The sequence below is a fragment of the Streptomyces sp. NPDC127097 genome (assembly GCF_042724075.1).
Taxonomy (GTDB): Bacteria; Actinomycetota; Actinomycetes; order Streptomycetales; family Streptomycetaceae; genus Streptomyces.
In genome coordinates this window covers 56,872-155,644 of the sequence record NZ_JBHXFI010000013.1, presented here as the reverse complement: position 1 = coordinate 155,644, position 98,773 = coordinate 56,872, and the positions used below count along the sequence as shown (strand labels likewise).

Here is a 98,773-nt window from a genome sequence, read left to right as displayed (position 1 = left end):
GCCCCGGCGCCCCGGGCGCGCTGGCAGGGGGCCCCCGCTGCATTGGTTTAGGTAATTAATGCCCGGCGGCCCCTACCCCTTCCAAGACACGACCCCGGCGGGGGCGCCGGTTGCGGCGCGCCCCCCCGCGTCCCACCCCCCGGGCGGCACCGCCGACGGGCCGAACGCCCCCGCGCGGCGCGCGGTCCGGCGCCGCCGGCGGATCGCCGCGGTGTTCCTGTTTCCCGCGCTGTTGCTGCTGGGCGCCCTCGTCGCGTACCCCATCGTGTTCTCGGTCATCCGCAGCCTGTACGACGCCTCGGGCGACACCTTCGTCGGCGCCGACAACTACACCGCGATGTTCCAGGACCCCGCCACGCTCCGGGCCATCCGCAACAGTGCGATCTGGGTGGTCTTCGCCCCCGCGCTGCTGACCGGACTCGGCCTGGTCCTCGCGGTCCTGACCGAGAAGATCCGCTGGAAGACGGCGTTCAAGCTGCTGATGTTCATGCCGATGGCGATCTCCTTCCTCGCCGCCGGCATCATCTTCCGTCTCGCCTACGAGCAGGATCCGCAGCGCGGTGTGCTCAACGCGGTCACCGTCGGCATCCACGAGAGCGTCCAGGGGAAGTCCACCTCCTTCCCGACCGCCAAGGTGCGTCTCGGCGACAAGCAGCTGACCAAGGCCCATGACGGCTCCTACCGGACGGCGCACCGCACCGGCCCCGGAAACACCGTCAACCTCGGTCTGGTCGGCGTCGCGCCGAAGGACATGCCGTCCCAGGCGCGGCCCGCCGCACCGGCGGCCCACTCCCGGGCCGCCGACGGCGAACTGCGCGGTGTGGTCTACCTCGACTTCACCCCCGGCGGTGGCGGCAAGCCCGGCAGGGTGGACCGCGGCGAGCGCGGGCTACCCGCGCTCGCGGTCGAGGCGGTCGACTCCCACGGCAAGGTGGTGGCCACGGCGACCACCAAACCGGACGGCTCCTACCGCCTGGCCCATCTGGCCCCGGGCTCCTACGCCGTCCAGCTCCCGGCGAAGGACTTCGCCCCGCCGTACGAGGGCATCTCCTGGCTCGGTCCGGCGCTCATCACGCCCGCCATCATCGGCGCCTACATGTGGATCTGGACCGGCTTCGCGCTCGTCCTCATCGGCGCCGGGCTCTCCTCGATGCCCCGGGACGTCCTGGAGGCGGCCCGGATGGACGGCGCCAATGAATGGCAGGTCTTCCGCCGGATCACCGTTCCGCTGCTCGGGCCGGTGCTGGGCGTGGTGTTCGTGACGATGGTGATCAATGTGATGAAGGTCTTCGACCTCGTCTACATCATCGCCCCCGGTCCCGTACAGCAGGACGCCAATGTCCTGGCCCTACAGATGTGGCTGGTCTCCTTCGGCGGCGGCAACAACCAGGGACTCGGCAGCGCCCTCGGCGTACTGCTGCTCCTCCTGGTGGTCCCGGCCATGGCCCTCAACATCCGACGTTTCCGCAGGAGCCAGTCATGACCACCGCGCAAGGAACCGCGGCCCCCCGCAGGAAGGCGGCCGCACGGCCGGCCAGGTGGCTCAGCCGCGGCGTGATCCAGGTGTTCCTGCTCGTCGTCGGTCTGATCTGGCTCACCCCGGCCGCCGGACTCTTCCTCTCCTCGCTGCGTACGGAGGAGGCGAACGCGAGCAGCGGCTGGTGGACCGCGCTCACCACACCCGGCCAGCTGTCCCTCGACAACTACACGTCGCTGCTGAAGGATTCCGGCATCGTCCAGGCATTCTGGAACACGGTGCTGATCTCGGTGCCCACCACCCTGGCCGTCGTGGCGATCGCCGCGCTGGCCGGATACGCCTTCGCCTGGATGGAGTTCCCGGGCCGGGACTGGATCTTCCTCGTGGTGGTCGCCATGCTGGTGGTGCCGGTCCAGATCGGACTGCTGCCGGTGGCCAAGCTGTTCGGTGCGCTGGGGCTGTTCGGCTCGATCCCCGGCGTGGTGCTCTTCCACACCGCCTACGGTCTGCCGTTCGCCATCTTCCTGCTGCGGAATTACTTCGCGGAAATCCCCAAGGAGATGCTGGAGGCCGCCCGGATGGACGGCGGCGGGGAATGGCGGATCTTCTCCCAGCTGGTACTGCCCCTGGGCCGGCCCGCCATCGCCAGCCTCGCCATCTTCCAGTTCCTGTGGGTCTGGAACGACATGCTGGTCGCCCTGCTCTTCGCCGACAACGAGTCACAGCCGCTGACCGTGGCCCTCCAGTCGCAGATGAGGCAGTTCGGCAGCAACATCGGGGTCCTGGCGCCCGGTGCATTTCTGTCCTTGATCGTGCCGCTGATCGTGTTCTTCGTGTTCCAACGGCATTTCGTTCAGGGCATCATGGCCGGTTCGGTCAAATAACCGGTCCGGTCACCTGCCCGGTCCGGTGGACCGGGCCAGGAGGGGACGGCGCGCGACACATGGCAGCATCGTGTCGCGCGCCGGGCCGTCTTGCGACGGTGCACGGCGGGCCGGCGGAGGGCGGAACTCCGACCCGGCTCCGCCGTCCGAGGCTGCTGCATTATTCGCTCGTCACCGGTACGCGCCCGGGCTAGGTTGACGCGATGTCCGAACTGCGCACCGAGCGCCTGCTGCTCCGCCCGTGGCGGGAGTCCGATCTCGGCCCCTGGGCCGCGATGAACGCCGATCCCGAGGTCCGGGCGCACTTCCCCGAGGTGCTCACGCCAGAGCAGAGCGCGGCATCCGTCGCCGAATTCCAGGCCGGTCTCGCCGACCGCGGCTGGGGATGGTGGGCGCTCGAAGTGCGCGCCACCGGGGAGTTCATCGGGTTCGCCGGTCTGGACCCGGTGGATGAGGAGATGCCGTTCACCGGAGTGGAGGCCGGCTGGCGGCTGGCCCGTTCGGCGTGGGGGCACGGGTATGCCACCGAGGCCGGCGCGGCCGCCCTGGCCTTCGGCTTCCGCACCCTCGGCCTGCCGGAGATCCTCGCGGTGACGACGACCACCAACCTGCGCTCACAGGCGGTGATGCGCCGCCTCGGCATGACCCGCGACCCCGCCGACGACTTCGACGATCCCGAGGTGCCCGACGGCCCGCTGCGCCGGAACGTGCTGTACCGGCTCGCCGCCGGGGACCGGCGGGCCGCCGAGCGGGGGTGAGGCCGGCCGGCCCGCGCCCGTCAGGGAAGCGACGGGGTCGGGGAGCCGGTTCCGGCCAGCGTCTCCAACCCGGCGGGCAGCGCCCCGCTGTGGAGCACGCCGAGTCGCTGGGTCGCCCGGGTGAGCGCGACGTACAGATCGCTCGCACCGAGTTCCGCCGGTTCCACCACCATCACGGAGTCGAATTCCAGGCCCTTGGCCTGCCGCGGGCCGAGCAGCACCACCGGACGGGTCAGGTCCGGGGAGGGTCCGGCGGAGGCGTCCGGGAGGGCGGCGGCCAGGGCCTCGTGGTGGGCGAGCGGGGCGATCACCGCGAGGCGGCCGTCCTGGTGGCTCTCGCGTGCGACCGCCTCGGCGGCCACCCGCGCGAGGTCGTCCGTACGGTGCGCCCACGGGCGTACCCCGGTGGAGCGGATCGAGCGCGGCGGCGTGAAGGAGGGATCGGCGGACCGGGGCACCTGCGCCGCGACCTCCATGATCTCGGTCGGCGTACGGTAGTTGACACCGAGCCTGACGTGCTCCCAGCGGTCGCCCACATAAGGCGCGAGGATCGCCTCCCACGAACCACAGCCACCGGGCTCGGCGGTCTGCGCCGGATCGCCGACCAGCGTCATCGAACGCGTCGGGCAACGGCGCATCAGCAACCGCCACATCATGACGGACAGCTCCTGTGCCTCGTCCACGATGATGTGGCCGAACGCCCAGGTCCGGTCGGCCGCGGCGCGTTCGGCGGCGCTGCGGTGGTCGGCCTCCTCGTGCCGGTCGGCGAGCAACTCCGCGTCCACCAGGTCGTGCGCGGCGAGCACCTCCGACTCCTCGTCGTCGCGGTCCTCGAACTCCTGGGTGCGCGAGCCGTAGGAGAGGTCGAGCACGCCCTGGGCGTAGTCGATCAGCTCCTGGCGCTCCGCCTCGGCCGCGGCACGGGCCGCCGAGGAGTCCTCGCCGAGAAGCTCGGCCGCCTCGTCCAGCAGCGGCACGTCCGCCGGGGTCCACTCCCCGTCCACCCGTCGGATGGCGTCCGCATCGGCGTCCGGGAGGTGTACGGGCTCGGCGAGGAAGTCGGCGACCAGCTGTTCAGGGGTGAGCTCGGGCCACAACTCATCGATGGCGTCGTGCACTTCGGCGCTGGTGGCGATCGCCTTGCCCAGCTGGGCGATGTCGTCCGGGCCGAGGAAATTCGGCCCGCCGAAGGGATCCGCACCGATCCGGTCGACCAGTTGCTCGGTGAGGGCGTCGATGACGCGGAAGGCGAAGTGCGGGCGGGCGAGATTGTGCGGCAGCCTGGTCTCCCGTGCCCGGCGCCGCGCCTCCTGTGCCAGGTCCGCGTCCAGCCGCAGTTCGCCGTCCTCATGGTCGATCACGATCACGGAGCCGGGCAGGGCCTGCCGGTCGCGGACGGCCGCGGCGAGCGCGTCGGCCATCGCCGCCCGGCCCTTGACCTCGGCGGCTTCGGGGGTGTCGGTTCCGGTCGCGGTGACGCCCGGGAAGAGTTCGCCGGGCGTGGCGAGCAGCACTCCGGTCTCGCCGAGCGAGGGCAGCACCTCCGCGATATAGCTGAGGAACGCCGGGTTCGGCCCGACGATCAGCACGGCCCGCCGGGCCAGCTGTTCACGGTGCGCATAGAGCAGATAGGCGGCGCGGTGCAGGGCGACGACGGTCTTGCCGGTGCCGGGGCCGCCCTCCACGACGAGGATGCCGTGGTGCGGGGCGCGGATGATGGCGTCCTGCTCGGCCTGGATGGTCTGCACGATGTCATGCATCCGCCCGGTGCGCGCCGCGTCCAGTGCGGCCAGCAGGACGGTGTCCCCGTCGGTGCCCTCGTGCCCGGTCCGTACGGCGTCGGCGAGGTCCATGATCTCGTCGTGCAGCCCGGTGACCCGCCGGCCCTCGGTCGTGATGTGCCGCCGGCGGCGCAACCCCATCGGGGTGTGTCCGGTGGCGAGGTAGAACGGGCGGGCGACCTCGGCCCGCCAGTCGATGACGAGCGGGGTACGGTCCGGGTCGTCGCGCCGGATACCGATCCGGCCGATGTGGTGATCGCGGCCGTCGCGGAATGCCAGCCGACCGAAACACAGGCCATTTTCCCCGGCGTTGAAGGCGGCCAGCAGACCGGACTGTTCGGCCACCAGGACATTGCGCTCCAGCCGCATCTGGGCGTGGTTGCCCGCCGGCGACTGGACTGCGGTGTGCACCGCCGTCTCGGCCAGGTCCCGTAGTTCGGTGAGGCGGTCATAGAGCAGGTCGATGAATTCCTGCTCGTGCTGCCATTCCTCGTTTGACAATTCAGCTCCGCTCGGATATAGTTCGGTATGTAGGGTGAGTTTGCGATGTGAATTCGCAAAACACAGAAGCCCTCAATATACCCAGAGAAATACCCCGGCCGTCAACTCGGTCCGGGGTATTTCCTTTTGTCCGGCAGGAGCTCCCACGGGAGCCGCCGGTGTCAGCTTCCGCTTTTCAGCGCAGCGACACCGGACGGCCCGTGGTGGTGCGCCGGATCACCAGGTGTGCGCGACGTCCACGATCAGCTCGTGACCGGACTGCTGCACCCGGAACGGCAGCTTGGCGCGCACGCCCAGACCGACCTGGGTCTGCCCCTCGAAGCTCGCCCCGAACTTGGTGTCCTTGAACGTGCGGTATCCGGCGAGCTTGACCCCCGGCAGCGGCTTGCCGGCCGTCGCGGCGTAGGTCTGCTTGCCGGTCGCCGGGTCATGGCTGGGCGCGGACACGAAGACCTCAAGGATGGCGCCGCCGTTGACCGGTATCTTCTCGCCCGAGCCGTCCTGGTGGAACGCGTCGACATAGCCGACGTGGTAGCCGACCTTGCCGGTCGCTCCGCCGATGTCGAAGACCATCCGGTCGTAGCAGGCGTTCCGGCTGGTCTTGACGTTCTTCAGCGGCGCCGCGTTCGCGTCCGTGGCCGACTTGTTGCCACTGCCCCAGACGGTCGAACAGGCCGTGGCCGGGGCGGCTTCAGCCACCGGGCCGGTCGCGGCCCCGGCCACCCCGGCCGTGCCCGCCACCCCGACGCCCGCCAGCACGAACGCCGCGGCCACTGTCCCCAACCGTCGCATCACTTACCTCCTGAGAAGAGCCTGTGTACAGATGCGTGCGGTAGGACGGGCGCGGGGGCGGGGACGTTGTGCGCCGGTCCGTATTTGGCCGACGAAGGAGCCATGTTGTCGCGAAAGCGGAGGTACTGGCACCGGGCGCCGGCCGTCCCAGAGGGCCGTCAGACGTCGACCACGTCCACGGTCACCCCGGCGCGACGCAGTGCGGCCAACTCCTCGGCCGGGATCCCGCGATCGGTGACGACACGGCCGTAGTCACCGATGTCGCCGTACACGTGCGTCGCGGTCTTGCCGAACTTGCTGTGGTCCACCAGGAGCAGCGACCGCTGCGCGCACTCCAGCATGGCCTCCTTGATCTCGGCGTACTCACGGATCGGGTGGAAGAGGCGGCCGCCGAGCACCGACACCGCCGACATCACCGCGAGGTCGGCGCGGATCCGGCCGAGGCCGCGCAGGACGTCCGGGCCGACGCAGGAGCCGAATTCGCCGCGGTAGCGACCGCCCAGCAGCGTCACCTCGGTGCCCGGAGTCTCGTCGAACAGCCGGGCCACACCGAGGGAGTTGGTGACCACGGTGACCGCTTCGGTCCGGGCGATCCGGGCCGCCAGCGGGAAGACGGTGGTGGAATCGTCCAGCACGACGGTGCTGCCGGGCCGGATCTCGTCGGCGACGGCGGCGCACAGCGCCTCCTTCACCGCGTGATTGACGCCGACACGGAAGCGGGTGGCGGTCTCCATGGTGAGGCTCGGAAAGGGCGCGGCCCGGCCGCGTTCCTTGCGCAGCAGCCGGCGTTCGGCGAGCTGGTCCAGATCGCGGTGCATGGTCGCGAGGCTGACCCCGAAGTGTCTGGCCAGGTCGTCGATGCGGACTTCACCGTGTTCGACGACATGGGCCAGTACGTCCTGCCGTCGCCGGTCGACCTCGGCCAGCGACGACCGTGTGGAAGCCATCGGGGCCGCCCCTTTCCGGTCGGACAGCGGCAGCGGCTACCGCTGCGGGTAGATGACGGCCTTCACGGCGCTCGCGTCGTGGGTGGCGACGGTCAGTGCGCTCTCGGCCTCGGCAAGACCGTAACCGTGCGAGACCAGCGAGTCGAGCCGGACCGCACCCGACGCCACCAGGGCCGTCGCGGTGGGCCAGGTGTGGGCGTAGCGGAAGGTGCCGGTCAGTTCCAGTTCGTGGCTCTGCACCCGGCTCAGCGGGAGCGGGACCTCGTCCCCGCCCATGCCGACGAGGACCACCCGGCCGGCCCGGCCCACCGTACGGATCGCCTCGCCGCTCACCTCGGGGACGCCGGAGCACTCCAGAAGGACGGTGGGGGTGTAGCCGGCTTCGCGCAGCGGGGTGGCCGAGACGTCCAGGGCGGTGGCGCCGGCGGCGCAGGCGAGGGCGAGGCGGCGCGGGAGGACATCGGTGACCATGACCTCCCGTGCGCCGAAGGCCCGTGCCGTCTGAGCGGTCACCAGGCCGATGGGGCCCGCACCGGTGATCAGGACACGGTCGCCGGGGGCGACGCGGGCCTTGCGGCAGGCCCACACGGCCACGGACAGCGGCTCCAGCAGTGCGGCTTCCTCGATGGTCAGGCAGTCCGGGACCTCGTGGGCGAAGTCCTGGTGGACGGCCAGGTATTCGCAGAAGGCGCCGTCCACCGGCGGCGTGGCGAGGAAGCGCATGTCCGGGCAGAGGTTGTAGCGGCCCGGACGGCATTCACCGCAGCTGCCGCAGGGGGTGCCGGGCTCGATGGAGACGCGCCGGCCCATCCGGCGGGTGTCGGCGCCCGGGCCGCAGGCGACGACCGTGCCGGCCGCCTCGTGTCCGAGGACGAGCGGCTCCCGTACGACGAAGTCGCCGATGCGTCCGTGCCGGTAGTAGTGCACATCCGAGCCGCAGGTCCCGACCGCCTCGACCCGGACCAGGACCTCTCCCGGGCCGGGCTCGGGGACGGGGCGTTCGGCGAGGCTCAGCTGCCCGGGTCCGTGGAGGACGGCGGCGCGCATGGTGGCGGGAATCCCGGATGTGGCGGTCATGACGGGCTCACGGCTCCCTCGGGGTGTGGCGATGTGGAGGGGACGTCGCGCGATCCGGTGCTGGACCGGCGAGCTGCCGCGTCGCCCCTTGGCTTCAGCACGGTACCGCCTCTTTTCCTATCAGAGGAGCCTTGACTTCTCACAAAATGTGAGACGACTTGCGCCGGCTCACCGTCCGCACGGCGCATCGGTGCGCCCTCCCCCGTCCCCTGGTAAAGATCCGCTCCCTTGGCGAGCCCATGAGCAGCTCCGTCCGCCGCCGGCCGATACGGACACCGCGCACCGGCCCCGCATCGCCCGGCCGCGGCCGCTCCCGCTTCGCCCGCCTGGGCATACCTCCCGCCCTGACCTGGGGTTTCGTCGGAGTCCTGCTCTTCATGACAGGTGACGGGGTGGAGACCGGCTTCTTCTCGAAGTACCTGCCGACCACGGTCTGGCCAAGTACGGGCTGCGCGGCTTCGGTTACCCCTTGTTCGCCCACGGCTTCCTGGTGTGGGTCACCGCGGCGACCCCACCGCAGCGGCTGGGAACGGCGGTCGGCTGGTACTGGTTCGCCTTCACCGGCGGGCTGCCGACCCTCGGCTCACTGGTCGCCAGCGCCACGATCCCGCTGGCCGGCTCCTACGGACGTGGTGGATCGCGCTCGGCCTGGTGGCACTCGGCGGTCTGCTCGACCTGCTGCTGGTGCGGGAGCCCACCGGCCGGTCCAGTATCGCCCCGGAGGGCGGGAATCCACTCAAGACGCTCGCGGGCAGTGTCTCGATCATGCGACGGCGCCCGCGGGTGGCCGTCGGCGCCGCGGTGCGTGTCTTCAGCACCGGCTCCCAGTTCGGCTTCCTGGTCTGTCTGCCGTTCTTCTCCACCGAGACGGTCGGCTTCAGCACCTCGGCCTGGCTGCGGCTGCTCAGCGTGATGAATCTGGGGGCCGGCGCGAGCACCTTCGCCGGACCGGCCGTCGTCGCCGTCGCCCTGGGGCCGGTCGGGGTGCAGGGCATCGCCTGGATCTTCGCCCTGCTGCATCTCGCCACCGCGGTCGCGATCCGATTCCTCGAACCCGACCCGGAGTTCACCGCGCCGGCCCCCGGACCGTCCAGCGCGCCGGCGGTCGACGAGGCGGGGGTTCCCGCGGGCCGTCACTGAGGGGCCTCGCCGCTTCGCTCGCCGACCGGCCGGGCACGTACGGGCGGGGGTGGGCCGGCCGCGGTCCGTACGTCCGGAGATCGGCGAGCGCCCGGCGATCAGGTCAACTCACGCTGTCTCGCGGGCAGTTCGACCGGTCCGGTGGCACGGCGTGGGGCCCTGCCGAGTGCAGCGGGCGGAAGTAGTGGGTGAGCGCCCAGACGCCGATGCGGCTGCCGGCATGGCAGCCGACGACGTCCGCGGTGCGGAAGTGGATCCCGGCCCAGACCCGGGCGTTGATCATGTCCTCGTTGAGCTGGGCGGCCTCGTCATAGTGGCGGGTGGTGCCGGTGATCTCAGAGGGGACGTTGAGGTCGAGGTGCGTGGTGCCGAGGATCCCGGTCAGGGTCCGGGTCACGGCGCCGGCGACCGTGGTGTGGCCGCTGAGGTAGTCGGGGTGCGGTGGGGTGACGAGCAGCGGCTGCCACTGCGGGTCGGCGTCGGTCGCGGGGTTGCCGTCGGTGTCGGCCAGCTGGACGGCGGTGATCGGACGCCAGAATCCGTAGTGGAGTTTGGCGTCCCATGCGGTGATGACGGCGTCGGTTGCCGACATGTTCGCCGCGGCGAACAGCCGTGCCGTCTCCGCGATGTCCAGGTGGTGCCGGGCCGTGTGGTCCCGGAACGCCGTCTGGAACTGCACCGCCAGGTTGCCCCCGAAGAACAGGGCGGTGTTGGTCTGCTGCGGCGTGCGGGTCGAACCGGTCCGCGCCCCCAACATCTTCACCTCGTTCACGTCCCGGGCATAGCGGGCCGAGGACAGAGCGGGCGGCCCGCCGGGACGGAACTGGGTCGGGGAGGTGAGCAGCAGGGGGCGCAATACGGCGAGCCAGGGGTCGATGAAGGGCTGATGGGCCGGCGGGGTGGGCCGCCAGACACCGGGCGCGGGCGCCGCGGTGAACTCCACCGGTGCGAACCGGCCGTCGTCTTCGCGCAGCGCGATGAGGTGGCCGGCGGCGCGCTCCCCGAAGGCCACGCCCTGCCGCTTCGCCCGGCCGTCGGGGATCTTCGCGAGCGAATCGGCGTACGCGGCATCGAGCGAGGCTTGGGAGGCCGGGAAGTAGGTGAGCAGGACGCGATGTGCGGCGGTCACGGCGGCCGCCTCGGGCGAGGCCGTGACGGGGCCGCGCGCCCGCCACTTGTACGGGGCGTAGGTGCGCTGGATGCCGACCACGGCGTTGTAGACGGCGGCCGAGACGAAGCCGTGCCAGATGACGACCTGTCCGGAGGGGCGGGTGGGTCCGAGGTTGGCGCTGATGGTGTCGGTGGCGATGACGTTCCAGTCGCGGATCGCCGCGGGGTCCGCGGCCGGCGACCGGTGGTTGCCGGCGGTGGCCGTGGGGCCCGCCACGGCCGTGAGGGCGAGGACGAGCAGTGCGGTGACCGCGCCGATGACTGCTCGTCTGACCGAACGAGAAGTATCCATAACCGACTTAACCGCCGAACGGGTGGCGGGTCACGCCTCGGCACCGCCGGGCGCGCGTACGCCCGCGCACGGAAGTACCGCTCCTGGCACAGGCGGCGCGGGCCCCCGTCGTCCAGGGCGCATCGCGGTGCGCGGGGTGCCCGTGGACGTCCCGGCACAGCTCAGCCTGCCGCCTGTGCGACGGCGCGCTCGCGGGCGGCCGCGGCGCGCACCGGGTCGCCGAGCTGCTCCGCCAGCCGGGCCTTGGCCGACCAGTTGTACGGGCAGACCGGGCGCAGTTGGATACGTTCGCTGAGCAGCGTCCGGGCCAGCTCCGTACGGCGGGCACGGAGAGCGGCCTCCACGAGGGTCCGCTGGATCGCGTCCCGCTGGGCGTGGCTGCCGCCGAACCGGTGCAGCCGGTGGCGGACGGGCAGCAGCAGATCGGTGGCCCGGCCGTAGTCGTGCTGTCCGTAGGCGATCAGGGCGCGGCAGACGGGCAGTCCGATCTCGGCCGTCATGGCGCGGTTCGACCCGCTGGGCTCCGCCGCCACCCAGTGTTCCCGGTCCTCGACGAGGCGCTGTGCCTGGGCGACGCGTCCGGCTCCCACATAGGCCATCACCGCGTGTGCGTCGTTGAATGCGTAGTGGGGGCCGTCGCGCCGGTTCTCCCAGGCGTCGGCGAGCCGGGTCCACCGCGCGCTCTGTTCGTCCTCCGCCAGATACAGCCGCCACAACAGGGCGGCGGCATCGAGCAGTTCCATCGCCACCCCCGCCGACCGGTCGTGGTGCAGCGCCGCGTCATAGATCTCCAGTACCCGGGCGGTGTCGCCGGTCTCCAGGGTGAAGAGGGCGTAGTGCCACCAGTTGTGGACCGTGAGCAGGCTGCCCTGTGACCAGTCGCCGGTCCGGGCGTCGAGGAAGCGGATGCCGTCCGTGAAGCGGCCGCGCATCTCGTAGGTGTGCACCACGCCGTGAATCCCCCACACATCGTGCGGATGCCGCTCCAGGGCCGCCAGGCCGACCTCCTCGGCGCGTTCGTAATGGCCCGACTCCTCCAGGCCGAACGCGTACATGCCGAGCAGCGGACCGTGGTGGGGGTCGTCCTCGTCCCAGGCATCCAGGGCGCCGCCGACGCGGTCCCGCAGGCGCGCGGCGTCCCCGGTGAGGAAGTCGTGCTGATGGCCGGCGAAGAGGGCCAGCGCATCGCACGGGTAGGCGATGGTGAGGTCGCCGAGGATCCGGCCGGCGCCGTGCAGATCGCCGTCCAGCCAGGCCGTTGCGGCCGCGAGATGCATCCGCTCCCGCGGTGTCACACCGGCCGTGTCCAGACCGGAGCGGAAGCGGGCGAAGTCGTCGCGTGCCGCGGCGGCGTCCTTCTCCTCGGTACCCAGTACGCCCAGATACGCGGCCAGCGTCTGTCCCATCACCGACCGCGGCGCGGCGGCCAGTACCGACCGTGCGGACTCGGCGACCCGGGGCCGGAAGAACAGCAGGTCGTCCAGGGCCTGTTCGTAAGGGGCCAGGGCCTCGGGGCCGGTGTCACTCATCAGATGTCCGTGGCGGTCCGCTGTCATGGTGGCTCCTGCGGGCTGAGTGCGGGTCTCCCATCCTTACCCGCTTCGCGACCGGAGCCACGGCGGAAACGTCCGGTTCATCTGGGAAGACGCTGCGGGAAACACGTGCTGCCTAATGTCCCGTCATGGGCACCGGCCGGATGCGCCGTGCGGCCGACTTCGCCCGTCGGCGCGCGTGCCCACGCCGCACCACGCTCCCGCTCCGCCAACGCCGTCGCGCGGGACCCGGCCGCCCCTGCCATGGGCGAGGCAGGGCACCGCATATCCCTCGCACCTTCAGGAGGTCCGGCATGAGTGTCGAGCCACATGTGACTGTCCCTGACAGCGGTCGGCGGCCCCCTGGCGCCGAGGCGCCCGCCGAGACCCCCGCGTCCGCAGAGACCCCCGCGTCCGTCGAGGCCGCCACGTCCGTCGAGGCCCCCGCGCCTGCCGACAGAGCGGCGAACGAGACCCTGGAGGACTACACCCTCCGCTTCGCGCCGCGCAGTTACCGCCGGTGGACGCCGATGGTGGTGGCGACGACGGCGCTCGGCGGCATCGCGTATATGGCCGACTTCTCCATCGGTGCGGGCATCGGGCTCACCCACGGCACCGGGAACGCGCTGGCCGCGATCCTCGTCGCCGCGGTGGTCATCTTCGTCACGGGCTTCCCGCTCGCCTACTACGGGGCGCGCTACAACATCGACCTGGACCTGATCACCAGGGGCTCCGGCTTCGGCTACTACGGCTCGGTGCTGACGAGCGTCATCTTCGCCAGTTTCACCTTCATCTTCTTCGCCCTCGAAGGCTCGATCATGGCTCAGGGCCTGAAGCTGGGTTTCGGTCTGCCCCTGTGGCTGGGCTATGTGATCTCGACGTTCATGGTGATCCCGCTGGTCATCTACGGGATGAAGGCACTCAGCAAGCTCCAGGTCTGGACGACCCCGGTCTGGCTGCTGCTGATGGTGGGCCCGCTGGTGTACCTGGTCGCCACCGACCCCGGTACGGTGCACACCTTCCTCTCGTATACGGGCGCGCAGGGCGGCGGTGGCGTCAATACGGCCTCGGTGCTGCTGGGCGCGGGCGTCTGTCTGTCGCTGATCGCGCAGATCGGTGAGCAGGTCGACTATCTGCGTTTCATGCCGCCCAAGACCGAGGGGAACAAGCGCGCCTGGTGGACGGCCGTGGTGATGGCCGGCCCCGGGTGGGTGGTGCTCGGCGCCCTCAAGCAGGCCATCGGGGTCTTCCTGGCCGTCTATATCCTCGCCGAGGTGGGTCCGGCCTCGGCCACCGAACCCATCCAGCAGTTCACCGGCGCCTTCGCCGCGATGATGCCGTCCTGGCTGGTCGTCCCGCTGGCGGTGGTCCTGGTCGTGATCAGCCAGATCAAAATCAACGTGACCAACGCCTACTCCGGTTCGCTGGCCTGGACGAACTCGTTCACCCGGGTCACCAAGCGCTACCCGGGCCGGATGGTGTTCGTGCTCGCCAATCTGGCCTTCGCGCTGATCCTGATGGAAGCGGACATGTTCAGCTTCCTCAACGCCCTCCTCGGGTTCTATTCCAACTGCGCCATCGCCTGGATCGTGACCGTGGCCACCGACATCATCGTCAACAAATACCTGCTGAAACTCTCCCCGCACGCCCCGGAGTTCCGCCGCGGCATGCTCTACGCGGTCAACCCGGTGGGCGTGGTGGCCTTCCTCGCCGCGTCCGGCCTGTCCATCGCGCTGTACTTCCATGCCTTGGGGGACACGCTCCAGCCGTACTCCCCCGTCGCGGCCGCGGTGATCGCCTTCGTCGTCACTCCGCTGATGGCGATCCTGACCCGGGGCAGGTTCTACCTGCGGCGCACCTCCGACGGGATCGAGGCTCCGCTGCTGGACCGGGACGGCAACCCCAGCTCGGCGGCGTTCCCGTGCCATGTGTGCCGCCAGGACTTCGAACGCCCCGATCTCACCGCCTGCCACAGCCATGACGCGATGGTCTGCTCCCTGTGTCTGAGCACCGACCGGACCGGCGTCCATCTGCTGCCCGCGGACCGCGCCTGACACCGCGACGGGCCGGCCGCCGGCACGTCAACACGGGAAGCCATATCACCTAAAAGTCTGCTCTTCAGGCCCGGTGTCTGTGGAGCGGGAGCCGGTGGGGAACGACAGCCTTGTGCACGGGCGGCTCACAGCCGTGGCGCAGTGCGGTCAACGGGACCGCATCGCCGAGAGCCGCAGTTCCTCCACCAGTTAGGAGACCGACCGATGGCTCACCGGATCAAGAGTGCTCTGGTCACCGCGGGCGCCTGCGCCGTCGTTCTCGGCGGGGCGGGTGTCGCCGGCGCCGACAGCGGCGCCGGGGGTGCCGCTCTCGACTCACCAGGAGTGGTGTCCGGCAACAACATCCAGATCCCCGTACAGATTCCGGTCCACCTCTGCGGCAACACCATCAGCGTCATCGGGTCGTTCAACCCCGCCTTCGGCGCCCCCTGCTGGACCGACTGACGCCGGGCCGGCGCACGGCCGTTCCGGATGCGCAGCCGGACCGGCCGGTGCCGGCCGAAGTGGCCCTCGGACCTCTCTCCGGGGGCCACTTCCCATGAGCGCAACGGCATGGAGATGCGGCGGTCAGACACCGGGGGCGGGGTGCTGTAGCTGCCGCAGCAGCGTCGCGTTGTCGGGCGTCCGCCGGACCTTCTCCAGCAGGGACTGCATATTGGCCGGTGCGTCGCCGGTCTGGAGGGCGCGGCGCAGGCGGCGGGTCGTCGCCAACTCAGCCGGGGTGAGCAGCAGTTCTTCCCGGCGGGTGCCGGAGGCGACGGCGTTGACCGCCGGATAGACCCGCTTGCCCGCGAGCACCCTGTCCAGGCGCAGTTCCATGTTTCCGGTGCTCTTCAACTCCTCGAAGAAGTAGTCGTCGGCGCGGGATCCGGTCTCCACCAGAGCGGTGGCGAGCAGGGTCAGCGAACCGCCCTCCTCGGCGAGCCGCGCCGCGCCGAAGAGCCGCTTGGGGCCGTGCAGCGCGGCGGCGTCGACGCCTCCGCTCAGCGTGCGGCCACCGGATGTGGCGGCGTTGTTGTGGGCCCGGCACAGCCGGGTGAGGGAGTCGAGCAGGATGACCACGTCCTGTCCCTGCTCGACGAGTCGTTTGGCGCGCTCCACGGCCAGTTCGGCGAGGGCGATATGTTCCTTGGCCGGGCGGTCGAAGGTGGAGGCGAGCACCTCGCCACGCACCGAGCGGCGCATCTCGGTGACTTCTTCCGGCCGTTCGTCGATCAGCACGACCATCAGCCGGCACTCCGGGTGGTTCTCGGCGACGGCGGCCGCGAGCTGTTGCAGCAGCACGGTCTTCCCGGTCTTCGGTGGTGCCACGATCAGCCCGCGCTGCCCCTTCCCGATCGGCGTCAGCAGGTCGACGATGCGCGGGGCCGGTCCGCCGGTGGTGCTTTCCAGGCGGATGCGGTGCCGGGGGTGCAGCGGTGTGAGGTCGCGGAAGTGCGGCCGGCCGCGCAGGGCGCCCGGCCGGTGCCCGTTGACCGTTTCGACCCGGGCGAGCAAGCGTGGCCGGTCGCAGACCCCGACGACGAAGTCGCCGGTGCGCAGGCCCGCCGCACGGATCAGCGCGGCGGGCACCCGGACATCGTGGGACGAGGCACGGCAGCCCTCCGCTCGGAGAAAGCCGGGTTCCTGCCGTTCGTTGCCCATGTCCAGGATCCCGGCCGCCGTGACGACGGGTTTCGTGGCCGCGGCAGCAGGCGGTGCGGTGGTGCGGGAGGTGGCAGTGGTGGGAGACGGGGCAGTGGTGGGGGTGCGGAGTTGAGTGCTCCTGGTCACGGGGGTCCTCTCGGGACGTCGGTACGCGGCAGATGGGAGGGAACCGGCAAGGAATGGCGGTGAGATCACGCCAGGGGCGGGCCGGACGGCCCGCGGCCGGAGAGAGAAGCTGCGGCATCGCTGGACTACGGGTGCCGCACAGTGGTGCTGAATCGCCGGCCCGGAAACGACGGGCGCGAAGGCGAGGGAAAAGCAATCCGCAAGGGAGAAAGAGGCACCGGCGCCGGAAATACGGCGAACACGACTGCGCCTCTCCGGCACAGTACCACCACGGGGCGCGGCCGATGCGGTGAAGTATGGACCGGATCTATGCTGGGGACGATGTTCGCACCCCAGGGACCCACCTTCCGTGAACTCGCCGTCCAGGCGCTGTCCTCCGTCGAGCGTGGCTATGACCTGCTCGCCCCGAAGTTCGACCACACACCATTCCGGACCCCGGACCGGGTGCTGACGCCGGTGTCACGGGCGCTGCACGGGCTCGGACCGTTCGACAGTGGTCTCGATCTGTGCTGCGGCACGGGCGCGGGCATGGATGTCCTGCGGCAGGTCTGCCGGGAGCGGGTCACCGGTGTCGACATCAGTGCGGGGATGCTCTCCGTGGCCCGGACCCGGGAACGGGTGACCGCGACCGCGCCCCGGGTCGAGTGGGTGCGCGCGGACGCCCGGGCCCTCCCCTTCGAGCCGGTCTTCGACCTCGCGGTGAGCTTCGGCGCGTTCGGGCACTTCCTGCCGCGGGAGCGGCCGGAGCTGTTCGCGCAGGTCCACTCGGTGCTGCGTCCCGGCGGCCGGTTCGTCTTCCCGATCGGGGCGCCGGCCCGGCCGGGGTCGGCCGGCTACTGGACGCTGCTGGCCTTCGACGCGGTGATGCGGGTGCGCAACGCGCTGTGGCGCCCGGAATTCGTCATGTACTACCGCACGTTCCGGCTCGCCGAGGTGCGCGCGGAGCTGATCCAGGCCGGTTTCGAGGTCCGGCTTCAGGCCCTCCCGGAGCTCGGCCGCCGCCCCGACGGCAGCCCCCGGTGCCGGCTGGTGGTGGCCACCCGAGCCTGGTGAACGGGGGCGCCGTACGGGCGGATCGCCGGTCCTGGTGCCTGCACCCCGGCGGCCCGCCCATGGCCGGTTCCCCCGTCCCGGAGCCCTTCACCAGCGCAGCGCGGTGAAGTCGATGGGCTGCGGCTGAAGCGCGCGGGTGCGGGCGGTCAGCTGTTCCAGGCGGCGGGACATCTCCTCGGCCGGGAGCCGCTTGCGGTCGCCGTGGCCGGGCAGCACCCACTCGAAGCGCAGCCGGGGCGCCGTCCGGACCAGGGAAGCGGCCAGCTCCGTGATCGAGTACCAGGTGACACTGGCGGCCACCTCCAGGTCGGCGGTGCTGCGCGACCAGTAGAAACTGTCGCCGCTGAAGCAGTACCTGCCATCGGCGAGGTAGAGCACGCTGCCACGGGTATGGCCGGGCAGCGGATACACGGTGACCCCCGCGCCGATCTCGACCGGGTCCGTGCCCCGGATGACGTGGTCCGCCTCCGGAGCGGCGTCAAGATCGCCCTCGTGGATCCAGAGCCGGGCACCGAACCGGTCGGCGTAGCGGCGGCCGTGCGCGGCATGGTCCCGGTGGGTGAGCAGTACGTCGGTGACGGGCCCCAACGCCTCGTAGCGGGACGCGAGTTCGTCGCTCCAGCGCGGAGTGTCGATCATCATGGTGCTGCCGTCGGGCCGGCGCAGCAGGTAGGCGTTGGCTCCTGCCGTGTGGCGGGAGTTGTGGCCGCAGAGATGGACGGTGTCGTCGAGGGCCAGGGGGAAGGGGTCGAGGTCGGGGGTGAGGTGGTGCGCGGGGTGGCGGATGGACCGGGTGTGGCAGGCGAAGGCGGCCGCGTATAACTGCCGCTGCTCGGCCTCGTTCCGTGGCTGCCGGATCACTTCCGCCCGCCCGCCCTGCTCCCGGATGACGTCGGGGGCCAGCTGCCGCGCCACGTCACAGTTGGTGCAGCGCGCATCGACGTACCAGCCCTCGCCGGTCCCCTCCTCCGGTGCGGCCGCGGGTGACAGGTCGTTACTCATGACAGGTCCGTCCTTCCTGGTCAGGTGGGGGTCGGAATGAGCGGTCAGTGCGCACTGCCCACAGAAGTACCCCGCCGTGCGGCAAAAGCGGAAGAGGGGACAGACCTTGTGCTTTGCGGCTGGAACGCCTCTTCCGGCGGGGAAAGGGACGTCGGGGGTTGGGCGTTTTGCACCTGTTTCACCTACCCGCTGACGGAGCCCTGCCCGAGGGACGGGGGGACCCGCCCCCGCCCCCCTTCACGCGCCGGAAGGCCCGTCGATTCAGCTGATTCAGTCGGCCCGTTCGCACGCGGCGCTCAGCCGGCGGAGCGTCGTGCGCATGCCGGCGCGGTTGCGAGCGGCGCGCCGGGCGGGCGGGGTGCCGGTGAAGACCAGGCCCAGCAGTTCGGCGAGCCGGCGACGCCACCCATGGCGGCGGTGGTCGGTCCAGTACTCGGTGACCAGGGTGCCTCGCTCCGTCGGGGTCAGCCGGTAGCCCCAGCGCGCCACGGGCAGACCGAAGGTGATGTTGTCGAAAGCGAACTCGCGGCCGGGGTCGGCGGTGACGATCCGGCAGGTGGCGAACCAGACCCAGCACGCCTTGCGGTTGACCCCCACGAAACGGTCTCCGCGGGGCCACACCCAGATGACTTCCGGGCTCCACTCCGCCATCCGCCGGACGTCGGCGAGCGCCGCGTAGACGGTCTGCGGCGGGGCCGGGACCTCCAGGGATTCCTCCACGCTCCACACCCGGCCGGTCATCGCATGCTCCCTTGGGGCGCCGATCCGTGCGTCCGGGCCGTGACGACCGCGGCGGCATCGCGCACCTGCCGGGCGACGGCCGCCGTATCGGCGAGGCTGGAGACATGTCCGCACCTCGGGCGGATGATGAGGCGGCCGTTGCGACAGGCGTGGAGGAAGCGGCGTTCCTGGCGGCGGAAGTGGTCGCGTTCGCCGTTCACCAGCCAGACCGGGCCCGGATACGCGGCGAGGGACGCCAAGGGGTTCGTCTCCCACACGGCCTCGACGATGCTCGGCACGACCTCGGAGCTCAGGCCGCCCGCGACCATGGCGTCCGCCTGGTGCCGGGGCAGTGCACGGCGGAACGCGAAGGCGCTGAACCGGTTGAACTCCTCGGGGTGCTTGGCCGCCAGCCGTCCCGCTCCCCGGTAGACGGCGCCGAACGCCCCGCGCGGCAGCGCCGTACACCCCATGGCCACCAGGCCGAGGACACGGTCCGGGTGGGCGCCGGCGGTGGCGACGGCGACATAGCCGCCGAGGGACAGCCCCACCACCAGTGCACGGCCGCCGAGTTGGTCCACGACGTCGACGACCGCGGCCACGGCGCCGGGCATGCTGAACGGTTCCCCGCGCCGTGTGCCGTGGCCGGGCAAGTCGGGGGCGGCTATGGGATGACGCTCGCCGAGGGCTTGGATCACGGGTCGCCACATCGTGCCGCTCACGCGCATGCCGTGCACGAAGACGATGGGCAGCCCGGCTTCATTGGACTCCATGTCCGGCACCGTACCTCAAACGCAACGCAACGTTGCGTTGTTCTTGCTGCTAACCTCCCCTCATGAGCGAGGAGCGGCACGGAACACGGCGCAGCGGCGGCCCACGGAAGGCCCAGGAGATCTTCGATGCCACGCTGGATCTGCTGGCGGAGAAGGGCTACGAGGGGCTGACCATCGAGGGGGTCGCCCAGCGGTCCGGGGTCAACAAGACCACGATCTACCGCTGGTGGCCGTCCAAGGGAGCGCTCCTGGGCGCCGCGCTCATCGGCGCGCGCCAGCTCGACTTCACGGCTCCCGACACCGGCAGCCTCACCGGAGACCTGGAGGCCCTGCTGCACACGGTGGTCACCCTCCTCACCACGCGGCCGGCCTCCGATATCGCCGTTTCCGTGCTGGGCGCCGCCACCCAGAGCCCTGAACTGGCCGTGCACGTAAGGGATTTCTTCGCCGACCGGATCAGGCTGGAGCAACCCGTCTTCGACCGTGCCGTCGCCCGCGGCGAACTCACGGCGGACACCGACACCACGCTGCTGATGGATCTGCTGGCCGGGACCGCCTGGGTCCGGGTGGTCCTGCGCCAACTCCCGCTTGAGCAGGACTTTGTGTCGCGCACCGTCGCCACCGTGCTCGACGGAGCACGCGTACGGACCTGACGCTGCCTCCGTTTCAATCCCCTTAAAGAGTCTGTTTCAGCATCAACTACAACTTTGCCAATTCTTGGTGTAGTTGAAACAGATTTCACACCAGTCTCAAACGTAACGCGACGAACGTCACACGCAGGCACGTCGCTTTCACAAAAGCTGGGCGAGAGGTAACAGCACGATGAGAACAAGCAGAATGACCCGCCACGGCAGCCGGCTGTTGGCGCTGTCCACGGTGTCACTGGGTCTGGTCGCCGCGATAGCCGTGCCGGCCGCCGCGGAGGACCAGCCCACCCGGGACCAGCTCATAGCCGACTGCGCTTCCGGTGAAGGGAAGTGCAGCTTCAACGAGCCGACTCTGGGCAAGGCGTACCTCGGAGACTTCCGTCAGGTCTCCAACTCGCTGTTCAATTGCAGCACTTCGGACGCCACCCAGTCGATGGGCTGGGCCGACACCGTGGGCTCCACGGACTCGGCGGGTGTCTCCGTCACCGCCGGCGGCAAGATCGCCGGTCTGATCGACCTCAGTGTGACCGCGACCTACAGCCACACCTGGTCGAGCTCGCACACCGAGAACAGCTCGCTGAACATGACGGTGAAGCCCGGTGAGGTGGGCTGGATCTCCCGCGCACAGGTGATGCAGACCGTCTCCGGCACCTGGCAGACCCACTACGACAGCCCGAAGTGGGGGCACTACTACTGGTTCGTGCCGGACACCGTCACCGGACCCGCGCCCAACGGGACGGACGGGCAGAGCAATGCGGTGACCGTCAAGACCCGCAAGATGACCGCCGCGGAGAAGAACTCCTGCTCGTCCGGGGCGAAGAAGGGCCAGGCGTTCGTGGTCAAGCGCTGACCACGGCGAAGTCGCGCAGCTGAACGGGGGCGCGGTCCCTGCCTCCGGGCCCGGAACCGCATCACGGCCGCCGACCACAGTGCCTCTCGGCTCCCGCAGACCGGGAGGCACCTTCGTGCCCTGCCTGCGCCCTCACCGCCGGCCGTACGCACGTCCGCGCATAAGCTCCGCCCGTGCACTCTTCACGCTCCCGCGCCGCCGGCGCCCTCGTCCTGATCATGGCGCTCGGCACGGCATGCTCCGCCGAACGTCCCCCGCGCTCCGCCGGATCCGGGACCTCGGCGCCCTCCCCCGCCGCGCCCACCGCGGTGCGGCCACCGGCCGCGAACGCCGTCTTCGACTATCAGCTCGGCGGCGCCTATCCGCCGCCCGACACGGTCCGGGCCGTCTCCCGCGACCGTACGGCCAAGCCGGCGCCCGGCCGCTACAACGTCTGCTACGTGAATGCCTTCCAGGCGCAGCCCGACGACACCGGCTCCTGGGAGGACGACCACCCCGAACTGCTGCTGCGGGACGAGCACGGCGACCCCGTCATCGACGAGGACTGGGACGAGCCGCTGCTCGACATCTCCACCGGCGCCAAGCGGGCCGCCCTCATGGAGATCGTCGGCCCGTGGATCGACGGCTGCGCCAAGGCCGGTTATGACGCCGTGGAGCCCGACAACCTCGACTCCTACGAGCGCTCCGACGGCAGGCTCACCGCCGGGCACGCCGCGGCCTTCGCCCGGCTCCTGGCCCGCCGCGCCCACCAGCGGCAGCTGGCCATCGCCCAGAAGAACACCACCGGCCTGCTGCCGCAACGCGACCGTATCGGCTTCGACTTCGCCGTCGTCGAGGAGTGCACCCGCTACAAGGAATGCACCGACTTCGCGGCGGCCTACGCCAACCGGGTCTTCGTCATCGAATACCGGAAGCAGGACTTCACGGCCGCCTGCCGTGCCTGGGGCAAGAACCTCTCCCTCACCCTGCGCGACCGCGAGGTCCGTCCCGCCGGTACCAAGGGCTCCCTCCGCCGGTACTGCTGACCGGTGGCCGCCGGCACCGTGGTCAGTTCAGCCCGGTCGGGTCGTCGCGAGCCGGTTCGGTGCGGCGCAGGTCGGTGTCGGAGAGCGGTTCGAGTTCGCCGTGCGTGTCCAGCCAGTACAGGAAGGCCACGGCCGGGCAGACGAGCACCACGGCCACGAGGGTGACCAGACCGGTCCAGCGCAGGCTGCCGGGGTCGCCGGCTCCCTCGGCCACGGTCAGGGACGTGGGGATGAGGTAAGGGCGTTGGGCGGCGCCCCAGGCGATGACCGCCGCCGCGACCACGCCGACGGCGGTGACCCGGGGCCGGACGCCGGGCCGGCGCAGCAGCAGCCATCCGGTGGCGAGGGAGCAGATTCCGGCCAGGATGACGAGGCCGAGGCCGACGCCATGCGTGAGCCCGTGCCAGACATGCGGGGCATCGCTCCGGGTGACGGTCAGCATGACGGCCGCGAGGACGGCGAGGGCCACGACGCTGCCCAGGGCCCGCCGCCGGAAGTAGCCGACCAGATCGGGCGCGCCGTAACGGGCGGCGTCGCCGGCGAGGAACACGGCGCCGAGGAAGGCCGTCGCCACGATGGCAATCAGTCCGAAGAGGACGGAGGTCGGGTTGGCCCAGGCGTGGGCCGATGCCTCCGTGCCCGGTACCGCCCGGCCCGAGGCGATCCCGCCGACGGCCGCGCCGAGGAAGAACGGGGTGAGGAGTGAGGAGATGGCGAAGACCGCGCCGTAGAGGCGTCGCCCGGCGATCCGGCGGAGGGGTTTGCGCAGCGCGAAGCCGGCGCCGCGCAGTACGAGGCCGATGGCGGCCAGGGCGAGCGGCAGCCACATGGCGGAGAACACCGTCTGGAACAGCGTGGGGAAGCCGGTCCACATGATGACGAAGACGAAGACGAGCCAGACGTTGTTGACCTCCCATACGGGGGCCATGGCATGGTCGATCAGCCACCTGGGCCGCGCGCCGCGCTCGGTGCCACCGGCCGTCAGGTCCCAGAACCCGGCTCCGTAGTCGGTGCCTCCGGCGCAGGCGTAGGCGGTCACGGCGAGCAGCAGCATCACGGCGATGACATCGGCGGTCACGGCCGGCCGTCCTCGTCCGGTCCGGGCCCGGTGCCGTCGGCGGGCGGCGGGTCACCGGCCGGCACTCGCGCGCGGGGCCCGTACGGGGTGTCCGTCTCCGGTTCCCCGGTCGGCTCCCCCGCCGCCCGGCTCGCGTCGGCCAGCCGCCAGCCCGTCCGCATCTTGAGCAGCACGGCGAGCAGCGAGCCGAAGATGAACACATACACCACGACGATCAGGCCCAGCATGATCCAGAGGCTGGTGGACCGGGTCGCGGTCACCGCCTCGGCGATGCGCATGTGCCGGTAGACGATCCAGGGCTGGCGCCCCACTTCGGCGGTGATCCAGCCGCATTCGACGGCGACGACGGAGGCCACGCCCGCGCAGGCCGCGCCGCGGAAGAACCACGGTGAGGCGGGCAGCCGGTGTTGCCGCAGCCGGCACCAGCCGTACCAGAGGGCGAGGAGGATCAGCAGGGAGCCGATCACCACCATGAGGTCGAAGGCCCAGTGGGCGATGGTGGCCTGGGTGGCCGTCGGCCGGTCGTCCGCCGGGACGGAGGTCAGTCCGGTCACCTTGGTCCCGGGGGTGAACCCGGCCAGGATGGAGTCGAATTGAGGGATCTTGATGCCGCCGGAGACGCTGCCGTCCGGGTGCATCCGGCCGAAGATGTACTCGGGTACATGGGTGTCGGTCCGCCAGACGAGTTCCGTCGCGGCGAACTTCACCGGCTGCTTGTGGAAGACCGACCGGGCGATCGAGTCCCCCAGCACGAACTGCACCGGGGTGAACACCGCGGCGAGGGTGAACGGCACGGTGAAGCCGAGCCGGTGGTAGCGGTCGCGGCGGCCGCGCAGCCAGCCGACGGCGTAGACCCCGGCGACGGTGTAGCCCGCGGTGATCAGCATCGCCACGACGAAGTGCCAGTACTGCGGCCCGAACATCGGGGTGAAGATCGCCGACCAGACGTGCACGTCCTCGGGGGCGCCGTCGGCGCCGAGGGTGAACCCTTGGGGCGTGTTCATCCATGCGTTGGCCGCCAGGATGCCGAACGCGCCGAGGAGGGCGGCGGCCGGCAGCGGCAGACCGAGCAGGAAGTGGGTGCGGGGCTTCAGCCGCCGCCAGCCGTAGAGGTAGATGGCGATGAGCACCGCTTCGAGGAAGAAGGCCCATGCCTCCACCCCGAACCCGATGCCGAAGACGCCGCCCCACTTGCCCATCAGGCCCGGCCAGAGCAGTCCGAACTCGAAGGACAGCACGGTGCCGGTGACCACTCCGACCGCGAACTGCACCGCCATCACCGCCGACCAGCGCCGGGCGAGGAGCAGCGCGACGGGATCGTTGCGCCGCAGACCGCGGTGGTGCATCACCAGGGTGATCAGCGGGAGCGCCACCCCGAGCGGTACCAGGATGATGTGCGAGGCCAGGGTGAAGGCCATCAGCTCCCGGGCCGGGAGCAGTTGGGCCGGTGCGTTGGCCAGCAGGGTGACCGTGGTGTGCATGCCTTACGTGCCTTCGCTGCTCGGGACGTTCAGGAGAGCGCCGGCCTCGGCATCCACGCTTGCCTGCCTCCTCGGTGCACGGCCCGGCCCTGCGGGGCCCAGCGACGGTCGCGCCGGCTCGCCACACAATCACCGGCGGGCGCGGGGCGGCACGCACCGTGCGCCCGGGTTGAGCCGTTGGGCCGAGGTACTTCGCCCGGTCGGCCCAGCCGATGGCCCGGCACGACCAGGAGCGGTCCGCCGGCCGGGCCGCGAGGCCCCGACACGTGCTTGAGGGGCCCGGCGGCCCCACACCGCCGAACCCCTCCGCGAGGGGGACCCGCCGGGCCCCCTCGTGCTCTCAGCCCTGCGTCGCGCTACGCCGTCTCATGACCGGTGGAGCCGTTGATCTTCTCGATCGCCTGCCGGGCCTGTTCCTGCGGGGAGCGGGCCGGCAGCGGCGACACGGTCGTGGAGGCCACGGCGGGCTGGGCCCGTTCCTGTGGCATGGCTTTGGCGTGGGCGGCGGGCGGCCGGATACGCAGGCGATGACCTGCGGCCTCGTCCAGGGTCACCGGGCGCTTGAACCGGGCAGCCAGCCGGGCGGCGTCCTGGCCGAGCGCGGCGACATCCTCCCACTGCAAGCGCACCACCAGCGAGAGTTCGGCGTCTCCGTCCGGCAATGCCTGAAGCTGCGGGATACCCGGGTCAGTCATGCTGCCTCCTCACATCGTGGACCGGTGCCTCAGGGGACACGGATATGGAGAGATACGCACGGGCACCCGCGACCGTTCACCTCCCGCCGACGGGAAATGAGAGCCGGGCGGGCCCGGCCGGCGGAGGTGCGGATTCCGTAAGGCACGATGGTGGGTGGAACGGTGAGCGGGTGATGCCAGTGATGAGCCTTCAGCGGCTTCTCAGCTCCGTCGGGCCGGCCGTGCTGTCGGGGGTGTGCGCCCCCGGAGGCACCGCGGTCCCGGTGGGGGATGTGGTGATCGCCGAGCCGGACGGTGGCTTCGATCTGCGTCCGGGCGATGTCGTCCTCGGGGTGAATCTCACGGACCGGGCGCAGGCGCTGCGGCTGCTGTCCTCGTGCGCCGGGCGGTCGGCGGGTGCGCTGCTGCTCAAGGCCCCGGTCGCGCTCGACGAAACGGTGGTCACGGCCGCGAGCGCGGCCGGACTCCCGCTCGTGCAGGTCGAGCAGCAGGCGGGCTGGGCGCAGGTGGTGTCGCTGCTGCGGGCGGTGCTCGACAGCGAGGGGTACGCGGACTCCGGCAGCGGGACGGCCGGCGCCGAGGCGGGTGACCTCTTCGGACTGGCCGATGCGATCGCCGCCGTGATCGACGCGCCGGTGACCATAGAGGACCGCAGCTCCCGGGTCCTCGCCTACTCGGCGCGGCAGGAGCGCGGTGACGAGGCGCGGGTCGCCACGATCATGGGGCGGCACGTCCCCGACGAGGTCAACGCCCAGTTCCGGCGGTACGGCGTCTTCCACCGGATCGCCCAGGACACCGGCCCCATCTACGTCCCCGCGGTGGTCGAGGGAACCAAACCGCGGCTGGTCGTGCCGGTGCATGCCGGCGGGGAAATGCTCGGCTCGATCTGGGCCATCGTGCCGGGGCCGGTGCCCGCCGAGCGGGCCGAGGCGTTCGCGGACACGGCCGCGACGGCGGCGCTGCATCTGCTGCGCCGGCGGGCCGGTGCCGATGTGGAGCGCCTGGTGCTGACCGACATGGTCGCCACGGTGCTGCACGGCCAGGAGGGAGCGGCCGACGCGGCGCGGCGGCTGGGGCTCACGACCGGCCCCTGGCGGGTCATCGCCGTGGGGGTGCGCTGCGAGGACGACGAAGAGGCGGAGCGACAGCGGCTGACCGTATGGGAGCGGCTGTCCCGTTTCCGCGGCAGTCGTCTGCGGTCACCCGCGGCGGTCGTCGGCGGGGTGGTCTACGGGATCGTTCCGGCGGAGCGGGCCGGCCCCGGCACCGACGACGGAACCGGGTGGCTGGAGACGCTCCGCGGCACCACCGGAGGGCCCGCTCCGCTGATCGCGGTCGGCGGGCTCGCGGCGTCGGTCCCCGGTCTGGCCCGCTCGCGTGAGCAGGCCGATGACACCCTCGATCTGCTCCGGACCGGCCTGATCGCGCGCCACCAGGCCGTGCACGACGAGGTGTGGGCCACGGTCGTGCTGCGCCATGTCGCGCGGTCCGCCGCGGCGGCGCGGATAGCGGGCGTCGGGCCGCTCCAGCAGCTGGTGGACCACGACCGTGCGCACGGTACGAACTGTGTGCCGACGCTGTATGCCTGGCTCCAGGAGCGGGGCGATCCACGGGCCGCCGCCGCCCGGCTGCACATCCACCCCAACACGCTCCGGCACCGGATGCGCCGGCTCCAGGAGGTCGTGGCGCTGCCGCTGGACGACCCGGAGGTCCGTACCGCTCTGCTGCTCCAGCTCACCGCCCGCCAGTACGGCGCGGAAGGCGGCCCGGACGACGCCGTGCGGACTTCCGGCTGAGGGAACCGGGCCGCTGCCCGGTATGTCGCTGTGACGGCCCGGTGTCTCCGTATGGCGGGATGTGCGTATGCCGTCCTCCCGAACGCCTTCTCCTGTCCCGCCGCCCCCGCCCGTTGTCCCGGCCCCACTGCCGAGCGGCCCGAGACAGTGCCGGGCGAACGATGACGGGCCGTCCCCCCGCCGAAACCATGGCTCCACCCGCAGCTCGCCGGGCAGCAATGGATTTCGTGGAAGGACGGTGGCATGTCGTTCGGCATTCCCCGCGAGGCCGAGAGCGTCGGAGCCGGACCCGGAGCGGCGGTGACCGCGGTCGTGGACCGGCACCCTCCGGGGGTGTCCGCCGGGCCGGTCCCGGCCGCGGGTCCGGTGGCCTCCGCCACACCCCACGCCCAGGCCCGTATTGACCTCGCGGCGATCCGCGCCAACGTCAGCCGGTTGTGTGACGCGGCGGGGTCCGCCGAGGTGATGGCCGTGGTCAAGGCCGACGCCTACGGGCACGGCGCGGTCCCCGTCGCCCGTGCGGCGCTCGCGGGCGGTGCCACCTGGCTCGGCGTCGCCGGGATGCGGGAGGCCCTGGCGCTGCGCGCGGCCGGTGTCCCCGGCCGGCTGCTGGCGTGGCTGCTGACCCCCGGCGACGACTGGAATGCCGCGGTGGCCGCGGGCGTCGAGCTGTCGGCCGGCGCCCCCTGGGCGGTGCGGGCAGCGGTCCGGGCGGCGCAGGCCGTGGACCGTCCCGCGCTGCTCCACCTGGAAGCGGAGACCGGGCTCGGGCGCGGCGGCGCCGCCGCGGGCGCCTGGCAGACGCTGGTGGACGGCGCGGCGGCCGCCGAAGCGGCCGGGTACCTCCGGGTGGTCGGCGTGTGGTCGCATCTGGCGCGGGCCGATGAGCCCGGACACCCCTCCTGTGCACGGCAGTTGGAGAATTTCCGCGGCGCGGCCGGGATCGCCCGCCGGGCCGGGCTCGCTCCCGACGTCCTGCATCTGTCCAACTCGGCCGCCACCCTGACGCTTCCGGAGGCGCGCTTCGACCTCGTCCGTCCCGGGCTCGCCGTCTACGGACTGAGCCCGGTGCCGGACCTGGCCGGGTCCGCGGAGCTGGGGCTGCGGCCGGCGATGACCCTCACCGCCCGCCTCGCCTCCGTCAAGCGGGTCCCCGCCGGACAGGGCGTCTCGTACGGCCACCGCTATCGCACCGCGCGCGAGACGACCCTCGGACTGGTGCCCCTGGGCTACGCCGACGGTGTGCCCCGGCATGCGTCGCAGGCCGGCCCCGTCCTTGTCGCCGGCCGGCAGCACACGGTGGCGGGCACCGTGTGCATGGACCAGTTCGTCCTCGACCTCGGCGACGCCCCCGCCGCGCCCGGCGACGAGGTGGTGCTCTTCGGGCCCGGTGACCGCGGCGAGCCCGGTGCGGCGGACTGGGCGCGGGCCGCCCACACCATCTCCCACGAAATCGTCACCCGCATCGGCGCCCGCGTACCGCGCACCTACACGGGCGGCTCGGCCCCCGGCGACCACTGAGGTCCACTCCCCCGCCCTCCGGATCCCGACCGCCCCCGACGACGACCGCCCCCTGACGAAGAGAGCCTTCATATGACGTACCGGCTTCCACCGTCCACGCCGCGTCCTGCCGGTCATCAGGACACCCGCTCCGGCGACCCCGGTCCTGAGCATCTCCACCGGGGCCTGCACTCCCGCCACATCCAGATGATCGCGATCGGCGGGACCATCGGTGTGGGGCTGTTCCTCGGTTCCGCCGAGGCCCTGCATGACGCGGGTCCTGGCCTGCTGCTCACCTACGCGGTCGCCGGGGTGGCCATCTTCTTCGTGATGCGCGCCCTGGGCGAACTCCTGGTGTACCGGCCGGTGTCCGGCTCGTTCGCCACGTACGCGGAGGAGTTCATCGGCCACTGGGCCGGTTTCGCCACCGGCTGGAGCTACTGGCTGATGTGGGTCGTCACCGGCACCGCCGAGCTGACCGCGGCCGGGATCTACGTCCGCTACTGGTGGCCGGCGGTGCCCCAGTGGCTGCCCGGCCTCATCGCCCTGGCAATCCTGGGCGTGGCCAATCTCGCGGCGGTCCGGCTGTTCGGCGAGTTCGAGTTCTGGTTCGCCATCATCAAGGTGCTGACCATCGTCGTCCTGCTGGTCATGGCCGCCGCGATCCTGATCTTCGGCTTCGGTCCTCTGGGGGAGACCGCGTCGCTGAGCAATATCTGGTCGCACGGCGGCGTCTTCCCGCACGGTATGGCCGGGCCGCTGCTCGCCCTCCAAGTGGTGGTGTTCGCCTTCGTCGGAGTGGAACTGCTCGGGGTCACCGCCGGCGAGAGCAAGGACCCCGAGAAGACCCTGCCCAGCGCCGTACGCCGGGTGATCTGGCGGATCGGGCTGTTCTACCTGGGTGCCCTCACCGCGGTCATGGCCCTGGTCCCGTGGAACCAACTCGATCCGCACGTCAGCCCGTTCGTGCTGGTCTTCGCGAAGGTCGGGATCCCGGCGGCGGCCGGGGTGGTGAACATGGTCGTGCTCACCGCGGCCCTGTCGTCCTGCAACAGCGGGGTGTTCTCCACCGGCCGGATGCTGCACACCCTGGCCCGGGACCGGCACGCGCCGGCCGCGTTCGGGAAGGTCAGCCGCCAGGGCGTGCCCGCCGCGGGCATCCTCGCCTCCATGGGGGTCATGCTGCTGGGGGTGGCCGCGAACTACTTCGTCCCGGAGCAGGCGTTCGCGTATGTCACGAGCGTGGCGACCGTCGCCGCGGTGTTCACCTGGGGAATCATCGCCTGGGCACATCTGCGCTTCCGCGCGGCGGTCCGCGCCGGGCGGCTCCGGCCGGTCGCCTTCCGGATGCCACTGGCGCCGGTGTCGAACTACTTCGTGCTGGCCTTTCTCGGCCTGGTGGTCGTCCTGCTGGCCTTTGACGCCGAGACCCGCATCGCGCTGTACGTGGCTCCGGTATGGGCGGCGGTCCTGGCGGCGGGCTACGTCTTCACCCGTCGCAGCCGGGACGCCGCGCCCCAGACGGCACCGCCCGGCGAGGAGGCTTCGGAGCCCTCGCGCAGCAGGTAGCCGGGACGGGCCACGACATGGCGGTGCGCCACAGGCTGGCTGCCTGTGGCGCACCGGTATCGGAGCGGCGGCCGGTGAGGGAGAGATGGGCGCCCCCTCCCTCACCGGTCAGCGCGCACGGGGTCAGTGACCGTGTCCGTGTCCGTGGCCGTGGCCGTGGCCGTGGCCCCAGCGCACCTGGTCGACGACCCGGCGGTGGTCGTTGCGCAGGGTCGCGTGGTCATGGTCGTTGTCCCAGACGTAGTTGCGCCGGTCCTGGTAGACGTCCCAGCGGTTGTCGTGGCCGTAGCCGGTGTGGACACGGACCTGGCTGTGGCCGGCCAGTCGCAGGTTGCCGAAGCGGTAGACGTGTCCGCTCTTGTCGGACAGGCTCCAGCCCTTGACGTTGACGGGTGTGCGGCCGGTGTTCCGCACCGTCACCCACTCCGCGTTGAGGCTGCGGTTGGATCGGTCGTCGCGTCCCGGGCTGTCGTACTGGATGGGTCCCAGGACCACAGCGGACCGCCAGTGCTGCGGGGTGTGGCGGTGGTGGCCATCCGCGCCGGCCGGGAGGGCGGCGGTGGCTGCCAGGGCGGCGGAGCCCAGTACCACCATGGCGACACGCGAAGCGTTACGGAACATCGAACCTCCTGTGAAAGGCGCCACGTTCAGGGCGCCCAAAAACCGGACTCCCGGCCGGTTTGGCCGGGCCCCCACAGAGTGACGGCCCGTCACGCCTTGGCGGAAGAAATCCATGTTGGTGTGACAAAACACGGACATATACACAACCGCACCACGCCAGGCGCGTACGCCCCCGCGCTCGCCCCACCACCCGCAACACCCCCTACATGTATCGCCGTGCATCCCTTACGGGGGCGGGATCTCGGGCCCGAAGGGACGGCGGGCGGCTGCCGGGCGGGCGCCGGGGCGGGTGCCGGGGCCGGGTGCCGACCGGGCGCGCCACGACCGTCGTACAAGTCCTCTGCCAGAACCGGAAGTTGCCCCGCCGGAAACGACTCCGCACACCCCCTCCCATGTCCCGAACTCAGCTGTCCGGCGTGCCACTTACGCACCATGCGTTGCCTGGAGCCCCCGGAACCTCTACGTTGAGCGCGCCTGATTTCGGCTCAACCCGCCGCGTTGCGGCGGGCTTCGGGAGGAACCCCCCATGCGCAGAAACACCTCCGGACATCACCGCAGACGCATGTCTCCACGCATACGCACCGCGGTGTCCGTCGGCATAGCCACGGTGGCGGTGGCCGTGACGGCCGCCGCGGCCACCGCGGAGACCGCCACCCCGCCCCCGCACGCCACACGCACCCAGCACGTCGAATACTTCAGCGGTGCGGACGGCCATCCACGGCAGGCCACCGTCCCGGCCTCGAAGCCGCTGGCGCCGTCCGAGAAGGCGGCGATCGCCGCCGGCGACGGCGATGTCACCTCGATCGTGCAGAGCGGCCCGGTCGGCAGCAAGCTCGATGTCGTCTTCATCGGTGACGGCTACACCGCCGCCCAGCAGGAGGACTTCCACTCCGACGTCCGCGCCAAGTGGGCCAAGATCTCCGCCGTGGAGCCGTACGCGGCATACCGCGGCCTGTTCAACGTCTGGGCCGTCGACGCCGTTTCCAACGAATCCGGCGTCTCCGGGGACCCGAGCAAGGACGTGGTCCGCGACACCGCCCTGGACTCCGCGTTCTTCTGCGAGGGCACCGAACGGCTGCTGTGCGTCGACACCGGCAAGGTCGAGTCGTACGCCTCCAAGGCCCCGGCCGCCGACCTCGTCGTGGTCCTCTCCAACTCCACCAAATACGGCGGTGCGGGCTACAACGACGTCTCCTCGCAGGTCGGTTACGACGGGATCGCCACCGCCTCCTCCGACAACGACCAGTCGGACCAGATCGCGGTCCACGAAACCGGTCATTCGCTGGGCAAGCTCGCCGACGAGTACGACTACGGCCAGTCCGGCACCTACACCGGACCCGAGCCCGCCCAGGCCAACCTCAGCAAGCTCTCCGCCGACCAGATGACCGCTCAGCAGCAGAAGTGGTACCGCTGGATCGGCCAGCAGTCGCCGGACGGCGGCGCGGTGGGCGCGTTCGAGGGCGGCGGTTACTACCAGTACGGGCTCAACCGTCCCACCGAGAACTCGATCATGCGGACCCTGGGCCGGGAGTTCAACCTCCCCGGCCGCGAGGCGATGATCGCGGGCTTCTACCGCTATGCGAGCGTGCTGAGCAGCCCGGTCTCCACCCATCACGCACTGTCCCGCGGGACCCGCATCCGTGTCACCGCACTCGCCTCCGCGCAGCTGACCTGGTCCGTCGACGGCCGCGAACGCAAGGCCGCGCGCGGCAAGACCTCGGTCATCCCGCGCACCCTGGGCGTCCCGGCCGACGGCCGCGCCCACACGGTCACGGCACGGGCCACCGACCGTACGAAGGCGGTCCGTGACCCGGCACTGCGCAAGCTGCTCTCCCGCTCCCTGACCTGGCACATCGCGCCCTAGTACGCCCCTCCGGCTCCTCGCACACCGCCCCGGCCGCCGGGCGGGCCGCACCACGCGCCCGCCCGGTGGCCGGGGCTGCGTCTTCTCCGGGCCCCCGGGAGCGAAGGTCGTGAGGATCTCGGGGCGCAGCAGGTCGAAGGGGAGGGGCTTGATGCGTTCGGTGACCGTGCGCGCCACTCCGGCGCGGTCCGGCGCCGTCAGATGCGCACCACCATCTTTCCGGTGTTGCGGCCGTTCATCAGCCCGAGGAAGGTCTCCACCGCGTGGGCGATGCCGTCCTCGACGGTTTCACGGAAGGTGATCTTCCGTTCGGCCAGCCAGCCGCCCATCTCTTCGGCGAAGCGCGGCTGGAGAGCCGCATGGTCCCCGACCTCGAAACCGCGCAGCGTGATCCGCTTCTTCACCAGCTCGACCATGTTGCGCGGCCCCGGCGCGGGTTCGGTGTCGTGGTACCCGGAGATCGCTCCGCACAGCGCGGCCCGGCCGTTCGGCCGCAGTGCGTCGATGGCGGCCTCCAGGTGGTCTCCTCCGACGTTGTCGAAGTACACATCGATACCGTCCGGGGCCATCTCGGCGAGCAGTTCGCGCACCGGGCCGGTCTTGTAGTTGAAGGCGGCGGTGAAGCCGAGTTCGCCGGTCAGATACTCCACCTTCGCCGCCGATCCGGCGCTGCCGAACACCGCCTTCGCCCCGCGCAGCCGCGCGATCTGCCCGGCCAGGCTGCCCACCGCCCCGGCCGCGCCGGAAACGAAGACCGTGTCCCCCGGGCGCATTCCCGCGATCTCGATGAGCCCGACGTAGGCGCTCAGTCCGGGCATCCCCAGGACGCCGAGGAACGCGGAGTCCGGTACCCCCTGGACGCGCCGCAGCCTGGTGAACCGTCCGGCCGGTGCGACCGCGGCGGTGCGCCATCCGAGGTCGCTGAGGACCAGGTCCCCCGGCGACAGACCGGCCGCCCGCGAGACGACCACCTCACCGACCGCGCCGCCCGTCATCGGCCGGTCTAAGGCATAGGCCAGGCCCCCCGTCTCCTCGGCGCTCATCAGCGCCCGCATATACGGGTCCACCGACAGAAAGGTGTTGCGGACCCACACCTCCCCTTCGGCCGGGGCCGGCAACTCGCGCTCCACGAGCCGGAAGTCCCCCGGCACCGGGCGCCCCACGGGACGTGCGGCCAGCTGCCACTCCTGCACGGTGTCGGTCATGCGCTGCTCTCCTTGGGTGCGACGGAACGCTTCTCCGTGAAGGTGCAGCACTGCCGGCCCGCAGGGCATTCCGGCGCCGGCGGTCCGCGCCATCTGACGGACTCCGGGCGGCCGTTGCCCTCTCCGTTGCCCTCTCCGGCCGGCCTCGAAGGTCAGCGCGGTGCCGCCAGGTCCTGGGTCCACCAGGGGCCGCCCGCGCCGTGGACGACGCCGATGCCGACGTCCGTGTAGGCGCAGTTGAGCAGGTTGTCGCGGTGCATCTGGTCGCCCATCCAGTCGTTCACCGCCCCGGCGGCGGTCCGCGGGCCGCGGTCGAGGTTCTCGCCCCAGCTGCTCCACCGATAGCCGGTGGCGGTGATCCGGTCGTCGGGTCCGGTGCCGTCCGGGGCCTGGTGCTCGTAGTACTGGCGTGCCGCCATGTCGGCGGAGTGCCGCTGCGCCGCGGTGTGCAGTCGCCGGTCGATCCGCAGCGGCCCGCAGCCGGCCCGCGCCCGCCGCTGGTTGATGAGCGCGGTGGCCTGCTCTTCGAGGTCGGGCGGGGTGGCCGAGGGGGTGGGGGTCGGGGTGGCGGACCGGGTGGGGGGTGCGGTCTTGGAGCGCGACGGGGACGGGGTCGGCGTGGGGGTGGGGGTGGGCGACGGGGTGCGCGAGGCCACGGTGCGGGTCGCCTTCGGCTCGGCCTGCTGTTTCTCCGGGGATGTGCCGGGAGACCACCACACGGCGGCGCCGACGGCCACCACGAGGGTGGCGGTGCCCGCGACGACCGGGCCCGTCTTCCCCCGGGGCGGCCGCGGCGACGCGGACGGCGCGCCGGAGGTACCGGCGGCGTGCTGCGGCGGGGGCGCCGAGGTCGCCTGCACGGTCGCGGCGGTCGGGGCCGTCAGGACGTGCGGCGGAGTGAGGTGCGCGGGCAGCGGCAGCAGGGCGAGACCGGCCAGCAGGCCCTCGGCGGGCAGAAGGCCGTCCCAGTGCCCGGAGCAGTCCGTGCACTGACGCGCATGGCGGGCTATTCGCTTGCGCCACAGGGCGCAGGGCTCCTGGTCCCAGGCCGCCGTGAGCTGGGAGAGTTCGGGGCAGAGCGGCGTCGCCGAGAGCGCGCGGACCACCACGCGGCCGGCCTCCAGCTGCTCCTTCATGCGCTGCACCCGGACCGCCGCATGGCGGGAGTCGATGCCGACGGCGGCGACCAGCTCCGGCCTGGTGATCTCGCCGGCGGCCTCCAGCCACCACAGGGACAGCAGCGACCGGTCCCGCTCGTCCAGCCAGCGGGTGGCCGCGGCCACCTCCCGGCGCTGGCCGGACAGTCCCAGCTTCAGAATGGTCAGGTCCACGAAATCGGCCGAGCGGTCGGCCCGTTCCGGCGCCTGGTCCAGGCCGACGACGGGCGCCTTACGGGCGGCCGACCACCGGCGGCGTACCTGGTTCATGGCGATCGCCACCAGCCAGGAGCGGAAGGACGCCGGCTCCCGCAGATCGGCCAGCGACTCCAGGACGCGCAGCATGGTCTCCTGCACCACGTCGTCGACGTCCGCATGGCCGTCCAGCGCCCGTCCCACGACGTTGTAGATCAGTGGCAGGTAGGCGGCGACCAGCTGTTCCCGGGCCTCTTCGTCCCCGGCCTTGGCTGCCTCGACGGCCGCCGTCCCGTTTTCCTGCTTCACGCCCACTCGTTCCTGTTCCTTCGTGCGTACCCGTGGCCCCCGCACACCGGAGACCCCGCGCGCCGGCCGCGATAACGAAAAACTACGTGGGTTCCGAAGAACCCCGCTCCCCGGCCCGCGTCCCTGGCGCGCTCCCGGTGCCCTGGCCCGCTCACGCCACCGGGATCCGGCCTGCCGACGGCCCGCGAAAAAAGTTTTCGCGCTTTTCGTTATCGGGTGCCGGCCCCGTGGTCTCCCCTGTGTCGGCCGCGAGACCCACGGGTCCCCCGGGCTCCGCGGGCCGACGGATCGCTGTCCCCCACAGGAAACGGAACCATGAACTACGACCACCATCAGACGGAGCGCCACGACGAGACTCCGGCCGGGAGCGGCCGCGGGACGAGCGGGTCCGGTACGCACCGGCGTTCCGGCGCGGCCGGTGCGGGCGGCCGGCACGGGCGGACCGGCGGTTCGCACCGCGCCGGCAGCGCTCCCCGGCGCAAGGCCACCCTGCTGGCGGTGGCGGCCGTGGTCACCGTGGGCGGCGCGTCCGCGGTGCTGATGCGCCCCGACTCCGGAACCGACCGGGCGCTCGCGGCGGACGCGTCCGAGCCGTCGGCGCTCACGGCGAAGGTCTCCGCTTCCCCGACGCCGGACACCTCGCCCTCGGCCAAGCCCCGCAAGCCCTCGGCCTCCCCGTCCAAGGCCAAGAAGCACGCCAAGAAGCACACGTCACCGCGGCCGAAGGCCAGCCGTCCCGGCAGCGGCTCCGGGAGCACCCAGCAGACGACGCCCCGTACGCCGCACGTCGACTCCGGTGCCGGAGCCACCACGCCGAACGGAGCGCAGGCCGCGTCGGGCACCGCCGCGCAGTTCGCGAAGAAGATCGTTGAGCTGGTCAACGCGCAGCGGGCGCAGCACGGTTGTGGCCCGCTCACCGTCGATGCCCGAATACAGCGCGCGGCGCAGGCCCACTCGGACGACATGGCCGCCCGCAACTTCTACGACCACAACACCCCGGAAGGCGTCGACCCCGGTACCCGGATGACCAAGGCCGGGTACCCGTGGGGCAGCTGGGCGGAGAACATCTTCAAGAGCCCCAAGGACCCGGCCACGGCGATGGAGGGCTGGATGAAGAGCCCGGGCCACCGGGACAACATCCTCAACTGCTCCTACAAGACCACCGGTGTGGGCGTCAATCTCAGCAGCAACGGCCCGTGGTGGACGCAGGACTTCGCCACCCACCGCTGATACGGCGGGGTTTCCCGGCGGTGCGGGCCGGAGCCGGCTCGCACCGCCGGTGCCCTGCGGTGGCGCATGCTCAGCTGTCCGCCGGGGCGAAGGTCCGGTCGAGGAAGCCGTCGAGGCTGCGGCGGGCCTCCGTGCCGTGCGGGCCGGCGAAGATCTCGGCGGCGTGGCGGGTGCCGGGCAGGACCGTGACCTCGGCCTCGGGGAAGCTGTGGGCGACCTCGCGCAGCCGCTTTTCGTCGGAGAGCGGGTCATCGGCGGTGCCCAGGAGCAGCAGTTCCCCGTCGTACGAGGTGCCGCTCCCGGCGGAGTAGCCGCCCAATGAGGCGAGCGGGCTGATACCGGCGACGCCGGCCGGGCGGTCGGTGCGGTCCGTCAGCATGCCGAGCATCACGTTGCCGCCCATACAACCGCCCACCCACGCCACGTCCTTGGCGCCGCGCGAGCGCAGCAGGCGGGTCGCGTCGGAGACGGTCCGGCGGCGGTCCGCGCCCCAGTCGAGGGTGACCACGTGATAGCCGCCGGCGGCGAGCCGCTTGGCCTCGGCGGCCCATTCGCAGGCGTCCCCCCAGGAGATGGGGGCGAAGACCACCCCGCGGGGACCGGTGCCCAGGGTGACCAGGCGGCCCTTCCCCGAGGAACCGGGCGGGCGATACGCGGTGGCGCCTGCCACGCCGTGGAAGCACGACGGCAGCCGGTCCGGTGTGGCGCTGAACTCTCGCACGGCGACGGTTCCTTTCTCGGTGGTTCCCCCCTCGGCGGAACGACGGTTTTCCGCCATTGCGCTCCCTTGTGGGGCCTTTTCCGCGTCACGCCCGGCGCACGCGGTGGCACTGGTCAAGGCCAGAAACAGGACCGCTGTCATGGCCAGGGCACGTCTCGGCGCACATGCAAACATGGGAGAAGCATAGAGAGAAAGCATTGGGAAAAGCTATATTAAAAGCTAGATGGAAAGCTTTTCACGGCGTCCACATCTGGCAACCACACAGTCTCCCCAGGTCAGAACATGCCTGTATGAAGGGTGGGATATCTTTGTACTGAGCATCGGGTAGAGGGAAGGCGGTTCACAGTGGAGCCTGACCACGTAGACGAGATCATCTCGGCATGGGGACACGAGCTGCCCGAAATCGCCGGTCTTCCCCTGGAACTGGCCAAAAGGACCGCCCTGTTGGTTTCGGCCTTTGATATCGCCGCGGCCGCCGAGCTGGAGAAACTCGGGCTCACCCAGGCCGAGTACGGGGTCCTCGCCACCCTCCGCCGGATCGGCGCCCCCTACCGCCTCAAGCCGACCGACCTCACGCACGCGCTCCTGCTGTCCTCCGGTGGGACCAGCAATGTCATCAAGCGTCTGGTGGCCGCCGGCTATGTCACCCGCGCGGCGGCCGAGGACGATGCGCGCAGCAGCTGGGTGCAGCTCACCCCAAGCGGGGTGGAGACCGCCGAGGCGGCGGTGCGCGCCACCACCGCCGTGCACGCCCGGCTCGTCGACCGGATTCCGGAGCGCACGGCGAAGGCCCTCAGCGAGCAGCTGCGCATCGCGCTGGCCGCCATCGAGGAGGGCGTGCTGATCCGGCGCTGACGCGAGGTCAGCGGCCGGTCAGCCGGTCGCGCACCTCCTCCGCCCGGTCCAGCAGCCGCGGCAGCCCGGCGTACGCCAGCCGCCCGGCGCGCTTGACGATCCGCCCGGCGACCAGCACGGTGTCGACATCGGCGCGGTCCATCGACGACACGACGGCCGCGGTGGCGTCGTGCACCGGCGCCACTCCGGGGCGGTCGGTCCGCAGCACGAGCAGATCCGCCTGCTTGCCCGGGGTGAGGGAGCCGATCCGGTCCGCCATCCCGAGCGCCTCGGCGCCGCCGAGCGTCGCGAATTCCAGCACCTCCCGGGTCGTGAGCAACGGTGCGTCGGAGCCCGCGTGGCCCTGGAGCGCGGCGAAGCGTCCGACCTGGAAGGCGGTCCGCATCTGCGTGAACATGTCGCTCGGTGCGGCGACTTCGACATCGACGCTGAGGCTGGGACGCAGACCGGCGGCCGCCGCGGCGGCGAACGGCGGCAGTCCGTGGCCCATGGTCATCTCGATGGCGGGCGCGACCGACAGCGCCCCGCCGCTGTCGCGGATCAGCTCCAGCTCGCCGGCGTCCATCCCGGTGCCGTGGATGAACACCGTTCCGGGGCGCAGTACGCCGAGGCGGCGCAGCCGGGAGACGGGTTTGCCGCCCCGGACGTGCAGCGCGGTCGGCACCTCCAGCTCACGGGCCAGGGCCCAGCTGTTCCGGGTGCCCTCGTCGCCGCCGAACTCGGCGTTCAGCGCCATGGTCACCAGGCCGTCCCCGCCGTGCAGCCGGCCGCCGCGGATGCGGCGGGCGTCCTGCGCCGTGCCCTGTCCGTAGGCGAAGACGGTGCGCAGCCCGGATTCGGTGAGCGCGTCGAGCAGGGCGTCGGTGTGCTCCTCGGTCGGCTTGTCGATATTGGAGATGTCCTGGACGGTGGTCACCCCCGCGTCCAGGGCACCCAGCGCACTCAGCAGATTGCCCAGGTGGAGGTCGTCGGCGCCGAGCCGGGGCGCCAGGGTGTGCAGGACGGTGGCGAAGTACTGGTCGAGGGTCTGGTCGGCGCCGCTGCCGCGAAGCGCCGCCTGCCACATGTGCCGATGGGTGTCGACGAAGCCGGGGAGCACGAGGCACCCCCGGGCGTCGATCCGCTCGTCCGCCGCGGCGGGGTCGATGCCGGGGCGTACCTCGATGATCCGGCCGTCCGCCACCAGGATGTCGGCGGACGGCAGTTCACCGGTGGCCGGGTCCATGGTGAGGACCCGGCCACCGGTGACGAGCAGGCGTGCGGGGGTCATGCAGAGCCCCACCCCGGAGGCGGCGCCAGGCGGCCCATCTGGAGGTTCCAGTACTCGGTGTTGCGCCGGCAGCGGCCGTCGGGAGCGAAGGTCAGGAAGTTGGTCTCCAGGAAGGTGACCCAGTGCTCGCCGTCGGGGTTGAGGGCGGGGGCCCGCAGGGTGACCCAGAGTTCGACGGCTGCCCGGTCGCCGGTGACGACCGGGGTGCCATGACGGCCGGTCATGTCGCTCTGGCCGGCGGTGATGTCGCGCCAGTAGCGGCCGATGGCGTCACGGCCGCGGAAGGTCTGCGCCTCCACGCCGGGCACCGCCTCGTACACGGCGTCCGGGGTGAACAGCCGGACCGCGGCCTTGTCGTTCTTGGTCCGCCAGGTCTCCAGATAGGCGTCGGTCCAGCTCGACACCTGGGCGGCGGTGAGCCGGTCGGATCGTTCGTCGGCCTGTGCGGCCGGCGCCAGGGCCGCCAGGGGCAGCGCGGCGGCGCCGGCGCGGAGCAGGGTGCGGCGGTGGGTACGGGGGTTCACGGGTGTTCGGTGCCCTTTCCGTGCGGACGGGGTGAGGCGGCCGGCGACGGCTTCGCGCAGCCGGGGGGCGGAGCCGGTGTCATACGGCTTCCTGGAGGCGGACGGAGAATTCGATGCCGTCGCCCAGCGGCAGCTGCTGGGAGAGATAGCCGTTGCCGGCGGTGCGGACATGGTCGGTGAACTCGGGCGGCAGCATCGGCAGGTTGTCGGAGACGACCAGGCCACCGGCGCGCAGTTGCGGTTCGAGCAGCTTGAGGACCGGGAGGTAGAGCTCCTTCCAGCCGTCGAGCAGGAGCAGATCGACCGGCCCGGGGAGCGTGCCGAGCTGCTCCCGGGCGTCGCCGGTCCGGATCTCGGCGTAGTCGGCGAGCCCGGCGCGCTCCAGGTGGCTGCGGGCCCGGTCGGCCTTGCCCGGGTGCAGCTCCGAGCCGATGATGCGGCCGGCGCCGTTGTCGCGCAGGGCGGCCGCCGCATAGATCGTCGAGGCGCCGAAGGAGGTGCCGAACTCAACGACGAGGGCCGGGCGCAGGCTCCGTACGAGCTGGTAGAGGAAGGTGCCGACCTGCGGGTGTACGGGCAGCGCGGCCTGCGCGCACAGCTCGGCCGCCTCCTGCGCGGTGGGCGGCTGCGGCCAGTCGGCCGCGGTGGCGTAGGCCCGCTTCATGACGTCCGGGTCGTTGCGCTCGGCGGTGCGGGCGATCTCGTCCAGGACGGCGCCCACGCGCGGGTCGGCGAGCCCGGTGGTGGCGGTGGTCATGCCTGTGCCCTCCCGTCCCGCACGGCGGCCAGCAGCGCGGGGTCGAGGTAGCTCTGCGCGTTGTAGATGGTCCGGTCGGTGTCGAGTATCTCGCGCCGGCCGTGCATCACCCGGGTATTGTCGATCAGCGCCACGTCGCCGTCCTGCCAGTCCAGCTCCTCGGTCAGCTCCTCGGTGAGGCGGCGGAATTCGGCGAGGAGCTCCTGGGGGATCTCGGTGCCGTCGGCGAAGGTGATGCGCGGGGCCTCGTAGTTGTACGAGGGGCCGAAGACGCTGTTGGCCCAGGAGAGCCGGCTGCCGAAGAGCGTGGAGTGGACGGCACCGACGCGGTAGGCGTAGTGGATGGAGCCGTCGTCGTTGAGCTGGAGGGTGGTGGACACACTGCCGCCCACCAGGTCCTTCATATCGGCGAAGGTGACGTCGTCGAGCGCTTTGCGGCCCTCCGTCTGGTGGCAGACGAAAGCCTTCCACTTGGGCTCCTCCACCCGGCGGCTGTACATGATGTCCTTGACGCCGAAGACCTCGCGGGCGGTGTCGCTCGCCGCGTCCCAGACCCGGTAGCCGTCACAGACGGTGGTCTGGGAGCCGCTGGCGGCGGCCTTCTCGCACAGGAACCACGTCAGGTCGGGGCCGAACGGGCTGTTGCCGTTCTCCAGATGGAGGCCGACGGCGACGGTGCCCGCGTCCACCTTCTGGGCGACCTCGCCGCCGTGGAAGGAGCGCGCCGGGTCGAGGGTGATCCGGCTGGAGTGCGCCTTCACGAAGGAGGTGAACTCCTCCAGGTCGGTGCGGAAGCCCCGGAACAGCAGAAAGCCGGCGTCGGCGAGCAGCCCGGTGACCCACGCGGGGTCCAGTGCACCGAGCGACCGGTCCCCGGTGGGCAGGACGAGCCGGCCGGTGGCGGCCCCGTAGGGCTCGACGTCAGCGATGGTGGTCATGCGTCTGCTCCTTGGTGGTCGTACAGCGTTCCGTTGGACAGGGCGGTGCGGATGGCTGCCCGCATGGGCCGTCCGGTGACGGTGAAGAACCGGCGGTAGAGGCGCTCGTCGGCGACCGTGAGATGCGGCACGGCGATCCGCTCCACCTCGGAGAGGTGCGCTTCGCCGAACTCCCGGACGGCCGTTTCGGCCGCCGCGAGGTCGGTGGACTCCTTGACGAGGAAGAGTCCGTGGAGGGCGGTGAGCCCGTCACCGATCACGGCGACGGCGCGGACGAAGGGGAGTTGGGCATACTGCGCCTCGACCCACTCGGGGGCCACATTGCGGCCGGCCGCGGTGATGATGACGTTCTTCTTGCGTCCGGTGATGCGGATGAAGCCGTCCTCGTCGATCCGGGCCAGATCGCCGGTACGGAGCCAGCCATCGGCGTCGAGGACCAGGCTGGAGGGGTCGTCGCGGGTGTAGCCGGCGAACAACGAGGTGCTGCTGACCAGGAGTTCACCGTCCTCCGCGGTACGGACGCGGACATGCGGCAGCGGCCGGCCCACGGTGCCCAGCCGGCGCGCGTCCGGGGTGTTCCAGCTGACCACGGAGCTGTTCTCGGACAGTCCGTACCCCTCGTGCACGGGCAGCCCGTGGTCCTCCAGCCGCCGCAGCAGCTCCGGGTGCACGGGCGCCCCGCCGCAGCAGATGAGCGGCGCGCCGGGAGTGCCGAACAGGGCCGGTGCGACCGCGTCTCCGCGCGCCACGGCCTCGTCCGCGGCGGTGGCGAAGGCGTCGACCAGCGCGGGCGTGGCGACCATCGCGGTCGGGCGGGCGGCCGTCACAAACGGCAGGACGTCGGCCGGGGCCGCCGCCGCGGTGCCGACCAGGGCCTTGCCCGGCGGCATCAGGACCACGGTCCCGCCGTCGAGCAGGACCATGTAGAGGCCGGTGACCTGCTCGATGAGCAGGCTGAACGGGACGACGGAGAGATAGCGGGAGAAGGCCCCGTCGGGCATCACCGATCGCAGTGAGCCCAGCAGTTCGTTCAGGGCCGCCGCCCGGATGCGTACCCCCTTGGGACGCGAGGTCGTCCCGGAGGTGTGGATGATCTTGCACTCCCAGTCCGCTCCCCCGGTGGCGGCCGGCGGCAGCACCAGGGGCGCGGACGGCACGGGCCCGTCCGTGGACAGCGGCAGCACCGTGCAGTCCGGGCGCAGCACCCGGTCCCTGCCCCACTGGGTCAGCCGCTCCTGCCCGGCGGCGTCCACCACACACAGGTCGGCCTCCTCCAGCAGACCGGCGGCCTGCTCGGCGGAGAAGGCCAGCGGGACCGGCACCTCGGTGGCACGCGCGGCGATCAGCGCGAGGTCGGCGACCACGTATTCCGGGGTGTTGCCGCAGACCACACCGATGCGCAGCGGGCGTCCTTCGCGTGGTCCGATCCGCTCGGCGAGGTCCGCGGCCCGGCGCGTCACCTCCTGGTAGCTGAGGGTCCTGGCCGGTGTGCCGTCCTCCCCCAGGACCTCGACCATCGGACGCGCGGATTCACCGAACCTGACCAGACTCTGCTCAATGCCCAGCATGGCCGGCCACCTCCATGGCGCTGATGCTCAGTTGGAGATCGGTGACGGAGTAGCGCCCGGTGGCGGCGGAGAACAGCCGGTCCAGGGCGTTCAGCGGGATGACGCCGACCTGCGGCTCCTGCTCGTAGTACGTGCCCCAGCGCGCCGCCTCCTCGGGAGACAGCCGGCGTGGGTCGGCGGGGCCGAACGGCACGAAGGAGATGCCGGTTCGGTCCAGCGTCGTGATGAGGCTTTGGGTGACCGTGCACAGGATGTACTCCATGCCCAGGCACCAGGCGATGATCGGGGTGGCTCTGATCAGTTCGCGGCCGACCGAGGCGCGGCGGGTGGCCAGTGCCCCCACCTCCACCACCCGCCTGCGGTCCACCGAGGCTCCGAGACGGGCCAGTGCGGCGTCCTCGACTCCGGTGTCGAGATATCGCTCGGAGAACAGCTCCTGGTCGCTGCCGAAGGTGAGCCCCGCGCAGGCCAGTGGCGCGCAGGGCTCCTCCGCCGCGCCGCAGGCCGGCCGGGCGACGATGAACGAGTCGGGCCGGGGCGCCACATCGGCGCCGTATGCCTGGGCGTACACCTCACGAGCGAGGTCCGCGGCGTCCAGCCATGAGCTGGTCGACCGGTGTGCCAGATCGATCTGCACGGTGCTCCCCCCTTCCCCGGCTGCCGGCTTTACTTGGTGCCGACGACCAGAGACACGGATGAGGGCAGCGCGATGCGCTCGACGTTCTTCATCCCCGCGTCGTTGAGCCAGCCGGAGATCTCCGGCTCGCTGTAGGTGCGGTCGCCGGAGCAGGCGTACATGGCCAGCGAGAACGCCGCGTTGTGCTCCTCGAGCTGCTCGCCGCGCACGTCTTCGAGCACCACGATCCGGCCGCCGGGGCGCAGCGCCTTGGCGGCCCGCGCGATCAGGTCCCGGTTCTCCTCGTCGGTGTGGTTGTGCACGATCTCGAAGAGGAAGACCACGTCGTAGCCGGTGCCGAGGTCGCCGCTGAGGAAGCTGCCGCGCTGGAGGGTGATCCGGTCGGACAGCCCGGCCTTCTCGATCGCGGCGCCGGTGTCGGCGAGCGCCTCGGGCAGGTCGAGGATGGTGGCGGAGAGCTCGGGGTGCCGCTCGCACATGGCCATGGAGTGCAGGCCGTGCGAGCCGCCCAGGTCGAGGAGGCGCCGCGCCCCTTCGGGCAGCGGGACGGCCTCGACGATGGGCTGCACGGTGAGCCGCGACTTGACCCGCATGTAGGCGGAGAAGTCCCGCCCGGCCTCGGGGTTGTCGGCCCAGCGCTCCCAGAGGGACTGGGCCGGCTTGCCGTCCCGGACGGCCTGCGGCAGTTCCCACATCACGTTGGTGAGTTCGTACGCCCACAGCAGCGCCGGGGTGAAGTCGTACTCGGCGTTCTTGCCCAGCCAGCGCTCGGCGAGCGGGCCGTTGCGGTAGCGCCCGTCCTCCAGGGTCAGCCAGCCGAGGACGGCGGCGACGTCGGCCACCGCGCGGGTGCCGTCCGTGCTCGCGCCGATCGCGGCGGCCAGCTCGTCGAGGGTCTTGGGGCCGTCTTCCTCCAGGGTCCGGAAGATGCCGAGCTTGGCGGCGGAGGTGAGCGCCGCGTAGCGGATGGTGGAGCCGATCACCTCATCGATCGGGTTGCCCGCCAGCTCGGCGTCGGTGGTGGTCTTGAACATGGCTGATCTCCTCGGGATGGCAGGGAACGGCCGCGCAGCCGGTGCGCGGCCAGGACATGCCGTGCGCGCGACGGCCGCGGGCACGGTGAAGGTGGTGGGACTGCCGAACGGGGACGAGCTTCAGCCGGCCGGGACCGGTGGCGGCCGGAACGCCCGGGGGCGTGCCGGCTCCGGCTGCGCCGTGAAGGCGAGCGGGAGGTGTGCCTTGCCATGGCGGCCGTGGTACCTCACTCCGGGGGACGGGCCCCCGCAGTGGCGTTGCTGCGGGCCGTGCGCGAAGCCCGCCGGCGCCGCGCGGCGCCAGGCCGGCACCGGCCGCCCGGACCGCACGGCACCGCGGGGCTTCATCGGGCCCCGGCCGGTGTGCGGCGGATCGGGAACCGGACGGTCGGGGGCCGTACGAGGAAGGACTCGCGGAGCCCGTGCGGCGACGTCACGGCGTCGGGGGACGTGCCGGACGCGGAGGGCGCCGGGCGGAAACCTCCTGGGGACGGCCCGGGGAGGGCAGCGCGGTCCGCCGCTCTCCTCGGCGGCGCGCTGCTGACGGCCTGTTCGCTCCCCGGGCCGGGCTGCGCATCTCCGGGGCCGCCGGACGGCGAGCCGCCCCGGGCGGGCTGGAGCCCGAAGACCCCGCGGTGGAGGGCTGCGAGACGGAAGGAGCGGGCCGGGTCGCCCGAAGGGGCGCCGGGAACGATCCCGGCCATGGTGCCCGCGCCCCCACGACGCGGGCCTCCTCGGCCCCGGCCACCGTCGTCCCGATGAATTCGTGACGGCTGGTCATGCCGCGGTGCACCACTCCGGACTGTGCGTCCGCAGGAGACACCGCGGACTCCTGACGGCTGTTCATCGGGTCCCCCCCCGTTCGCAGCTCCTCAGTGCGGCCCACCCGATGTCAGGCGGACACCTCGTCGAACCCGACGGCTGCGCGTCCCGCCTTGTGGATGTGGGCGGTCTCGGCGATCCGGCGGCCGAGTGCCTCGGCGGTGCGCAGGTCGCTGGCACAGGGGGTGACGTCCGCACCCTCGTCGTTGTTCGACTGGGACATGGCGCCCAGCCAGCTGCCGAGCCGGTTGAGGTCCTCGGGGCTGCCGGAGGAGGTGTTCCAGCCGCCGTACTCGGCGAGGCCGACCCAGACCATGCCGTGCTGGGCGGCGAACAGCGCGATGTCGATCAGCGCGTTGAGCTTGTCCCCCGCCATGTTGCCGCTGTTGGTGAAGCCGCCCGCGATCTTGTTCTTCCAGCGCATGTTGTCGCCCCAGACCTGGCTGGTGGCCTCGACGAACGCACGGAAGACGGCGCTGCTGCCGCCCATGTAGGTCGGCGTGCCGAAGATCAGGGCGTCGGACTCCTGTAGGACCTCCCACAGCTCGTCGTTGAGCTCGGCGAGGGAGACCAGGCGTACCTGGGTGTCGGGGACCTTCTCCGCGCCGGCCGCGACGGCCGCCGCCTGCTTTGCGGTGTGGCCGTATCCACTGTGATACGCCACCGCAACCTTGATCTGCATACTTCTCCCCCACCCGGGACGGAACGATGTTTTAGCTTTCACTAAAGCTGTCCAGAAAGCTTTAGGTGCTGGTTACGCTATCCATGCCCGCACTTCCAAGGCAAGCGTCTCCGGCCAACACCCCGAAAAGAACAGGTAAATCCGCAGGTAGGGACAGCTCGCCCAATCACTCCCGTACCTCCCGAAACCTGCGCACCACGCCAGCCACCCCGCCATGACGCCCCCTCGACGCCGACTTCGAGGCGACGGGCGAAATCGGGCACCACGGCACACTTCCCTATCAGACACACAGGGGCCGATCCCAGAGCACTGACCAGCCGTCAAATCCCTTTTCGGCCATGGCACTTCGTGGAAGTGGGGGCGATTGAGGGCACCCTCCATCAGGCCCCGACAGGGATGTGACGCAGGTCACATGAAGGGGTGTCATACGTCGAGGGGGCGTCATCCGTGTGCAGGGTGACGGGCCCGCAAGGGGCCCTGAATACGGGGAAAGGACAACACATGCGTAACAGCCGAATTCTCCGCACCGCGGTCGCCGCGGCCGCTCTCACGGTCCTCGGACTGGGTGGTGCCGCCCAGGCCCACGCCGCCACCGGGGCCGAGGCCGCAGCGCCGGTCGCCCCCTCCGCTCAGCACCAGGTCAAGCCGATGGACGGCCCGCCCGGAACCGTGTGGACCGGCAAGAAGTTCTGGACCCTCAGCGGCTGCCAGGAGGCCGGCACCGACCTCGTCAGCAGCGGCAAGTGGGCCGACCCCTTCTGCGACGGCACGGGCCTCAAGTACGACCTGTGGGCCCGGCCGCTGTAAATCCCTTACGGCTTCCGGCAGTTCACCGGTAGCCGTCGGCAGCAACCCCGAGTAGGCGGCCCGTCCCCGCGCACCTCCGCGGTCACGCGGGGACGGCCGTCCCCTCGGTCATGAAGAGCGAAACGGCGGTGGCCTGTGCACCCGGCGCCGGCCGGCGGTCCGGCGGGCTTCCTGATCAGGCTCCCCGGGGACCGGCGGCATCGGCGGGAACGTGGGCGAGGGCCGCGCTCGAAACGCGGTACCGGCCGTTCGGCACCTCGGCCGTGGTGACATGAACGGTGAGCGGGCCCGCCCATTCGTAGCCACGGTCGACGGCGTGCCGGGCCAGTACATCCGTCAGTTGCCGGCCCACCTCTCCGCCGCGGGCCGCCAGTTCATCGTGTACGTGCTGCGCGAGTTCGACGGTGTAGTCATTGGGTACCAGGACTCGGCTCTGGCTGCACACGATCGCATGGTCGTCGCATTCCTGCCGGAGGTCATCGAGCAACTGGACCGGGTCGGTGCGGAAGATCTTGGCCACCAGTGCGCTCTCGCAGTCCTCCACCACGCGCTCCCAACGCCTCAATATTCCCATGAGGTTCACCTGCCCCGGAGCCACCGCCACATGCAGGCACGATGCGGGTTCACGTGCACGGCGGGCGCGGCACCGTGCGGGTCCGGCCGAGGCATAACCCCTGGCCCCCGTCGCACGGGGCCGTCACAATGGGCGCGTGCCGATCATGACGTTCCCGGAGACCGGGGCCCCGCCCGCACTCCGGACACAGGTGGCGGAGCTCCGGGACGAGGCGTGGCCGCCGGACTCCGCGTCGGCGCCCGGCACCTTCGCCCACGATCCGGCACTGCGGCCGGTGTCGATGCTGCTCGTCGACGGTCCCACGGTGCTCGCCGCGCTGGACATCCTGTCCAAAGAGATCGTCCACGCCGGACAGCGGTACCGGGCCGCGGGGCTGAGCACGGTCGTGACCCGTGGCACCGCCCGCGGAAAGGGCCATGGCCGCCGTCTGGTGACGGCCGCCCGCGCGGCGATGGCCGCCATGGACCTGGATATCGGCCTGTTCACCTGCGACCGGCCGCTTCAGCCGTTCTACGAGAGTGCGGGCTGGCAGTGGCTGCCCGGTGCGGTGCTCATCGGCGGTACGCCCCAGGACCCGTTCCCCAGCGACCGGCCGGGCTTCGACAAGGTCACCATGGCCGACTTCTTCTCGCCCCTGGGCCGGGACCATCGTTCCTCGTTCCCGCACTCCCGGATCGCGTTGCACCCGGGCGAGATCGACAGACTCTGGTGACGACCGCCGCCCCCGGGGGCGGCGGTGGCGCGCAAAACGGCTGGAACAAGGCCAAGTGCCGCATCAGCGGAGCGAAGGGGCGATGATGGGGGCAGCGGATGCGCGCGTCGGCCCGGCCCGGTGACGTTCGGCCCGTCCGGCAGCCGGCCCCTGCGGAGGATCGATGGTCAGTTATGGGGAGTTCCGCGAGGTGACCGATGAGGCTCCGGACGCCCGCCCGCAGCCTCCCCGTACTCCCCGGCGGCCGGGCTGCCCCTTCTGCCTCATCGTGTGCGGCCGGGCGCCGGCCACGGTGCTGCGCGCCTGGCCGGACGCCCTCGCCATCCGGCCCCGCCACGGCGGTGTCACCGCCGGGCATGTGCTGGTCATCCCCCGGGTGCATGTCGCCGATGTCGCCGAGGACCCGGTGGTGTCGGCGGCCACCATGCTGCGGGCAGCCGAACTCGCGGCGGAGGCCGGGGACTGCAATGTGATCACCTCACGCGGCCCCGCGGCCACCCAGACCGTCCGGCATCTCCATCTCCACGTCGTCCCGCGCGCCGAGGGCGACGGTCTGCTGCTGCCCTGGACCGCCGCCCGGCCCGCGGAGACGTGAGGCGCGCCGCGCCTGCGCGGACCGCCGGCGGCGGTCAGGCGAGGAAGAGCACCGTCATGGTGTCGATGGCGACCAGGACGCCGTAGGAGAGCAGCATCGTCCGGGACAGCGCCACCGCCCGCCAGGGCACCGGGCCGCCGTGCTGCTCGGCGTCCATGCTGAACGGCGGCACCGCCGGGCTCACGCACCCGGCGACCTTCTCGTAGAGGCTGCGGAATCTCCGTTCCTGACGGAGGTAGTAGCTGTCGAGCAGCCAGAATCCGGTCGCCAGTCCCACGGCGACCGCGGCCGTCTTCCAGCTCGGCCCCCGGGTGGCGACCGCGATGAACGCGCCGCTGACGGTCATGGCCCAACTCTTGACCAGGAAGGAGGTGTTGGCATGGCGGGCGATCACCGCCTGGAGGAACTCCAGATGCTTCACCGCCTCCGGGCCCGGGCTCGGGCCCGGGCCCGGCTGCGCGGTCATGATGCCGGGCCTTCGTCCTCGGGCGGCCGGCTGTCCGGGCCGGGTGCCTGGCCGGGTGCGGCGGGCTCCTCAGGTGCCTGGCCGCCCTCCTCTGGTGCCCGGTCCTCCTCGGGCGCCTGATCCTCGCCGACCCGGGCCTCCTCGGGCGCCCGGACGTCCTCCGCTGCCGCCGGGTCCCCCTCGGGCGCCTGATCCTCGCCGTCCGCGCCGTCCTCGTCGGAACTCGTCGGCCCGGCTTGCTCCACCGGCTGCCCCGGCGAGGCGCGGAACTGTGCGTTCAGGGCGCCGGCGATGTCGTTGAGGCGGTCTTCGAGCTGATCAGGGCCGTAGCGTGCGAGCACCGTGTAGAGGTGATCGAGGAGTTCGAGGCGGGCCCGGGGCGGTGTGGGGTGGGCGGGTGCCCGGTCCCCGGTGGGCAGGCGGGCGCCGTTGCGTGCGGAGGCGGGGTAGGGCCAGGCGGGTGCGGTCAGCGGAAGGTCGTAGCTGCCGGCCACGCCGGTGCGGGCGCGCTCCTCGACGATGCGGATGCAGGCATCGTCGAGCGTGCGGTGGGCCTCGCTCGCCGCCGCCTCGACCGTGGACCGCAGCCGCCACCAGGTCTCGGTGTGCGCCACCAGACCGCGCCGCGCCGCGCCCAGCAGCTTTCTGCCCTGCTGCTCCGCGTCCGTGACCTCCCGCCGGGCCTCCCGGTCGCTGTCGGCGCAGGGGTTGTGGGCGAGCACCTTGACCACGATCGCGGCGGTGCTGAGCACCAGGGTGAGGATGACGACGGCGCTCTGGTCCGGCGCCAGATCCACATGCTCACGCACCGCACCGGCCGCGCGCATCCGCGCCCATATGCCGACCATGGTGAGGATGGCCAGGGTGAAGAGCACCGGCCCGGCCGCGTTGGGCCAGGGCAGTTCGCCGGCCTGGCGCCGTTCCGTACGCGGACTCCTTGGCCAGAGTGCTTCGCGCAGCGCCGCGACCGGACCGCGGCGCGTCCGCTCCAGCGTGCGGGCGGTACGGGTGCGCCGCCGGAAGACGGACTCGGCCAGGAGACTGCCCGCGGCCAGCAGACACACGGCGACACCGAAGCCGGGCAAGTAGGCGAGGTAGTAGCCGGCTTCGGTCGCGCCCAGGCCGAAGAACCGCTGCATCAGGGTGCCGATGAACATCGTGTCGAAGGCCACGCACGCGACCAGGGTGGGCCACAGCAGCCGTCGCCAGAGCACCGGCCGGCGGCGCAGGCTCTCCGGTCCGTCCCCGGCATGGCGGGCGCGCAGCTCTCCGACCCGCTCCTGGGCCTGCTGGGACGACCGGGCGACGACGAACCGCTCGGCCGCTTCGATGGTCGTCCGGGCCTGCTGGAAGGTGTCGGCGACCGCGGTGGCCGCGGTGCCGAGTCCGGGCTGCGCCGCGGTCAGCGCGGTGTTGGCGTCGGTGAAGGCCCGCATGAGGGCGGCCTGTTCCCGGCTGTCGGTCTGGTCCACGGGCCGGGCGGACGGCCGCTTCCTGAGGTCCAGTCCGACGAAGGCGGGGTCGCTGCCAGGGCAGTCGGACGCCGACTGATAGCGGGCGGCAGGCCCCGCCCGGTTCTTTCCGTTGGTGGTGTTCATCGCTGCCCGCCGCCCTCACTTCCTGGTGATTTCGATGTCGACGCGCCGGTCGCACTGAAGCTTGTCCTCGGCGGTCATCCGGCCGCCCACGGTGTGGTCCGGCTTCGCGCAGCCCGTGGGCAGGCCGCGTCCGTGTGCGGTCACCCGCTCCACCCCGAGTCCGGTCAGCACGTCCTTCACCGCGTCCGCGCGTGCCTGCGACAGCCGGTGGTTGTTGTCCGGCCGGCCACGCGGGTCGACGTAACCGGAGACGGCGACCCTGCTGCCGGGGGTGGTCCGGGCGCTGACCGCGACATCGTTGAGCAGCGGCAGGGCCTGCGGGCGGACGGTGGACGAGTTGGTGTCGAAGAGCGCCGCGCCAGGGAGTTCGTAGGTCTGCGGGCGGTCCTGCGCGTAGTGGACGGCCGGGTCCTGGGGTGGCTTCTTCCCCGTCCGGCGCCCCTCGGCCGTGCCGATGGCGGTCGGGGCGAGGGTGCAGGAGGTGCCGTGTGCGGGCTTGCGGCCGGCGCCGCACAGCGCGCGCCACAGGTTGCTCAGCCAGGTCCGCTGGGCTGCCGTGGGTGCGGGCCGGCCGGTGGCCGGCTGGCCCAGCCCGGCGAGGGTGAGTCGCACTCCGGTCAGCGAGGGTGTCTCGTCCCGGGCGGCGCAGACCCGGGTGATGGCCTTGATCTCGCTGCTGTCCCGGAAGGCGGCCGCGCGCAGATCGGCGCAGCCCGTGGTGGACAGCCCGTCGGTCAGGACGAGCAGGCTGCGGCTGCCGGATGCGCCCTCCAGCGAGGACGCTCCGGCCGTGAGGGCCGCGAGGACGTTGCTGCCGGCGCTGCGGGGAACGGCTCGCTCGGCCTTGCCGACCAGCCCGGTCAGGCAGCTGACGGCCTGTTGTTTCCGGGTCTTCTGGTTGATCTCGTTGTTGTTGTCCTTGACCCAGTCGGTCGAGCGGTCCTTGGCGATCCAGCTGATCTGCGCCGAGTCGCCGCTGAAGCTGCCGACCGAGACCGTGTCCTTGCGCCCGACCACCGATGTGAGCAGCGCGCCGATGCTGTGCGCGTAGTCGCGCCCGGCGCCCGGGCCGCGTACGGAGGAGGAGGCGTCGACGAGGACGACCGTACGGCCGGCGGTGTCGGCGGGCTGCTTCATCCAGGCGCAGGGGTCCAGTCGGGGTTCCTCGCCGCAGGCACCGAGGAGGCCGGCCATCAGCGCGGCTCCCAGGGCGCCGGCGATCGTGGAGGTGCCCCGGCGGCGTCCGGGTGGCCGGACCGCGGCCCGCCCGGCGCACCGGGCAAGGCCCTGCGCGGCGCTGTCTGTGGTGTTCACGGTGCCAGCTCCTCGACGTCGCCCACGGTGTCCACCCAGGAGAAGGGGCTGAGGCCCATCTGGCGGCAGAATTCGCTGAGGGCCTTGTCGTAGGCGTTGGCGTACTCGAACAGGCCCACCTGCTCGTGGTGCTTGGTCGCCGCCGTGAGGACGTCGGCGAGCGCCTCGGCGCCGTTGCGGCGGGTGTTCTTGAGTGCCTGCATGACCTTGAAGAAGTCCTCGTCGGCGAGGGCCGCGGCGAAGGGCACCAGGAGCCGCCGCTCGGCCGCGCCGAGGGTGCCGAGGAGCTCCAGTTCGCTCATCACCTGGAGCCAGCGCTCGGTCAGCTCCTGCACCTGGTCCGCCTTGAGCTTGCCGAGGTGGTGCTCCTTCGCCATCCGTACTTCGGCGAGGTGGAAGGGCAGCACATGGTCGCGCAGCGCCGGGTCCATCCGCATCCGTACCGAGGGGCGGCAGCGGATGAGGCCCTTCTCGTCGTGGTAGCACCAGCCGCCGCGCAGTTCCTTGTTGACGGCCTTCTCCGCGGCCACCGGGTCGCCGGGATCGCAGGCGCGGGCGACGGACCAGGCGCGGCGCAGCAGCTTGCCGCGGGCCGCCTCCTCGTGGAGCGCGGCGCGCTCCCGCAGGACGTCCAGCGTCATCTCCTGGCTGCTCCAGCGGAAGTGCGGGACGAGCTCGAAGGCGAACACATCGCCGTCGGCCGCGACCGACAGCGCCTCCTCGACCGGCGGCAGCTCCACCGCCACCTCGCTCCGGGCCGCCTGCCCGAGCGCCGGGGTGTCCGGTCCCTCCCGGTCTTCGGCGGGCTCCGGGGCGCCGGCGGGCTCGGTCCCGTCCTTGCGCGTCACCCGGCGCCACCAGTTGCGCAGCCTGGTGCGGAGTCCTTTGCGCTCTGTCATGGTCTGTCTCCTCTTCGTACGGGGTGTCGTCAGGACGCGGAGGCGGGCGTGGGCCCCGCCTCGGGGGGCTGGTCCCGGAGCTGGCGAATGGTGCGCGAGTCCGGGTGCCGGCCGGCCCACATGCCGAGGTAGAACCCGGCGCGGAGGGTGAGCGGCCGGGCCCAGATGCGCGGGACGAGGGCCTCCAGGAAGGCGGCCAGCTCCTTGTCCGCGTCCCCTGCCAGCAGCCAGCGGCGCAGCAGGTCCCAGGCGCGGGTCGAGCTGTCCTGCCCCATCAGGGCGTGGCGCCACAGACGGACCAGGGCCTCGGCACGGTCCGGGTCGGTCATCGCGGTATCGGCCAGGACGGGCCGGTCACGGCGGTCCGGGCCGGCGCCGTAGCGGCTGAGGATCAGCAGGGTGCGGATCGCGTGCTTGGCCAGATGGTCGTTGTCCGAGGCGATCCAGCGGTCCAGGGCGTCGGCGGTCCGGCCCGGGGCACCGGCGAGGTAGAGCCAGGACATCGAGAAGGCCACCGAGCTGCTGAACGCCAGTTCCGGCCGGGTCCCCAGTTCGCGCAGCGCCCAGAGGGTGTCCGGGACGTCCTGGGCGCCGACCAGGGTTCCGTACGCGCGTGCCGCGCTGTCCTGGAACTCCCACCGGGGGCTGCTCAGCCAGCTGCGGATCTGGGCCCGCACCCGGCCCACCATCCGGGGGTCGTGGGCTGCCATCTCCAGGGCGAGCGCGGCGGACTGCCGGTAGGCCGCGGACTTCCGGGCCCAGTGCCGTATCAAGTCCCGGTAGACGCTGTCGAAGTCATGGCTGAGCAGGATCCCGGCGATGTGCGCCGCCCGTACCCGGATCCGCTCCAGCGGCCCGGCGACCAGCGCGGTCAGCCACTCGCGCAGGGGGTCGCGCAGACTGTCGTAGTCGTGCCAGACGACCTCGATGACGGCGTGCATCAGCTCTTCGTCCACCAGCCGGGCGCACCGGGGGTTGTCGTCGGTGCGGCCGCCGGACATCGCGTCACCGGAGGCGCGCATCTCCTGCGGGATCAGCTGGTCCAGTTCCCGCTCGAAGACATGGTTGGTGGGGGCCGGTTCACGGGTCTCGTAGCGCGGCAGCACGGTCGCGCTGAGGACTTCCCCGGCCTCGAAGACATCGGAGAGCGGGTGGCCGTGGAAGAACGCGTAGGCGATCCGGAACGCCTGGCGGTGCGGGTCCAGCACCGGGCCGTGCGAGGTCTCCGCGGGGACCTGGAGCAGTTGTTTGGCGAGTCGGCGCAGCCGGTCGCGCCACTGGCCGATGACATCGCTGAGGCTGGTGTCCTCGGAGTGGATGCTCCGCGCCAGGACCTCGGCGAACTCCACGACACTGCGGACGGACGGGGCCCCGTCGAGGGTGCGCTGCACCTGCTGGGACTCCAGCATCCGGTCGGTGAACGCCGTGGTGTGCTCGGTGGTGCAGTCCTGCTCGGGGCACGCTCCGGGGTGCCCCGCGAGGAGTCGGCGCAGATGTACGGCGAGGACCTGGCCGGGGGCCGGGCGCCGGTGCGGGAAGGCGTGCGGCCGCAGCAGGTCGGGGTCCACCCGGCCCAGCTCGCCGATGATGACGAGGAAGGCGCGGTGTTTGCGGGCGAGATGGCCGAGCGTCTCCAGTGTCGACAGCTTCAGCGGCTGGTCGTCCAGGTCCACCACGAAGCCACCGGGGGCGAGCAGGTCGTCGGCGCGTTGGCACAGCGCCTGGAGGATGCCCGGGGCCTCGCTGTGCAGGATCTTGATGCGGTCGTCGGGGCAGCAGCCGGCGAGCAGGGTCAGTGCCGTGGACTGCCGGCCGCTGCCCGGCTGCCCGGCGAGCACCAGCACGTGCTGTGCGGCGAGCCGGGCGGCCATCTGGGTCTGCTGCTCGACGTCCTGGTGGGAGTCGAGCTGTTGGGCGACGGTCAGCGAGGAGACGCTCAGCACCTGGATCTCGACGCCGTTGTCGCCGCCGATGGTCAGCTGCTCGGCGTAGAAGGCGGAGCCGCTGCCGTTGGCGACCGCGCTGCGCTTGAGCCTGTTCAGGGCGTTCTGCTGCCGGGCCTGCTGGTAGCGGGTGAAGTCGCCGCCGTCGCCGGTCTCCCGGCGGGCGGCGGCCCGGACGGTGTCCTGGGCCGACGGCCGGTTGTCGCCGGCCCGGGGTGCGGCGAGGTCGTCCGGGGCGCTCGCACCGGTGACCTCGGTGCCGTCCGGCGGTCCGGCCGGGCTCGGCTCCACGGCTTCGGGCGGTGCCGGTTCCTCGGCGGCCGCAGCGGGTTCCTCGGCCGGCACCTCCGCCGCCGTGTCCTCCGGCCCGGCGTGTTCGGTCTCGCTCACTGTCGGCCTCCGCTCTGTGCGTCGCGGTTCTGGTTCACGGTGGCGTTGCCGCTCCCGTTGGTCACGGCGCAGTCGTGATAGGTGGAGTAGGCGCCGGGCTGCGGGGCGCCGAACGCGGGCGGCGCCGAACGCGGGTCCGGCTGCGGCGCCGTCCTGCGCACCGGTACGTGGCTGCGCAGCGCCTCCGTGATGACGGGGAGGTCGAGATGCGCGTACGGCACCCGCAGCTGCATGAACTGACGCTCCGTCAGCTCGGCGATGTCGGCGGGCAGTTGCTCCCGCTTCGGGAGCCGGGCCGAGTCGATCAGCACGGGGATGACGGTCTTGCGCCAGGTGAGGGCGCGCTGGATCTCGTCGTGGACGTAGTCGCCCGGTACGTCGATCCGGCGCCGGCCGTCGGTGTCGCACAGCGAGAGCCAGTTCGGGCCGATGAGCACGAGGAGGACCGCACAGCTTTCGAGGTGGCGCCACAGCTCGGGCGGAAAGTGCACGCCCGGCTGCGTGGTCCGGCGGTCGCGGAAGACGTTCTCCGGCCCGAATACCTCCTTCAATTGCTCGTCGAGCAGGACAGCCGCTTCGGCGCCGTCGCCGGTCCGGTAGTTGATGAATACTCCGGCCATGATTGTTCTGCCTTTCCTCATGAGGACAGCGGTGGATTGCGGCAGCCGGATGCCGTGCTGGTTACTCGGGCTGTCGCGGGCACAGGGGGATGAAGCCGAGATTCACAGGGGTTTCAGGCGTGGTCAACGCGTTGCCCTCGGCCTTTTGGCCGGGCAACGGAACACCACGGATGCGGCGGGAGTGTGGTTCTTCGGCCGGCCTCTCCGTGGTGCGGGCCGATGGGTGAGAAGTCAGGCCGGAGTTCCCGGACCGGTCCGGTGGGTGTGCAGTCCGATCGCGAGGTGCGGAAGGGTCCGACGGACCGTCGGATTCTTTGGCCAACGATTCAGTGCGCGGCTCAGCCGCAGAAGATCGGCGCGGATGGTGGCCGAGTCGATGAGGGCAACATGAGAGGCGACCAATTCCGCGATCGCACAGGCTTGCTCGATTTCCCCGACGTTCGCCAGTGCAAGCGCCAGCCGGGCGCCATATCTGGCTCTGGCACGGCGGGATTCCGGCGGAATGGCATCCAGACCGTCGCCGAGCAAAGTAACGGCCTCCGCCGGGGAACCGAGATCGTGCATGCACCAGCCGGCGACGAAGGCCGTCAGATCCGGCAGATGGATACTGCCGAGGACCGGGTCCGTGCCGTCCGTCGTCGCCGCACCGGCCGTCAGCTCCGCGCCGCGGTCGAGCGCCCGACGGCAGGCGTCCCGGTCCCCCACGAGCGCGTGCCCCTGCGCCTCGCGCTGCGCCGCGAGTCCGCGGATGCGAACGCTGCGGGCCTGCTGCGCCGCCCGTCGCGCCAGCTGGACGGTGGCCACCGAATCGCCCGTGTACAGGGCCAGTTCCGCGCGCCGGATCAGGGCGTAGGCGGCCAGTTCGTCGTCACCGCCGTCCGCGGCCAGCTGGACCGCCTGTTCGGTCCACCAGAGCGAGGCCGCGTCGCTGCCTGCCTCCTGCGCCATCCAGCCGGTGTACTCGGCGAACCGGGAGGCGAGCCGGAGCACCACATCGCGGTGCGCGGGCTGCGCCTGGTGCGCCATGCCCCGCAGCGCGCTGGTGGCCGCGATACAGAGCTGTGCGACCACCGACGGCCCGAAGAGCTGTCCCAGCCGGCGGAACTCGTCGAAGACATTGCGGAAGTACGGCAATGCCGAATTCGTCTCCCCGCTTTCGAGGAGAGGCGGTGCGAGAGACCAACTCACAATGGTGGACGGCATGGCCCCGCCGCCGGACGACACGGGGTCGAATGCCACGAAGTCGCTCTCTCCGCCGGCCCGCATACGTAATGTCCAGGGCGTACCGACATCCGCCTCGGTCATCGGCGCCGCGGGGGTGCTGTGCTCGGGTGCGGAAATCAGGCTGCTGAGTTGTCCGCCGGCATGGAGAGCGCTGTCACATAACTGTGCAAGATCGTGACTGGGCGCCTTCACGCCACGCTCGATCTTGCTCAAGTGCCCTTTGGAAAAACAGATCAGGCTCGCCAGTTCTCCCAGCGACAGCCCCGCTTCAATCCTCCGCCGGCGTAACTCCGCCCCGAACCGCACAGGAATCCGCTGCACCCCGCTCGCCCCCCTCGTCGTTCGCGACCGGTGAGGGGAGTGTGCCACGCCTCACACCAACTCTCACATCCCCTTCACGAATTGCTTGCTATCGGTTTCATCACGCTCCGCTTCTGGCGAGGTAAATCGCCTTCCCCGCAGGAAGGACCCCTTGCGCAACGGCCACATCAACGCCGCCGCCCGTTCCGCAACGCCAAATCTCCGCCTGGCAGGCCACGTTCCTCGCCCCGGGCGCACTCGCTCTCCCGGACCGGGACGGGCCGTTCCTCGGGCCACGGGATGTGCGGCGAGCGCGGCACGCCGGCGGTCAGGGCGATAGACGGCACCCTCGACGTGGCCGCTCCCTCCAACGTCTTTGTCAGAGTGCGCACTTGGTGTCATGTCGTCCCCAACAGCGCGCGCGAAGGCGACTTCTTCGGGATGCGGCGCACGGGACCCGGCTCGCCGGATCGCGGCTGCCCGAGTGCGGGGACGACCAGGCCCCTCAGGTGGAGATGGCTTCGAGCAGGTCGCCGACCTTGGGGTCGGGCAGCTTCCGTGCGACGTCGGCCTGCGTGACGATACCGACCAGCGCGTTGTCCTCGATGACCGGCAGGCGGCGCACCTTGTTCCGGCTCATGGTGTGCAGGATCGCTTCGGCCTCATCGTCGGCGTCGACGGTCACCACGTCTCCCTGGGCGAGGTCACCGGCCTTCACCTTGGCGGGGTCCTTGCCCTCGCCGAGGACCTTCACGACGATGTCGCGGTCGGTGAGCATGCCTTCGAGCCGCTCGTCGGGGCCGCGGACGGGCAGCGATCCGACGCCGAGTTCGGTCATCTCCTTCGCCGCGTCCAGGACGGACTCCTCGGCTCCGACACAGGTGGCGTCCGGGGTCATGATCGCGCGTGCGGTCGTCGTGGCGGACTCCTCCGCGCCTTCTTTCGCTTCGGTGGTGGCTGCCGGGGCGCCGAGCCCGCCGTCACCGCCGCGCAGGACCGCGTAGCCGACCCCTATGCCGATGGCGACGGGCCATTCGAGCACTTCTGCGGCACCGAGGACGCCAAGGCCCAGGTAGAGCGGGAGGCCCTTCTTGGCGGGCAGGACCCGCCGGGCGACGGCGACCGGCGCCATGGCGGCGTCCAGAACGCCGCTGGCTATCTTGCCGGGCGAGGGCATGGTCAGGGTGACCGTGCGCTTCGCTGCCGACGGTGGCGCAGTGGCCTTGGGAGGGGGCTCGGCCGGGCGCTCACCTGTGGTGTCGGTTTCGGCGCTGGACGGGGAGTGCGTTCCGGGTGTGGAGGTCACGAGTATCGCCTCGCCTGTTCGATCATGAACGTGCAGACCCCCTTATCAATAGGTCTACCCCGTATCGCCCCTTTCATCGAACTCAGTGAGACTGCCTCTGAAGGTCTCTCTGCACCCATGCTCTGATCCGAGGAGGCATGCTTCATGGCGCCGGAGCATGCCTCGGCCCTCGGAATGCCGCCCGTCCTGGGCTCGGTCCTCTCGGCCGTTGCCTCGCACGCGGCATCCGGCGTCCGAGCGGTCCGGGCGGTGGCGGAGAGGCTCCTGGAGGGCACTGACCGTGAGGTGTGGTGGTCCCCCGAGCGCTGTTACCTCGCGGTCCACGGTGTCCACGGCCCCAGAGGCGAGGCCGTCGCCCGTCGTGTGGAGCGGGCCGTGGAGGAGCATCCGGGGGTGCTGTGGGCGCGGGTGAACGCGCCCATGGAACGGGTCATCGTCGCGGTCGGCTCGCCCGCTCCCGGCACGAGTGAGCTGGTCGCGCTGGTGGAGCGGGCCGAAGGCGACCATGCCGCGGATGCGGAAGCGTTCGACGAGTGGCAACCGGAGCCGCACCACCCGGCGGAGGGTCCGCCTTTCCCGGCGGTGCCGGCCCTGGTGGCGGACACGCTGGGGCTGGCTCTGGTGACGTTCCGGCGGCTCGCTCCGTGGATCGGCCTGCCGCCGGAGGTCGCCGGTGGCCTCGATGCCGTTCGCTACCATCCGCGCCTTCGTCACCTCGTCGAGGCCATCAGCCCACGTGAGCAGGCCGACTCGCTGCTCCCGGTGATCGGCGCGCTGGTGCAGGGCGTGGCCACGGGCGGTGGCGGGCTCGCCCTGGACGTGCTGCAACGCCTGGCGGTGTGGCGGGAGGCGAGCGTCGAACGCGCCGCGTGGCGCGAGCGCGAAGCCAAGCTCGTCCGGGGGCCGGAAGAAGCCTGGGCCGACGCGGTCACAACCGGTCGGGCCGGCCCCTCGCCCCAGGACGGCGCCGACCGGTACGCGGAGCGGTCCATGGCGGCAGGCATCGCCGCCGGCATGGCCGCCTTGCCGTTCTCCGGCATCCGCAAGGCGATCGCGGCCGGTGTGGCCTCGGTGCCCAAGGCGCCCGGTGCGGGGCGTGAGGGCTTCGCCACGGCGCTGGGGCGGCATCTGGCGCTGCGCGGTGTGGTGACGATGGACCGTACCGCGCTCCGGCGCCTGGGACAGGTGGACACCATCCTCCTGGAGGAAGATGCGCTTCGTGGGGACCGGTACGAGCCGGTGGACCTGGAACTGCTGGCAGGCGCTGATCCGGAGCAGGTCTCCGAGCGGCTGTTCTCGCTCTTCGACCTCGATGCGCCGCTGGCCGTCAGCAGCGCGGACGGCTGGGTACTGGGCCCGCTGGACGAGCTGGATCTGAAGGGGCGGACCGGCCGCAAGGCGGCGCATGGTCTGAGGCGGGGCGGCAGCGAGAAGATCCTCGGGCTGGCCCGGGGCCAGCGGCTCCAGGCGGTGGCGGGGCTGGGCACCCAGTCGGCCCCGGGAGCCGAGGCCGTCGCCGCGGCAGCACGACGGGCCGGCGCACGGGTCGTGGTGGCATCCGACCGGGACGCCCCCGGCTTCCGATTCGCCGACGCCGTGCTCCCCGCGGGCGATCGCCTGGCGGACTCGGTCCGTGGCCTCCAGACCGACGGCGCGGTCGTTCTGCTGGTCTCCGCCGATCGCCGCGCTCTGGGCATGGCCGACTGCGCGATCGGCGTGCACCGCGAGGACGAGCAGACGCCCTGGGGCGCCCACGTTCTGGTGGGAACGGATCTTGAGGCGGCGGGCCTGATCGTCGACGCCGTCGGGGTGGCTGCGGTGGTCGACCGCGACAGCCACTACGTGGCCGCGGGCGGCAGCGGGATCGGCGCTGTCGCCGCCCTGCAAGGCCCGGCCCGGCAAGCGACCGCGCGGGTGCTTGCGGTGAGCAACACGGCCGGGGCCGTGGCCTTCTGCATCGGCGCCTGGCGCGCCCGGCAGCTCCTGAGCCGCCCCCTCACCCCGCCCGTGGCCCAGATCCCCTGGCACCTGATGCCCGTCGACCGCGTCATGGAGCGGCTGCGGACCCGCCCAGAGGGCCTTTCCGCGCAGGAAGCGGCCGCTCGCGGCACCGAGGCGCACGCAGGGGAGCCAACGAAGCTGACCCTGCCGTACGCCTTCATCGAAGAGCTCTCCAATCCGCTGACCCCGATCCTCGCCGCCGGCGCCGCTCTCGCCGCGGCGGTGGGGTCCCGGACCGACGCCGGCCTGGTCGCCGCCATCACCGGTGTGTCCGCGCTCGTCGGCGGCTTCCAGCGGGTGAGTACGGAGCGCGCGCTCGCTGAGCTCTTCGCCCAGTCGGCCATCGGTGCCTGCGTGCGGCGCGAGGGACGGGAGCGTCTGGTCACCTCGGGCGATCTGGTACCGGGCGACATCCTCGCTCTGGGACCCGAGGATGTCGTGCCCGCGGACTGCCGCCTGCTGAACGCGGAAGGGTTCGAGGTCGACGAGTCCTCCCTCACGGGGGAATCCCTGGCCGTGAGCAAGGATCCCGCGCCGGTGGTCGCCGCACACCTCACCGGACGCCGCTCGATGCTCTATGAGGGCACGACCGTCTCCGCCGGGCGGGCGGTCGCCGTCGTCGTGGCGACCGGCTCGGCCACGGAAGCAGGACGCAGTCTCGCCACTGCCCGCCAGGCCGCACCGGAGACCGGCGTGGAGGCCCGGCTTTCCTCACTCACCCGCGCCAGCATGCCCATCGCCCTGGGGTCCGCCGTCGCGGTCGCCCTCTCCGGGCTGCTTCACGGCCGCCCCCTGACCGACAATCTGGCCTCGGCGGTCAACCTGGCCGTCGCCTCCGTACCCGAGGGCCTGCCCTTCCTCGTCAACGCCGCCCAGCTCGCCGCCGCGCGCCGCCTGGCGGACCGAGGTGCCCTCGTACGCAATCCCCGTACCATCGAGGCACTGGGCCGCGCCGACGTCCTCTGCTTCGACAAGACGGGCACACTGACCGAAGGCACCCTGGAGCTCTCCGGCGTCAGCGATGGCGAGCGCGCCGCCGCCCTCGACCGGCTCGACACTCCCCGCAAGGAAGTACTCGCCGCCGCACTGCGCGCCACGCCCCCCGCCCGCCAGGCCGAACCGATGGCCCACCAGACCGACCGGGCGATCGTCGACGGCGCCCACCGGGCACGGATCACCACCCGCACCGGCGCGCCCCGTTGGCGGCGCACGGACGCCCTCGCCTTCGAGCCGGCCAGGGCGTACCACGCCACCGTCGGCCACACCGGCCGCGGTGTCCTGCTCAGCGTCAAGGGAGCACCCGAAAACGTCATCAGCCGATGTACCAGGCGTCGGCAGCCGGGCGGGCCGGTGACTCTCGACGAATCATCCAGGCGAGCCCTCGCTGAAGCGGCCGAGGAACTCGCTGCGGCTGGGCGAAGGGTCCTGGCCGTGGCGGAACGCAGCATGGAGACCGGCGAGGAGCTCAGCGACGAAGGCGTACAGGGGCTGGACTTCCTCGGGTTCCTCACACTGGGCGACCCGGTACGCGACAGCGCCGCGCCCGCGACGGCCCGGCTGCGCGAGGCCGGCGTGCACACCGTGATGCTCACCGGCGACCACCCCGCCACCGCCGACGCCATCGCCTCCGCCATCAGCGAAGAGGTCGCGGTGCCCAAGGTGTGCACCGGGACGGAGATCGACGTACTCGACGACGACGCACTGGACGAACTGCTGCCCACCGTCGATGTCATCGCTCGCTGTAGCCCCAGTCACAAGGTCAGGATCGTCCAGGCTTACCAGCGCATCGGCCGCGTCGTCGCCATGACCGGCGACGGAGCCAACGACGCTCCCGCCATCCGACTCGCCGACGTCGGCATCGCACTCGGGCGCCGTGGTACTCCGGCCGCGACCGCGGCAGCGGATCTGGTCGTCACCGACGACCGCCTGGAGACCATCGTCTCCGCCCTCATGGAAGGCCGCGCCATGTGGACCACCGTCCGCGCGGCACTCGCCATCCTCATCGGCGGAAACCTCGGCGAGGTCACCTTCAGCGTCCTCGCCTCCGCGCTTACCGGCACCACCCCGCTGAACGCACGTCAGATCATGCTCGTCAATCTCCTCACCGACCTCGCCCCCTCCCTCGCCATCGCGGTACGCGAGCCCTCCGGCCAGGCCGGTGAGCGCCTCCTCGCCGAGGGCCCGCACCGCTCCCTGGGCACCGCCCTCACCCGGGAGATGCTGCTGCGAGGCATCATCACCGCCCTCGGCGCCGGCCTGGCCTGGACCGCGGCCCGCCTCACGGGCCGCGGCCGGCGAGCGTCAACGGTCGCCCTCGCCGCCGTCGTCGGCACCCAACTCGCCCAGACCCTCACCACCGGCGGCACCGACCGCAACGTCCTGGTGGCCGGACTCGGCTCCGCGGCCGTGCTCGCCGCCATCATCCAGACCCCCGGTATCAGCCAGTTCTTCGGCTGCACCCCGCTCGGGCCGGTCGCCTGGGGCATCGTCCTGGGCGCGATCACCACCGCCCCCCTCGTCGGCCACTTCCTCGCACCTCTGATCACCGCACGCCTCACACCGGCCACCGAGGAAGTGCCCCCCGGAAAGAGCCGAGGCAGTGACACACACCGTGCGGCGAAATCAGACCGTCCCCGAGTCCTGCACCCGCAGGCGCCCGCTCGTTCGGAGCAAGGCTGAGCGCTCTCTCGCCTTCGTCGGCATCACCGCCGTTCCGGCTGGGCTCCGGACTGGCTGAACCTGTACTGGTCCTCACTGGCGGTATGCGACTCGCTGGCTGCCCTGCTCCTGGTCAGCGGGAGGAAAGCGGGCGTGGACCGTGACCGGAGCCGGTGGACGGTAAATCCGTCGACAGCGCCCCTCGGCATCCGGCAATGTGGCCGCCCGTGACGAGCAGTGAGCTGTGGACCCGTGCGACCGCCGACCGCTACGACGCCGAGGAGACCGAGTTGTCCTCGGCCGCTGTTCTCGGCCCGACTCTCGCCTTCCTCGCCGAGCTCGCCGGAACCGGCCGGGCACTGGAGTTCGCCATCGGAACAGGCCGCGTGGGCGTCCCGCTCCGGGAACGCGGCGTACCGGTAGTGGGCATTGAACTGTCCGAGCACATGGCAGCGGTGCTGCGGCACAAGATCGACGAGGACACGCTCCCGGTAGCCGTGGGGGACATGGCTACCACCGTTGTTGCCGGCGAGTTCACCCTGGTCTATCTCGTCTACAACACGATCACGAACCTGCTCACGCAGGACGAGCAGGTCGAGTGCTTCCGCAACGCCGCACGTCATCTTCAGCCCGGCGGCCGATTCGTCATCGAGTTGGGCGTGCCGCCCCTGCGGTCCCTGCCGCCCGGCCAGACCGCGGTGCCGTTCGACGTCTCCGAGCAGCATCTCGGCTTCGACACCTTCGACCTCGTCGAGCAGATCCTGGTCTCGCACCACTTCACCCGCGACGGCGACGACGGCCGCTACCGCCGCGGCAACTCCCGGCACCGGTATGCCTGGCCGGCGGAGCTCGATCTGATGGCACGGATCGCCGGGCTCGAGCTGGAACGTCGCGTCGCGGACTGGGACGGGACGCCGTTCACCCAGGACTCCGCGAAGCACATCTCCGTGTGGCGCAAGCCGACTTGAGGCCGGTCAGGCGATGCTTGCTGCGCCTGCCGTGCCCCGGTCAACGGGCTTCGTCCCGTCTTGAATTTTCTTCGGTCACCTCCTCGATGGCCGCTGCCCGGGTGCGAAGGCGGCCGAGCAAGGTGGGTGCCCTGCTGGAGCCGACACCCCGGCAGCCATGGTGAAAGTCGGGTGCGCGACATCCTGTCCATCGCCATGATGCTGACCATGACTGGATACACCGACGTTCCTGCCCGGCTGGGTGAGAGTGCGCTGTCCGATGGGCGGTTGCTCGGTTGGGCCGAGTGGGGACCGTTGGACGGGGTGCCTGTTCTGCTGTGTCCTGGCGCGGCTACGAGCCGGTGGCTCGGGTTCGGTGCGGGCGTTGTCGAGGCTCTCGGAGTGCGTCTTGTCTCCGTGGACCGTCCCGGGCTCGGTGCCTCGACGTCCGCCCCGGGGCGGACCTTCGCTGACTTCGCTGCGGATATGCGTCAACTCTGTGTGCTGCGGGGACTGGGGCGCCCTGCCGTGGTCGGGAATTCGCAAGGTGCGCCCTTCGCTCTCGCCTGCGCTGTGGAGGGGGTCGCCTCGGCACTGGCCGTCGTCTCGGGTGCGGACGAGGTCGCCATGCCGGAGTTCGCTTCTGTCCTGAACGCGGACCTGCGTGGTCTCGTCGAGCGGACTGTGTGCGACCCGGCCGGCGCCGAGGAGTTTTTCGCGGGCTTCACGGCGGACGCGATGTGGGACATGGTCATGGCCGGGAGCCCAGGGTGCGACCTCGCCGTGTACCAGGATCCTGATTTCGCGGCTCGTTACCGCAGGGCCTTGGACGAGGGCTTTGCTCAAGGTGCCGCTGGTTACGCCCGTGACACGGTACTGGCGATGGGGCAGTGGCCGTTCGCCCTCGGTGAGATCGCCGTCCCGGTCGATATCTGGTACGGCGAGCAGGACACCAGCCACTCGCCCGATCACGGAGCGCTGCTCGCTGCCCGTGTGCCCGGTGCTCATCACCATGTCGTGCCGGGGGCCGGCGGCGCCCTGCTGTGGACACATGCCGAGTCGGTCCTCACCTGCCTCCTTGAAAAAGCGAAAACTCGTTTGTACGGCCGTCGGCGACCCGACTAGTGTCACGGATCATCGACGTGTAGCTCAGCAGTAGAGCACCGGGCTTCAGACCCGGAGGGCGCGGGGGCGGAACCCGCCACGTCGGCTATGAACGACGACGCTGAGCAGCAGCCCCTCCCCCGGGTCCCGTCCTATGCGCAGGACCAGTTGGCGAAGTCCTTCGTCACGGCGCTGACCCACGAGGACACCGCTACCCGCCATCGCGCGGAGGAGCGCGCCCGCCGCTGGCGCGCCGTCTTGGACGGCCTGGCCGAGGGCTCGTTGACGGTGGGTTCGCGCACCCCGGTGGCCGGCCTTCCGGCCTGGGTGACCCCCGAGGTCGTCCGGGGTGGCTTCGCGACCGGTGAGCCGAGCGCCGGCGGGCCGCTCCAGCCGTACGAGAAGGAGGCGGCGCGCCGGGCCGGCGTCAAGGCCAATCGCCGGGCGCTCTTCGCGCACGCGCTGACCGAGTCCGGGCTGGCCGACCTGTGCGCGCTGCTGGACACCGGGCGCTATGAGGTGTCGGTGCCCGAGGAGGCCGCGCTGCTCACCGTCGCCTGGCTGGTGCGCTCGGGGCAACTGGCCGAGGCGGGGGAGCTCGTCGAGGCGCTGGGACCGTTCGCCGGCCGACTGCGGTTCACCCCCCGGCCGTCGGACGCGCCTGTGCCGGACGCCTCCGCCGTGCACCGCCGCACGGTCGCCGACGCCGGCCGCACCCTGGCGCGACGGCGGCCGCACGCGGCCGTCGAGACCCAGCGGGAAGCGCTCACGGTCTGGCAGCCGTTCGCCGACGAACTGCTGGCCCACTGGCTGGAGACGGCCGAGGGCGAGCGGATTCTCGCGCGCACGCCGGACGAGGGCTGGCACGAGCGCGGGGCCGCCCTCCTGCGCCGATACCGACAGCTGGCACAGGCCCACACCCGCTGCGCAAAGCATCGCGACCCCAAGGAGAATCTGGGCATCCTGCGCGGCGCACTGAAGGAGACCGTCGCCGGGCGTCCGCTCTCCGCCCGCCGGCTCGGTCTGCTGCGGCACGCCGTCGCGTCCATGGTGCGGCGCCGCGGGCTGCCCGGTTCCGAGCGGCATCTGACGCTGCGTGCCCGGCAGGCGGCGCAGGGGGCGCTCCCCTCGCACCACGCCCTGGCGCAGCTGGTGCTGCGCCGGCTCGGCGATCTCCCCCAGGACGTGGGCGCGGCCGATGTCGAGGCGCTGGTGGTCCCGGTGACCGAGCCGGAGCACCGGGAGACCGGGCTGCCGGCCGGGGCCGCGGTTCCGGCGACGCTCCGCGGGGTCGTCGAGGCGACGCTGAGCGCTCCGCTCGGCACGCTCGTGGAGCGGGGCGTGGTGCCGTCGGCCGAGGTCCTGGCCGAGCTGGTGCCGCAGCTGGTCGCCGCCACTACTGCGCAGTCCTATCCCGATGAGGCGCTGCGCACCCTGATGGCCGCGAACTACCGGGCGTTCCGTAACCGCCGTTCGCTGCTGCTGCTCCATCTGGAGCGGCAGGTACGGTTCGAGGAGCTGCCCTGGGTACGGGCGGTCTCCGGGCAGCAGGGCGACGAGGCGGCGCAGGAGGGTGCGCATACCGCGCTGCGGCAGCTGGGCGAGCTGGCCGTGCAGGGGTTTCCCGGCACGCTTCTCCCCAACCCCCTGGTCCGCGAACTCGGCGTGCTGGCCCGTCAGGCCGACCTCGGTGCGCCGATGGTCGAGGAGCTGGCGGCGGACATCTTCATGGGTACCTTCGCGCCGAAGTTCCTCACGGCCGCGAGGATCGCGGGCGACCTGCTGCGCGGCACGCTGTACGAGCGCTATTACGGGATCGACTACGCGGCGCTGCGCAACCTGGCGATCGCCGAGACGGCCGAGGCCCTGACCCGCACCTACCGGCCGCGTACCTCCCCGCAGTTCGCCCGGCTCTGCGCCGCGCGGGCCGGGTCGTCCGGGCAGGGCTCGGTGGCGGCGAACGGCAAGGTGATCGAGCAGGCGCAGATCCTCACCACGCACAACCTGGCGACCCTGGTGCGCCAGGTGGGCATCACCCCGGAGCCCGGCTGGGCGGATCTGGCCCAGCGCTGCTTCCGTACGGTCTGCCGGCTGACGGCCCGGGTACACCACAACCCGCGGCCGTTGGCGACGATCAAGGACGCGGCGTACGCCTGGCGGCAGCTGATCTTCTTTCTCGCGCTGTGCACGCCGGCCGAGCAGGCCCGGCTGCTCAGCGGGCTGGACGAGGAGACGGCCCGTCACCCGGCGCATGTCGCCGCCCGGCTCGCCCCCGCTCTGGCGGGGCTGCGCCTGGTGGCGGACGGCGGAAGCTTCACCGCAGACGGGACGGCGCTCGGCGGCCGGGCCCGCCGCTTCCTCGGCTGGAGCACCGGGGAGCACTGGCTGCGCCGGCTTCCAGCGACGAGGGGCCGGGCGACGGCCTGAGAGGCGGCTTGTCGGGTCGGACACACCGGAGCTCCCGCAGGCACATCGTCCGGCCCTACCCACTGCCCGAACCGAGGGAAATCCTCCAAAACCGCACTCTCATTACTGTGACCGCCCAACTGATCATGAAATGCTGCGTGGTCGCAGACTTGCAGGGTGCGGTGCGTGCTCCGGTGCGGGCCGCCGCCTCCGCGACGACCCGAAGGACGTGCCTCATGAGCGAACGAGTCATCACCCCGCGCAGCCGCGGTTTCCTCTTCCTCGACTCCCATCCGGCCGGCTGCGCACGCCAGGTACAGGAGATGTGGCAGGCCGTCCCCGCGCCCAGCGAAGCCCCGGGCGACGCGCCGGTGGCGCTCATCGTCGGCTCCTCGGCGGGCTACGGGCTGGCCGCGACGATCGCCGGCCTCGCCCGGGTGGGCATCCGCGGCATCGGCGTCTGCTTCGAGAAGGCACCCACCGAGCGGCGTACCGCCACGGCCGGCTGGTACCGCACCGCCGCCACCGCCGAACTCGCCCGCCGGCACGGCCACGAGATGGTCTTCCTCAACGGCGATGCCTTCTCCGACGCGATGAAGGACCAGGTCGCGGAGTTGCTCCGGGAGCGCTTCGGCCGCCTGGACCATCTGATCTACTCGGTCGCCGCACCGCGCCGCACCGACCCCGAGGCCGGTGCCACCTACGCCTCCGCCCTCAAGCCCATCGGCGAGGCGTACCGCACCAAGACCCTCGCCTTCGACAGCGCGGGGACGCCGGAGGTCAAGGAGGTGGAGACGGCGCCGGCCACGGAGGACGACATCGAGCAGACCGTCGCCGTGATGGGCGGCACGGACTGGGAGCGGTGGATCGACCATCTCGCCGACCGTGAGCTGCTCGCCGACGGATTCAGCACCGCCGCCCTGTCCTACATCGGCTCGCCGCTGACGGACGGGATCTACCGGCAGGGCACCATCGGCGCCGCGAAGTGCCACCTCGAAGCGACCGCCCGTACGCTCAACGAGCGCCTGGAGAAGCTGGTCGGCGGCCGCGCGGTGACCTCCGTGAACGGGGCAGCGGTCACCCAGTCCTCCACCGCCATCCCCGGGATCGCGCTCTATGTGGGCCTGCTGCGCGGTGTCCTCGGCGACGCCATGGTGCCGCCGATCGCCCAGCTGACCAGTCTGTGGGACCAGCTCACCGATGGCCGGCCGCTCGATGTCGACGACGACGGCCGGGTCCGTCTCGACTCGTGGGAGCTCAACAGCGCGGTCCAGGCCGCCGTCACCGAGCGGTGGGACACGGCCACCACCGAGAGCATCACCCGCCTCGCCGACCTCGACTGGTTCCACGCCGAGGTCCAGCGGCTCTACGGCTTCGCGGTACCGGGAATCGACTACTCGGCCCCGACCGCCACCCAGGTGCCTTGGCCGGACGCCGTCTCCTGACTGCGGTGGCTCCGGTGCTCCGATGCTCTGGTACTCCTGCGCTCCGGGAAGAATGCCACTCAAACAGCCGGAAGCCGTGAAAAGACAAGGGCGGTGAGGAAGCGTCACCGGGCGTCATCGCACTTCCGTCGTCCCGCCGGATTGCCGTGACTAACTCGGCGATTCTACTGGATAGTTGACGGTGCGATGGATTCGATTCGACTGCCTGCGGCACAGCGCATTTGGATGTCCATTACACGTCAAGGAATGTGTACGACGGCTCGGCATCGTCCCCACCACATTCCGATCGCGCCGGACATGACCCCCGCCCTGACATGGCGCACGGGGCCGCACGGAGAATTGCGCGGCGGACGGTTCGCTTTCAGGCCGTGGCTCTTGAGTCACGGCCCGAGCGGCCACCGACCGGGGCGCTCCGGCGGGAGATCACCGCCGTCACGGTTTTACCGGTCGGCTTGCTGTGGACCTCTACGGATGCCGCGAGGCGGCACACCATCGACCACCCGAAGCCGCCACCCTCTCCAGTGACGTCCGGCGTACGGGGGCGGGGCAGAACGGGGCTGGAGTCGCCCACGGCGATCACGACCGACTCCGGGTCGGCGGTCATTCGCAAGGTGCAGAGCTTGCCGCCCGCGTGACGTACGGCGTTGGTGACCAGTTCGGAGACGACCAGGATCACCGCGTCCCTGGCATCCTTTTCCAGGGAGGGTTCCAGGCGCTCCAGAAACGTGGCCGCAATGTGCCGGGCGGGACCGACAACTTCGGAATAGCAGTCCAGTTCAAGCTCCAGCACCGGCGACGCCGTGACCGTGCGCGGAGCCTCGGCGGTGCTCATGATAAAGCTCACCTCGTATCGCATCGACTTGCCTTCAGGCCGGAGAGCGTGCCCCCTCCCCGAGGTGTCAACCACACATTTCCGAGTTCGGGCGAAAATGTTTACTCTTCGCAACCTCGGAATGATCCGGACCCGGCTTGCCCTAACCGACACCGGGGCAAGCGGAGCGCCGCGGAACACCTCACCGGACCGGAAGCCGCACGGTGAGCTCGGGGACCGCCACGGCCATCCGGCCTTCCCTACGATTCCGGCACCGGAAATGATCAGTGCGGCAGCATCGGAAGAAGGGGAACCACAGTTGTCATCCTCAAGACAATCGCGTGCCCGTATCCGCTGCCGCCAATCGGAAATCGCCCCCGGTTTGCCGCACGATCCGGTGGGTAAAAGGGGCTGCGCTCCTTCTGCCGCCCGACGCGTCGCACGACCCGCCGCACAGCAGAACTCGTGACGGCCGGCGGCCCCGGACCCGTTCCCCGTGCGAGGAGCGCCCCCGGACACCTCCCCCTACGACGACCCCGGCTCACCCACCGCCCCCGTCGCAGCCGCGACCGGCTCCGCCGCCTCATCCCTACCGCTACGCACCAAAAGCCGCCAAAGGTGCATAGACCGCCACGAAGACCAGGAACGCGACGTAGTACGCGAAATCGGCGCCATGCAGTGCGGCCGCGACCGGGCCGACGAACAGGGTGGTGTCCATGAAGGGCACGGCCGCGGCGAAGCGACGGTACTGGTGAGGACGAAGGCGCCGAAGCGGTCGGCGCCGTGCGCGGAGCCCGAAACGGGGAGCGGCACCCCGGACAGCAGCTGCCCGCTGAGGACCACGAACGCGGCGCCCAGCACGAACGTCATGACCGTCTGGAGCTGGTGGAGGGCCTCGTAGCCGAAGACGCCGACGACCCCTTGGCGCAGCAGGATCACCAGCGCCCCCAGCCAGAACGGCCAGCCGAGCAACTGGGCCAGCGCCTCACCGCCGAAGAGGCCGATGAGCGCATCCCAGGCCACCGAGGAGAGCCACTGGCACGGCACCGCCACCGTTGCCGCTACCGTACGGGGGCCACACGCAGGCCCTACCGGAGTCACAGGGGGCCGCACCGGCGGGTCACGGATAAGAAACCACCGTGGACGGCACGGTCGACGTGCCCGAAGTGGGAGCGCCGAGGCCGTTGATCACGTGCTCGTACTGCCCCTTGCCGCCCAGGGAGACCACCAGCAGATGGTGGAGCCGCACGCCCGGTTTGCCGGGAGCCTGGAAGCCGTGGTCCTGACGGATGGTGGGGTCCACGTTGTAGTAGCAGTAGCTGCCCAGGCCCCACCCTTCGTGGGTGGTCACACCATCAGCGATCTTGTACGCGGCGTACCCCTTGATGTCACCGTTCTGTATCGCGGCCTGATTGGGCGCGTCGTATGCCTTCTCGTTCTGGAAGAAGACCGTCCGCCCCCGCTCGCCGCGCCACTCCACGTCGTACTTGTTGAAGTGCTCGACGAAGAGCCCGGTGATCAGGACGTCGTCCCCGTTGACGCGGACCCCGTAGTCGGCCCGGTTCGTCTCCCAGCCCACACCGTCCCCGTGGTCGGCCCGCCAGACCCAGGTGTGGTCGATGAGGGTGTGGTTGCTGTTGATCACCATGCTGGTGGTCGCCTTGCCGGGGCCCGCCCCGCCGATCCGGATGAACACGTCCTGCACCGTGGTCGGATTGGCGGCGTGATTGGCGGACGCACCCTCGGAGCCGACCTCCAGCAGCGTGACGGAGTTGACCGGACCGGCATCGATCAGGAACCCGGCGAGCCGCACACCGTCGACATCGGCGACCTTCATGGCCGTCGCACCATTGTCCGGCACGAGAGTCGCGTACCCCAGCCCCAGAACCACGGTGTTCGCACGCCGCACCTCCACCGGCCGGTCGAGGTGGTAAATCCCGGGCGTGAGCAGCAGGTTGAGGCCCTGGGCCAGCGCCGCGTTGAGAGTTGCCGCGTCGGCACCGGGCTTGGCGACATAGAACCGGTCGAGCGGAAGGGACTCACCCCTCGGTGTGCCACTCCCCCAGGTGGTGCCGCGGGCGTTGAGGCGCTTCTCCGGGAGAAAGACCTTGTAGTCGGCCCCGTCGAGATAGAGGAGGGGCTTCTCGCGGGAGACCGGAGTGGTGCCGAGGGTGGTGTACGGCGGGTTGGGGAAGCTCTGCGCCGGGGCTCCCTCGACGCCGGAGAACACCATGTTCCACACGGCGCTGTTCCAGCCGCCCACCGAGCTGTCGCGGGTGTACCACTGCTGCTGCGAGTAGGGGCTCACGGTGCCGTCGATGCGGCTGTCGGCGATATAGCCGCCGCTGGCCCAGCCGTAGCCGTCCGGCGCCAGATTCAGTCCGCCCTTGATGTGCATCCGCCGGAACGGAGCCGCCTGCGCCACGGCCCAGCGGTTGGTGCCGCTGACCGGATGGAGCGTGAGGTTCTCCGCCGAGCGCCAGAAGTTCTGTGTCGCGTTGCCGTTGAACCAGCCGGCGTCGACGGTGACATCGCCGTGGAACGTCGTGTCACCAGGCGACAGTCCGAGCCCCGCGATCGAGGTGTAGAAGCCGATCTGGGCGTTCAGTCCGCGGTACGTACCCGGCTTGAAGAGGAGCGCGAAGCGCCCTTCGCCGAACTGGGCCGACTCCTGCCGCTTGAAGACCGCGTCGAGCGTGCCCTGGATGCCGGGCGTGGCGGGATCGAACACCAGCACATTCGGGCCCAGGTCGCCGCCGCCCGGCAGCGCGGCGGTGGCGGGCGCCGCGGACGCCCGAGTGGGCAGGACCGGCAGGCCCGCGGCGGGCACGGCAGCGGCCATCGCGGCCAGGACACTACGACGGGAGGGCTTCGGTGCGCGGGGCGCCGAGGCGGCGGTGGGGGGTGTGGGCATAGCGGCTCTCCTGATTCAGGAAGTGAACGATTGAAGTTCATGGGAGCGCTCTCTTGCCCGATGCATGTTCACCATGTGTGGACGACGCGTCAAGGGTTCTGTCGGAAATCCCCAGCTCGGACTGATCGTTCGTCAACTCTTCTGCGACACCGAGCAGTTGAAGGCGGATAGGTCGCAAGCCTCCCCCGAGCCCGAAGGTTCACCTGTTGAAGCCCGCAGCCCCAGGCGCTGACGACGGGCGCCCGGCCGGCGAAGGTGACGGAATCCCGCACTCCGCCGCGCCCGCATCCGCACGCAGACAAAGAAGGCGGCTGGGGCGCACCGACGTGCGAAGGGCAGTGCGCCGCAGCCTTTTCCCGCCATCGGGACGGGTTCCCCGCCGACGGTAGGGCCGCTCGCCTCCCCGCGCCATACGGGGACGCCGAACGGGGCGCGCGGAGAGAAATCCGCAGGGAGAAAAGCTGGGAGAAAAGCGGAGCCGGCCCGCTACGGGGTTGTCTCGACTGCCGGCTTCAGCCCAACGCCCGGTCGAGGTTGAATGCGGCGCTGATGAGGGCCAGGTGGGTGAAGGCTTGGGGGAAGTTGCCGATCTGTTCGCCGGTGCGGCCGATTTCTTCCGCGTACAGGCCGAGGTGATTTCCGTAGGTGAGCATCTTCTCGAAGGCGAGCCGGGCCTCGTCCACCCGGCCGGCGCGGGACAGCGCCTCGACATACCAGAACGAGCAGATCGAGAAGGTGCCTTCCTCGCCGCCCAGCCCGTCCGGGCTGCTGCGGGGGTCATAGCGGTAGAGCAGGGAGTCGGACACCAGCTCCTCGCCCAATGCGTCCAGGGTGGAAAGCCATTTCGGGTCCGTGGGGGAGATGAACTTGGCCAGCGGCATCATCAGAACGGCGGCGTCGAGCACGTCGTCGCCCTCGTGCTGAACGAACGCCTGCCGTTTACTGGACCAGCCACGGTCCATGATCCGCCGGTAGATGGTGTCCCTGGCCTTCCCCCAGCGGACCATGTCCGCCGGCAGCCCCCGGTGACCAGCGATCCGCATCGCCCGTTCCACCGCCACCCAGCACATCAACTGCGAGTACAGGAAGTTCTGGGTCTTGCCACGGGTTTCCCAAATACCTTCGTCCGGCTGGTCCCAGTTCTCACAGACCCAGTCCACCAGTTTGCCGATGGTGTCCCAGTGCTCGCTGGACAGCGGCTCCCCCCATTTGTCATAGAGATAGAGGGAGTCGATGAGCGCCCCGTAGATGTCCAGTTGGAGCTGATTGACGGCGTCGTTGCCGATCCGGACGGGGCTTGAGCCCAAGTGGCCCTCCAGGTGGAGGAGTTCTTCCTCGGGCAGCTCGCTGCGGCCGTCGATGCCGTACATGATCTGTAGTGGACCATTGGCGCATTCCGTGAGGCAGACGTTCTGGGACAGGAAGTGCACAAAGGCTTTGGCCTCGTCGGTGAAGCCCAGCCTGAGCAACGCATAGATGCAGAACGCGGCGTCTCTCACCCATGCATAGCGATAGTCCCAATTCCGCTCGCCGCCGATCTGTTCGGGCAGGCTGGTCGTGGGCGCGGCCACGATGGCGCCGGTCGGCGCGTAGGTGAGGAGCTTGAGCGTGAGCGCGGAGCGGTGCACCATTTCCCGCCAGCGCCCTCGATAGCGGGAGTGCGACAGCCAGCCGCGCCAATACCGCACCGTGGCGCCGAACAAATCCTCCGCCTCCGCCAGCGGACAGGCCCGTGGCTTCACCCCGTCACCGATCCGGTCCAGGGCGAACACCGCGGCACTCCCCTCGTCCAGCGTGAAAGTGCAGCAGGCGTCCGGACCGTCGATCTCGACCGGAACGCTGGACGACAGCGCCAGCGAAAGCCCCGGGGACTCAAACATGATCTGGCCCTGCTGGGAGCTCACGGTGTGCACGCTCCGCCCGTAATCGAACCGCGGAGCCACCCGGACGATGAATGGCAGCGACCCGCGCACACAGAGCACCCGCCGGATCAGCCGGTGCCGGTCCGCCTCCCGGGAGTCACCGACAATCGGCATGAAGTCCTGGACCTCACCGACCCCGTTGTCCGCGAAGAACCGCGTGATCAGGATGTTGGTGTCGGGAAAATAGAACTGCTTCGTCCGGGCGGGCACATCCGCGGCCAGCTGAAAGGCCCCGCCGCGATCGGCATCCAGCAGCGCCCCGAACACACTGGGTGCATCGAACCGCGCACAGCAATACCAGTCGATGGTGCCATTGGTACCGACAAGCGCAGCGGTACGCATATCGCCGATCATGCCGTGCTCGGCGATGGGCGTATACCGGAGTTCATCCGCCTTGCTCGGACGCAGGCTCACTACGGAGGTCATATGCCCTCCCCGGCATTGGGGAGCAGGTGCAGTGCCTTCAGATTACCTCTCGGGGCCACTGCGTCCCCGTCGTGGCGGCCGGGGCACGGCGGCCACCGCTTCCCCTCCACATGGGTAACAATTAGTCACTCACCGTGACCGAAATGTGAAGCGGCGCCAGGACCCGTGCGCCCGGCCATGACGGAAGTCCCTTCACCCGGTCACAGACCGGCGACGTCCCTGGCCCCCTTCACCACGGAGTCGAGCGTGTCCACCACGGCGTTGTGCCGCTTCGCGCGCGCCGCCCGGCCCTTCTTCGCCACGTGCTCTCCCTGGTGATCAACAGCCGTCCGTCAGGGAGTGGGACGCCGGGGCATCGAAGTGGGTTGCGCAAGCGAGAGTCCGCTGAGTTTCCGGAGCCTGGGCTCGTCCCGGACGACCCGTCACCGCCCGACGGGCCGTCAGAAGTCGTACGGCTTCTTGGCGCTCCAGTTCAGCACGTCGGCCTCGTTCCAGCTGAACTGCGGCTTCTCGCCCTTGAGGTTGACGGAATAGAAGGCGCCGTCGTGACCGTCCGCACCGCGCAGCGCGAGGGCGAACGACTGCGCCGTGTGGTTCTTCGAGCCGTAGTCGAAGAGGTTCACCGCGCTGTACGCCGTGCCGCCGGGCTGGAGCGTGAGGTGCTTGCCGCCGCCGGCGTTGTCCTTCTTCGAGTGCGGCAGTACGGCGCCGTCGCCGTCGAGCTTCACGGCCGGGTACGAGGTGACCCAGCAGGGCTTGGTGCCCTTGTTCGACGCGGTGACCAGCAGGTGGTCGCCCTGCTGCCCGGCGAACCGGTGCACCGCGGTGAGCAGCATCTCGTCGCCGCGGCACTGCTGGGCGCCGGCCGTGGTGCCCTTGCCCGCGGCCTCGTCCGTCCCGCCCGGGGCGGTCGTCGAGCGCGCGCCCTCCTTGGTGCCACCGCCGCCGGCCTGCTCCGCGCCTTCCTTGCCGTCCCCGTTGGATGCGGACCGGCTCTGCGCGGTACCGGCGGCGTTGTCGCCGCCCGCCGCCTTCGAGCCGTCGTCGGCACCGCCGCAGGCGGTCAGGCCCAGCGCCAGCGCGGCGGTGACGGCGGCCAGGGTGGCGGTGCGAATCCGGGAAGTACGCATGATCGGGTTCCCCCTGTGTTTCGTGCGGGAGATTCTTTGGCCGTTCCCGCGGTGTGGACACCACTTTTCCCGGAGCCACTGACGTTCCGGAAACACCTCACTTACGTCCCGCAAACGAACCGCGCGAACGGGTGAGGCCGAGCCCCGGGCGGGCCTTGGCCGAACGCGCGCTGCGGCGTAGGCATCACTGCGCCGGCTTGCGCTCCTCGGCGCCCGGCGCCGCAGTGCTGCGGTCATGTATTCCCGTCCTGGAGGAGGCGGATCAGCGGCCGGTCGTGCCGTCGATGAGTTCCCGGAGGATGTCCGCGTGGCCCGCGTGCCGGCCGGTCTCCTCGATCAGGTGGGTGAGTGCCCAGCGGATGCCGGGAGCGGGGCGGTCCGGCCGCGGTCGAGGGACCGGTGCGCCGAGATCGCTGCATCCCTCCAGAACGCCGTTCGCGCGCTTGACCGCGTCTCGGTAGCGGGCGACGACATCCGCCACGCTGTCCTCCGGTGCGGCGTGGAACGTCGCCTGCCAGTCGGTGACGTCGTCCCCGAGGAACATCGAACGCTCAACGCACGTCAGGTGGTTGAGCAGACCGAGCAGGTTCGTCCCCGACGGCACTACGGCTGTTCGCACCTGCGGTTCGGGGGCGCCGTCGACCTTCGCGGCGATCGAGGCTCGAAGGTAGTCGAGGAATCCGCGCAGGACCTCGGTCTCGTTGCTTCCGGTCCGGGGCGGCGGGGTGTCGCGGCGGCCGTTGCGGTGCGTGGTGTTGGGCATTGTGGTCTCCCTTCCTGTGGCGGGACGGGCGCCGGCCGCCGTGTCAGGCGGTGCGGCGGATGACGAGGACGTGGTCGGTGACCTCGGCGGTGCGCCCGTCCGGTCCGGTCGCGATCCGGCGGGGTGCGTCGGCCCGCTCGACCGTCCATGTCCGCGGCGCCAGGCCGATACCCGCGGCGACTTCCCGCGGGCTCGGGTAGCGGATGTCGGGCTCCTGGGTCCACGACCACGGCGCGGCCGAGCCGTGGTCGACGACCAGCAGCCGCCCGCCCGGGCGCAGTGCGTGCGCGGCCGAGCGCAGAACGGTTGCCCGGTCCAGGTCAAAGGGGGTGTGGAGGTAGTGGGCGCAGACCAGGTCAAATCCGCCGGGCGGGAAGGACTCGTGCAAGTCGGCCCGCACGGTGGTGACGCGGCCGCCCAGGCCGTGTGAGCGAACGAGGGCGGCGAGCCGCTCGACCGCCACGGCCGAGATGTCGACGGCGGTGACCTGCCACCCCACGCGGGCGAGCCACAGCGCGTCGCCGCCGTCGCCGCATCCGAGGTCCAACGCGTCACCGGGCGACAGGCCCGTCACCGTCTCGGTGAGGCGGGCATTCGGCCGCGGGCCGCCGGCTGCCGGCCGGGCCGCGTAGACGCCGTCCCAGAACGCGACCGCATCGGTGGTGTTCATCAAGGCTCCTTGTGTCGGGATGCGCTCAGTTTTGCCAGGCACCCCACGACCTGGCACGAAATCTTGCGGTTACGGCAAGATGGCCCGATGGAGCGCAGGACGGACGACGACGTGCTCGACGCGGTGGGGCCGCGCCTCCGTGTGCTGCGTCGCGACCGCGGCATCACCCTCGCCGACCTCGCGGCGACGACCGGCATATCGGAGAGCACGCTGTCCCGGCTGGAGAACGGGCAGCGCCGGCCGAGCCTGGAATTGCTGCTGCCGCTGGCCCGTACCTATGACGTTCCGTTGGACGACCTGGTCGGCGCCCCGCGCACGGGCGACCCCCGGATACACCTCAAGCCGATCAGGCGATTCGGGATGACCTTCGTGCCCCTGTCCCGGCGACCGGGCGGGGTGCACGCGTTCAAGATGATCATCCCCGCCCGGCCGGAACCACTCGAACCGACCCCGCGGACCCACGAAGGCTTCGAATGGCTCTACGTGCTCAACGGACGCCTGCGGCTCGTGACCGGCGAGCGCGACCTGACGCTACCGCCCGGTGAGGCAGCCGAGTTCGACACATCCCTGCCCCACTGGCTGGGCAGCGCGGACGGCGGCGTGGTGGAGCTGCTCATCCTGTTCGGCCCGCAAGGGGTGCGTGCACACGTACGCAGCGACGCTCATCGCTCCGATCGGGCCGGGGGCCGGTTCCCTGCTCGTGACTGAGCACTTCGGTTGGCCAGTTGAGCGATGGCCGAGCAGGTTGCCGGCCGGGCTCGGTTATCGATGCCGGTTTCCGTTGAACGTTGACGGAGCCGCTCGATCGGATGCACACCGGCAGGGATGGGGTGTTGCTATGGACACAACACCCCGGGACTAGGCTCTGTCCGGCGGATCAAGGCATGGCCGGCTGGACACTTCCTCAGGTTCGGCCGCCACTCAGAGCCGTGCCGATCAGGGCCTCCGCCGCCCCGGGATCGCCGGCGAGCCGCCCGGCGTCGCGGATCTGCTCCTCGTGCAGGGCCCCGGCCTTCGCCAACTGGATCGCCTCGTGGATGCCGCTTTCGTCGCCGTGGGCGAGCATGACGAAGAACCAGCGCACTGCCTGCACAGGGTCCGGCGTGGTGCCAAAGCCGTCGCGGTACCAGCAGGCAGCGGCGTTCATCGCCCCCGTATGCCCGCGCTCGGCAGCCCAGACGTACCAGCCCAGCGCCTCCTCGTCCCGGTCCAGAGCGGACAGCCGGTCGGCGAGGACGGCACCGGCGGCGACGATCCCCTCGCGTGCGGCAACCTCCAACAGCCGCAGGGACTCGTCAACGTCGTCGACGAGCTGGGCGAGGTTGAACACGCTGTAGGCGTCCCCGCCCTCGGAGGCCGCCCGGAACAGCTCGGCGGCACGCGCGCGGTCCTCTGCGACGCCCAGACCCATGACCAACATGTGCCCATAGGTGCGCTGCCCGGCCGGAAGCCCGGCCTCGGCCGCCGCACGGGCATAACGCACCGCCATGGGCAGGGCCGACTCGTCGAAGTACTCCAAGTAGATCCCGGCGAGCAGCGCGGCGGCCTCCGCCGACCCACCATCCGCCAGCGGTACCAACTCGACGGTCACCCGGACCGCCAACTCGGCACCCTCTGTACTGCCCTCCATCGCGGCCCGGACGAAGGCGTGCCCCGCAGCCACCCAGTCCCCGGCTTCGGCTGCCCTTCGGCCCTCGTCCAGTTGCATGCGGGAATCTTATGCCGGCGTCCGGTAGGGGCTGTGCTCGGAGCCATCATTGGGTAGCGGCGGTTGGCTGGTCATGGGTGGGGGCCTTGCTGATGTCGGGGTGCGGGCCAGTGAACTGGACGCTGTGCGTTCTCATGCCCGGGCCTGCATCGCGAGATCGGCACGGCTCGGGCGCTCAGGGCCCGATGTTGGGCAACCGAGCGCCCGGCCGACCTGGATCTCGCTGCTCCGGTCCGGCTGCGACGCCCGCCCGGACGCGGCGGGCGCGGGTGGGTCAGGCGCCGGGTGGGAAGACGTAGGTGAACGATCCCGATGAGCTGCCGCCGGGGGTGGTGACGGTGACGTCGAAGGTGCCCTCGGTGGCGCTGGGCGGGGACACGGCGGTCACGGTGGTGTCGGAGATGACCGCGAAGGGCGCCGGCGTGCCGTTGAAGGTGACCTGTTCGGTGTAATTCAGGCCGGTGCCGGTGATCGTCACCCCGGTGCCGCCGGAGGTCGGCCCCGCGCTGGGGCTGACGTCCGTGACGGCGGGGTGGTCGACGTAGGTGTAGAACGGGCCGTCGGCGCTCCCGCCGCTGGTGATCACGGTGACGGTGACGGCGCCCGGGGCCGGGGCATGGGCGGCTCTGACGGTGACCTGGGTGTTGGAGACACTCTGGATGACGGCTCGGGTGGGGCCGAAGTACACGTCGATCGCTCCGGCGAGGTTGCGGCCGGTGATGACGATCTCCTGGTCGCTGCCCGAGACGGGGCCGGCGTCGGGGCTGATGCCGGTGAGGGCGGGCGTCGGCATGTAGTAGAAGGATCCGAGGGTGCCGGTGCCGCCCGCGGTGGTGACCGTCACGGGGACGACACCGGAGCCGGCGGGGGAGGTGACGGTCACCGATGTCGCCGTATTGGCGGTGATCACGGCCTGGGCGGTGCCGAAGTGCACGGCGGTGGCGTTGGCCAGGTGGTGACCGGTCAGCGTCACGGTGGTTCCGCCTGCCATGGTCCCCTGGTCGGGGATCACGTTCGTCGCCATGACGTCGACGGTGCCGGCATCGACGTTGCCCACATAGGCGCGTGTCCCATCGGGGAAGACGGCGATGCCGGTGGGGCCGTCTCCCGCGCTGATGTTCTCGACGACGGTGTGGGTGGCGGTGTCGATCACACTCACCGTGTCCGGCCCGGAATTCGGCACGTACAGATGGGCGCCGTCGGGGCTCAGCGCCGGGAAGCGCGGCTGGGCGCTGACGCCGATGTTGTCGGTGGTGGTGTTCGTGGCGGTGTCGATGACGCTCACCGTGGAGCTGCCGGCGTTCGTGACGTAGACGCGGGCCCCGTCGGAGCTGACCGCCAGCAGGATGGGGACGTCGCCGGCGAGGATCGTGGCGACGACGGTGTCGGTGGCGGTGTCGATCGCGCTGACCGAACCCGAGAAGCTCGCCACATAGGCGCGGGTCCCGTCCGGGGTGAAAATCACGCCGGTCGGCCCGGTCCCGACGGTCACGGTGCCGGTGACGGTGTTGGTGGCGGTGTCGATCACGCTCACCGAATCGGTGGTCTGCCGCGTCACATAGACGCGCGTCCCGTCCGGGGTGACCGCCGCCATCGTCGCCCCGGCCCCTACGGGGATGTCCGTGACGAGGGTGTTCGAGGCGAGGTCGAAGACGCTGACCAGACCGTCGTCGAAGACGGCTACATAGGCGCGGGTGTCGTCGGGACTGATCGCCACGTCGGTGGGACCGGCCCCCGTGGCGATGGTGTCGATCACAGTGTTCGTGGCGGTGTCGATCACGCTCACCGTGTTCGAGCCCCGGTTGGCCACATAGGCGCGGGCCCCGTCCGAGGTGAGGGTAATTCCCTCCGGGGTGTCCCCCACGGGAATAACAGCACCTGCGGCAAACGCGGCATTCAATGCGGCGTAGGGTGCCCGGGCATGCTGCGAAGATGGTGACGCTAAGGCGAACATGACACTCCCCAAAGAAGGCGGGACGATCTTTGTCCCGCATGGAAATGTCTGCTCCGCCGCATGGGCAAACAGCGAGCAGTCAACCGGCCGCGAAGCCGGCCAGCAAAATGCACACGCAAACGGAGAATACCCTCCCGGGGAAAGCATTTAAAGGTCGCACGACATCTCGGATAATCACTTTAAGGCGCAGGGCGGGAGGCCCGGCCGCGACCCAACAGGCGGACGGGGCGCCCGCCCGGCACTTCGCACCCTGCCCGCCCCAAAGAAAACCTGACGTACCGTCAAATTCATAATTCCAGGGACTACTTACGGGAATCCGCAAGGTCGCCGTCGCCGGGTCGCACTGTCCGACTGCGGACCTGGGCGTTGCCACTCTGGGGGGGGCGCCAGGGTCAGAGCCCCGCCGTCCAATCGGCCGCTCACTCGCCAACTGAAGCGCCAGTCACAGCCAATGTGACTGAGCACTCTAGTTGGCCAGTTGAGCGTGCGGGCGAACAGGGTGGCTGCCGGTACGCTCGGGCTCCGCACCTGACGCAGGTGCGGAGCCCCGCTCACTCAGCGGAACGGGCCGTCGTCGGCGAAGGCGTGCGCGGCGAAGCGTTTGCCCATCCGGCGATAAGCGGCGGCGGTGGGGTGCAGGCCGTCGGCAAGGTCATCCACCTCGTGCGGGCCGAGCAGTTCGCGTCCGTCGAGATAGTGCAGGTGGGGATCGCGTGCTCGCCGGGCCGCCACGATTCGGGCCAGTTCGTCACGGACCACCGTCAGCGACAACGCCCCACGGGCCACATCGGCCGGGTCGCCCAGGGCTGTGATCTTCCCGTCAGGGCCCATCGCGGTCGGGCCGGGAGTCTCTTCAAGTGCCGGACAACTCACCGGGGACATCAGCAGCAGCGGAGTGTCCGGGTGGCCGTCCCGGATCGTGTCCAGGAATCCGTGCACCGCCGGGCCGAACGTCCGCAGCCGGAAGGTGGCCAGGCCCACGATGTTGACGCCCACCTTGAGGCTGATCAGGTCGGCGGGCATGTCGCGGATCGTCCGGGCGACATAGGGGTCCAGCATGTCGTTGCCCGCCTGGCTGAGGTTGATCACCTCCACTCCCCCGAGCGAAGCCGCCACCACCGGCCAGGTACCGGTCGGGCCGTCGGCTTCGAGGCAGTGGCTGATGGAACTGCCGTGGTGCACCCAGCGGCGCCGACCGTCCGGCAACGGTGCCAGCACCTCGCCGTCAGCACGCAGTGCCACCAGTTCCGTGGGGGTCTGCTGGGGCAGCCACAGCTCGACGTTCTTCATGCCCATCGGCAGCCCGGCGAACCGCACGGTCCCCGGCTCCCCCGGGACCAGTCGCTGCGCGGTCCCGGGACCCGCCATCCGCACCACATTGCCCATCGGTGCTTGCCGGCGCCCGGCGGGGGCACCGTCCACCAGCAGTTCCAGCATCCCGGTCGGGCGAGGTCGGGGGTCGGTGTCGAGCTGTCCTGTGGAGGTGAGTACCTCGAACTCAAGCTCACGCGCATCGGTACGGAACACCAGCCGTACCCCCGAAGGCATCACCGTCACCCCGTGGACCGACGGGTCCTGGTACTGCTCCTTGGTCCACGCGGGCAACCGGCGAGGCATCACTCCCGCCTGCGTCCTCTCCAAGTCCAGCGCACCCCGTAACTCCACCGGCCCGTCCACCAGCGGAAATGCCCGCATCGCCACCGTCACGACTCCCCAACGTTCTAGGTCCGGATGCCTGTACGCACCCGCGAGTTCTCTACCGCCACCCTGGCACACAAGCCGACACGCTCAACTGGCCAAGCGCAACGCTCACTCGCCAACTCAAGCGCTCAGTCACAGCCAACCGCTCCCCACGACCGCAGCAAACGCGCTAAAAATCCATCTCGACATAATCGATATCGGTGAACTCCACCTGGAGCCCATCCGCCCGCCGGCCACGGTCCTTGAAATAGATCTCCTGAAGGCCCTCCGCGGCGATGTTCTGGAGCTGTTGTTCCGATGCTCCGGCGGCCTGGGCGTCGAAGAGGCGGGCGGCGTACGCCGGGGGCAGATGCTGGGTGATGAGACGGATACGGCCGTCGTCGGTGGTGCCCGGTGCGGCGGTGAAACCGAAGCGGGCCCGGGTCTCGATGACGATGCCGCCCGTACTGGCCGCCTGCTTCTTGGCCCGGTCGCGGATCCGGGGCTGCCAGTCCTTGGTGACCTCGGCGACAAGTCGCGCCGCAAGTTCCTTACGGGGCCGCTTGATCTGGTCCTTCAGGTAACGCTCCACCGTGCGCTGGGAAATGCCCAGTCGTTGCGCCACCGCTTTGGTGGAGCCCTTCTCGCGCTTCACCAGGAACCGCATCTGCGCACCGGCGGATTTCGGAATCGGACGTGTGGCGGTATTCGCCGCGGCCTTGTCGAGGCTGTCGCCGAGGATGCCCATCGCGTCTGCCTACTCTCCGCCTGCGGCGGCGTCGCTGCCTTTGATGTGCCGGGCCGGGTTGATCTGCTCGTCCTCGATCATCGAGGCCACCCACAGGAAGTCCTGGGTGCCCTCGTGCTTGACCATGCCCGGGGAGACGCCGAGCCGGAACCCGCCCGGCAGCGGCTTGCCCTCTTCCGTACGGGGAAGGAAGTCGAGCGGGCCGGCGCCGTGTGAGAGGTAGACGGCGCAATCCGACAGTACGGCGACCGGGAAGACGCCGGCCGACGCGAGCTTCCGCATCTTGCGGTGCATGTTGGTACGGGCCTTGCCGATGAGCTCCGCCCGGATGTGCGGGCTCCAGGTCGGCCGCTCCAGAGCAGGCCACCGCTCACCGTATTTGTAGCCGATGCCCTGCGGCCGCTCACGGAGCTTGCCGATGCCTCCCTTGACGGACGACTTGATGGCGGACAACACAGCGGCCTGCCCCGGATCGAGGTCCTTGTGGCGGGCCATGGCGGCGAGGAAGTCGTCATCCGGCATACCGGCGGTGACGCCGAGATCCGCCATGGTGGCCATGTACGCGTCGCGCAGCCGGGTGTACCAGGCGTCCAGGTAGGCGCCGTGCTCGTACCGGACGTATGCCTCGATCGGCCGTACCGGCGCACCGAGTTCCACCGCGTAGGCGACGGTCGAGGTCGCGTACCAGGCCGGGCCGGTGGGACGGGTGCCCTTGGGGGTGAAGGGCGACGGGAGCCGTGGATCGAGGTCAAGGTGGGAGAGGTCCACCAGCCAGGAGCCGGGCAGCTTGGCGTCGAATGCCGGGGAGTTGAGGTGGGTGGCCGGGCCGGTCCCGACATTGAGGCGGTTCGCAGCGGCCGCGAAGGCCATATTGACGTCGATGCCGACCCCGTAGGAGTAGCCCTGGGCGCACTCCTCGTCGGTGAGCGGCCGGAACCAGTCGTACGCCTCCTCGTCCAGGACCTGGTCCGGGGTGCGTTCGTGGTGGCGAGGGTAACGGGAGGCGACGACCGGATGCTCGCCGGGCGCCTCGGGGGGCGCGGGGTCGACCGGCTCGGTCAGGGCGCCAGGGTTCGGGCCGGACACCCATGAGCCGGTGGCCTCGTCCCGGACAGCGCGGGTCGGTGGGCGCAGCGCCGTCATCAGCTCCAGGCCGCAGACAGCGGTCGAGCCGCGCGGGGTGATGACCCGGGTCGCGTAGGAGCCGAGTACGCGCGCGAGTTCCGCCGGCGGCAGCTGGTCCGAATCCCCCCAGGAGCGGGCATCCAGCGCGCCCCAGGGAAGGATCGCGAACTGCACACATTGCCGCTCCCCGCCCTGCGCCGGGCGGTAGACGCGCGGCCAGGGCCCGAAACCACGGCGGGTGAGGCGCCACTTCGCACGCAGGAGGTGCCTGACTACCGGGTGGTCCTCCGGCAGCCGCAGACCTCGCCGGTCCTCCAACTCGCGGGGCAGGCCCAGGCGTTCGGCGGCTTCGGCGGTGAGGACGACGAGCGGATCGGCGTCCTTGCCGTGGCGGTGGAGGCGCGTCGCACCCAGCTTCGCCTCGCGCAGTGTCCATTCGGCCAGGGCCGGGAAGGTCGTGGCAGGGCAGTCGAGGACCAGACCGTCGACGCAGTACGCCGAGCCGTCGCCGTCCAGTACGGCGAGCGGGCCGTGGACAAATCGGGGATCGGCAGCGGGCGGGGACGGGGGCGCGGCCGAAGTGGCGGCCCGCTTGTTCGCGGCGGCCTTCTTTGCGGGCGGGCGACGGGAGGTGGTCGAGGATGACGAGGGTGACGAGGAGGGTCCGGTGCGCGCGGTCCGGGTGGGGGCGGGAACGGGAGCAGGATCGGGGGCAGGACCGGGTGCCGAGGGCGGGGTCACGGCCGGGGCCGGCGGCGACTGCGGTGGTGTGGCGGCAGGGCCGCGGCCCACTTCAGGCGCGGCAGAGGGCGGCGGCGTGCTGCCCTGGCCCCCCTGGGTGGGGAACCGTTCGGCCAGGCCCTCCAGGAGCCGGATGTAGGCCGCGCGCTTCGGTGGCCGCGGCTCGGTCCGGCCCAGCTCCCAGCTGGTGATGGTCTCGCGCCGCACCGAGAGGGCCTTGGCGACCTGATCCTGGCTCAGGCCACCGGCCTCCCGCAGCCGCTTGCGCTCGGCCGGCTCGGGCAATGCGTCCTGCGCGGCAGCCTGCTCGAGCAGCGCATCGACCGATGCGAACAGCTCATCCTGATCGTTGGGCACAGCGAACACCTCCGCCCCCACCCTATCTGAAACGCACCTCGAAACCCTGCCCAAACGCACGGCGGATCGCACGCACGCGAGGCTGGCGAGGGCCGCTTCGCCTCCCCCAGTACTGTGCCTTCGTATGACCGACTCCGAGATCGAGATCACCGCAGACCTGGTCCACGACCTGTTACAGGAGCAGCATCCGGACCTTGCAGGGATGGCCATCCGTGAGGTAGCAGGCGGATGGGACAACCAACAGTGGCGCCTTGGCGACGAGTTGACCGTGCGCATGCCGCGTACGGAACGTGCCCCGGATCTCCAGCGCAAGGAGCGCCGATGGCTGCCCGTCCTGGCCCCGCGCCTGCCGCTCCCGGTCCCGAACCCTGTGCGGACCGGTGAACCGTCCGCACGCTTCCCGAGGCCCTGGACCATCATGACGTGGGTGCCTGGTGAGCCACTGGACCTCACCTCGATCAGCCGCGGCGACCACGCGGCCGATACGCTGGCGGGCTTCCTCAGGGCGCTCCATGTGGAGGCGCCCACCGAGGCGCCGACCAGTTCGGACCGCGGCGCTCACCCCAAGAAGTGCACCGACGGCTTCGACCACTTCTTTCAAACCGTTGTCCCCGACGGCATCGCCGGCGAGGTCCGGGCCATCTGGGATGACGCCGTTGCGGCCCCCGAGTGGGAGGGCCCGCCGGTATGGGTGCACGGTGACCTTCATCCCGCGAATGTCGTCGTCTCGGACGGCACGCTGGCGGGCGTGATCGACTTTGGTGACCTGTTCGCCGGCGATCCGGCGTGGGATCTCGCGGCCGCATGGGTGATCCTTCCCGCAGGCGCCGCCGCACGGTTCTTCGACGTGTACGGGCAGGTGGACCAGGCGACGATCCGGCGCGCCCGCGGGCTGGCCGCTCTGAAAAGCCTGTTCCTCATGCTGATGGGCCAGAACGGAGACCGGGGCCTTCCTGGCGGCAAGCCGACATGGGGACCCGCAGGCCGGGCGGCGCTCGATCGTGTTCTGAGGGGCGACGTGATGTAGCCACGGAGCGACAAGCCTCAGAGGCCCACCCGGCTCCCCTCCGTTCGGTCTCGCGTGACTTGGTGCCCAACCTTCGGTGAGAAGGCTCGGCCTTCGCTGCGACAGGTCACCCGCCGCGATCGCAGCGACGACGGAATATCGCGCGGTACTCCCTCGGCCGCCGGCCCGTATGCCGGGCGAAGATGCCGCTGAACGCTCCGGCGTCGCGGTACCCGACGTCGGCGGCGATGCTCGCAACGGTCCTGTCCGTCGTCTCCAGCAAGTGCCTGGCTCGACGCACCCGGGCCGTCTGGAGGTAGGCGAGTGGCGTCTGGCCGGCTTCGTCGCCGAAGCGGCGGAGCATGGTTCTCGTGCTGACGTGGAACTCCTGGGCGAGGGTGGGCAGGTCGTAGCGCACGCTGAGGTTCTGGTCGAGCCACCGCTTGACGCCGAGCGAGAACTCCCTGCCCACCGTGGGTATGAGCCCCGAATCCACATAGGGAGCCTGCGTGGAGCGTGCGTCATCGACCAGCGCGATCCGCGCGGTGCTGCGGGCGACGCGGGGGCCGTCGTGCGCGCGGATCAATTGCAGCGCGAAGTCGTACATGGCGCTGAAGGCCGCGGTGGTCGTCACCCCCCGGTCGGTCACGACCAGGCTCTCCGGGCGGAGGCGGACTTCGGCGTACCGGCGGGCGAAGCGTTCCGCGAACAACCAGGACGTGGTCGCTTCGCGCCCGTCGAGCAGTCCGGCCTCGGCGATCAGGAAGGCGCCCACGCAGATCGATACGACGGCTGTCCCCGAGGCCGCCTGGGACCGGATCGACGCCACTTCCGGCCCCAGGCCGGCGAGTGTCGCGTCGAGATCGAGCGTGGGCGAGAGCTCGAAGCCCGGCACGATCAGGACGTCCACCGGGCGTATCGCCGAGACGTCGAGGACCGAGCCGCCGGACGCGGTCACACGCCGCCGGGGCGAGATGACCGACGCCTCGTAGGCCGGCTGATCCGCCCCGTGCGCCGCGGCGACGTGCGTGGCCATCGTCAGGAGATCGGGGACTCCGAACACCTCCGACGCGAAGCAGCCGGGGTAGGCCAGCACACCCACTCGCAGCGGACTCATGCGGGCCCCTCCGGCGCTTTGGAACGGGTGGCGATATTACCGGGATACGTGGCGATGCCGCCGCTTCTCAGGAGGGGCGGCCGCTCCGCATGATCTCGGTCATGACGAACCTGCGAGGACAGCACGATCCCTTGGACGATTTCGTGCGGAGAGCCGTCAGCGTCGGTGACGTTGACGGCGTCGATGGCGTCGATGGCGTCGATGGCGTCGATGGCGTCGATGGCGTCGATGGCGTCGATGGCGTCGATGGCGTCGATGGCGTCGATGGCGTCGAGAAGACCGTGTATGTGTCCGGGGCCGGGCCGGCGGTCATTCTCCTGCCCGAGATGCCGGGGATCAGCCCCGACGTCGCGCGGTTCGCGCGGTGGGTGCGGGCGGCCGGCTTCTCCGTCTACCTGCCCTCTCTTTTCGGCGTCGACGGTGCGTATCCGCTCGCCGGGGCGCGCGAGACCATCGTGCGACGGGCGTGCGTCAGCGCCGAGTTCCGGGCGTTCGCCGGTGGCGGCACCAGCCCCGTCGTCAGCTGGCTGCGCGGCCTCGCGCGCCTGGCGCACGCGGAGTGTGGCGGGCCCGGCGTCGGCGCCGTCGGGCTGTGCTTCACCGGCAACTTCGCCTTGACCATGGCGCTCGAACCCGCCGTCATCGCACCGGTCGTCAACCATCCGTCGCTTCCGCTCGACGACCCCGGCGGTCTGGAGATCAGCGACGAGGACGCGGCTGCCGTGGCGGACCGCGTGGCGCGAGACGGATTGCAGGTGCTCGGCTACCGCTTCGACAACGACAGGTGGTGCACCGGCCGGCGGTTCGCGGCCTACCGCGCGCTGCTCGGGGACGCCTTCGACGGCCGGGTGCTCAAGGCCGAGACGGCGAACACGAACCCGCCGCCCTTCTTCCGTGACGTCGTCGGCTGCGCCCATAGCGTCGTCACGGCACACCTCGTCGACCAGGAAGGTCACCCCACCATGGAGGCGCGGGACGAGATCATCGCCTTCCTGGCCGAGCGGCTCCGGACGCGGCCGGAATGAGCCCGGAAGGCTGTCCCGGCTGCCTGGTGCCTCCGCGAGCCGCCCCTCCCCCAGGCCGCGTCCTCCCCCGAGCCGCTGCCTCCCTCAAGGCTCCGCCTCAGCCGCTCGCGCTTCCCGATCGGACACGGCGCTGCACCAGCAGGCTCCCCATCGCCGTGCGCCGGTGCAGGACCGCCCGTCCCGCACGGGCCGTGGTGATCAGGCCCGCGCCGCGCAGTGCGGCGGTGTGGGCGGAAGCGGTGGCATTGCTGACGTTCAGCCGCCGGGCGAGTTCGCCGGTGGTGTGTTCGTCCGCGAGGAGAAGCAGGATGTCGAAGCGGGTTCGTCCCAGCACGCCGGCGAGCGCCTCGTCCGTGCCGACCGCCCCGGCCGGCGAGAGCGGCAGCCCCGGGCCGGCCGGATAGGTGACGGCGACGGGCCGGTCGGGCAGGTCGGAGATGAGGGGGTGGCCGGTCCAGTGGAAGGTGGGCAGCAGGAGTACGCCGCGCCCGCGCAGCTCGATGTCGTGCTCGTAGGGCGCCGCGCAGTGCCAGACGTTCTCGTGCAGCCGGGCGCCCGGGACAAGTCCGGTGAGTGCCGCCCCGATGCCGTGCTCGGCCACCGCCAGCGCATGGCGGGCGAACTCCGCCTGGTGGAGGTCCTGCACCACGGGCCACACGGGGCGCAGTGCCGTATCGAACGCCGCATGCTGCGCACGGCGGAGGAGGTGCCAGGCGGAGCCGTCACCCCGGTACAGATCGCGGAGCCACAGCGGAGCCGGGGACGGCTGCCGGGCGTAGACCCGCTCGATTTCGGCGCGGACCAGCTCCGGCGGTGACGCTCGGACGGTCTCCAGTCCGTCCGTCAGGGTGTCGCTGAAAACGTCGAGGAAAACGGGGGCCACCTTGCCAGGGACCAGGTCACCGAACGGCTGGACGGCGGGCGGCAGGGACTGGAGCAACCGTCGTCGCCAGCGGCCGAACAGCAACTCGTCGCCCGGCATGCACATCTTCATGAGCGCCACGTTCAGCTCTTGCAGCGGGGCCGGCCGGGGCGCGAACCGGACCTGGGCGAAGTCGGCCGCCGTGAAATGGATCCGGATCACTACTCTCCCTGGCGGCGGATCGCCATCGTTTAGGGCAGGGCCTGAACGATGGCCGGCCTTCCCCGCTCGCTGCCAACATCCAGGCCACGCCCCGTCATTCACTCAGGGGCGGCCGGAAGGCACAAGGACCGAGATCACAGAGGCACAAGGGGAGAGCCATGTTCCGCAAGAACGTCAACGAGGGTGAGCGAGCAGGCGACAGATCCGGACTGGACGACAGGTCTGCACTGGAGCGCGGCCGTGAGGGTGCCGTGCCCGGCGGTGAGGAGGGGGCCGGAGTGAAGCGTCGGACCCTCACCACCACAGCCGCGCTGGCCGCCACGATGCTGCTTGCCGGCGGCGGGGTCGCGCAGGCGGCGCCCGGGAAGGCCCGCGGCGCGAAGGACCTCACGCTCCGCTTGCCGGCGCCGACCGGGCCGCACCGGATCGGGGTCACCACGCTGTATTTGGTCGATCGCACCCGGCGCGACCCATGGGAGCCCCTCCCCGTACGGGAAGTGATGGCGACGGTGTTCTATCCGGCCCGCACCGTCCGCGGCTATCCGGTCGCACCGCAGATGTCCCGGGGCGCCGCGCAGCGTCTGCCGTTCATCGACCCGCTCTTCCATGAGGGGCTGCCGGCGAAGGGTGTGAACTGGGCGGCCACCAGGACCCATGCGCATACGGGCGCCCCCGCGCAGGACATGCGACGGCCGGTGCTGCTGTACAGCCCGGGAGGCGGCGACCCGCGCACCCTCGGCACCGGTCTCGCCGAAGAACTGGCCGCCCACGGCTACGTGGTGGTGACCGTCGACCACCCCGGCGACGGCAGCGAGGTCGAGTTTCCCCACGCGAGGGCGGGGCGCAAGAAGGTCCGCGAGACGGTCTTCAGGGGAGACCCGCGGACGGACCCGGAGATGTTCCGTACCGCGATCGACACCCGGATCGCCGACACCCGGTTCGTGCTGAACCAGCTGGCGGCGCTGGCCGCCGGACGGAATCCGGACGCGGCGGGCCGCCCGCTGCCGGAGCACCTCAGCCGTGCGCTCGACCTGCGGCGGGTCGGCATCTACGGCCACTCGGCCGGTGGCACCACCGCGGCCGAGGCGATGTACGAGGACCGCCGCATCCAGGCCGCGATCAACCTGGAAGGCTTTCTGGACCACCCTCCGGCCTCCCCCGGTCAGGAAGGAAGGCTCTTCCCGATCGCCCAATACGGCACGGACCGGCCGCTGCTCCTCCTGGGAACCGATGGCTTTCCCTACCGGAAGGAACTGGAGCGTTCCTGGTCGGCGATGCTCGCCCATCCGCACGGCGGCCGCGTCACCCGTCGGCAGTTCGACCACGCCGCGCACGCCGTGTTCAACGACTACGCCGCCATAGCTCCCCAGTTGCAGGCCGCCGGGCTGATGTCCGCCGCCCACCGGATCAAGCTGGTCGGCGCGATCGACCCGGCCGTGTCGGTCCCCCTGGTCCGCAGCCACGTGCTCTCGTTCTTCGCCCGGCACCTGCCGACCTGCTGAGTGGCGGGGCCTGGCCGGCGGCCCGCATGCCCGGGGCTCGTCGGACCGGTGAGCCCGGCGGGCCGTCGGACCGACCCTGGCTCCGGCTCCGGCTCCGGCTCCGGCTCCGGCTCCGGCCCGGCCCCGGTTCAGCTACGCGGAGCCATGAGTTCCGCGCCCAGCCCTCACCTCATGCGCTCTTGACGGTGTGCCAGACATTCCGGCCCGGACTCTCGCCATACACTCCCCGGCCGTAGGACCATGGCACGCTCGCCTCGCGCACGTCTCTCGTTCCGTACGCCGGCCCTCGGGAGGACCCGGATCATGAGCAGACCGATTGCTGTACGCGGCCGCCTCGCCCTGCTGCTCACCCCGCTGCTGCTCGGGCTGTCGTTCACCCTCGCCCCGGCCCCGCCCGCGGCCGCTACCCCGTACAGCAACGGGCACCGGTCGCGCCTCACCGCCGAGTCGGCCGACACGTACTGGACTCCGCAGCGGATGCGGGCAGCGCGTCCGGCCGCCGCGCGAAAGGGCACGGGAGCGCCGCGCCCGGCGACGGCCACCACCCCGCCGAGCCACCCCTTCGACGGTCTCCCCCAGGTGGGCACGTTCTTCTGGACGGACGGCAGCAACACCGGCCGGTTCTGCGGCGGCACGGTCGTCCGCAGTCCGCACCGCGACCTGGTGGTCAGCGCCGCGCACTGTCTGCGCTCCCCCGACCCGAAGCGGCATCTGTCGTTCGTCCCGCAGTACCACGACGGGCTGAAGCCGCACGGCATCTACCCCATCGAGCGCATCTACCTCGACCAGCGCTACTACGACCTGGGCATGAGCGCGGGCGCCCGCTGGGACTACGCGGTCGTGCGGCTCGGCGCGCGGGAGGACGGCGCCGAGGTGGAGGAGGTGACCGGCGGCTTCGACCTCCTGCCGTACCCGGGCTATGACCACCGGAACGTACGGCTCATCGGCTACCCCGGCAACAAGGACACCACCCACCCCAAGCCCCTCGACTGCACCTCCTCCACACACCGATACACCAGCACCGATCCCGCCGCCCCCGGCAATTTCCTGGAAATTGCCTGTGCGGGCTATATCGGCGGCACCTCCGGCGGTCCGTTCCTGGTGCGGGATTTCACCGGTTACGCCCTCATCGGCGTCATCGGCGGCTATCACACGGGCGGCGACTTCCCGGATGTCTCGTACAGCTCGTACTTCACGGTCGACACCCTGGCGCTCTATCTGCACGCCGTCCATGGCGATCCCCCGGCCACGCCCCGCCAGGACGGTTCCTCGCGCTGATCGCGACCGCCGGCATATCCGGGGCATGGCGTTCGCTCCTGTTAATGTCCCTTCATGTCAGCGATGGCGGAAGGCCGGTTGCCCACCAGGCCGCAGTGGAAGGTGACGCCCCTTGGTGCCGTCGTTTCTCGTGTCCGTACTGAATCGCCTCTTCCGTAATGAGGCATGGCGCCGGCTGCACGCACAAGCGGCGATCTGGGTCACTGTGGTCATGACCGCGGTACTCCTCGCGGGTGCCGCTCTGGTCGTGGTCGCCGAATCCGGCGCGCCACACGCCAATATCACGTCGTATCCGAAGGCGTTGTGGTGGTCGATCGAGACGGCGACGACCGTGGGTTACGGGGATTTCTATCCCGTCACGCTATGGGGCCGCGTCATCGCTTCCCTCTTGATGCTCAGCGCCATTACGGCATTCGGGGTCATCACCGCGGCTCTCGCCACTTGGTTCGTCGGCCACGCGGAGCAGGACATGGTCCGCCTGGGCAAGGCGGTGGGGAACCATGCGCGCGAGGACGCGGAGGCGCTGCGTTCGGAGCTGCACACGCTGCACGAGCGCTTCGACCACGTCGAGAACCTGATCCGGGACAAGGGAACACACTCCGCCCCGTGAGCAAGAGCGGGCGCGGACCTCGCGGAAGCTCGCGAATGCGAAGAGCCCGGCACATCCCTGTCCGTGCACTTCACCGCACGTCTAAAGTACTCACGTGATCGATTCCGCTGACGTCCGCCGTATCGCCCTCTCCCTGCCCGAGACAGTGGAGAAGGAAGCCTGGGAGATGCCCACCTTCCGGGTCGCCGGGAAGATGTTCATCACGATCCCCGACGATGAGACGTCATTCGCCGTGCGATGCCCCATTCATGAGCGCAAGGAGCTGATCGCAGCGGAACCGGAAAAGTTCTGGGTACCGCCGCACGAGGCGAGCTCCCATTGGGTGAGAGTGCGCCTGGCCGCGCTCGAGGACCTGACCGAGCTATGGGACATCCTCGTGGATTCCTGGAAACAAGCGGCACCGTCGCGACTGGTCGACACATTCCCCGACAGCACCTGAACCGTCCGGCAACCGATCCGTCCAGCAACCGCTCCGCCGATTCCTGCCGCCAGCTGCCGACTCCTGCCGTCTGCCGCCATCTGCTGCCGTTGATAACCGAGCAGACCTCGGTCAGCGACGGCGCAGATCACTCCAGTCCAGCGCCTGGGACGCCGTCAGCTGAGAACGCTCCGCGGCCTCGCGGGCTTCGGCGAGGATATCTCCGTGCTCCTCGACGAGCTCTTCGTAAATCGGCGTGGGGCTGGAGGTGTGTGTGGAAGTCGTCATGTCTCGTCCCGTTCCCTAGTGATTCCTTGTACTGCGGCTTGGTAGGTTCTCGCCGCCCCGGGAAGAAGGGAGCACCACGGTGGAAAACGCGGTGCGCAAAGGGAGGTTGTCCCCACACGTGTGCCGCTCCCCCGTGCGGCGCTGGACATCGTGTCATGTGCGCGGCGAGCACGCAAAAGATCATCCCAGACCATGAGACCGCAACCTGAGCCCCCCGATGTCACCACGCGAAGCGCGTGGCGCCCGAACAGCTGGGCCATATCGTCTTCGAACGGAGCGGCGGCCGGCCCGGGCCTCCCTTGCGGTGGCAAACCGTTCTCCGGCTGACGCGCGCCGGCAGGCCACCTGTCGTGTAGCCAGTGGAGGCGGCAGGGCAGAAATCAGCAGGCGGCGATTCAGGAGGCGATTCATGAGTGCGGCGTTATACGTGCGGTTTCAGGGGGATACGCGCAGTCCGAGAGGTCACTTCCCCGGCGTTTTCGCGCTCGCCAACGGGCTTGCGCGGGAGGGCAGGCTGAGTGAGGAGCAGTACCGGTTCTGGCGTGCCGGCAATGATTGGTACGACGCGCATTATCCCAACCCTTCGCACGTCGACCCCAGGGTCTACGACCACGATCTGAACCCGGGAGCGGTGGCATGGTTCAAGGCCACCGCCGGGCATCTCATCGAGCGGGTCGACGGCTACCTGGAGATCCTCGCGGCTCATGCTGTGGCTTGCGAAAGGGTCGAGTCGACGGATCCCGGAAGGGTGGTGTACGAGGACGAGGTGCAGGTCGTCGTCGTGCCGTGGGAAGACGACACCGTCGGGCACAGGGGCGATAGCACCCGGCGTTGATGAGCCGCTCGCGCTGGTGCGGGGTCCTATGGTGAGGCGGTCGGCCCCGGGCCGCGACGCCTCACGCGCGCCGTGACCGTCCGGCGTGGCGAGTGCCAGCGGCAGCAACAACTAAGCACCCAACGGGAAGGCCGTGGATGTCGCGCTATCGCGAGATCAAGTTCCGGGCGGTTACGTCGTTCCAGAGGAGGATCGGCAATCCGATCCTCTCCCGGCTTCCGCAGCAGACTCTTCTGGAGACGACCGGGCGGAAGTCCGGATTGCCGCGGCGGACACCCATCGGTGGACGCCGTATCGGGCGGGCCTTCTGGTTCGTTTCCGAGTACGGCGAGAAGTCGCAGTACGTGCGGAATATTCAGGCGCATCCGCAGGTGCGGGTCCGGATCAAGGGACGCTGGTATGCCGGTACCGCCCATCCGGTCCCGGAGGACGACGCCCGCGCACGGCTCAAGACCTTGCCCCGGCTCAACAGCACGGCGGTCCGGGCGGTCGGGACGAATCTGCTGACGTTCCGGGTCGATCTCGACGAGTGACGGAGCTGGTCGCCGGGCACTGCACGTCGGGCCAAGGCTCCGGAGCAACGCCGGAGCGGCCCGGAAAGCAGGGTGACCACCGGCCGCCGTGGCCGCCACCGGCCGCCGTGGCCGCCGCCGGCCGTAGTGACCGTCACCGGCCGTAGTGAACCGCCGCCGGCCGTAGTGGCCCGCTCTCCGGGGGCGCGGTACTCAGTGCGCGATGCCGTCGATCAGTTCGCGTGCACCCTGGCGCAGCAGGGCGACGGCCACGGACGTGCCGAGGGTCTCCGGGGTGAGCGGGCCGGCCCATTCGTGTGCGTTGAGGACCGTCTTGCCGTCCGGGGTGAAGACACAGGCCCGCAGGGACAGTTCGCCGCGGCGGTCCGTCTTGGCGTAGCCGGCGATCGGGCTGTTGCAGTGGCCCTGTAGGACGTGCAGCAGCATGCGTTCGGCGGTCGTCTCCTGGAACGTCTGGGGGTGCCCGAGGCCGCTGACGGCGTCGATGGTCTCGGTGTCGTCCTCGCGGCACTGGAGGGCCAGCACGCCCGCACCGACGGGCGGGCACATCTCGTCCACGGACAGGACCTGGGTGATCACGTCCGTGCGGCCGATGCGCTCGAGGCCGGAGACGGCCAGCAGCAGTGCGTCCGCCTCACCGGCTGCCAGCTTCTCCATCCGGCGGTTGGCGTTGCCGCGCATCGGCACACACTGGAGCTGCGGATGGGATCCGGCGAGCTGGGCGATCCGGCGGACCGACGAGGTGCCGATCCGGGTGCCTGCGGGGAGTTCGTCGAGGGTGAGCCCGCCGGGGTGGATCAGCGCGTCACGGACGTCGTCGCGCTCCAGGAAGGCGGCGAAGGTCGTGCCGGCCGGCAGCGGGCGGTCACCGGGGATGTCCTTGACGCAGTGCACCGCGAGGTCCGCCTCGCCGGCCAGGAGGGCGGCGTCGACCTCCTTGGTGAACGCCCCCTTCCCCTCGACCTGGGAGAGGGCGCCCATCCAGCGGTCGCCGGTGGTCTTGACCGGGACGACCTCCGTGGCGATGCCGGGATGCAGCGCGGCGAGTTCGGCGCGGACGCGCTCCACCTGGGCCAGCGCCATGGGCGAGTCACGGGAGACGATACGGATCAGTTCTGGGGCGGACATGGGCCCACGATAGACCGTCAGATCCCGTTGCCCGCACGCGCAGGCCCCGGCTCCGCCCGCTCTCGCTCGTACGCGGTACGGTCCCACCATGTCCCGGTCAACCTCGCGAACCACCGAAGCCGCACTCCCGGAGTCCGCCGTCACCGCGGACGATCTGGACCGTGCCGTACAGCTCGCCGTGTCCGTACTGCGCCAGGCGCCGCCGACGGCCTGGAACGCCAGGGCCGGTTCGCTGGAGTGGGACTGCTGGGAGACCGCCGAGCACCTCAGCGACGATCTCTTCGCCTACGCCGTCCAACTGGGCCCCAGGAGGCCGCCGTTGGAGGGCAATGTGCCCTTCGTGTGGGAGAGCCGACGGGCCGGCGGCCCCGCGAACGCCGTGCATGCCGACCGCACGGCGGGGCCCGCGGGGCTGCTTCAGGTGCTGGAGGCGAGCGGCGCGCTGCTGGTGGCCATGGTGCGTACGACGCCCCCGAAGGTGCGGGCGCACCATGTGTTCGGCGTGTCGGACCCGGCGGGCTTCGCCGCGATGGGCGCCGTGGAAACCCTGGTGCACACACATGACCTGACGGAGGGCCTCGGACTCGGCTGGAACCCGCCCGCCGATCTGTGTGCCCGGGTGCTCGCCCGCCTGTTTCCGGACGTCCCGGTGGCCGACGATCCGTGGCGCGCCCTCCTGTGGGCCACCGGGCGCGCCGAGCTGGCGGGGCAGCCTCGGCGCACCACGTGGCGCTGGGACGCGAGTGTGCGGGGATAGGTCCGGCGCGATTGCGCTGCCCGGGTGAGTGGGGTGGGCGCTCCCGGCCCGGGCCAGCTGAGGTGGGCGCAGTCATCCTGGCCTCGGTGAGCCGGGGCGGGGCACGGGCGCGCGGGCGCCCCGTGCGGCGCCCGTCGGCCACCCTCAGTGCCGCGCCCAGGGGCGCCGCGGCCGGATC

General features: G+C 71.0%; 85 protein-coding genes (1 of these 85 cut by a window edge). 34 read left to right on the top strand and 51 right to left on the bottom strand.

Annotated features, from left to right (window positions below; all coding sequences use genetic code 11):
* Positions 1 to 58: 58 nt before the first annotated feature.
* The 3 genes from ACFWJW_RS13700 to ACFWJW_RS13690 all read left to right on the top strand — a co-directional run bounded on the left by ACFWJW_RS13700 (position 59) and on the right by ACFWJW_RS13690 (position 3,119).
* Entirely contained in the window at positions 59 to 1,483 is a 1,425-nt protein-coding gene (locus ACFWJW_RS13700) for an ABC transporter permease subunit (protein ID WP_387239370.1), read from the top strand.
* Positions 1,480 to 2,361 (top strand): carbohydrate ABC transporter permease, encoded by an 882-nt coding sequence (locus ACFWJW_RS13695; protein WP_387239367.1) that lies wholly within the window; start codon positions 1,480 to 1,482, stop codon positions 2,359 to 2,361. The genes ACFWJW_RS13700 and ACFWJW_RS13695 overlap by 4 nt, the downstream gene beginning before the upstream one ends.
* A gap of 203 nt (positions 2,362 to 2,564) precedes the next feature.
* Positions 2,565 to 3,119, top strand: coding sequence for a GNAT family N-acetyltransferase (locus ACFWJW_RS13690; protein ID WP_387239364.1), 555 nt, complete (start codon positions 2,565 to 2,567; stop codon positions 3,117 to 3,119).
* A 20-nt stretch (positions 3,120 to 3,139) separates the two neighbouring features.
* On the opposite strand, the gene ACFWJW_RS13685 is transcribed toward ACFWJW_RS13690, so the two are convergent.
* The 4 genes from ACFWJW_RS13685 to ACFWJW_RS13670 form a co-directional block, all read right to left on the bottom strand.
* A complete protein-coding gene (locus ACFWJW_RS13685) occupies positions 3,140 to 5,401 on the bottom strand; it encodes a HelD family protein (RefSeq protein WP_387239361.1) in 2,262 nt (753 codons plus the stop codon).
* A 216-nt stretch (positions 5,402 to 5,617) separates the two neighbouring features.
* Positions 5,618 to 6,193, bottom strand: a complete 576-nt coding sequence (locus ACFWJW_RS13680) for a hypothetical protein (RefSeq protein WP_387239358.1) — start codon at positions 6,191 to 6,193, stop codon at positions 5,618 to 5,620.
* A gap of 158 nt (positions 6,194 to 6,351) precedes the next feature.
* Positions 6,352 to 7,140 (bottom strand): DeoR/GlpR family DNA-binding transcription regulator, encoded by a 789-nt coding sequence (locus ACFWJW_RS13675; RefSeq protein WP_387239355.1) that lies wholly within the window; start codon positions 7,138 to 7,140, stop codon positions 6,352 to 6,354.
* Positions 7,141 to 7,176: 36 nt separating this feature from the next.
* Positions 7,177 to 8,217 (bottom strand): NAD(P)-dependent alcohol dehydrogenase, encoded by a 1,041-nt coding sequence (locus tag ACFWJW_RS13670; RefSeq protein WP_387239352.1) that lies wholly within the window; start codon positions 8,215 to 8,217, stop codon positions 7,177 to 7,179.
* Positions 8,218 to 8,868: 651 nt separating this feature from the next.
* Here ACFWJW_RS13670 and ACFWJW_RS13665 point away from each other — a divergent pair.
* Positions 8,869 to 9,357, top strand: coding sequence for a hypothetical protein (locus ACFWJW_RS13665; RefSeq protein ID WP_387239349.1), 489 nt, complete (start codon positions 8,869 to 8,871; stop codon positions 9,355 to 9,357).
* 103 nt (positions 9,358 to 9,460) lie between these two features.
* Here the strand turns inward: ACFWJW_RS13665 and ACFWJW_RS13660 are convergent, their stop codons facing one another.
* Both ACFWJW_RS13660 and ACFWJW_RS13655 read right to left on the bottom strand, forming a co-directional pair.
* Positions 9,461 to 10,819: a vanadium-dependent haloperoxidase gene (locus ACFWJW_RS13660; RefSeq protein ID WP_387239346.1), complete on the bottom strand. Its 1,359-nt coding sequence runs from the start codon at positions 10,817 to 10,819 to the stop codon at positions 9,461 to 9,463.
* A 161-nt stretch (positions 10,820 to 10,980) separates the two neighbouring features.
* Positions 10,981 to 12,375 carry a tetratricopeptide repeat protein gene (locus ACFWJW_RS13655; protein ID WP_387239343.1) on the bottom strand — a complete coding sequence of 465 codons (1,395 nt, stop codon included), beginning with the start codon at positions 12,373 to 12,375 and terminating at the stop codon, positions 10,981 to 10,983.
* A gap of 290 nt (positions 12,376 to 12,665) precedes the next feature.
* Here ACFWJW_RS13655 and ACFWJW_RS13650 point away from each other — a divergent pair, with 290 nt between their 5' ends.
* Together ACFWJW_RS13650 and ACFWJW_RS13645 are read left to right on the top strand one after the other, a co-directional pair.
* Entirely contained in the window at positions 12,666 to 14,405 is a 1,740-nt protein-coding gene (locus ACFWJW_RS13650; RefSeq protein ID WP_387239340.1) for a purine-cytosine permease family protein, read from the top strand.
* A gap of 204 nt (positions 14,406 to 14,609) precedes the next feature.
* Positions 14,610 to 14,849: a chaplin gene (locus tag ACFWJW_RS13645; protein WP_387239337.1), complete on the top strand. Its 240-nt coding sequence runs from the start codon at positions 14,610 to 14,612 to the stop codon at positions 14,847 to 14,849.
* 123 nt (positions 14,850 to 14,972) lie between these two features.
* Here ACFWJW_RS13645 and rho read toward each other — a convergent pair whose 3' ends face one another.
* Positions 14,973 to 16,178 (bottom strand): transcription termination factor Rho, encoded by a 1,206-nt coding sequence (rho, locus tag ACFWJW_RS13640; RefSeq protein WP_387239334.1) that lies wholly within the window; start codon positions 16,176 to 16,178, stop codon positions 14,973 to 14,975.
* 321 nt (positions 16,179 to 16,499) lie between these two features.
* Between rho and ACFWJW_RS13635 the strand changes: the two genes are divergently transcribed.
* Complete coding sequence (locus tag ACFWJW_RS13635; protein ID WP_387239331.1) at positions 16,500 to 17,231, top strand: class I SAM-dependent methyltransferase; 732 nt, start codon at positions 16,500 to 16,502, stop codon at positions 17,229 to 17,231.
* A gap of 87 nt (positions 17,232 to 17,318) precedes the next feature.
* On the opposite strand, the gene ACFWJW_RS13630 is transcribed toward ACFWJW_RS13635, so the two are convergent.
* The 3 genes from ACFWJW_RS13630 to ACFWJW_RS13620 form a co-directional block, all read right to left on the bottom strand.
* On the bottom strand, positions 17,319 to 18,233 hold the full coding sequence (locus tag ACFWJW_RS13630) for an MBL fold metallo-hydrolase (protein WP_387239328.1): 915 nt from the start codon (positions 18,231 to 18,233) through the stop codon (positions 17,319 to 17,321).
* 270 nt (positions 18,234 to 18,503) lie between these two features.
* Positions 18,504 to 18,974, bottom strand: coding sequence for an SRPBCC family protein (locus tag ACFWJW_RS13625; RefSeq protein ID WP_387239325.1), 471 nt, complete (start codon positions 18,972 to 18,974; stop codon positions 18,504 to 18,506).
* Positions 18,971 to 19,726, bottom strand: a complete 756-nt coding sequence (locus ACFWJW_RS13620; protein ID WP_387239322.1) for an alpha/beta fold hydrolase — start codon at positions 19,724 to 19,726, stop codon at positions 18,971 to 18,973. The genes ACFWJW_RS13625 and ACFWJW_RS13620 overlap by 4 nt, the downstream gene beginning before the upstream one ends.
* A 62-nt stretch (positions 19,727 to 19,788) precedes the next feature.
* Between ACFWJW_RS13620 and ACFWJW_RS13615 the strand changes: the two genes are divergently transcribed.
* The 3 genes from ACFWJW_RS13615 (at position 19,789) to ACFWJW_RS13605 (ending at position 22,248) form a co-directional block, all read left to right on the top strand.
* Positions 19,789 to 20,379, top strand: coding sequence for a TetR/AcrR family transcriptional regulator (locus ACFWJW_RS13615; protein ID WP_387239319.1), 591 nt, complete (start codon positions 19,789 to 19,791; stop codon positions 20,377 to 20,379).
* A gap of 169 nt (positions 20,380 to 20,548) precedes the next feature.
* Positions 20,549 to 21,223 carry a hypothetical protein gene (locus ACFWJW_RS13610; RefSeq protein WP_387239316.1) on the top strand — a complete coding sequence of 225 codons (675 nt, stop codon included), beginning with the start codon at positions 20,549 to 20,551 and terminating at the stop codon, positions 21,221 to 21,223.
* Positions 21,224 to 21,441: 218 nt separating this feature from the next.
* Positions 21,442 to 22,248, top strand: a complete 807-nt coding sequence (locus tag ACFWJW_RS13605; RefSeq protein ID WP_387239401.1) for an endo alpha-1,4 polygalactosaminidase — start codon at positions 21,442 to 21,444, stop codon at positions 22,246 to 22,248.
* Positions 22,249 to 22,270: 22 nt separating this feature from the next.
* Here ACFWJW_RS13605 and ACFWJW_RS13600 read toward each other — a convergent pair whose 3' ends face one another.
* From ACFWJW_RS13600 to ACFWJW_RS13590, 3 genes are all read right to left on the bottom strand, one after another.
* On the bottom strand, positions 22,271 to 23,326 hold the full coding sequence (locus tag ACFWJW_RS13600; protein WP_387239313.1) for a cytochrome d ubiquinol oxidase subunit II: 1,056 nt from the start codon (positions 23,324 to 23,326) through the stop codon (positions 22,271 to 22,273).
* The gene (locus tag ACFWJW_RS13595) at positions 23,323 to 24,807 is read right to left on the bottom strand and encodes a cytochrome ubiquinol oxidase subunit I (protein ID WP_387239310.1); all 1,485 of its coding nucleotides are present in this window, start codon (positions 24,805 to 24,807) and stop codon (positions 23,323 to 23,325) included. The genes ACFWJW_RS13600 and ACFWJW_RS13595 overlap by 4 nt, the downstream gene beginning before the upstream one ends.
* 356 nt (positions 24,808 to 25,163) lie before the next feature.
* Positions 25,164 to 25,502: a hypothetical protein gene (locus tag ACFWJW_RS13590; RefSeq protein WP_387239307.1), complete on the bottom strand. Its 339-nt coding sequence runs from the start codon at positions 25,500 to 25,502 to the stop codon at positions 25,164 to 25,166.
* A 173-nt stretch (positions 25,503 to 25,675) separates the two neighbouring features.
* Here ACFWJW_RS13590 and ACFWJW_RS13585 point away from each other — a divergent pair, with 173 nt between their 5' ends.
* From ACFWJW_RS13585 to ACFWJW_RS13575, 3 genes are all read left to right on the top strand, one after another.
* The gene (locus tag ACFWJW_RS13585; RefSeq protein ID WP_387239304.1) at positions 25,676 to 27,298 is read left to right on the top strand and encodes a PucR family transcriptional regulator; all 1,623 of its coding nucleotides are present in this window, start codon (positions 25,676 to 25,678) and stop codon (positions 27,296 to 27,298) included.
* A 243-nt stretch (positions 27,299 to 27,541) separates the two neighbouring features.
* A complete protein-coding gene (alr, locus tag ACFWJW_RS13580) occupies positions 27,542 to 28,819 on the top strand; it encodes an alanine racemase (RefSeq protein ID WP_387239301.1) in 1,278 nt (425 codons plus the stop codon).
* Positions 28,820 to 28,891: 72 nt separating this feature from the next.
* Positions 28,892 to 30,367 (top strand): amino acid permease, encoded by a 1,476-nt coding sequence (locus ACFWJW_RS13575; RefSeq protein ID WP_387239298.1) that lies wholly within the window; start codon positions 28,892 to 28,894, stop codon positions 30,365 to 30,367.
* 123 nt (positions 30,368 to 30,490) lie between these two features.
* Here the strand turns inward: ACFWJW_RS13575 and ACFWJW_RS13570 are convergent, their stop codons facing one another.
* Positions 30,491 to 30,988 carry a lamin tail domain-containing protein gene (locus tag ACFWJW_RS13570; protein ID WP_387239295.1) on the bottom strand — a complete coding sequence of 166 codons (498 nt, stop codon included), beginning with the start codon at positions 30,986 to 30,988 and terminating at the stop codon, positions 30,491 to 30,493.
* A gap of 562 nt (positions 30,989 to 31,550) precedes the next feature.
* On the opposite strand from ACFWJW_RS13570, the gene ACFWJW_RS13565 reads away from it, so the two are divergent.
* The gene (locus ACFWJW_RS13565; RefSeq protein ID WP_387239292.1) at positions 31,551 to 32,852 is read left to right on the top strand and encodes a M64 family metallopeptidase; all 1,302 of its coding nucleotides are present in this window, start codon (positions 31,551 to 31,553) and stop codon (positions 32,850 to 32,852) included.
* A gap of 197 nt (positions 32,853 to 33,049) precedes the next feature.
* Here the strand turns inward: ACFWJW_RS13565 and ACFWJW_RS13560 are convergent, their stop codons facing one another.
* Together ACFWJW_RS13560 and ACFWJW_RS13555 are read right to left on the bottom strand one after the other, a co-directional pair.
* Complete coding sequence (locus ACFWJW_RS13560; RefSeq protein ID WP_387239289.1) at positions 33,050 to 34,057, bottom strand: NADP-dependent oxidoreductase; 1,008 nt, start codon at positions 34,055 to 34,057, stop codon at positions 33,050 to 33,052.
* Between the two features lie 152 nt (positions 34,058 to 34,209).
* Complete coding sequence (locus ACFWJW_RS13555; RefSeq protein ID WP_387239286.1) at positions 34,210 to 35,718, bottom strand: sigma-70 family RNA polymerase sigma factor; 1,509 nt, start codon at positions 35,716 to 35,718, stop codon at positions 34,210 to 34,212.
* Between the two features lie 315 nt (positions 35,719 to 36,033).
* Here ACFWJW_RS13555 and ACFWJW_RS13550 point away from each other — a divergent pair, with 315 nt between their 5' ends.
* Entirely contained in the window at positions 36,034 to 36,948 is a 915-nt protein-coding gene (locus ACFWJW_RS13550; RefSeq protein WP_387239283.1) for a CAP domain-containing protein, read from the top strand.
* Positions 36,949 to 37,018: 70 nt separating this feature from the next.
* Here the strand turns inward: ACFWJW_RS13550 and ACFWJW_RS13545 are convergent, their stop codons facing one another.
* On the bottom strand, positions 37,019 to 37,669 hold the full coding sequence (locus tag ACFWJW_RS13545; protein WP_387239280.1) for an alpha/beta hydrolase: 651 nt from the start codon (positions 37,667 to 37,669) through the stop codon (positions 37,019 to 37,021).
* 345 nt (positions 37,670 to 38,014) lie between these two features.
* Here ACFWJW_RS13545 and ACFWJW_RS13540 point away from each other — a divergent pair, with 345 nt between their 5' ends.
* Positions 38,015 to 38,524 (top strand): MarR family winged helix-turn-helix transcriptional regulator, encoded by a 510-nt coding sequence (locus ACFWJW_RS13540; protein ID WP_085926892.1) that lies wholly within the window; start codon positions 38,015 to 38,017, stop codon positions 38,522 to 38,524.
* Between the two features lie 7 nt (positions 38,525 to 38,531).
* Here the strand turns inward: ACFWJW_RS13540 and ACFWJW_RS13535 are convergent, their stop codons facing one another.
* The 8 genes from ACFWJW_RS13535 to ACFWJW_RS13500 all read right to left on the bottom strand — a co-directional run bounded on the left by ACFWJW_RS13535 (position 38,532) and on the right by ACFWJW_RS13500 (position 46,756).
* Positions 38,532 to 39,794, bottom strand: a complete 1,263-nt coding sequence (locus tag ACFWJW_RS13535) for an amidohydrolase family protein (protein ID WP_387239277.1) — start codon at positions 39,792 to 39,794, stop codon at positions 38,532 to 38,534.
* A complete protein-coding gene (locus ACFWJW_RS13530) occupies positions 39,791 to 40,318 on the bottom strand; it encodes a nuclear transport factor 2 family protein (RefSeq protein ID WP_387239274.1) in 528 nt (175 codons plus the stop codon). The genes ACFWJW_RS13535 and ACFWJW_RS13530 overlap by 4 nt, the downstream gene beginning before the upstream one ends.
* 79 nt (positions 40,319 to 40,397) lie before the next feature.
* Positions 40,398 to 41,075 carry an O-methyltransferase gene (locus tag ACFWJW_RS13525; RefSeq protein WP_387239271.1) on the bottom strand — a complete coding sequence of 226 codons (678 nt, stop codon included), beginning with the start codon at positions 41,073 to 41,075 and terminating at the stop codon, positions 40,398 to 40,400.
* Complete coding sequence (locus ACFWJW_RS13520) at positions 41,072 to 42,013, bottom strand: TauD/TfdA family dioxygenase (protein WP_387239268.1); 942 nt, start codon at positions 42,011 to 42,013, stop codon at positions 41,072 to 41,074. The genes ACFWJW_RS13525 and ACFWJW_RS13520 overlap by 4 nt, the downstream gene beginning before the upstream one ends.
* Positions 42,010 to 43,581, bottom strand: a complete 1,572-nt coding sequence (locus ACFWJW_RS13515; RefSeq protein WP_387239265.1) for an AMP-binding protein — start codon at positions 43,579 to 43,581, stop codon at positions 42,010 to 42,012. Before ACFWJW_RS13515 ends, ACFWJW_RS13520 begins: the two co-directional genes overlap by 4 nt.
* Positions 43,568 to 44,218, bottom strand: a complete 651-nt coding sequence (locus ACFWJW_RS13510; protein ID WP_387239262.1) for a thermostable hemolysin — start codon at positions 44,216 to 44,218, stop codon at positions 43,568 to 43,570. Before ACFWJW_RS13510 ends, ACFWJW_RS13515 begins: the two co-directional genes overlap by 14 nt.
* A 29-nt stretch (positions 44,219 to 44,247) precedes the next feature.
* Positions 44,248 to 45,252: a methyltransferase gene (locus ACFWJW_RS13505; protein ID WP_387239259.1), complete on the bottom strand. Its 1,005-nt coding sequence runs from the start codon at positions 45,250 to 45,252 to the stop codon at positions 44,248 to 44,250.
* Positions 45,253 to 46,144: 892 nt separating this feature from the next.
* Positions 46,145 to 46,756 carry a flavodoxin family protein gene (locus tag ACFWJW_RS13500; protein ID WP_042153236.1) on the bottom strand — a complete coding sequence of 204 codons (612 nt, stop codon included), beginning with the start codon at positions 46,754 to 46,756 and terminating at the stop codon, positions 46,145 to 46,147.
* Between the two features lie 501 nt (positions 46,757 to 47,257).
* Between ACFWJW_RS13500 and ACFWJW_RS13495 the strand changes: the two genes are divergently transcribed.
* Complete coding sequence (locus ACFWJW_RS13495) at positions 47,258 to 47,563, top strand: hypothetical protein (protein ID WP_387239255.1); 306 nt, start codon at positions 47,258 to 47,260, stop codon at positions 47,561 to 47,563.
* Positions 47,564 to 47,738: 175 nt separating this feature from the next.
* On the opposite strand, the gene ACFWJW_RS13490 is transcribed toward ACFWJW_RS13495, so the two are convergent.
* On the bottom strand, positions 47,739 to 48,137 hold the full coding sequence (locus ACFWJW_RS13490) for a DUF3662 domain-containing protein (protein WP_387239253.1): 399 nt from the start codon (positions 48,135 to 48,137) through the stop codon (positions 47,739 to 47,741).
* 145 nt (positions 48,138 to 48,282) lie between these two features.
* On the opposite strand from ACFWJW_RS13490, the gene ACFWJW_RS13485 reads away from it, so the two are divergent.
* Both ACFWJW_RS13485 and ACFWJW_RS13480 read left to right on the top strand, forming a co-directional pair.
* A complete protein-coding gene (locus ACFWJW_RS13485) occupies positions 48,283 to 48,849 on the top strand; it encodes a GNAT family N-acetyltransferase (RefSeq protein WP_387239398.1) in 567 nt (188 codons plus the stop codon).
* A 163-nt stretch (positions 48,850 to 49,012) separates the two neighbouring features.
* On the top strand, positions 49,013 to 49,444 hold the full coding sequence (locus tag ACFWJW_RS13480) for an HIT family protein (RefSeq protein ID WP_387239250.1): 432 nt from the start codon (positions 49,013 to 49,015) through the stop codon (positions 49,442 to 49,444).
* Between the two features lie 34 nt (positions 49,445 to 49,478).
* Here the strand turns inward: ACFWJW_RS13480 and ACFWJW_RS13475 are convergent, their stop codons facing one another.
* From ACFWJW_RS13475 to ACFWJW_RS13440, 8 genes are all read right to left on the bottom strand, one after another.
* Positions 49,479 to 49,910: a hypothetical protein gene (locus ACFWJW_RS13475; protein ID WP_387239247.1), complete on the bottom strand. Its 432-nt coding sequence runs from the start codon at positions 49,908 to 49,910 to the stop codon at positions 49,479 to 49,481.
* Positions 49,907 to 51,508 (bottom strand): hypothetical protein, encoded by a 1,602-nt coding sequence (locus ACFWJW_RS13470; protein ID WP_387239244.1) that lies wholly within the window; start codon positions 51,506 to 51,508, stop codon positions 49,907 to 49,909. The genes ACFWJW_RS13475 and ACFWJW_RS13470 overlap by 4 nt, the downstream gene beginning before the upstream one ends.
* 15 nt (positions 51,509 to 51,523) lie before the next feature.
* Positions 51,524 to 52,822 (bottom strand): OmpA family protein, encoded by a 1,299-nt coding sequence (locus ACFWJW_RS13465; RefSeq protein ID WP_387239241.1) that lies wholly within the window; start codon positions 52,820 to 52,822, stop codon positions 51,524 to 51,526.
* Positions 52,819 to 53,721: a hypothetical protein gene (locus ACFWJW_RS13460; RefSeq protein WP_387239238.1), complete on the bottom strand. Its 903-nt coding sequence runs from the start codon at positions 53,719 to 53,721 to the stop codon at positions 52,819 to 52,821. The genes ACFWJW_RS13465 and ACFWJW_RS13460 overlap by 4 nt, the downstream gene beginning before the upstream one ends.
* Before the next feature lie 29 nt (positions 53,722 to 53,750).
* Positions 53,751 to 56,054 carry a hypothetical protein gene (locus tag ACFWJW_RS13455; protein WP_387239235.1) on the bottom strand — a complete coding sequence of 768 codons (2,304 nt, stop codon included), beginning with the start codon at positions 56,052 to 56,054 and terminating at the stop codon, positions 53,751 to 53,753.
* A complete protein-coding gene (locus ACFWJW_RS13450) occupies positions 56,051 to 56,674 on the bottom strand; it encodes a toll/interleukin-1 receptor domain-containing protein (protein WP_387239232.1) in 624 nt (207 codons plus the stop codon). Before ACFWJW_RS13450 ends, ACFWJW_RS13455 begins: the two co-directional genes overlap by 4 nt.
* Positions 56,675 to 56,905: 231 nt before the next feature.
* Positions 56,906 to 58,204, bottom strand: coding sequence for a helix-turn-helix domain-containing protein (locus ACFWJW_RS13445; protein ID WP_387239228.1), 1,299 nt, complete (start codon positions 58,202 to 58,204; stop codon positions 56,906 to 56,908).
* A 499-nt stretch (positions 58,205 to 58,703) separates the two neighbouring features.
* Entirely contained in the window at positions 58,704 to 59,096 is a 393-nt protein-coding gene (locus tag ACFWJW_RS13440) for a CBS domain-containing protein (RefSeq protein WP_387239395.1), read from the bottom strand.
* Between the two features lie 552 nt (positions 59,097 to 59,648).
* On the opposite strand from ACFWJW_RS13440, the gene ACFWJW_RS13435 reads away from it, so the two are divergent.
* From ACFWJW_RS13435 to fabV, 5 genes are all read left to right on the top strand, one after another.
* Positions 59,649 to 64,184 (top strand): HAD-IC family P-type ATPase, encoded by a 4,536-nt coding sequence (locus tag ACFWJW_RS13435; protein WP_387239225.1) that lies wholly within the window; start codon positions 59,649 to 59,651, stop codon positions 64,182 to 64,184.
* A 206-nt stretch (positions 64,185 to 64,390) separates the two neighbouring features.
* On the top strand, positions 64,391 to 65,131 hold the full coding sequence (locus ACFWJW_RS13430; protein WP_387239222.1) for a class I SAM-dependent DNA methyltransferase: 741 nt from the start codon (positions 64,391 to 64,393) through the stop codon (positions 65,129 to 65,131).
* Positions 65,132 to 65,338: 207 nt separating this feature from the next.
* Positions 65,339 to 66,235: an alpha/beta fold hydrolase gene (locus ACFWJW_RS13425; RefSeq protein ID WP_387239392.1), complete on the top strand. Its 897-nt coding sequence runs from the start codon at positions 65,339 to 65,341 to the stop codon at positions 66,233 to 66,235.
* 87 nt (positions 66,236 to 66,322) lie between these two features.
* Complete coding sequence (locus ACFWJW_RS13420; RefSeq protein ID WP_387239219.1) at positions 66,323 to 68,641, top strand: hypothetical protein; 2,319 nt, start codon at positions 66,323 to 66,325, stop codon at positions 68,639 to 68,641.
* Between the two features lie 215 nt (positions 68,642 to 68,856).
* Positions 68,857 to 70,065 carry an enoyl-[acyl-carrier-protein] reductase FabV gene (fabV, locus tag ACFWJW_RS13415; protein ID WP_387239216.1) on the top strand — a complete coding sequence of 403 codons (1,209 nt, stop codon included), beginning with the start codon at positions 68,857 to 68,859 and terminating at the stop codon, positions 70,063 to 70,065.
* 361 nt (positions 70,066 to 70,426) lie between these two features.
* On the opposite strand, the gene ACFWJW_RS13410 is transcribed toward fabV, so the two are convergent.
* From ACFWJW_RS13410 to ACFWJW_RS13380, 7 genes are all read right to left on the bottom strand, one after another.
* Positions 70,427 to 70,897: an ATP-binding protein gene (locus ACFWJW_RS13410; RefSeq protein ID WP_387239213.1), complete on the bottom strand. Its 471-nt coding sequence runs from the start codon at positions 70,895 to 70,897 to the stop codon at positions 70,427 to 70,429.
* A gap of 504 nt (positions 70,898 to 71,401) precedes the next feature.
* Positions 71,402 to 71,929, bottom strand: coding sequence for a hypothetical protein (locus ACFWJW_RS13405; RefSeq protein WP_387239210.1), 528 nt, complete (start codon positions 71,927 to 71,929; stop codon positions 71,402 to 71,404).
* 67 nt (positions 71,930 to 71,996) lie between these two features.
* A complete protein-coding gene (locus tag ACFWJW_RS13400) occupies positions 71,997 to 73,790 on the bottom strand; it encodes a coagulation factor 5/8 type domain-containing protein (RefSeq protein ID WP_387239207.1) in 1,794 nt (597 codons plus the stop codon).
* A gap of 512 nt (positions 73,791 to 74,302) precedes the next feature.
* Entirely contained in the window at positions 74,303 to 76,138 is a 1,836-nt protein-coding gene (locus tag ACFWJW_RS13395) for a glycoside hydrolase family 15 protein (RefSeq protein WP_387239204.1), read from the bottom strand.
* 440 nt (positions 76,139 to 76,578) lie between these two features.
* Positions 76,579 to 77,268, bottom strand: a complete 690-nt coding sequence (locus ACFWJW_RS13390; protein ID WP_387239202.1) for a DUF4232 domain-containing protein — start codon at positions 77,266 to 77,268, stop codon at positions 76,579 to 76,581.
* 262 nt (positions 77,269 to 77,530) lie between these two features.
* The gene (locus ACFWJW_RS13385) at positions 77,531 to 78,031 is read right to left on the bottom strand and encodes a DinB family protein (RefSeq protein WP_387239199.1); all 501 of its coding nucleotides are present in this window, start codon (positions 78,029 to 78,031) and stop codon (positions 77,531 to 77,533) included.
* 43 nt (positions 78,032 to 78,074) lie between these two features.
* Positions 78,075 to 78,701 (bottom strand): SAM-dependent methyltransferase, encoded by a 627-nt coding sequence (locus ACFWJW_RS13380; protein ID WP_387239196.1) that lies wholly within the window; start codon positions 78,699 to 78,701, stop codon positions 78,075 to 78,077.
* Positions 78,702 to 78,788: 87 nt separating this feature from the next.
* Between ACFWJW_RS13380 and ACFWJW_RS13375 the strand changes: the two genes are divergently transcribed.
* Positions 78,789 to 79,409, top strand: a complete 621-nt coding sequence (locus ACFWJW_RS13375) for a helix-turn-helix domain-containing protein (RefSeq protein WP_387239193.1) — start codon at positions 78,789 to 78,791, stop codon at positions 79,407 to 79,409.
* Positions 79,410 to 79,605: 196 nt separating this feature from the next.
* Here ACFWJW_RS13375 and ACFWJW_RS13370 read toward each other — a convergent pair whose 3' ends face one another.
* The 5 genes from ACFWJW_RS13370 to tap all read right to left on the bottom strand — a co-directional run bounded on the left by ACFWJW_RS13370 (position 79,606) and on the right by tap (position 87,014).
* Entirely contained in the window at positions 79,606 to 80,409 is an 804-nt protein-coding gene (locus ACFWJW_RS13370) for a tetratricopeptide repeat protein (RefSeq protein WP_387239190.1), read from the bottom strand.
* Positions 80,410 to 80,683: 274 nt separating this feature from the next.
* A complete protein-coding gene (locus ACFWJW_RS13365) occupies positions 80,684 to 82,273 on the bottom strand; it encodes an IPT/TIG domain-containing protein (protein WP_387239187.1) in 1,590 nt (529 codons plus the stop codon).
* Between the two features lie 645 nt (positions 82,274 to 82,918).
* The gene (locus tag ACFWJW_RS13360) at positions 82,919 to 84,058 is read right to left on the bottom strand and encodes a GDSL-type esterase/lipase family protein (protein WP_387239389.1); all 1,140 of its coding nucleotides are present in this window, start codon (positions 84,056 to 84,058) and stop codon (positions 82,919 to 82,921) included.
* Positions 84,059 to 84,233: 175 nt separating this feature from the next.
* Positions 84,234 to 84,791, bottom strand: coding sequence for a telomere-protecting terminal protein Tpg (gene tpg, locus ACFWJW_RS13355; RefSeq protein WP_387239184.1), 558 nt, complete (start codon positions 84,789 to 84,791; stop codon positions 84,234 to 84,236).
* A 9-nt stretch (positions 84,792 to 84,800) separates the two neighbouring features.
* Entirely contained in the window at positions 84,801 to 87,014 is a 2,214-nt protein-coding gene (tap, locus tag ACFWJW_RS13350) for a telomere-associated protein Tap (protein WP_387239181.1), read from the bottom strand.
* A gap of 124 nt (positions 87,015 to 87,138) precedes the next feature.
* On the opposite strand from tap, the gene ACFWJW_RS13345 reads away from it, so the two are divergent.
* Complete coding sequence (locus ACFWJW_RS13345; RefSeq protein ID WP_387239178.1) at positions 87,139 to 88,041, top strand: aminoglycoside phosphotransferase family protein; 903 nt, start codon at positions 87,139 to 87,141, stop codon at positions 88,039 to 88,041.
* A 106-nt stretch (positions 88,042 to 88,147) separates the two neighbouring features.
* Here ACFWJW_RS13345 and ACFWJW_RS13340 read toward each other — a convergent pair whose 3' ends face one another.
* Complete coding sequence (locus tag ACFWJW_RS13340) at positions 88,148 to 89,137, bottom strand: GlxA family transcriptional regulator (protein ID WP_387239175.1); 990 nt, start codon at positions 89,135 to 89,137, stop codon at positions 88,148 to 88,150.
* A 101-nt stretch (positions 89,138 to 89,238) separates the two neighbouring features.
* Between ACFWJW_RS13340 and ACFWJW_RS13335 the strand changes: the two genes are divergently transcribed.
* The gene (locus ACFWJW_RS13335; protein ID WP_387239172.1) at positions 89,239 to 90,162 is read left to right on the top strand and encodes a dienelactone hydrolase family protein; all 924 of its coding nucleotides are present in this window, start codon (positions 89,239 to 89,241) and stop codon (positions 90,160 to 90,162) included.
* A 97-nt stretch (positions 90,163 to 90,259) separates the two neighbouring features.
* Here ACFWJW_RS13335 and ACFWJW_RS13330 read toward each other — a convergent pair whose 3' ends face one another.
* Positions 90,260 to 91,246 (bottom strand): ArsR/SmtB family transcription factor, encoded by a 987-nt coding sequence (locus ACFWJW_RS13330; RefSeq protein WP_387239169.1) that lies wholly within the window; start codon positions 91,244 to 91,246, stop codon positions 90,260 to 90,262.
* Between the two features lie 323 nt (positions 91,247 to 91,569).
* Between ACFWJW_RS13330 and ACFWJW_RS13325 the strand changes: the two genes are divergently transcribed.
* The 4 genes from ACFWJW_RS13325 (at position 91,570) to ACFWJW_RS13310 (ending at position 95,075) form a co-directional block, all read left to right on the top strand.
* Complete coding sequence (locus ACFWJW_RS13325) at positions 91,570 to 92,748, top strand: alpha/beta hydrolase (protein ID WP_387239386.1); 1,179 nt, start codon at positions 91,570 to 91,572, stop codon at positions 92,746 to 92,748.
* Between the two features lie 303 nt (positions 92,749 to 93,051).
* Complete coding sequence (locus ACFWJW_RS13320; protein ID WP_387239166.1) at positions 93,052 to 94,026, top strand: trypsin-like serine peptidase; 975 nt, start codon at positions 93,052 to 93,054, stop codon at positions 94,024 to 94,026.
* A gap of 112 nt (positions 94,027 to 94,138) precedes the next feature.
* Positions 94,139 to 94,636, top strand: a complete 498-nt coding sequence (locus tag ACFWJW_RS13315; protein WP_387239162.1) for a potassium channel family protein — start codon at positions 94,139 to 94,141, stop codon at positions 94,634 to 94,636.
* Positions 94,637 to 94,730: 94 nt separating this feature from the next.
* Positions 94,731 to 95,075 (top strand): MmcQ/YjbR family DNA-binding protein, encoded by a 345-nt coding sequence (locus tag ACFWJW_RS13310; RefSeq protein WP_387239159.1) that lies wholly within the window; start codon positions 94,731 to 94,733, stop codon positions 95,073 to 95,075.
* A 111-nt stretch (positions 95,076 to 95,186) separates the two neighbouring features.
* On the opposite strand, the gene ACFWJW_RS13305 is transcribed toward ACFWJW_RS13310, so the two are convergent.
* A complete protein-coding gene (locus tag ACFWJW_RS13305) occupies positions 95,187 to 95,342 on the bottom strand; it encodes a hypothetical protein (protein WP_167536036.1) in 156 nt (51 codons plus the stop codon).
* 409 nt (positions 95,343 to 95,751) lie between these two features.
* Here ACFWJW_RS13305 and ACFWJW_RS13300 point away from each other — a divergent pair, with 409 nt between their 5' ends.
* Positions 95,752 to 96,177, top strand: coding sequence for a hypothetical protein (locus tag ACFWJW_RS13300; protein ID WP_387239156.1), 426 nt, complete (start codon positions 95,752 to 95,754; stop codon positions 96,175 to 96,177).
* A gap of 137 nt (positions 96,178 to 96,314) precedes the next feature.
* Positions 96,315 to 96,710, top strand: coding sequence for a nitroreductase/quinone reductase family protein (locus ACFWJW_RS13295; protein WP_387239153.1), 396 nt, complete (start codon positions 96,315 to 96,317; stop codon positions 96,708 to 96,710).
* 192 nt (positions 96,711 to 96,902) lie between these two features.
* Here the strand turns inward: ACFWJW_RS13295 and hemC are convergent, their stop codons facing one another.
* Positions 96,903 to 97,838, bottom strand: a complete 936-nt coding sequence (gene hemC, locus ACFWJW_RS13290; protein ID WP_387239150.1) for a hydroxymethylbilane synthase — start codon at positions 97,836 to 97,838, stop codon at positions 96,903 to 96,905.
* 88 nt (positions 97,839 to 97,926) lie between these two features.
* Here hemC and ACFWJW_RS13285 point away from each other — a divergent pair, with 88 nt between their 5' ends.
* Positions 97,927 to 98,595, top strand: coding sequence for a hypothetical protein (locus tag ACFWJW_RS13285; RefSeq protein ID WP_387239147.1), 669 nt, complete (start codon positions 97,927 to 97,929; stop codon positions 98,593 to 98,595).
* 144 nt (positions 98,596 to 98,739) lie between these two features.
* On the opposite strand, the gene proP is transcribed toward ACFWJW_RS13285, so the two are convergent.
* Positions 98,740 to 98,773, bottom strand: partial view of a glycine betaine/L-proline transporter ProP gene (gene proP, locus ACFWJW_RS13280; protein ID WP_387239143.1) — the end only. The gene runs 1,478 nt beyond the window's last position; 34 of the gene's 1,512 nt are visible here — the last part of the coding sequence; its start codon lies off the right edge, out of view; the stop codon is at positions 98,740 to 98,742.

What these genes read in the sequence shown, in the direction of transcription:
- ACFWJW_RS13700 (WP_387239370.1), top strand. Translation starts at nt 59, where the DNA reads ATGCCCGGCGGCCCCTACCCCTTCCAAGACACGACCCCGGCGGGGGCG.
- ACFWJW_RS13695 (WP_387239367.1), top strand. Translation starts at nt 1,480, where the DNA reads ATGACCACCGCGCAAGGAACCGCGGCCCCCCGCAGGAAGGCGGCCGCA.
- ACFWJW_RS13690 (WP_387239364.1), top strand. Translation starts at nt 2,565, where the DNA reads ATGTCCGAACTGCGCACCGAGCGCCTGCTGCTCCGCCCGTGGCGGGAG.
- ACFWJW_RS13680 (WP_387239358.1), bottom strand. Translation starts at nt 6,193, where the DNA reads ATGCGACGGTTGGGGACAGTGGCCGCGGCGTTCGTGCTGGCGGGCGTC.
- ACFWJW_RS13675 (WP_387239355.1), bottom strand. Translation starts at nt 7,140, where the DNA reads ATGGCTTCCACACGGTCGTCGCTGGCCGAGGTCGACCGGCGACGGCAG.
- ACFWJW_RS13670 (WP_387239352.1), bottom strand. Translation starts at nt 8,217, where the DNA reads ATGACCGCCACATCCGGGATTCCCGCCACCATGCGCGCCGCCGTCCTC.
- ACFWJW_RS13660 (WP_387239346.1), bottom strand. Translation starts at nt 10,819, where the DNA reads ATGGATACTTCTCGTTCGGTCAGACGAGCAGTCATCGGCGCGGTCACC.
- ACFWJW_RS13655 (WP_387239343.1), bottom strand. Translation starts at nt 12,375, where the DNA reads ATGACAGCGGACCGCCACGGACATCTGATGAGTGACACCGGCCCCGAG.
- ACFWJW_RS13650 (WP_387239340.1), top strand. Translation starts at nt 12,666, where the DNA reads ATGAGTGTCGAGCCACATGTGACTGTCCCTGACAGCGGTCGGCGGCCC.
- ACFWJW_RS13645 (WP_387239337.1), top strand. Translation starts at nt 14,610, where the DNA reads ATGGCTCACCGGATCAAGAGTGCTCTGGTCACCGCGGGCGCCTGCGCC.
- ACFWJW_RS13635 (WP_387239331.1), top strand. Translation starts at nt 16,500, where the DNA reads ATGTTCGCACCCCAGGGACCCACCTTCCGTGAACTCGCCGTCCAGGCG.
- ACFWJW_RS13630 (WP_387239328.1), bottom strand. Translation starts at nt 18,233, where the DNA reads ATGAGTAACGACCTGTCACCCGCGGCCGCACCGGAGGAGGGGACCGGC.
- ACFWJW_RS13625 (WP_387239325.1), bottom strand. Translation starts at nt 18,974, where the DNA reads ATGACCGGCCGGGTGTGGAGCGTGGAGGAATCCCTGGAGGTCCCGGCC.
- ACFWJW_RS13620 (WP_387239322.1), bottom strand. Translation starts at nt 19,726, where the DNA reads ATGGAGTCCAATGAAGCCGGGCTGCCCATCGTCTTCGTGCACGGCATG.
- ACFWJW_RS13615 (WP_387239319.1), top strand. Translation starts at nt 19,789, where the DNA reads ATGAGCGAGGAGCGGCACGGAACACGGCGCAGCGGCGGCCCACGGAAG.
- ACFWJW_RS13610 (WP_387239316.1), top strand. Translation starts at nt 20,549, where the DNA reads ATGAGAACAAGCAGAATGACCCGCCACGGCAGCCGGCTGTTGGCGCTG.
- ACFWJW_RS13605 (WP_387239401.1), top strand. Translation starts at nt 21,442, where the DNA reads ATGGCGCTCGGCACGGCATGCTCCGCCGAACGTCCCCCGCGCTCCGCC.
- ACFWJW_RS13595 (WP_387239310.1), bottom strand. Translation starts at nt 24,807, where the DNA reads ATGCACACCACGGTCACCCTGCTGGCCAACGCACCGGCCCAACTGCTC.
- ACFWJW_RS13590 (WP_387239307.1), bottom strand. Translation starts at nt 25,502, where the DNA reads ATGACTGACCCGGGTATCCCGCAGCTTCAGGCATTGCCGGACGGAGAC.
- ACFWJW_RS13585 (WP_387239304.1), top strand. Translation starts at nt 25,676, where the DNA reads ATGCCAGTGATGAGCCTTCAGCGGCTTCTCAGCTCCGTCGGGCCGGCC.
- alr (WP_387239301.1), top strand. Translation starts at nt 27,542, where the DNA reads ATGTCGTTCGGCATTCCCCGCGAGGCCGAGAGCGTCGGAGCCGGACCC.
- ACFWJW_RS13575 (WP_387239298.1), top strand. Translation starts at nt 28,892, where the DNA reads ATGACGTACCGGCTTCCACCGTCCACGCCGCGTCCTGCCGGTCATCAG.
- ACFWJW_RS13570 (WP_387239295.1), bottom strand. Translation starts at nt 30,988, where the DNA reads ATGTTCCGTAACGCTTCGCGTGTCGCCATGGTGGTACTGGGCTCCGCC.
- ACFWJW_RS13565 (WP_387239292.1), top strand. Translation starts at nt 31,551, where the DNA reads ATGTCTCCACGCATACGCACCGCGGTGTCCGTCGGCATAGCCACGGTG.
- ACFWJW_RS13560 (WP_387239289.1), bottom strand. Translation starts at nt 34,057, where the DNA reads ATGACCGACACCGTGCAGGAGTGGCAGCTGGCCGCACGTCCCGTGGGG.
- ACFWJW_RS13550 (WP_387239283.1), top strand. Translation starts at nt 36,034, where the DNA reads ATGAACTACGACCACCATCAGACGGAGCGCCACGACGAGACTCCGGCC.
- ACFWJW_RS13535 (WP_387239277.1), bottom strand. Translation starts at nt 39,794, where the DNA reads ATGACCCCCGCACGCCTGCTCGTCACCGGTGGCCGGGTCCTCACCATG.
- ACFWJW_RS13525 (WP_387239271.1), bottom strand. Translation starts at nt 41,075, where the DNA reads ATGACCACCGCCACCACCGGGCTCGCCGACCCGCGCGTGGGCGCCGTC.
- ACFWJW_RS13520 (WP_387239268.1), bottom strand. Translation starts at nt 42,013, where the DNA reads ATGACCACCATCGCTGACGTCGAGCCCTACGGGGCCGCCACCGGCCGG.
- ACFWJW_RS13515 (WP_387239265.1), bottom strand. Translation starts at nt 43,581, where the DNA reads ATGCTGGGCATTGAGCAGAGTCTGGTCAGGTTCGGTGAATCCGCGCGT.
- ACFWJW_RS13505 (WP_387239259.1), bottom strand. Translation starts at nt 45,252, where the DNA reads ATGTTCAAGACCACCACCGACGCCGAGCTGGCGGGCAACCCGATCGAT.
- ACFWJW_RS13500 (WP_042153236.1), bottom strand. Translation starts at nt 46,756, where the DNA reads ATGCAGATCAAGGTTGCGGTGGCGTATCACAGTGGATACGGCCACACC.
- ACFWJW_RS13495 (WP_387239255.1), top strand. Translation starts at nt 47,258, where the DNA reads ATGCGTAACAGCCGAATTCTCCGCACCGCGGTCGCCGCGGCCGCTCTC.
- ACFWJW_RS13490 (WP_387239253.1), bottom strand. Translation starts at nt 48,137, where the DNA reads ATGGGAATATTGAGGCGTTGGGAGCGCGTGGTGGAGGACTGCGAGAGC.
- ACFWJW_RS13485 (WP_387239398.1), top strand. Translation starts at nt 48,283, where the DNA reads ATGACGTTCCCGGAGACCGGGGCCCCGCCCGCACTCCGGACACAGGTG.
- ACFWJW_RS13480 (WP_387239250.1), top strand. Translation starts at nt 49,013, where the DNA reads ATGGTCAGTTATGGGGAGTTCCGCGAGGTGACCGATGAGGCTCCGGAC.
- ACFWJW_RS13475 (WP_387239247.1), bottom strand. Translation starts at nt 49,910, where the DNA reads ATGACCGCGCAGCCGGGCCCGGGCCCGAGCCCGGGCCCGGAGGCGGTG.
- ACFWJW_RS13470 (WP_387239244.1), bottom strand. Translation starts at nt 51,508, where the DNA reads ATGAACACCACCAACGGAAAGAACCGGGCGGGGCCTGCCGCCCGCTAT.
- ACFWJW_RS13460 (WP_387239238.1), bottom strand. Translation starts at nt 53,721, where the DNA reads ATGACAGAGCGCAAAGGACTCCGCACCAGGCTGCGCAACTGGTGGCGC.
- ACFWJW_RS13450 (WP_387239232.1), bottom strand. Translation starts at nt 56,674, where the DNA reads ATGGCCGGAGTATTCATCAACTACCGGACCGGCGACGGCGCCGAAGCG.
- ACFWJW_RS13440 (WP_387239395.1), bottom strand. Translation starts at nt 59,096, where the DNA reads ATGACCCCGGACGCCACCTGTGTCGGAGCCGAGGAGTCCGTCCTGGAC.
- ACFWJW_RS13435 (WP_387239225.1), top strand. Translation starts at nt 59,649, where the DNA reads ATGGCGCCGGAGCATGCCTCGGCCCTCGGAATGCCGCCCGTCCTGGGC.
- ACFWJW_RS13425 (WP_387239392.1), top strand. Translation starts at nt 65,339, where the DNA reads ATGACTGGATACACCGACGTTCCTGCCCGGCTGGGTGAGAGTGCGCTG.
- ACFWJW_RS13420 (WP_387239219.1), top strand. Translation starts at nt 66,323, where the DNA reads ATGAACGACGACGCTGAGCAGCAGCCCCTCCCCCGGGTCCCGTCCTAT.
- fabV (WP_387239216.1), top strand. Translation starts at nt 68,857, where the DNA reads ATGAGCGAACGAGTCATCACCCCGCGCAGCCGCGGTTTCCTCTTCCTC.
- ACFWJW_RS13410 (WP_387239213.1), bottom strand. Translation starts at nt 70,897, where the DNA reads ATGAGCACCGCCGAGGCTCCGCGCACGGTCACGGCGTCGCCGGTGCTG.
- ACFWJW_RS13400 (WP_387239207.1), bottom strand. Translation starts at nt 73,790, where the DNA reads ATGCCCACACCCCCCACCGCCGCCTCGGCGCCCCGCGCACCGAAGCCC.
- ACFWJW_RS13395 (WP_387239204.1), bottom strand. Translation starts at nt 76,138, where the DNA reads ATGACCTCCGTAGTGAGCCTGCGTCCGAGCAAGGCGGATGAACTCCGG.
- ACFWJW_RS13390 (WP_387239202.1), bottom strand. Translation starts at nt 77,268, where the DNA reads ATGCGTACTTCCCGGATTCGCACCGCCACCCTGGCCGCCGTCACCGCC.
- ACFWJW_RS13385 (WP_387239199.1), bottom strand. Translation starts at nt 78,031, where the DNA reads ATGCCCAACACCACGCACCGCAACGGCCGCCGCGACACCCCGCCGCCC.
- ACFWJW_RS13380 (WP_387239196.1), bottom strand. Translation starts at nt 78,701, where the DNA reads ATGAACACCACCGATGCGGTCGCGTTCTGGGACGGCGTCTACGCGGCC.
- ACFWJW_RS13375 (WP_387239193.1), top strand. Translation starts at nt 78,789, where the DNA reads ATGGAGCGCAGGACGGACGACGACGTGCTCGACGCGGTGGGGCCGCGC.
- ACFWJW_RS13370 (WP_387239190.1), bottom strand. Translation starts at nt 80,409, where the DNA reads ATGCAACTGGACGAGGGCCGAAGGGCAGCCGAAGCCGGGGACTGGGTG.
- ACFWJW_RS13360 (WP_387239389.1), bottom strand. Translation starts at nt 84,058, where the DNA reads ATGCGGGCATTTCCGCTGGTGGACGGGCCGGTGGAGTTACGGGGTGCG.
- tpg (WP_387239184.1), bottom strand. Translation starts at nt 84,791, where the DNA reads ATGGGCATCCTCGGCGACAGCCTCGACAAGGCCGCGGCGAATACCGCC.
- ACFWJW_RS13345 (WP_387239178.1), top strand. Translation starts at nt 87,139, where the DNA reads ATGACCGACTCCGAGATCGAGATCACCGCAGACCTGGTCCACGACCTG.
- ACFWJW_RS13340 (WP_387239175.1), bottom strand. Translation starts at nt 89,137, where the DNA reads ATGAGTCCGCTGCGAGTGGGTGTGCTGGCCTACCCCGGCTGCTTCGCG.
- ACFWJW_RS13335 (WP_387239172.1), top strand. Translation starts at nt 89,239, where the DNA reads ATGACGAACCTGCGAGGACAGCACGATCCCTTGGACGATTTCGTGCGG.
- ACFWJW_RS13325 (WP_387239386.1), top strand. Translation starts at nt 91,570, where the DNA reads ATGCTGCTTGCCGGCGGCGGGGTCGCGCAGGCGGCGCCCGGGAAGGCC.
- ACFWJW_RS13320 (WP_387239166.1), top strand. Translation starts at nt 93,052, where the DNA reads ATGAGCAGACCGATTGCTGTACGCGGCCGCCTCGCCCTGCTGCTCACC.
- ACFWJW_RS13305 (WP_167536036.1), bottom strand. Translation starts at nt 95,342, where the DNA reads ATGACGACTTCCACACACACCTCCAGCCCCACGCCGATTTACGAAGAG.
- ACFWJW_RS13300 (WP_387239156.1), top strand. Translation starts at nt 95,752, where the DNA reads ATGAGTGCGGCGTTATACGTGCGGTTTCAGGGGGATACGCGCAGTCCG.
- ACFWJW_RS13295 (WP_387239153.1), top strand. Translation starts at nt 96,315, where the DNA reads ATGTCGCGCTATCGCGAGATCAAGTTCCGGGCGGTTACGTCGTTCCAG.
- hemC (WP_387239150.1), bottom strand. Translation starts at nt 97,838, where the DNA reads ATGTCCGCCCCAGAACTGATCCGTATCGTCTCCCGTGACTCGCCCATG.
- ACFWJW_RS13285 (WP_387239147.1), top strand. Translation starts at nt 97,927, where the DNA reads ATGTCCCGGTCAACCTCGCGAACCACCGAAGCCGCACTCCCGGAGTCC.